The sequence below is a fragment of the Nocardioides conyzicola genome (assembly GCF_039543825.1).
GTDB lineage: Bacteria > Actinomycetota > Actinomycetes > Propionibacteriales > Nocardioidaceae > Nocardioides > Nocardioides conyzicola.
Map to the genome: position 1 here is coordinate 1,414,277 of NZ_BAABKM010000002.1, position 111,702 is coordinate 1,525,978.

Sequence of the window (111,702 nt, forward strand, 5' to 3'; positions counted from 1 at the left end):
ACGACCGGCAGCAGCGGCGGGTTCCTGCTGGCGTTCCTGGCGGCGTTCGACGTGGGCGACCGGGTGGCGATGGCCCGACCCGGCTACCCCTGCTACCGCAACGTCCTGACCGCGCTCGGGTGCGAGGTGGTCGAGATCCCGACCGGCCCGGAGACCCGCTTCCAGCCGACCGTCGCCCAGCTCCAGGAGCTGGGCGACCTCCAGGGGCTCGTCGTCGCCAGCCCCGCCAACCCCACCGGCACGATGCTGCTCCCCAGCGAGCTGGCCGCCCTCGCGTCGTACTGCGAGGAGCAGCAGATCCAGCTGATCTCCGACGAGATCTACCACGGGATCGAGTACGCCGAGCCGCACCTCGCGCGCAGCGCCTGGGAGACCAGCCGCGAGGCGGTCGTCTTCTCGAGCTTCTCCAAGTACTTCTCCATGACCGGCTGGCGGATCGGCTGGATGCTGGTCCCCGAACGCCTGCAGCGGGCGGTCGACGTGCTGACCGGCAACTTCACGATCTGCCCGCCGGTGATCGCCCAGCGCGCCTGCCTGGCGGCCTTCGACGACGCGTCGTACGCCGAGCTCGACGGCCACGTCGCGCGCTACGCGGACAACCGCCGGCTCCTGCTCGACGGCCTGCCCCGGCTGGGCATCACCGAGCTGGCCCCGGCCGACGGCGCCTTCTACGTGTACGCCGACGTCGGGCACCTCACCGACGACACGATGGTCTTCGCCCACCACCTGCTGCAGACCGCCGGCGTCGCCGTGGCGCCGGGCATCGACTTCGACACCGTCGACGGCAGCCGCTTCGTGCGGCTCAGCTTCGCCGGTCCCGGCAGCGAGATCGAGGAGGCGCTCGAGCGCCTCTCCACAGCCCTCGACCGCTGAGGTTTCTCCACAGTCGCCGTCCGGCGAGCCTCCCCGTACGACGAAGGGGGACGCCATGCTCACCGACACCACCGGCATCCGACAGCTGGCCCGGCAGCTGCGCGAGCGCGCCGAGGAGATCCGGGCCGAGGCCGCGTTCGTACGACGCCGCACCGACGACGTGCCCTGGCAAGGCCGTGCCGCGGACGCGATGCGGACCCAGGTGGCGGCCCAGCTGACCGTGCTCGCGGCGACCGCCGACCTGCACGACGACGCGGCCGCGGCCCTCGACCGCCATGCCGGCGCCGTGGAGTCGGTCGGCGGCGCCGTCGCCGGCGTCCTGCACGACCTCGGGAGCCTGCTGTGAGCGGCGCGGACATCACGCGCGTCACCGGCGGTGCGGGCGGCATCGCCGCGACGTACGACGCGGTGCGCGCCCTCGCCGACGTCCTCGACGCGACCGGCGACGAGCTGAGGTCCTGGTCGGCAGACGTCCTCCGGGCGCTCGCCGACCCGGATCTGGTGTCCTCGGCACCGCTGTCCCCGCCGACGTTCGCGGCCGCCGAGGGCGCGCTGCTCGCGACGGTCAACGGGCCGTACGGGCTGCTGCCGGGCTCCGTCGGCTGGGAGGCCGAGGCCGAGCTCGTCCGCGTCGCGCTGGCGACCCTCGAGGCGAGCGACGACGCGGTCGGTCTCGCCCTGGACACCTTGGACTGGCGGCTGGGGCTCGCCGCCGGTGCCGCGCTCCGGGGCGCCGGCCCCGCGGGCGCCGTCGCGCTGCACACCATGCCGCCGCGCCTCCGCGAACGCCTGGGCGACGCCGCCCAGCGGTGGATCGTGCAGCATCCGGGGGCGCTCCAGCACCTGGTCAACGGCGGCGGCGGCCTCCTCACCGGCCTGTCGCCACTGCCGGTCCTCGTCCCCGACAACCGCACCGCGGCCGCGATCATGGCCGCGGCGTACGACGACGGCACAGCCGTCACCACCCGGCGGCCCGACCTCGTCGTCCCCGCCGGTGGCCGTCAGCCCGACTCGGTCGAGGCGCTCGTGGACCACCTGTCGGAGGTGGCGGCGCTGTCGCCCGACCCCGATTCGCGGGACAACGGCACGATCGAGGTCCAGACGCTCGACGGCGGCACCGACCGGGCCCGTCACGTCGTCTACCTCCCCGGCACCGACGACCTCGGCACGCTGCCGTGGACCGCCGACCATGACGTCCGCGACCTCGGCGGCGACCTGCGCTCCGCGGCCGGCGAGGACACGGCGTACCAACGCGGCATCCTCGACGCCATGCACCGGGCCGGCGTCGGCGCGCACGAGCCTGTGCTCCTCGTGGGCCACTCCCTCGGCGGGATGGAGGCCGCGGCGCTGGCCAGCCGCGACACCGGGTTCGCGATCACCGACGTGGTCACGGCCGGGTCGCCGACCGCCCAGGTCGACGGCTTCCCCGACGGCGTGCACGTGCTGTCGCTCGAGCACCGCGGCGACATCGTGCCGATGCTCGACGGGGCCGACAACCCGGACACCGTCCAGCAGACGACGGTCGCCTTCGACGACGGCGGTCCCGCCGCGGTCGTGGCGCGGCACGGCTACGACCACTACGTCGCCGGCGCCGCCGCCGTCGACGCGTCCGCGGACCCGTCCCTGGTCGCCCAGCGGGCGTGTCTTCACGGCCGTGGCTTCCTGGACGGCTCCGCCACCCACGTCACCAGCCAGGTCTTCCAGGTCACGCGCCGCTAGAGGAGACCCTCAGGTGTCCGCGATCGCCTCCCGGTCGAACTCGGCCTTGCCGGTGCCCCAGCCAGCGAGGCCGGCGATCGCGACCGCGGCGAGGACGCCGGCGCATGACGCCTCGACGATGCCGGCCGAGAACATCCCGTCACTGCCCCGGAACGACAAGATCGCCCATCCCCCGAGGATGCCGACGACGGCCGCGGGGACGGCCGCGACGAGCACCGGGAAGACGAACTCGACCAGGTTGGCCCCTCGGAGGACGCGCTGCCTGGTCCCGATCGCGGAGAGCGCCATGACCGAACGAGTCCGCTCCCACCGGCTCTCCAGCGAGGTCAGGAGGAACGAACAGACACTCAGCAGGATGCCCAGGGCAGCGGCGGCTCGTACGGTTCCCGCCTGCTGGCGGTAGACGGCGTACTGGTCGGCGTTCTTGAGACCAGCGTCGATGCGCAGGTCGGGGAACGTGGTCGTGAGGGCGCGCACGGTCGAGTCGTAGGTGCCGTCGCTCCGGCTGACCCAGTAGGTGATGTCGCCGTCCTCGAGGTCTCGCGCCCAGCCCGCGTCCTGCACCGGGAACTTGAGCGACCAGCTGACGTCGGAGGTCTCCCCAGCCGCAGGGACGTGGAGCCGGTGGCCCGCGATCGTGACGGTCTGCGGCGCACCGGTGCCCGATCCGGGGCCCAGCTGGACGGCGTCCACGCACGGCCCGGGACGCAGGAAGACTGTGGCGGCCTGGCGTTCGACGGCTTCGCAGTCACCCACCTCGACCGACACCATGCCGCCGGCAGGAGTCCGCACGGACGTCTCGATCGTGTACGGACCGGCTGGCAGGTCGCGGAGCCAGTGTGGATCGGCGCGGATGCTGGCCACCTCGAACGTCACGGTCGCCTCGTCCGGGTCTCCGAAGGCACCCCGGTGGAGGGAAGCGAGAAACGCCGCGCTGAGACCAGCGAGCATGACGGCGCACGAGACGAACGCGACCAGCCGACGAGAGGTGGTCACCCGGTAGGCCGCTCCGCGGAGCCCGAGCGCGAACGTCGGCCCGGTTCGGCTGGCGGCCGCGTCGCCGAGGCCGGCGATCAGGCTCGGGATGCCGATGATGATGGCGCCGACACCGGCGAGCACGGCGACCGCGATGTAGCCGGCGAAGGTGTCGTTGGTCCACCGAGTGGACGGATGGAGCCACCCGTTGAGGGCGACGACGGCCAGGAAGCCGACGGAGGGAACCCCCAGCACGAGCCCCACCGCTGCCGAGATCCGACCCGGGCGGCGTCCCCGCTGTGACCTGGTCCGGGTGGCCTCGATCCGCATGGACCGGCGCGCTGTCAGGTTGACGACCACGACCGTGGCCACCCCGGCGACGAGCACCGCCGCCCCACCGAGGGCACCCTGGTCGGGCCACCAGTACACGCCCAGCCACCCCGACGAGCCGAGAGGCGCCTGGGTCGTTTCGTACGCGGCAGTCCCCACGACGAACCCCGCCACCGCGACCACCGACATCTCCCAGGCGTACAGGCGAGCGGTCCGCGACGGCGACATGCCAGCGAGTCCCAGCGCGAAGGTGCGCTTGGACCGGCTGACCGCCGACAGTCGCAGCGCGGTGAGCAGGAAGATGGCCGCGGGCGCGAGGACGAGGAGCGCGAGCTCGATGACGACCAGGAAGCTCAGCCCGCCCGACGTCACCGCTGCGGGGTTGTGGAACGCCGTGACCACGGGACGGCGGTCGGCCTGCCCCGGAGCATGCGCTCCCGCCTCCTGGCCGGCCGCCGTGTAGGAGAACAGCTCGTCGGGGCCGGTGAGCCCGGCGGCGCCGATGGTCGCTGGGGCGATCGGCCCGATCGTCGCGGCGACGTCCGGATCAGCCTCGGCGAGGTCCCGCAACGCCGGTGACACGATCGACTCACCGCTCGCCGGCCACTGCGCGACGCCCGGCGGACGCGGCGCGCGCGACCCGGCGCCGGTGACGGTGGCACGGGTCCAGACCCGGTCGTGGACGGTGATCGACGCCGATTGGATCCGCAACCCGTGTGCGGCGCTCTGCTCACTGAGCACCGGAGCCCGGTCGACCTCGACCTCGTGGGCCGCCGTCGCCACCCGGGGGGCGGCGATCCCGACCAGTGCGGCGTAGACCGCCAGAGCGACACCGAACGCCATGGCCACCAGCCGTACGGCGTCGCGGCGGCCGGCGCCACGAACCAGCGTGATCGCCAGGCGGACGTCACGCCCGGTCCGCAAGGCGCACTCCGTCCGTGTCGCCCGTGATCACACCGTCAGTGAGCGAGATGGAGCGGTCGAAGCGTGAAGCCACCTCGGGGTCGTGGGTGACGGCGACGAGCAGACCATCGATCTGGCGCACCTGGTCGAGCAGCAGGTCGAGGACGACGTCGCGGTTGTGCTGGTCGAGCGCGCCGGTCGGCTCGTCCGCGAACACGATGGCCGGCCGGAGTGCTACGGACCGGCCCACGGCGCAGCGTTGCGCCTGCCCACCCGACACCTGGCTGGGACGGCGATCGGCGCTCTGGGTCAGGCCCAAAGTCTCGACGAGCTCCTCGACGCGCTCCCGTACCGAACGCCGGGAGGTGCCCGCCAGCTGGAGGGGCAGCGCGATGTTCTGCCGCAGCGTCAGCTCGGGAACGAGGTCTGCCGACTGGAACACGAACCCGACGTTGTGGAGCCGCAGGTCGGAGAGCCGGTCTGCGTCGAGCTCATCCAACCTGTGACCAAGCAGCCAGACCGATCCGGTGACACCTCGCTCCAGGCCCGAGAGGGCGTAGAGCAGGCTGGTCTTGCCGGAGCCTGACGGACCGGTGACGGCAACCGCCTCGGGCCGCGGAAAGGTGACTGACACCTCGCGCAGCACCTGCTGCTGCCCGTACCGCAGCGACAGCTCGTTCGCCCGCAGGATCTCTGTCAATGCCTCCACCTCACGTGGCAAGGATGACGCGTCGCCGACCACGACACCGGCACGTCGGGCCTGCGTCGAGCCGGCAGTTTCGACCGCTCCCCCGAACCGGTCGGTCCCCGACTCCTCGAGGTCGGCGACGCGTCATCATGTGGGTGTCCTCAGGTCCGGCTCTTCTCCTTGCTCGAGCAGTCATCGCCGTACCAGTGCTCCCGACATGCCTGGATGGCGATCGTGTCGTGCACGGTGACGTCACGCCCGCTGATGCAGTAGTCGTAGTCGTAGTCGCCGGCCGAGTTGGCCTGGACGAGCTTCGTCCAGCCGTAGCCGTCGACTCGTCCGTTGAGGTGATCGGTCGCGGTCGAGACGTCGAACACTCCCGAGACGCGGCCGTCCCAGGCGTTGGTGCCCCACTTGCAGCCGGCGGACTTGAAGTTGAAGGTGCCGCCCGACGTGGCCGCGCCTGAGGTCGAGACGTTGAGCGATCCGCTGACGGCCGCAAAAGCTGCTCCCGCCCCCGCGAAGAACAGCGTCGTGGTCGCGACCGTGCCGATGATCAATTTCCGCATCCACATTCTCCTTCTGTGTTGATCCCAGCCGATCGACCAGGACGCCTGGAGGACGCGACAGAGCGCCCGAGAGACAGGTCGGTAGCGCTCTCGCCGTAGCTGACGACCACCGTCTCGAGACCACTCGCGGCGCACCCGCCCGCGCGTCCCGACAGCGCTGTGCCCACGGCACTCCCCCGCCCGTCTTGCCCGGGCCACCGAGAGGCCCGAGGTGAGCGAAGCCTTCCGTCGTCTGGGTCGGACGTCAAGCGATTGGCAATATTTTGACAAACCCAGTAGTCGGTTAATCCGGCGTTCTTTCTCGATTTTCGGACAAGACGGGCGAGAGGGGGTTTCCTACTCGTGACAGATTTCGGGCAACTTTGTGGCAACAGGAGATCTCATGCGTTCGTTCATCACCTCGACCGTCGTGGCTGCCCTCACCGTCCTGGCGCTGGGGGCGTTCGACGGCGCCGACCACTCGGCGGCGACCGCGCCGTCCGCGGACCCGTACTGGTGCTGCTGACGCGGCCTGCGCCGGTCAGCGCGTGCGGTCGGTGGGACGGACGCGTTGCGGCCGTAGTCCGGTCGAGGCAGCACTGCGACGGTACGCATCGAGCGCGGCGTCCGGCATGTCGACCGACTCGAGCAGGTGGGCGAGGTCCAGCCACAGCTGCGCCGTGTGGCGGTCCATGGCTTCTCCTGCGGCGGCGAGCTCCAAGGCAGCCTGTTGGAAGCGCTCGCGTGCCGCATCGAGATCGTCGTCTGCTGCATCGATCTGCCCCAGCAGCACGAGGGAGTCGGCGGTGAGTCGAGGCGACAGGTCCTGCGCCACAGCGCGGGCCTGGAGCGCCAGACGACGGGCCTCGCCCAGGTCCTGCCCGAGGAACTTCGCCTTTGCCAGGTGGAAGGTCGTCCGGGCACGGTCCACGGCCGAGCCACCGAGCGCGTCGAACTCCGCGGCCGCTCGCTCCAGGGCCGCCGTGGCCGACTCGATCTCGGGTGGGTCCAGCTGGAGCTGCATGACCGCGAGCTGCGCCCGCATGCGCGTCACGTTCGACTGGTGGTCGGCCTCCTCCAACAGTGCCAACGCCTTCTCCGCCAGCGGAAGCGCACCCACCGTGTCGCCCGCTTCCGACTGCATCACGCTCGCGTTCCAGTACAACGACGCACGTGCCGTGGGTGAGTTCGACTCGTCCACGAGCGTGACACCTCGGCGGCACATGCTTGCGGCATGCTCGACGTCCCCTCGCTCGAAGTAGCCGGCGGCGACCGTCGCCAGGAGCTGGAGGGCCTCGTCCGTGTGGTCCAGGTCCTGCGTGGCAAGCTCGGCAAGGATCGACTCTCCGACGGCGATGGCCCTGTCGAGGTCACCGACCTCGCGGTAGCAACGACTGAGGGAGGTCGCTGCCCGCACCCGGGTCGCCGGGCTCGCGACATCGGCCACGAGCACCGTCTGGAGGACGTCGAGCGCGGCCCGGAGGTCGCCGGCGTCCTCCAGCCCCGCGGCGTGGACCAGTCGGATCTGCTCGAGGAACTCGCGGTGCGTACCGGACCGGTACTTCTCCAGGAGGTCGGCGGTCAGGGCGAGCGATCGCTGCGGCTCCCCCGACTTCAGCGCCAGCTCGGCATAGTCGAGCTGCAGACGATCTCCTGGAGGCTGGTCCTCCGGGACGAGACCGAGCAGGAGCTGCTCGAGGGTCAGACCCAGGCGACGGGCGATCACCCCCAGGAGCTTGAAGTCGGGGCGGCGATGCCCCGACTCGATGCGCGAGATGTAGCCCACGGACGCATCGCCACCTCCGAGCTCGGCCTGGGTCAGCCCAGCCGCGAGGCGCCTGCCCTTGATCCGCTCACCCAGGTCGGCAGGTGCCGTCCGCCTGAGTGCGGCCTTGAGATCGGACTCCATCACGACATCATCTCGCAGGGCTCCCGTGGGCCGGGGGCAGACCTGCTCCCCCGCTAGAGGATGTCGTGCACGAACTCCTGGAGCTGGGTCAGGTTGCGGCACTCCACCATCGGCACGACCTCGCCGTACCTGGTCGCGGCGGAGTCGCCGGTGTCCCAGTGCCGTCGGTGCTCGGGGTTGAGCCACCAGGCGTGCCGGGCCTGGCCGGCGAGCCGCTTCAGCACGTCGAGATGGAGGTCGCTGTAGTTGGAGCGCGCGTCACCGAGGATCAGCAGCGACGACTTGGGGCCGAGGGCGTCGGCGTGGTTCTCCTCGAACTTCACCAGCGCCCGGCCGTAGTTGGTGCGGCCCCACAGCGCGGCGTGGGCCGTGCTGGCGGCGAGGTCGGTCAGGACGTCGGCGGGGTCGGCGCCGGGCACGAAGTGCTCGGTCACCTCGTGCACGTGGTCGATGAAGGTGAACGCGCGGACCTTCTCGAACTGGTCGCGCAGCGCGTAGACCAGCAGCAGCGTGAACTGTGCGAAGTTGGCCACCGACCCGCTGACGTCGCAGAGCACCACGAGCTCGGTGCGGTGCGGCCGCTTGGGCTTGTGGTGGGTGGTCAGAGGGACGCCGCCGGTGGACATCGAGGCCCGGACCGTACGCCGGAAGTCCAGCGGGCCGCGGCGCTTGGCGTGGTGCTCCTGGGTGAGCCGGGTCGCGAGCCGGCGGGCCAGCGGGTAGATCTCGCGCCGCATCTGCTCGAGGTCCGAGCGGCGGGCGGCGGTGAAGTCGAGCCGGTCGATCGAGGGCTTGATCGCGACGTTGGCGACGTGCTCGGGCCCCTTCTCCTCCGCGATCCGGCGCCGGGCGTCGGCCTCGACCATCGCGGTGAAGCCGCCCATCCGCCGGCCGGCCTCGCGCCGGGCCTCGTCGTCCAGGCGGCCCTCCCCCATCAGCGCCTGCACGATCCGGTCGACCAGCTCGGACGGCGCCACCCGCTGCATGGCGGTGTACGCCGACCACGACGACAGCCCCGGTCCGCGGCCGGGCATCGCGCCGAACCGGGCGATCATCTCGGCCGCCAGCTCCAGCATCACCTGCTGGTCGCCATCGGCGAGGGCGTCGGCGAGCTCGTCGCGGAAGGCCGCCAGCGCCTCGGCGTTGTCGCGCACCCCGCTGTCGGCGGCGTCGTCGTCGCGTCCACCCGCGACCCCGTCGCCCACCATCCGGGGGAAGTAGACGTCGAAGAGCGCGTCGAACGTGGGCCGCTGGGTCTGCTTCTTGACCAGCGTGGCGGCGTACCCCGCCCGCACCACGGACCGGTCGTCCCACGGCAGCGCCTGCAGCGCCGCGACCGCGTCCAGGTCCTCGGCGAGCGACACCGACAGCCCGGCGGCGCGCAGCGCCTCCAGGAAGGAGATGTGCCTCTCGACCAGTCCTGACGTCATTCGGGGTCCCCGCGGAATCGTGGGGTGGAGGAGCGAAGCGGGGGAGCCACGCGATTTCGTGGGGTGAACGTCATGCGCGGAGTCGGAGCTCCTTCACGGCCTTCGTCTGGTCGGACGCGTGCTTGAGCACGACCCCGAGCGTGTCCGCGATCGCCTTCTCGTCGAGCTCGCGGATCTCCAGCGCCACCAGGGTGCGCGCCCAGTCGACCGACTCGGCGATCGACGGCGCCTTCTTGAGCTCCAGCTCGCGCAGCCGCGAGATCGTCTCGACGAGGCGTACGGCGACCCGCTCCTCGAGGTCCGGCACCTGCGAGGTGACGATCTCGCGCTCGCGCTCGGCGTCCGGGTAGTCGAGGTGCAGGTAGAGGCAGCGCCGCTTGACGGCCTCGGACAGCTCGCGGGTCGCGTTGGACGTCAGCACCACGAAGGGACGGCGTACGGCGGAGACCGTGCCCAGCTCCGGGATCGTGACCTGGAAGTCGGACAGCACCTCCAGCAGCAGCCCCTCGACCTCGACGTCGGTCTTGTCGACCTCGTCGATGAGCAGCACCGTCGGCTCCTCGCGCCGGATCGCGGTCAGCAGCGGCCGGGTCAGCAGGAACTCGTCGGTGAAAATATCGTCGTGGGTCGCCGACCACTCCTGGTCGGAGCCCTGGGAGGACTGGATCCGGAGCAGCTGCTTCTTGTAGTTCCACTCGTAGAGCGCCCGTGCCTCGTCGAGGCCCTCGTAGCACTGGAGCCGGACGAGCTCGGCGTTCGTGACCTTCGCGACCGCCTTGGCCAGCTCGGTCTTGCCGACGCCGGCGGGGCCCTCGACGAGCAGCGGCTTCTCGAGCGCACCGGCGAGGTACGCCGTCGTGGCGGTCGTCGGGTCGGCGAGATAGCCGACCTCGGCCAGCCGGGTGGCGGCGTCGTCGGGTGAGGAGAACCAGGAGCTCGGCTGCGGCATGTGCCCATCCTCCCGTACCCCGAGGCGAGAAGCGTCGTTGACCGGATGGGAGGACCGCGCCCGCCCTGGGGGGACGGACGCGGGAGACACCGTACGAGGAGAGATTCGATGTCCCACCGGCTCCCGCCGCCGTCGCGACGACTGCAGACGGCACTCCTCGGTGTGCGAGCGGGCGCGCTGTCCCTCGTCGTGCTCGCCGGGCTCTGGGCTCCGGCGCACGACGAGGGCGGCGGCTCGTTCGCGGTCACCGCCGACCCGTCCGCCCGGGTGCAGCGCATGATCGACCGCCACGACTGCTCGACGACCGGCTTCGACCACGCCGACCCGGCCTCGGCGCTGATCCGGTCGGCCGACGGCCGTGTGCGGCTGGTCAGCTTCGACCGCGGCTGGCAGGTGTTCACCCGCCACGGCGCCGCCCAGCTGGTCGCGGTCTGCCTGGACGACCCGCCTCGCTAGGACACCCCGTGCCGGCCCTCGCCAGACGCGAAGCGCGCGGCGCCGTCGAGCGCGCCGGCCTCGAGGGAGGCGAGCCCGTGGCGGTACTCCGCCGCCAGGGCCTCCTCCTCGGTGAGCCCCTCCTGCTCGAGGACCGAGAGCCGGTCGTTGCGCAGGCAGGCCTGCGGCAGGGCCGCCAGCGTCCGCGCCAGCGCCTCGGCCTCGGCCCGGGCGTGGCCGGTGGGGACGACCCGGTTGACCAGGCCCATCCGCTCGGCCTCCCAGGCGTCGACCGGGCGGCCGGTGAGGATCAGGTCCATCGCCCGGCTGGTGCCGATCAGCCGCGGCAGGCGCACGGTGCCACCGTCGATGAGGGGGACGCCCCAGCGCCGGCAGAAGACGCCGAGGACGGCATCGCCGCCGGCCACGCGCAGGTCGCACCAGAGGGCGAGCTCGAGCCCGCCGGCCACGGCGTACCCGTCGATCGCGGCGATCACCGGCTTGGACAGCCGCATCCGGGTCGGTCCCATCGGCCCGTCGCCGTCCGGGGTGACCTGGTTGCCGCGCTCGGTGCCGATCGCCTTGAGGTCGGCGCCGGCGCAGAACGTGCCGCCCTCGCCGTACAGGACCGCGACGCTCTGGCCGTCGTCCGCGTCGAAGGCCCGGAACGCCTCCACGAGCGCCGCAGCAGTCGGGCCGTCGACCGCGTTGCGGGCATCGGGGCGGTCCACGACGACGGTGGTGACCGCTCCGTCGACCTCGACCCGGACGCTCACTCGACGACCTCGGGAGCGCCTGCGCGGTGGCGCTGCGCGAGCTCTTGGTAGTACGGCGGGTTCTGCTCGATCCAGAACTCCGACGACGTGCCCTCGATCGGCTTCGTGGGCTTGGCCGGGATGCCGGCGGCGACCATACCGCCCGGGATCTCGGTGCCGGGCGTGACCACCGAGCCGGCCGCGACGAGCGTGCGGGCGCCGATCTTCGCACCGTCGAGCAGCGTCGAGCCGTTGCCGATCAGGGCCTGCTCGCCGACCTCGGCGCAGTGGACGACGCAGCCGTGGCCGATGGTGGAGTTGGCGCCGACGACCAGGCTGGTGCCGGGAGCCGCGTGCAGCACCGAGTTGTCCTGGATGTTGGCGCCCTCGCCGATCACGATCGTGCAGATGTCGGCGCGGAGCACGGCGCCGTACCAGACGCTCGCGCCCTTCCCGACGGTCACGTCGCCGATCAGCGTGGCGGTCGGGGCGATGAAGGCGTCGGGGTGGACGGAGGGGCGTTTGCCCTCGAACTCGTAGATCGGCATGGGGACATTCCACACCCTGCGCGAGACAGGGCTCGCCCCGGCCATCATGGGGAATGACCGGGGCGAGCGACTGTGCGGTGACTACTTCTTGACGACCTTGACCGTCACGGTGTCCGTGCTGGTCAGGTACTTGCTGTCACCTCCGTAGGTCACCTTGATCTTGGTGGCGCCCTTGCCGGTCAGCTTCACCGGCACCGACACGGTGCCGGCGCCCGACAGGGTGCCGGTCAGCTGGTGGCTGCCGTACGCCACCTTGACCTTGCCTCCGGGCTTCGCCACACCGGCGACCCCCTTGACGGTCACCTTGACGGTGACCTTCTTGCCCGACACGACCGACTTCGGCGCGGTGGCCGTCGTCTTCGTCGAGGCCTTGGTGACCGAGTAGGTCGCCGAGACCGGGCTGCCGGCGGCGAGGGTGGCGGTGCCGGAGTAGGTCGCCGTCACCGGGTGGCTGCCGACGGCCAGGTCGGCCGGCAGCGCGAAGGTCGCCACACCGGCGTCGCTGAGCGCGACCTCGGTGGAGGTCCCGTCATAGGCCACCGTGACCGTGCCCGCATCCGCACCGCTGACGGTCACGGTGCCGGTGGCTCCGGTGCCGTACTTCGTGCTGGAGGCGGACAGCTGCACCGACGTCGAGGTCGGGATCTTGGTGACCTCGTACGTCGCCGTGGCAGGCTCCCCGGCGGCGAGCTCGTCGGTGCCGGCGTACGCCGCCGTCACCGTGTAGCTGCCCACGGCCAGGTCGGCCGGCAGCGCGAACGTCGCCACTCCGGACTCGTCGAGCGTGAGCTCCTTCTCGGTGTCGCCGTACGCCACCGTCACCGAGCCGGAGTCGGCACCCTCGACGGTCACGGTGCCGGTGGCACCGGTCCCGTACGTCGTGCTCGGGGCCGACAGCTGGAGCATCGTCGTCGTCGCACCCTTGGTGAGGGTGAACGCGATCAGCTGCGACGTCGAGGAGTCGGCCGTGGCGGTCTTGCCGAAGACCGCGGTCAGGCTGTGCGGTCCGGCGAGGAAGCCGGCCGGCACCTCGAGCGAGGCCACGCCCTCGACGACGTCGGCGCTCCCGAGGGAGGTCTCGCCGTCGAAGAACTCGACCGTGCCGTTGGTGTCCGCGCCCGACACGGTGGCCGTGAGGGTCACCGGGTCCTTGATCCCCGGGGTTTCCGGGCTCAGAGCCAGGCTGGTCTCGGTCGGAGCCAGCACGGACAGGTCGACCTTCTCGGTCCGGCCGGAGCCGGCACCGACGGCCTTCACCGGGAACGCACCCAGGACGGCGTCCTTGGCGAGCTCCTCCACGAAGGTGGCGGTGCCCGACGCGTCCGCGATGACCGACCCGAGGGTGCTGCCGCCCGAGGTGAAGGCGACCGACTCACCGCTGCGGAAGCCGGTGCCGGTCAGCGTGACCTTGTCGCCCGGCGCCGGCTCGGCGTCGGTGGTGGCGAGCTCCCCGACGACCGACTTGGCGGCGTACTCGGCGCACACGTCACCCTGGGCGCCGACGGCCGGGGCAAGCGTGACTGGCGTGGCTCCGCTGCCGCGGTCGTCGTCCCGGACCGTCAGGTTGTTGAAGGCGTTGCTGCCGGTGATGACGCCCTGCGGGTTGCTGACGGCCGCCTTGAAGTTGGTCAGCAGGGTCCCGGGGGCGGTGATGTCCCCGTACGTCGGCACCGTCACGGCCTGGCAGGTCTGGCCGGGTGCGAAGGTCACCTTCGCCCCCACCAGTCCAGCCTTGCCAGTGCTGGCGGTCGACCCGATGACGGTCAGGTAACCCGAGACCGTCTTGTCGACCGGCTTGGTGAGGTAGACCGCGATGCTCTTGGTGTCGGCAGTGTCTCCCTCCTCCACCGAGGTGGGATCGACGTTGATGGTCGGCGAGGAGCCGACGACGACCGGGGTCCCGATGCTGGAGTTCGTGAAGGCGAGGTCGGTCAGGTAGACACCGCCGGTGGCGGTGGCGTCGGCCCCGTTGGCACCCGCGAAGCGCACCTCACGGATGTCGGCGGTGTTGATGCCCGTCATGCTCGACACCGGGATCGAGACCTGCTGGAGCACGATCTTGTTGAGGGTGGTCGAGCCGCTGATCGGCATCCGGTTGACGGCGAGCGGGTTGACCGCCGACGCCAGCGTCGACCAGGTCGCTCCCGCGGAGTCGACGACGGTGATCGTCAGGTCGGTGCCGGTCACCACCGCCTCGTCGGGGGCGGTGTTGAAGGTCAGCGCCTGGTACGCCGAGGCGTTGCGCGCCGCGGCCGGGACGCGGACCGTGATCCGGCTGGCGCTGGTGCCGGAGGTCGCGGTCCAGGTGTAGCGCGTCATCGGGGAGGCCGGGACGTTCGGCGCGAAGTTCGCGGGCGTCCAGTGCGGCATCGCGCTGGTCGACCGCACCGTGCTCGCCGTGGCACACGCGGGCAGCGACTGCGGGAGCGTGCGACCAGCGGCGCTGGCGCAGACCCCCACGGTGGACGAGCCGATCGCGGTGACGGCCGGGCCGTCGGTCACGAACCGGTTGATGTCCGCGCGGGCACCGGCCGGAGCCGTGGCGATCGTGCGCAGGTCGGCGGCCGGGACCGACGGCAGGGTCGGCTTGGTGGTGCCGTCGAACATCGGCAGGAGCGCGTTCTCGCCGCCCAGGGTGAGCCGGAACCAGGCCGCCATCACGGCCGCGCCGGTCGCGTACTGGTCGGCGGCGCTGAGCCGCTGGTTGCCGGCGACCGCCGTGCTGCACACGGTGTCGCTCTTGGTGGACGTGCCGGTCGGGCTCCAGTCGTCGCTCGTGGCGTACGGGTAGGCGCCCGGGGTCCAGGTCGTGTTGAAGAAGTTGTGGTCGGCACCCATGACCCACACCGTCGACCGGAGCACGCTGTCGCCGAACGCGTAGCGGGAGTCGTCGGAGAAGTGCTGGCCCTGCTGGTTGGAGACGTCGCCGTCGCAGTAGGGCAGCATCACCAGCATCGGGATGTCCTTGACCGTCATCCGGCCGAAGTCGACCGGGGCGAGGGGCAGCACCGACTTGATGCCGAAGGGCTCGGCGAGCGCCTGGTTGAGGGTGACGGCGGAGACGACGCCCTCACCACCGCGCGAGTGGCCCATCAAGCCGACGTCGGAGAGGTCGAACCTGCCGACGAGGTCGGCGGCGGTGAGCGTCCCGGTCGGGACCGAGCCGGAGGCGTCGGCCGTCGTCGAGGCGAGCGCCTGGTCCAGGGTGAGGTCCTGGTTGAGCGCGGCGTCGTGGTAGCTGACCGGCTCGCCGGCGTTGGCCTGCTTGAGCATCTTGAGGCTGTCGATGACGAGCTGGCCGCGCGCGAGCGCACCGTTGTCGAGGGTCAGGCCCGCGTCGTTGGCGTTGATCGCGTTGGCCGAGATCGAGACGACGGCGTACCCGTGCGTCGCGAGGTTCTGGCCCAGCGCGTCGTACCCCTTGTAGCTCGGGATCTCGAAGCGGCCCGCGGCGCACGGCCAGCTGCCGCCGCTGCAGGAGCTGTGCCGTCCGTGCAGGAGGATCACGGTCGGGCGGGCGCCACCGGTGGTGGGCAGGTAGACGCGGCCCGTCATCTCGCCGCGGATGCCGCCGATGCCGGCCATCGGGATCGCCGCGTCGCCGAAGTCGTAGTCGTCCTCGGTGTAGCTGTAGGTGCCGGCCGCCGACGGGTCGTCGAGCAGCGCCTTCGCGGCCGAGCGGGACATCGCCTTGAGCGGCTTGGGCGCCTTGGCCGTCACCGGCGAGTCGGTCGGGGTCGACTGCGACGCACTGCCGCTGGACCACCCGAGCTCGACGTCGTCGGCGCCGAGGACCGAGCGGTCGCTGGTGATCACGGACAGCGTGGTGCCGTCCGCCGACTCGGTGGCCACGCCGTAGCTCACGCCGTCCACCAGGAGGGTGGGGGCGTCGTCGACCATCGGCAGCGGGTCGTCGAGCTCGAGCGTGACCTGGAGGCCGGCCGGCACGGCCGAGATGCTCCAGTCCGGTCCGGACGCGAGTCCGGGATCGGCCGTCGCGGTCGGCGCCGTGAACAGCAGTCCACTGACGACGAGTCCGGCCGACGTCGACACCACGGCAGCGTGCCGTAGTGCGCGCAGGGGTGAACGCATGATGCTCCTCTGAGGGCAGGGCGAGGAGACCGCGCGGCAGTGAGGCCCGGCGGCGTCCTACGGGGGTTGCAGCGGTGGTGGCGTGAGACCAGTCCGTGACGAACGCCGTCGTACGTCGCGGCCCGAGAAGGGGCACGGACGCCAGAGTCGACCGCAGATGCAACTTAAGAGCGCGCTGTGAAGCGAAGCGGCACGCAGTGTTACGACTCGGGACCAGTACCTGCCGACTATGTTTCCGGACTGTCAACGTCGGCTGGTCTGTGGATAGATCTCACCGCTCGGCGATTTCCGCCGGCGGATCTCCGGCCGGGGATCGTGGTGCCACTCAATTCATCCGGCGGCGAGAAATGCCGAAAGCCCCGGGTCGAGGACCCGGGGCTTTCAGACTGACTGGCGGTGGCGGTGGGATTTGAACCCACGGTGGGTGTGACCCCACACAACATTTCGAGTGTTGCACCTTCGGCCGCTCGGACACGCCACCGCCGGAGAGGTTACCGGAGGGCCTGGGTGGCGACGAAATCAGGTCGCCGGCCGGGGCGCCCAGCCCGGATCGCGCCCGGTGGCGCCGGCGAGCCGGTCGAGAGCCGGGGCGTCGGCGGGCACCGGCACGGGCGGGCCGAAGGGGCCGGTGCCGGCCTCGGGCGGGGGCTCGAACCCGGACGCGAAGCCCAGCGAGGCGAGCACGGCTGTCTCGTCCGGGGCGTAGGGCTGGCCGGTGGCGCGGGCCAGGTCCCAGCCGTGCACGACCACCTCGTCGAGGGCGACCAGGGCCACCATCTCCGCGGGCATCTCGATGGGTCCGGCCATCGTCAGGCCGTCGTACGCCGAGGGCTCGGACCACGCTGCCGCCAGCCGGTCGAGAGCGGCCGGGATGTCCTCGCGCCAGGCGGGTGGGAGCTGCACACCGTCGACGGAGGGCTGTCCCCCGTCCGGGAGGGGCTCCTTGTGCGCGGAGAGCGTGAAGGCCAGGGTCAGGCCGGCGACGTGGTCGAGCAGGTCGGCGACCGAGTAGTCCGGGCACGGGGTCGGGTCGGCCAGCTGGTCGTCGCGGATGTCCGCGACGACCGCGGCCAGCGCCCGGGTGGCGGCTCCGAAGTCGATGAGGTCCATGGCGACTCCGACCGGGCGGCCGCCCGGAACTCATCGCTCCGGGATCGACCCCGGATCAGCCGAGGCCCGGGATCGTGAGGACGGACGGGTACTTCGCCGAGTTGTGGATGGTCAGCCCGGTCAGCGTCCCCGGCAGGTCGGGCACGGTCGGGAGCAGGTGCACCACGTCGAAGGACTGGATCGCGATCCGCAGGCGGTGACCCTTCGCGATCTTGGCGGCCGTGGGGAAGACCTCGACGTCGACCGGGGCGACCTGGCCGTTGGCGAGAGGCTTCTTCGACGCCTTCGTGAAGGGGTGGAACGGCTGCAGCACCTGGCCGTCGAGGTAGCGGGTCCGCGACCTGTCGAGCGCTCGCTGCGAGACGACCTGCCAGCCGCCGGTCAGGCGGGTCACCTTGCCGTTCGGCGCGACGTCGGACACCGAGACCGACAGCATGCCGTCGCCGCTGGCGCTGGAGGTGTAGAGCCGGGCGTTGATCGGCCCGCGCAGCCGGACGGCACGGTCGAGCGGGCCGGTCTGGAAGACCACCCCGGTCGTGTCGTTGGACGCGTTGTCGCTCCAGCACGGGAGGTCGGCGAGCGCCGCCTCGGGCAGACCAGCGGTCCACTGGTTGCTGGAGCGGGTGCACAGGCCGGACACCGGGACCGGCGGCACGTACGCCGTTCCGGCCGCCACCTTGTCGCCCCGGGTGAGGGCGCCGGCGCCGCCACCGGCCGCGGCCGATCCGGTGAGCCTGAAGGTCTCGGCGCGCTGGTTGCCGATCCAGTGCTGGGCCTTGGTCCACCGGCCGCTGCCCTGCTCGTAGTAGGTGATCGGCGGGATGTCGGTGTCGAGGGTCGGGTCCTTGATGCCGCGGACGTAGCGGTCGAACCACCGCAGCTGCAGCTCGCTCAGGCTGCCGTGGCCGGCCTTGCCGACGTCGGCGCCGGACGAGCCCTCGAGGTGGTCCCACGGGCCGATGATCATCTTGGTCGGGACCCCGCGGCCCTGGAGGTTCTCGAAGATCAGCGGGGTGCCCCGCTGGAAGAGGTCGAACTCGCCGCCGATCAGGAAGGTCGGGACGTCGACCCGGTTGACCACGCGCGACGGTGAGCGGTCGCGGTAGAACTTCCCGTCGTACGCCGAGTCGCCGCCGGTGACCGCGTCGAGCAGGAGCGGCAGCGTGAAGGTGGCCGCGGCGCCGAGGTGGTCGATCAGCGCGCCGAAGCCGGACTGCGGGTCGGTCGCGGTGACCGCGGGCGGGATGACCCCGGTCGTCGTCACCAGACCGAGCCAGAGGGGGATGAAGCCGACGTCGATCTGCCCGCCGGAGGCGACGACGTCGCGGTAGACGTCGGCGGCCGGGACCTGCGGGAAGATCGCCTCGAGGCCCTTCGGTCGCTGGCCGGCCGCGAAGAGCTGGCTGATCCCCATGTAGGACGGGCCGTTCATCCCGATCCTGCCGTTGCTCCACGGGCGCTTGCGCGAGTGCGCCCACTCGACGATCTCGCCGGCGTCCTTGTCCTCGCGACGGCTGAACGCCGCCCACGAGCCCTCGGAGCTGCCGGTGCCGCGGGCGTCGACGGTCAGGTGCGCGTAGCCGCGCTGCACCAGGTAGTCGGAGCCCGCACCCGAGAGGGGGCTGCCGCCGGACGCGCTCTTGTTGTACGCCGTGATCGTGATGATCACCGGCAACCGCTTGCGCACCGCGGTGCCGTCGGCCTTGGCCGGGAGCACCAGGTCGCCGCGCAGCACGGTGCCGTCGTCCATCGGGATCGCGAGGTCCTGCTGGGTGACCGTGCCCGGATAGGTGGCCGGGCGGGGCTTCCACCCGGCGCGCGCGGCGGGCGCCGCGTCGGCGGACCCGGCGGGCCCCGCGACCGCGACGACGCTGGACAGCGCCAGCGCGGAGACCAGGGTCAGGACGATGCTGCGGCTTCGGTTCACACGGTGACAACGAGCCGAGCCCGGAGATGTAACGCGGCGTTACATCTCCGGGCTCGTCACGCCACCGGCGTCAGACGACCTTGACCGTGCGCGGGGCCGAGGTCGAGCCGGCGACCACGGACGATCCGGCGTACGTCGCCGTGACCTTGTGCTTGCCCTTGCGCTTGATCACGATCGTCGCGCTGGCCTTGCCCTTCTTCAGCACCACCGTCTTGACCGCCTTGCCGTCCACCCGGACCACGACCTTGCCGGTCGCCGTCGGCGACGAGGCGACCGTGACGCTCACCTTCAGCGACTTCCCCTTCTTCACCTTGGTCTTGTTGACGCCGACCTTGGTGGAGGAGGTGGCCTTGGCGACCTTCGCGGTGGCGGTGGAGACCGAGGTCCCCGGTGCCTTGCCGGCCTTGGCGGCCGTGACCCGGACCGAGATCCGGTGACCCACGTCGGCGGCCCCGAGCTTGAGCGTGGCGCCGGTCGCGCCCGCCACCGGGTTCCCGTCGCGGAGCCACTGGCGGGCGAAGGTCAGGCCCTTGGTGTTCCAGGACCCGGTGGTGGCCGTCAGCGTCGAGCCGTACTTCGCGGCGCCGGTGACCTGCGGGGCCACCAGTGCCTCGACGGTCGCGACGTCCGAGAGGTCGACCGTCTGGTGACGGACCGCCTCGGGGTTGCCGGCCACGTCGGTCGAGGCGAAGTCGACCAGGTGCTCACCGAAGCCCTGCACGGTGACCGCACCAGCGCCGAGCGTGACCCAGTCGCCGCCGTCGATGCGGTAGACGGTCTGCGCCACGCCGCTGAGCGCGTCGGCAGCGGTGAACGACAGCGTCGCGGAGTCGGCGCCCTCGATCCCGGAGCCCCGGGTGGCCGCCAGCGTCGTCTCGGGTGCGGTCTGGTCGATCCACACCGGCAGCGTCTGCGTCCCGGACGAGTTGTCCGCCGCGTCGGCGGCCCGGTAGGACAGCGTGTGCTTGCCCTCCCCGGAGACCACCACCGGTGCGACGTACTCCTGCCAGGTGGCACCGTCGCCGGTCTCGACGACCGGTGCCTCGTCCCGGTTGTCGGCCGCGGAGACCGCGACCGTCGCGTCGCTGCGGTACCAGCCGGCATCGCCGACCGTCCCGGAGGTGACCGACGCCGAGACGTCCGGCGCCTGCGTGTCGGCCGGTACGCCGAGCACCCACAGGTCGGCGATCGACGGGTCGAAGAACCCGCTCGCGTCCATGGGGTACTCGAACTTGATCCGCACGTTGCCGTCGTTGTCGAGGACGGCGGGGTCGTCGACCAGCAGGTCGTAGACCTTGATGCCCGCACCGGTCTCCGTGCGCGGCACCAGCTGGGTCTTCACCAGGGTGTCGTCCACGTAGACGTGGTACTTCTTCGTCCGCGCACCGTCGAAGGTCTCGATGTCGCGCAGCACGAAGGGCTGACCCGGCGTGACGTCCACCGTGGCCGAGTACCACGCACCCGGCGTGGCCGAGTTGGCGTAGCGGCGGGTGTAGCCCGCCTCGGTGTTGGTGCCGCTGCTCGCCGACTTCATCAGGTTGTGCGCGGACTCCGAGGGCCCGTCACCGAAGTCGACGTGGTCCAGCACGCCGGCGGTCGGCGGCGTCGCCAGGGCGAACACCGGGTTGGCGTCGGCCGAGACCAGGCTGGCGCCTGCGCGGCGCAGCTCCACCGTCGCCGCGACCGGTCCGGCCACGAAGTCCAGCGGGACGACGACCGGCACCTCGGCGGTGGCGCTGCCACCCGCAGGGACGGTCACCCGGGCCGACGGCACGGACTTCCAGCCCGCGGGCAGCGTCACGACGACGTGGCCGTCGATGGCCTCGTTGCCGTCGTTGGTGAGCGGCACCGTCAGCGTGGCGTGCTCGGTCGGGTCGGCGTCACCCATGGTGGCGGCGACCGTCCCGATCGCCAGTCCCGACGTCACCGTGGCCCAGTCGGCCGTGGTGTCGGTGAGCGTGAGCTCCTGGCCACCGATCGTGTACGTGAGCGTCAGGTCGGCGTCGAACGAGCCCGGCACCTGGTGCTTCGGCACCGTGAAGGTCACCGGCAGCTGGGCGCTCGCACCCACGGCGAGGGAGCCGAGGGTGGCGTTCGCCATGCCCCAGCCGTCGACCGCGACCGTGGCATCGAGACCGGTGACCGGTCCCGCCCCGGCGTTGGTGACGTCGACCGTGCCGGCGACGGTCGTCCCCGGCAGGGCCGACCCGGAGACCGGCGGCAGCGCGACCTGGATGCCCAGGCTCGCGGTCAGCGCCCGCACCAGCTGCGCCTCGATCGCGCCGAGCCGACCGTCCAGGTCGGAGCGGACCGACTGACCGACGCCGGAGGACGCCAGCCAGGAGCGCAGTGTCTTCACACCGGCGAGAGCGTCCTGCAGGTCACCCGTGGCCGAGTCCCCGGCCAGGACGGTGAGCAGCGCCGAGCTGACGTCGTCGCGGACGTTGGCCAGGCCGCCGTCCAGGTGCTCGGCGTCAGCACCGCCGAGGTCCTCGCTCTCGGCGAGGTCGCCGACGTGCGTGCGGAGCTGGTCGACCGAGCCGATGATCGCGCCCAGCCGCTCGTTGGCGGCCGTGACCTCGAACTCGTAGTGACCCGACCCGACCGTGACCGTGACCGTGCCGTCGGCGGCGGTCACGTCGGTGACGCCGTCGACGTCGGCCAGCAGGTGACCGCCCTCGGTGACGGCGTACTGGTTGCCCGCCGGCACCACGATGTCCGCGGTGGTGTTGACCGGGACGTCGACGGCGAGGGACAGGTCGTCGCCGGTCGTGGTCCAGTCGGTGTCGATCGCGCCGTAGACGGAGTCGTAGTGGCCCGACCCGTGGGTCAGGGCACCGCCGACGGCCGGCTTGACCTGGATCTTCTGGTAGCCGGGCTCGAGCGCCTTGATGGCACCGATGTTCTGGTACATCCAGTCGCCCACCGCGCCGTACGCGTAGTGGTTGAAGGAGTTCATGCCCTCGTCGCCGAAGCTGCCGTCGGGGCCGATGGAGTTCCAGCGCTCCCACATGGTGGTGGCGCCGTGCTGGATCTCGTAGCCCCAGGACGGGTAGTCCTTCTTGAGGATCATCGTGTAGGCGAGGTCGGTGCGGTCGATGCTGGTCAGTGCCGGCAGCAGCCACGGGGTGCCGAGGAAGCCGGTCGTCAGGTGGAAGTCGCTCGTCTTGAGCTTGGCGACGAACTTCTGACCCACCTTCTCGCGCAGCGCCGGGTCGGTGACGAGGTTCATCCCGAGCGCCATCGCGTACGCCGTCTGGCTGTTGCCGTCGACCGTGCCGTCGGCTGCCACCAGCTTGTCCGTGAAGGCGTCGCGGATCTGGCCGGACAGCGCGGCGTACTCGGCCGCGTCGCCGTCCTCACCGACGGCGGCGGCCATCTCGGAGAGCATCCGGGCGTCCTCGGCGTAGTACGCGGTGCCGAGCACGTCGACTCCGGTGTTGTCGTCGAGGTTGAGCCAGTCGTTCCAGTTGCCGCGTGCCGAGTCGATCAGGTCGGCGCCGGCGCCGGTCTTCACGAACCCGAAGAACTTCTGCATGGCTGCGTAGTTCTCGCGCACGATCTTGGTGTCGCCCTGGGCGTGGAAGGACGCGTAGGGGACGGTGATGGCGGAGTCGGACCAGCCGAGGCCGCTGCCCAGGTCGATCGTCGGGACGGACGGCGCGATGCCCGGCAGGTTGCCGTTGTCGTACGCCGAGTCGCGCAGGTCGGCCGTCCACTTCGAGAGGAACGCGCGGGTGTCGCGCAGGTAACTCGCCGTCGGTGCGAACACGTTGATGTCACCCGTCCAGCCGAGCCGCTCGTCGCGGGCCGGGGTGTCGGTCGGGATCGACAGGAAGTTGCCGCGCTGGCCCCACGAGATGTTGCTGACCAGCTGGTTCAGCATCGGGTCGGAGGTCTGCAGGTCGCCGGTCGCCGTGAGGTCCGAGCCCCAGACGACGCCGGTGACGTCGCCGACCTCGGGCGGGGTCGCCGCACCGGAGATCTCGATGTAGCGGAAGCCGTGCTGGGTGAACTTCGGGGTGTACTCGACGGTGCCGTCGGACTTGAAGGTGTAGTAGTCGGTCACCTTCGCGGCCCGGAGGTTGCCGACGTAGAACTCGCCGTTGGCGCGGAGCTCCTCGGCGTACCGGAACTTCACCGTCTGGCCGGCCACGCCGGAGATCTTCATCCGGGCGACGCCGACCATGTTCTGGCCGAGGTCGTAGATGTAGCCGTTCGCGACGCCGGGCGACGCGGTCCGCGTCAGCGCCGGGCGCTCGCCGGTCACGCGGACCGGCTCGTCGGGCTGCGGCACCAGCTTGGACGTGTCGGAGCCCGCCACCGAGACGGTGTTCCAGGCGGCGTCGTCGAAGGCCGGCTCGTCCCATCCCGGCTGCTCGGCGTTGGCGTCGTACGTCTCGCCGTCGATGTTGTCGGCCGCGGCGTACGGGCCGAAGTGGCTCTTCCAGCTGTCGTCGGTGTTGACGTACTGGGTCGAGCCGTCGGTGTAGTCGATCCGCAGCCGCGCGATCAGGCCGAGCGAGCTCCCGAACATGCCGGGACCCCACATGCCGACCTTGCCGGCCCACCATCCGTCGCCGAGCTCGGCGCCGAGCGCGTTGTCGCCCTCGGTGACCTGGTCGGTGACGTCGTACGTCTGGGACTGGACCCGCTTGCGGTAGTCGGTGCTGCCGGGGGCGAGGAACTGGTCGCCGACCTTGTCGCCGTTGAGCTCGAGCTCGTACACACCGTGGGCCGACGCGTAGACGCGCGCCGACTCGACGGTCTTGCCGGGCTCGGTCGTGAACTCCGTGCGGAGCAGCGGCTTGTTGGCGTCGGGCGAGCGCCACAGGACGTCCTTGCGGTCCGCGACGCGCAAGCCCTGGTCGGTCAGGGTGCCGCCGTTGAACGGGTTGCCGGCGGAGAAGTCGGTGTCCAGGAGGACGTCACCCGACTTCGCGGTCACCTTGACCGCCTTGATGTCGGCGGACTCGTTGACGTCGTTGGCGAAGTCCTGGCGGAAGCCGACGAAGCCCTTGGTCAGGGTCGCGTCGGTGCGCTGGTCGATCTGGGTGCCGTCGAGCTTGGTGGTGATGGTGCTGCCGTCGACGGTGACGGACAGCCGGTGGGTGCCGTCGAGCAGCTGGGCGGAGGTGATGCCGGTGATCGGCTGGTTGCCGAGCAGCGTGTAGACGCCGTTGACGCGCTTGTGCGGGCGGAACTTCGGGACGCCGGTGCCGTCGGCGGTCGAGATCTGCCACATGTAGGCGTTGGCGGTGTCCTTCGCGCGGATGAAGACGCCGACCGCCAGCTGGTCGATGTCGAAGTCGATGTCGGCGGTGTAGTCGGTCCACCGGTCGACCTCGCCGCCGGCCGACTTGCCGATCCAGTCGGCGTCGCCCCAGTCGCCAGCGTCCAGGAGACCGGTCTCGAACGAGGCGGGCTCGCTCCAGGCGGAGGCCGCGTCGGACCCGTCCCAGACCTTGACCTGCCAGACGTAGCGGGTGCCCGACGTCAGGTCGGGACCGCCGTAGACGACGTCCGTCTGGTTGTCGGAGGTGACCTTGCCGGAGTCCCAGACGTCGGCGGAGTCGAGCGCGTCCGCACTGCTGGCGACCCGCACCTGGTAGGCGCTCTGCACCACGCCCCGGGCCGACGACACCGACCTCCAGCTCAGGCTGGGGTCGGCGCCGGGGATGCCGAGCGGCTCGGTGCGGCCGTTGGTCTGGAGGCCGGTGACGGTCAGCGGCGCGTCGGCGGCGACGGCCGCCGGGGCCGCCACGAGCGCGGCCGGCACGCTCAGCGTCAGGCCGGTGGCCAGCGCCAGCACGGGGGCGACGAGGCGGACCCGGGCCCGAGCGCGGGTTCGAGGAGCAGACGACATGAAGGACTTCCTTGCGGCGGAGGATTTTGAAACGTTGCAACGGCAAGGTAAGCCGCTGGTGACCGCCGTCACAACGGTTCTGTCCGCATCCGGCCACAGGAAGTTCTCAGGGACCCGTTAACGATTCAGAGCGGCGCGACGCCCGTCGTCAGATGAGGCGGGAGCGCACGGCGTACACCACGGCCTCGATGGTGGAGTCCACGCCGATCTCGTCGGCGATCGTGCGCAGCCGACGGCGCACGGTGCGCTCGGACGTGCCCACCCGGCGCGCGACCGCGTCCGTGGTGTGCCCCTCCGAGAGCAGGCGGAGGATCCGCACGTCGTCCGCGGTCGGTTCCCACCGGTCGGCGGCGGCGCGACCCGAGTCGCCCATGATCACTCCTTCTCGACCAGGACCAGCACCAGGGTTCGAGGGCCGTGAACTCCCTCCACACGGTCGAGCTCGATGTCGCTGGTGGCGGACGGCCCGCTGATCCAGGTGTGGGCGCGGCTCGGGTCGAGCAGGGGCAGTGCGTCCGGCACGTCGGGGACGACCTGGTCGGCGCGCACGATGCAGACGTGCAGGTCCGGGACGAGCGAGATCGCCCGGCGGCCCTGCCCCGGGCCGTGGTCCAGGATGATCGTCCCGGTCTCCGCGACCCCCACCCGCGCGTCGGTCACGACCGCGTCGTACGCATCGAGCTCGTACGCCGTGAGAACCCGGCCGTCCGCGCCGTCCTCGTCGGCCCCGGGCACCTCGACCGAGAGCCCGGCCGGCACCACGACGCGCGCGCCGTCAGGGAGCGCGGCGGCCACCCGGACGGCGACCTCGTCGGGCGCGCAGCGCACGACCACCGCCCGGTAGTCCGCGACCCGCTCGGCGAAGTGGCCGACCACGTCGGCGAGGGGCGCGATCCGCGGCGCGACGGGCACGGCGTACCCGGCCTCGACGCCGTCGAGCGCCTTGCGCACGCGGCCGAGGATGTCGTCGCGGGCGCTCATGAGCGGCCTCCGTCGGTGCGCTTCCACCAGGCACGGAAGGACTCGGGCGGGGCCGGGGGCAGGTCGCGGGTGGAGGTCCACTTCGCGGCACCGAAGCGGCGCGCGACACGGAGCCCCAGGCGGGTGAACCGCTCGCCGAAGGCCAGCTTGCGCGAGTCGGAGAGCGCGACCGCGGCGCCCTTGAAGGCCAAGGCCTCGACCTTCGGCACCCCACCACGGTGGGCGTCGACGACCTGGGCCCGGAGGTCGACCAGGACGGACGGGATGTCGATGAGCACGGGGCAGACCTCGAAGCAGGCACCGCAGAGGGAGGAGGCGTACGGCAGCGAGTCGACCTGCTCTCCCTCAGGGCCAGGGCCACCGACGCCCTTGAGCAACGGGTTGAGGATCGCGCCGATCGGGCCGGGGTAGACCGAGCCGTAGGCGTGCCCACCGGTGCGCTCGTAGACCGGGCACACGTTGAGGCAGGCCGAGCACCGGATGCAGCGCAGCGCCTGGCGGCCGACCTCGTCGGCGAGCGCGTTGGTGCGGCCGTTGTCGAGGAGCACGACGTGCACCTCCTGCGGGCCGTCGCCGGGCGTGACGCCGGACCACGTCGAGGTGTAGGGGTTCATCCGCTCGCCGGTCGAGGAGCGCGGCAGCAGGCGCAGCAGCGGATCGAGGTCGGCGAAGGTCGACACGACCTTCTCGATCCCGACCACCGAGACCAGCACCTCGGGCAGGGTCAGGCACATCCGGCCGTTGCCCTCGGACTCGACCACGACGAGCGTGCCGGTCTCGGCGATGGCGAAGTTGGCGCCGGACACGCCGACCTTGGCCCGGAGGAACTTCTCGCGCAGGTGCGCGCGAGCGGCGGCGGCCAGGACCGCCGGCTCGTCGGTCAGGTCGTCGGGCGCCGGCCGCCCGACCTGGCCCATCTCGGCCAGGAAGATGTCGCGGATCTCGGAGCGGTTGCGGTGGATCGCGGGCACCAGGATGTGCGAGGGCAGGTCGTGGCCCAGCTGGACGATCAGCTCGGCGAGGTCGGTCTCCCAGGCGGCGATCCCCTCGGCCTCCAGGGCCTCGTTGAGGCCGATCTCCTGGGTGACCATCGACTTGACCTTGACGACCTCGTCGACACCGTGGGCCTTGGCGATCGAGGCGACGATCGCGTTGGCCTCCGCGGCGTCGTTGGCCCAGTGGACGGTCGCACCGTTGGCGGTCAGCGACGCCTCTAGCAGCTCCAGCTGGGTGCCGAGGTCGCGCAGCGCGGCCTCCTTCACGCCGGCACCGGCGAGCCGGAGCTCCTCCCAGTCGCTGACCTCGTTGACCTCGTCGACCAGGCGCTGCCGCTTGGCGCGGATCGTCCCGGTCGCGTGCGCCAGGTTGTGCCGCAGCTGGGCGTTGCCCAGTGCCTCCCGGGCCGCGGTGGGGAAGGCCGGCATCCCGACGAAGGTGCCGCCACTCATTCGGTCGCCGCCAGGATCTCGGCGAGGTGCACGGTGCGTACGCCGGCCCGCTCGCGGGTGAGCAGGCCACCGAGATGGGTCAGGCAGGAGTTGTCGCCCGCGACCAGCACCTCGGCGCCGGTGTCGCGCACGCGCCGCGTCTTGTCGGAGCCCATGGCCACCGACGTGTCGGCGTTCTTCACCGCGAACGTCCCGCCGAAGCCGCAGCACTGGTCGGCTCCCTCGAGCTCGACCAGGGTGAGGCCGCGGACCTGCTCGAGGAGCCGCAGCGGCCGGTCACCGACCCCGAGCATCCGCAGCGAGTGGCAGGTCGGGTGGTAGGCGACCGTGTGCGGGTAGTAGGCGCCGACATCGGTCACGCCGAGCACGTCGACGAGGAACTCCGACAGCTCGTAGACCTTCGGCGAGGTCTCGGCGACGGCGGACTGGAGCGTCGCGTCGCCGGACCGCCGCGCCACGATCGAGTGCTGGTGCCGCGCGCAGCCCGCGCACGACCCGGACGGCGTCACGACGGCGTCGTACCCCGCGAACGCGTCGACGAAGTTGCGGACGACGGGCACCGCCTCGTCGAGGTATCCGGTGTTGACCATCGGCTGCGCACAGCAGGTCTGCGACTCGGGGAACTCCACGTCGACCCCGAGGCGGCGCAGAAGACTGACGACGGCCTGGCCCGTGCCGGGGTAGAGCGCATCGTTGATGCACGTGACCATCAGCGCGACCCGCATGCGGCCCATCATCCCCCGCTCGTGAGACGGGACTCGGCGCTGTCCCAGTCGAGCCCGGAGCGCGGCTCGAAGCGGCGTACGTCGTGGGTGCGCCGGATGAGGTCGCGCATGGCGGCCAGGTCGGGCAGATCGGCGCCGAGGGCCCGCGCCTGCACGAGGCCGTTGCCGAGCGCGGCCGCCTCGGCCGGACCGGCGAGGACGGGTACGCCGAGGGCGTCGGCGGTGAGCTGGCAGAGCAGCGAGTTCTGCGAGCCGCCGCCGACCAGGTGCACGACGTCGACCTCGCGGCCGGCGAGCGTGGCGGCCAGCCGGATGTTGCGGCGGTACGCGAGCGCCAGGCTGTCCAGGATCGTGCGGGCGATCGCGACCGGCGTGCGCGGGATCGGCTCGCCGGTCTCGCGGGCCAGGTCCTGGATCCGGCTGGGCATGTCCCCCGGGGTGAGCAGTCGCGGGTCGTTGATGTCGACGATGGTCCGCAGCGGCGGCTCGACCTCCGCGCCGGCGAGCAGGGCCGGCAGGGTCACGTCGGTGAGCCGCTTGTCCGCCCAGGTGCGGACCGACTCCGAGAGGACCCAGAGGCCCATCACGTTCTTGAGGAAGCGGATGGTGCCGTCGACGCCGCCCTCGTTGGTGAAGTCGGCCGCGCGGGCCTCCTCGGTCAGCACCGGGGCGTCCAGCTCGAGCCCGACCAGCGACCAGGTGCCGGACGAGATGTAGGCGAAGCTCCCCTCGGTCGCGGGCACCCCCACGACGGCGGAGGCGGTGTCGTGGGAGCCGACCGCGATGACCGGGACGCCGGTCACGCCGACGTACTCCCCCACCTCGGGCAGCAGCGGGGCGACGACCGCACCGGGGTCGCGCAGCGGCGGCAGGATCGACCAGGGCAGGCCGAGCCGCTTGGCCAGGTCGGTCGCCCACTCGCGGGTGCGGACGTCGTACAGCCCGGTCGTCGAGGCGTTGGTGCGCTCGGCACCAGCCTCGCCCGTGAGCCAGTAGGTCAGCAGGTCGGGCAGGAGCAGCAGCTGCACGGCCGCCTCCAGCGCAGGCGTCCCGAGCTCGGACACCAGCTGGTAGACGGTGTTGAACGGCAGCTGCTGCAGCCCGCTGACGTCGTACAGCTCGGCGTCGGTGACGGTCTCGCGCACCCGTGCGGGTACGCCGTCGGTGCGCCGGTCGCGGTGGCTGCGGGGGTTGGCGAGCAGCCGGCCGTCGGCGTCGAGCAGGCCGTAGTCGACGGCCCACGAGTCGATGCCGATGCCGTGGAGGGGTCCGGTGCGGGCCACCTCCCGGATCCCGACGAGCACCTCGCGGTGGATCCCGAGCGCGTCCCAGAAGAGGTCGCCGTGCACCGGCACCGCGCCGTTGTCGAAGCGGTGCAGCTCCTCCAGGTGCAGGGTGCGCGCACCGACCCGGCACGCCATCACCCGGCCGCTGGTGGCGCCCAGGTCGACGGCGGCGACGCGAATCGGCTCGCTCATCGAAGGAAGGCCGCCGCCACGCCCGCGTCGACCGGGATGTGCAGCCCGGTGGTGTGGCTGAGCTCGGCGGTGCAGAGCACGAAGACGGCGTTGGCGATGTTGGCCGGCAGCACCTCGCGCTTGAGGATCGTGCGCTGCGCGTAGAACTTGCCGAGGTCCTTCTCCTCCACGCCGTAGACGGCGGCGCGGTTGGCACCCCAGCCGCTGGCGAAGATGCCCGAGCCGGCGACGACGCCGTCGGGGTTCACGCCGTTGACCTTGATCCCGTGCTCGCCGAGCTCGGCCGCGAGCAGCCGCACCTGGTGGGCCTGGTCGGCCTTGGCGGCGCCGTACGCGACGTTGTTGGGGCCGGCGAAGATCGAGTTCTTGGAGGAGATGTAGACGATGTCGCCGCCCAGCTCCTGCTCGATCATCACCTTGGCGGTGGCCTTCGAGACCAGGAACGAGCCCTTGGCCATCACGTCGTGCTGGAGGTCCCAGTCCCGCTCGGTGGTCTCCAGGAGGGAGCGCGACAGCGACAGGCCGGCGTTGTTGACGACTAGGTCCACCCCACCGAAGGCCAGGACGGCGGCATCGACGGCCGCCTGGACGGCGGCCTCGTCGGACACGTCGACCTGCACGCCGACGGCGACGTCCGTCGAGCCGATCTCGGCGGCGGCGGCCTGGGCCTTCGCCAGCGAGAGGTCGGCGATGACGACGCAGGCACCCTCGGCGGCGAGCTTCTCGGCGGTGGCCTTGCCGATGCCGGAGGCGGCACCGGTCACGAACGCGACGCGGGTGGCGAGCGGCTTCGGCTTCGGCATCCGCTGGAGCTTGGCCTCCTCGAGCGCCCAGTACTCGATGCGGAACTTCTCCGCCTCGTCGATCGGGGCGTACGTCGACAGGCCCTCGGCGCCGCGCATCACGTTGATGGCGTTCGTGTAGAACTCACCGGCGACGCGGGCGGTCTGCTTGTCCTTGCCGTAGCTGAACATGCCGACGCCCGGCACCAGGATGACCAGCGGGTCGGCGCCGCGGATGGCCGGGCTGTCCTTGGTCTTGTTGCGGTCGTAGTAGTCCTGGTAGTCCTCGCGGTACGCCGCGTGCAGCTCGGCGACGCGGGCCTTGACCTTCGCGAGCGGGGCGTCGGCCGGCAGGTCGACGACCATCGGCTTGACCTTGGTGCGCAGGAAGTGGTCGGGGCACGACGTACCGAGCTCGGCCAGGCGGGGGTGGTTGCGGCTGGCGAGGAAGTCCAGCACGACCTTGTCGTCGGTGAAGTGGCCGATCATCGGCCGGTCCTTCGAGGCGACGCCGCGCAGGGTGGGCGCGAGCTCGGCGGCACGCGCCCGGCGCTTGGCGGGGCTCAGCGGCTCCCACTTCTTCACGCGGACCCCGAACGGGTTCTTCTTGGAGTTCGCCTTGATGTACTTCTCGGCGGTGCGGATGATCCAGAGCGAGTTCTTCTCGGTCTTCTCGCTGGTGTCGCCCCACGCGGTGATGCCGTGGCCCCCGAGGATGCAGCCGATCGCCTGGGGGTTCTGCTCCTTGATCGCGGCGATGTCGAGGCCGAGCTGGAAGCCGGGACGACGCCACGGGACCCAGACGACCTTGTCGCCGAAGATCGTCGAGGTGAGCTGCTCGCCGTCGGCGGCGGTCGCGATCGCGATGCCGGAGTCGGGGTGCAGGTGGTCGACGTGCGCGGAGTCGACGAGGCCGTGCATCGCGGTGTCGATCGACGGAGCGGCACCACCCTTGCCGTGCAGGCAGTAGTCGAACGCCGCCACCATCTCGTCCTCGCGGTCGATGCCCGGGTAGACGTCGACCAGGGCGCGCATCCGGTCGAGCCGGAGCACGGCGAGACCGGACTCCTGGAGGGTGCCGAGGTCGCCGCCGGAGCCCTTCACCCAGAGGAGCTCGACGTCCTGGCCGGTGACCGGGTCGGTCTCCGTGCCCTTGGCCGAGGTGTTGCCGCCCGCGTAGTTGGTGTTCTTGGGGTCGGCGCCGAGCCGGTTGGACCGAGCGATCAGCTCGGCTGCTGCCGTCGTGGGGGTGCTCACGTTCAGTTCCATCCTGCCTGGGTGCCGCCGACGCGGTCCGCTTCGATCTGTTCCTGGTAGCCGCTGTCGAGGAAGGCCCGCATCGGGTTCGCGGGCAGTCCCCGTCCCTCGCGCCATGCGGCGAGGTCGGCGCGGACGTCGGTGTAGAAGGCGTCCATGAAGATCTCGTTGGCCAGCAGGACGTCGCCGTCCTCCTGCGCCTGGGTCAGTGCGTCACGGTCGACGAGCAGCGCGCGCGCCGTCATCTCCTGCACGTTGAGGACCGACCGGATCTGGCCGGGGATCTTCTTCTCGATGTTGTGGCACTGGTCGAGCATGTAGGCCACGTCGCTGTCGGGCCCGAACGCCCCACCCCGGATGCACTCGTAGAGGATCCGGAAGAGCTGGTAGGGGTCGGCCGCCCCGACGATCAGGTCGTCGTCGGCGTAGAAGCGGCTGTTGAAGTCGAACGAGCCGAGCTTCCCGAGCCGGATCAGCTGGGCGACGATGAACTCGATGTTGGTGCCGGGCGCGTGGTGGCCGGTGTCGAGGCAGACGAACGCCTTCTCACCCAGGGCGCTCACGTGGGCGTACGACGTACCCCAGTCCGGGACGTCGGTGTGGTAGAACGCCGGCTCGAAGAACTTGTACTCGAGCACCAGGCGCTGGTCGTCGCCGATCCGCTCGTAGATGGTCGCGAGGCTCTCGGCCAGCCGGTCCTGGCGGCCGCGGAGGTCGCCCTGGCCCGGGTAGTTGGTGCCCTCGGCCAGCCAGATCTTGAGGTCCCGCGAGCCGGTGGCGTCCATCACGTCGACGCACGCGAGGTGGTGGTCGATCGCCTTCTGCCGCACGGCCTTGTCGGTGTGGGTCAGGGCGCCGAGCTTGTAGTCGTCGTCCTGGAAGGTGTTGGAGTTGATCGTGCCGAGCGCGACGCCGAGGCCCTCGGCGTACGTGCGCAGCGCACCGAAGTCGTCGACCAGGTCCCACGGGATGTGCAGGGAGACACTGGGGGCGAGCCCGGTGAAGCGGTGCACGGTCGCGGCGTCGGCGATCTTCTCGTGCACGGTGCGCGGGGTGCCGGGGCTGCCGAAGACCTTGAACCGCGTCCCCGAGTTGCCGTAGGCCCAGGACGGGACCTCGATCGCCTGGCCCTCGAGCAGAGGTGCGATCTCGCTGAACCTTGCAGACACGGTCATCTCACATCACTTCTTGTACGTCGGTGGGGAGCTGGTCCTCGAGGTGGAAGACCTCGTCCAGCAGCAGGAAGCCTTCGTCGGGCGCGCGGCCGTCGATGCCGGTGAAGAACTCGGCCATCTCGGCCTGCCAGCGGGCGTTGACCTCGGTCCGCGCCATCGCGGCCTGCGCCTCCTCGATCGAGGTGGGCGTCTCGACGTAGCCGATCAGCAGCCCGTCCTCGCGGAGGAAGAGGGAGTAGTTGTGCCACCCGGTCTCGTGCAGCGCGCGGACCATGTCGGGCCAGACCGCGGCGTGCCGGGTCTTGTACTCCTCGATCCGGTCCGGCCGGACCTGGAGCTGGAAACAGGCACGGGGCATCGGTCCGCTCCTTCCGTGACGGTGGCGGGTGGTGGGGGGAAGGGGTGCTGCCGGCCGACCCCAGCGAGGTCGGAGAGCCGGGACCGGCCGGCAGCGGGTGGAGCTGGACGGACTACGACAGCTGAGGGATCAGAAGTCGAAGTCGTCGATGTTGGACTTGTCGTACGTGAACGGCTCGCCCAGGAGGACGACGCTGTCCTTGCCGACCGTGAAGCTGCCGAGGTCGCCGGCGTCGAACTTGTCGCCCTCGTCGCCCTTGATCGTGCCGTCGACGAGCGCCTTGGCGGCGAACGCGGCCAGGGTGCCCAGGTCGCCCGGGTTCCAGAGGGCGAACGACGTGACGGTGCCGTCCTTGACGTAGTCACGCATCTGGTTCGGGGTGCCGAGGCCGGTCAGCGCGACCTTGCCCTTGGCGTCCGAGGTCGACAGGTAGCGAGCGGCCGCGGCGATGCCGACGGTGGTCGGCGAGATGATGCCCTTGAGGTTGGGGTGGGCCTGCAGGAGCGCGGCGGTCTTGTCGAAGGACGTCTGGTCGTCGTCGTCGCCGTACACGGTGTCGACGAGCTTGATGTTCGGGTGGTTCTCCTCGATGTCCTTCTTCATGAGGTCGATCCAGGCGTTCTGGTTCGTCGCGTTGGCAGCGGCGGACAGGATCGCGACCTCGCCCGAGTCACCGATCTGGTCGGCGATCAGGTCGACCTGCTTCTTGGCGATGCCCTCGGAGGTGGCGGCCTGGACGTACAGGTCGCGGCACTCCGGGTTGGTGTCGGAGTCGAACGTGACGATCTTGGTGCCGGCGTCGCTCGCCTCCTTGAGCGCGTCGCACAGCGCCTCGGGGTCGTTGGCCGAGACGACAAGGGCGTTGACGCCCTGCTGGGCGGCCGTGTTGATGAACGGCACCTGGGCGTCGGGCGAGGCGGCGTCGGGGCCGACCTGCTCGTACGTGCCACCGAACGACTCGACGGCCTTCTGGCCGGCCGCGTCGCTGATGTCGAAGTACGGGTTGCCCAGGTTCTTGGGCAGGAAGGTGACGGAGATGTCGCCGCCGGCGCTGCCGCCGTCGCTTCCGCTGCCACTGCCGCCGTCGCTGTCGCTGCCACCGCAAGCGGTCAGGGCCAAGCTGGCGACCAAGGTCACCGCAGCCAGGGCGGAGATCCGCCGGTTACGCAACTTCATGGTGCTCACCTTTCGTTGGTGCTTTCTGTGGCAGCGACCGCTTGCCGGTGCTGGCCTGTTTCCGAGCTGGAAGGACCGCTTCCACGGCCTCGTCGGGCCCAGAGCTGCTTGGCCCAGCCGAGGAAGCTGGTGGAGATCACCGACAGCACGAGCAGTGCGCCGATGACGATGTTGATGACGTTGACCGTGTAGTTCTCGAGGCGCATGGCGCTGGAGATGACGCCGATGAGCATCACGCCGGCGATCACGCCGTGCAGGGCACCGCGGCCGCCGAAGATGGAGACGCCGCCGAGGAGCACGGCCGCGATCACCTGGAGCTCGAGCCCGGTGGCGTTGTCGCCGCGGGCGCTGCCGAAGCGGAGCGTGTAGTAGATGCCGGCGAACGCCGACACCGCGCCGGCCATCACGAAGAGCAGGAACTTGGTCCGCGCCACGTTGACGCCGGTGAAGTGAGCCGCCTCGTCGTTGAGCCCGATCTCGAAGACCCCGCGGCCGAACGTCGAGAAGTGCAGCATCCAGACGAAGAGCACGGCGAGCACGACGAACGGGACCAAGATCATCGGGAACGAGTGGTCCTCGACGACTCGCTTCTTGGCCAGGTCGGTCCACTTCTCCGGGAAGTCGGTCACCGCCTTGGTGCCGAGCAGCCCGACCGCGATGCCGCGGTAGAGCGCGAGCGTGCCGATGGTGACGGCGAGCGACGGGAGCTTGACGTAGGCGACGAGGAAGCCGTTGAAGGCCCCGCACACGGCGCCGACCAGGATCGCGATCAGCCCGGCGACCGGGATCGACAGCCCGGCGTCGGCGTGGAGCTGGCCGACGAGCACGCTGCTGAGACCCACCACGCTCGCGACCGACAGGTCGATCTCGCCGGTGATGATCACCATCGTCATCGGCAGCGCGATCAGCAGGATCGGCGCGATGTCGAGGAAGAGGTAGTAGAAGGTCAGCGGGCCGTCGAAGAACTCCACGTTGTTGTTGGAGTAGAAGATCACGGCCACGAGGAGCGCGATCACGGCGAACTCGCGGGTGAAGAGCGCGCGGCGCCAAAGCGGACGCGAGTACGCCGGGTAGCTGCGGGTCGTGCCCTCGGGCCGGCTCAGGATGGAGGTGCTCATGTCTACTGCTCCCTCGTCTCGTCGCGTGCGGCGACCAGGCGGCGCGCTTGTCGGGCCGACAGCACCCGGTCGAGCACGATCGCGGCGATGATCAGCGCGCCGACCACGGCCCGCTGCCAGAAGTCGGAGATCCCGACCACCGGCAGGGCGCGGTTGATGGTGACCAGCAGGAAGGCGCCGATCGCGGCGCCCCACACGGTGCCGCTACCGCCGAAGATCGCGACCCCGCCGATGACCGCGGCACCGACGGCCTGCAGCTCCATGCCGTAGCCGGCGCCGGAGCTGACCGTGCCGTAGCGGGCGGCGTACACGACGCCGGCGAGCCCGGCGAGCGCACCGCAGAGGACGAAGGCACCGAGCACCCGGCGCTTGACCGGGAGGCCGTAGAGCACGGCCGCGTCGGGGTCGGAGCCGATCGCGTAGAGCTCGCGGCCGCCGCGGGCGGTGTAGAGGTAGTAGCCGACCAGCGCGAGCACGACCAGGCCGATGATCGTCAGCACCGGGATGGTGAGGATCTGCTTGGTGCCGAGGTCGAGGAACGAGGACGGCATGTCCGAGGCGTTGATCCGGCTGCTGCCGGCCCAGCTCAGGAAGATCCCGCGGTAGATGTAGAGCGTCCCGAGCGTGATCACCAGCGCCGGCACGTTGAAGAACGTGACCAGGAAGCCGTTGACGAAGCCGAGGAAGGCACCGAACAGCAGGCCGAGCAGGAAGACCGCGATGATCGGGATGCCCGGGTGGTCGACGAAGAGGTTGCCGGTGAAGTACGCCGTCAGCCCTAGCGTGGAGCCGACCGAGAGGTCGACGTTGCGGGTGATGATCACGACCGCCTGGCCGACCGCGAGCAGGAGCAGCAGCGACGGCGTGAGCAGGAGGTCGCGCCAGCCGTTGGAGCTGAAGAGGAAGTCGGGGCTCTTGATGGTCGTCAGCGCGACCACCACGACCAGGACCGCGCCGACCGCGATCTCGCGGGAGCGGAGCAGCTCACCGACGATGCGCTTGGTGGGCGAGATGGCGCTCGGCTCGAGGAGCAGGGTGTCGGTGGTGCTCATGCGGTCACCTCCGAGGTGTGGGCGGGGGCGGCGTGGGTGATCCGGGCGGTCGCGGCGTGCATGACGGCCTCGGGGGTGGCGTCCTCGCGGGACAGCTCGGCGGTGATCCGGCCCTCGCACACGACGAGGACGCGATCGGCCATGCCGAGCACCTCGGGCAGCTCGGAGGAGATCATCAGGATTGCGAGGCCCTCACCGGCCAGGTCGGAGAGCAGCCGGTGCACCTCGGCCTTGGTGCCGACGTCGATGCCGCGGGTGGGCTCGTCGATGATGAGCAGCTTGGGCTCGGTGGCCAGCCACTTGGCCAGGACGACCTTCTGCTGGTTGCCGCCGCTCATCGTCGTGGCGGTCGCGTCGAGCGCGTTGGTCTTGACCTCGAGCCGGCCGGCCCAGGGACCGGCGGCGCGGTTCTCGCCGGCGGTGGTGAGCAGACCCGCGTGGGTGAGCCGACCTCGGATGACGCCGGCGACGTTGCGGGCGACCGAGCTCTCGGTCACCAGGCCCTGCTTGCGGCGGTCCTCGGGGACGAACGCCATGCCGGCCTTGATCGCGGCGCGCGGCTTCTTGGGCGGCACGGTGGCGCCGGCGAGGTGCACCGAGCCCGCGTCGTACCCGTCCACGCCGAAGACCGCGCGGGCGATCTCGCTGCGGCCGGCGCCGACGAGGCCGGCCAGACCGACGATCTCGCCGGAGCGGACGGAGAAGGAGATGTCGTGGAAGGTGCCGGTCGAGGAGAGGCCGGCGACGTCGAGCACGACGTCCCCGATCTCGGCCGGCGTCTTCGGGAAGAGCTCGGCGACCTCGCGGCCGACCATGCGCGACACGATCTGCTCGACCGAGGTCTCGGCGATGGCGTCGGTGGAGACGTAGTCGCCGTCGCGCATCACGGTGACCGTGTCGCAGAGGGCGAAGACCTCGTCGAAGCGGTGGGAGATGAAGACCAGGGCGCGGCCCTCGTCGCGCAGGCTGCGGGCGACCGCGAAGAGCCGGTCGACCTCGACCCCGGAGAGCGCGGCGGTCGGCTCGTCCATGATCAGCACGCTGGCGTCGAGGGAGATCGCCTTCGCGATCTCGATGATCTGCTGGTCGGCGATCGAGAGTCCGCGGGCCGGGCGGCGCGGGTCGATCTGCACCCCGAGGCCCTGGAACAGCCGCTCCGCTTCGGCGTACATGGCCGCCCGGTCGATGCGACGGCCCCGGCCGACGGGCTGGCGGCCCATGAAGATGTTCTCGGTGACCGAGAGGTCCGGGAAGAGGGTCGGCTCCTGGTAGATGACCGCGACGCCCGAGGACTTGGAGTCGGCGGTGGACCCGAAGTCGACGTCCTTGCCGTGCAGGCGGAAGACGCCCGAGTCGCGGCGGTGCACGCCGGCGACGATCTTGACCAGGGTCGACTTGCCGGCGCCGTTCTCACCCACGAGTGCGTGGATCGAGCCGGGGGCGACCGCGAGGCTGCCCGACCGCAGCGCGACCACCGCGCCGAACGACTTGGCCACGTCGCGCAGCTCGAGAGCCCACTCAGGGGGCGTCTCGGGTGCGGTTCCGGGCATGAGGTGCTCCTCCGTGGTTCAGGGACTGAGGAGGAATTGAAAGGTTTCAACTCCGATGTTCGGTACCGTAGGTGACTGCGATCACAGCCGTCAACCGATTCGTCGAAATCTCCGCGTAACGGTCAGGACACGAAAGTTCCGGCGAGCGAGCGTGGTCGCCTCTAAGGTGTCGTTGATCGTTTCAGCGAAGGGGGAGCACCATGGCGCACCGCGAGCCCGGGAGCCGGAGCGCGTCCGTCAAGGACGTCGCGGCCGCGGCGGGCGTCTCCCTCGGAACGGTCTCCAACGTCCTCAACCGGCCCGACCGGGTCAGCCCGGAGACCCGCGAGAAGGTGCAGCGGGCGATGCTGGACCTGGGCTTCGTGCGCAACGAGTCGGCCCGGCAGCTCCGCGCGGGGACCAGCCGGACGCTCGCCTACGTCATGCTCGACGCCGCCAACCCCTTCTTCACCGACGTGTCGGCCGGCATCGACGAGGCGGCCGAGGCGGCCGGCCTCTCGCTGGTGCTCTGCAACAGCCGCAACTCCGCCGAGCGCGAGGCCTCGCACCTCACCCTGCTCGAGCAGCAGCGCGTCCAGGGGCTCCTGGTCACCCCGATCGACCCGGACTCGCCGACGCTCGACGAGGTCGCGCAGCGCGGCACCCCCGTCGTGGTCGTCGACCGCACCCGCTCCGACCAGTCCTTCTGCTCGGTCGCGGTCGACGACGTCCTCGGCGGCAAGCTGGCCATCGAGCACCTCCTCGACCGCGGCCACACCCGGGTCGCCTACGTCGGCGGGCCGGCCCACCTCGGCCAGGTGCGGGACCGGCTCCAGGGTGCGCGCGAGGCCTGGGCCGCGGCCGGCCGGCCGGCCGAGTCGCTGACCTGGGTGGAGACGTCGGCGATGACCGTCGCCGAAGGTCGCGAGGCCGGTGCCCGCCTGGCCGGACTGCCCGTGCGCCGCCGGCCGACGGCCGCGTTCTGCGTCAACGACCTGCTGGCGCTCGGCCTGCTCCAGCACGCGATCTCCTCGGGCGTACGCGTGCCCGAGGAGCTGGGCATCGTGGGCTACGACGACATCGAGTTCGCGGCGGCCGCCGCCGTACCTCTCACGTCCGTGCGGCAGCCGCGTCAGCTGCTCGGCCGCACGGCTGCCGAGCTGGTGCTCGACGAGGCGTCCAACCCGGACCACACCCACCGGCAGGTCCTCTTTACGCCCGAGCTGGTGGCCCGTTCCTCGACCCTGGGGTAGTCGTGCCCGGCTGGTCCAGCAGCCGGCGTACGCCGGCGCGGGACAGCAGGAGGCAGACGACCAGCAGGGTGACCGAGAGGAAGCCGCCGAGGCTGACCCTGTCGCCGAAGACGAGGTCGACCAGCCAGAGCACGACCAGCTTGCTGCCCGCGGCCACCACCCAGACGAGCAGGCCCGCCGCGACCTTGCCCACCGGCGTCTGCGCCGCGCGGAAGCGCGCGACGACGCGCGCCTTGACGACCAGCACCACCTCGAGCGCGACCTTCAGCAGCAGGGCGGTCAGCAGGCTGAGCGTGAAGCCCTCGCTCAGCACCCGGGGCAGGTGCTCGACCGCGAGGTTGAGCACCACGACGTACACGAAGTAGTCGACGACGTCGCTGGGGTGCGCCCGCAGCCAGCGTCCGACCCTCACGTCCCGATCGTGGCACCTGGCAGGACGGCCGACCAGCCGCCGTCCACGACGAGGTTGGCCCCGGTGACGTAGGACGCCTCGTCGGAGGCGAGAAAGCGCGCGCACCGGGCGACCTCGGCCGCCTGGCCGATCCGGCCGAGCGGGATCGCGGTGGCGATGTGGCGCATCGGGTGGTCGTCGGCGAGCAGGTCCGCCCTGGTCGCCGGCGTCTCGATCATCCCGGGGCTGACGCAGTTGACCCGGATGCCGTACGGCGCTCCCTCGGCCGCGAGCTGCTTGGTCAGCGCGACGACCCCGCCCTTCGTGACGGTGTGGGCGACGCGGGCGTTGGTCACCGAGCCCGAGATGCCGGCCGTCGACCCGACCAGGACCACCGCGCCTACGCCCGAGCGCTTGAGGTGCGGCCATGCGTGCTTGACCGGGTAGAAGACGACGTCGAGCTCGTGGCGGAGGTTGAACTCCCAGTCCTGCTTGGTGATCTGCTCGATCGGACCGAAGCGGGTGGCACCCGCGTTGGCGTAGAGGATGTCGATGCCGCCGTGCTCGGACGCGGCGCCGTCGACCCAGCGGCGTACGGCGTCCTCGTCGGTCAGGTCGACCGGCTCCGAGCCGTCGCTCGGCGCGATGTCGCAGCCGACGACGGTCGCGCCCGCCTCCTCGAAGAGCCGCGCAGCGGCCAGGCCCTGGCCCCCGGCGGTGCCGGTGATCAGGGCGACCTTCCCGGCGAGAGTCACAGCTCGGCCAGCGTGTCCTCGACCCAGTCGGCGACGTACGCGTTGATGTGCGGCATGTGGTCGAGCCCGACGTGCTCGGCAGCGCCCTCCTCCACCGTGAAGATCCGCAGCTCCCGCTTCGGGCTGCGGACCGCCTGGTCGTAGGACTGGTGCGCGTAGTCCACCGAGATCTGGCGGTCGTTGGCGCCGTGCGCGATCAGGAACGGGACGGTGATCTCGTCGACGACGCCGTTGAGGTGGACGCCCTCGGCGTACTCGATGAACTTCTCGACGTCGTCGAAGCCCCACACCCACAGGACGTGCTCCCAGTAGTGCGGCACCGGGTTCTCGCCCTCACGCTGGAGCCGCTTCTTCTGCACCTCGCCCCAGTTGTGGTTGGCGCCCCACACGGCGATGAGCTTGATCCGCTTCTCGTACGCCGCCGCGCGCGGGACGTAGTAGCCGCCGAGCGACCAGCCCACGAGGCCGATCCGGTCGCTGTCGACGTCGGGGCGGGACTCGAGCCAGTCGACCTGCGCCGTGGCCCAGTCCTCGGACTCGATCCGGCTCTTCAGTTCCTGGAAGCGCAGCGCCTCCCCCGAGCCGGGGTTGTCGATCATCAGCACGGAGACGCCACGCTCGCGCATCTCCTGCGCCCAGCCGGAGGTGTACATGTGCTCCTTGGTGGAGTCCAGGCCGTTCCACATGATCACGGTCGGGACCGGCTCGCCGGCCTTGCTCGCGTTGGAGAAGTACGCCGGGAGGGTGGTGCCCTCGAAGGGGATCTCGACCCGGCTGGTGGCGGGGTCGGCGATCTCGAAGACCTTAGCGAACGCGTCCAGCGCCTGCTGGTAGAACTCCCGGCGGCCCGGGTCGGCGTTGCTCAGCATCCGCTCGGCCTGACAGACGTAGAGGCCGGAGCGGTACCACTGCTGGCCCGCCGTACGCAGGTGGCCGGCGGCCTCCGAGGCGCGCGCCTGGTCGGCGAGCTGGTCGGCGACGGCCTTCCACGACCGCATGAAGACCTTGCTGCCCGAGTTGACGTCGGCGGCCTCCCGCGCGGGTCGGCAGGCCCGGTCGACCTCGTCGATCGCGCCGCCGTTGTTGAGCGTCGCGCAGACGCCGAGGTTCCAGACGTACTTGGGGCCGGTGAAGTACTCGAACATGCCCGCTACTGTGCCGGTCGTCACTCCCGACCGGAACGCGCCTGTGCTGATGCGAGGTATCGGATCGGGAAGGGAACGCCCCCGCGGATGGTTGAATCCTGGACCAGGACCGCTCGGGTCCGCATCAAGCGAGAGGCCACCCCATGCACGTGGGCATCGACAGCTTCGTCTCCACCGTCACCGATCCGACCACCGGCCACGTCGTCGGGCCCGCTGAGCGGATCGAGCACCTCCTCGAGGAGATCGAGCTGGCGGACCGCAGCGGGCTCTACTCGTTCGGGATCGGCGAGCACCACCGCAGCGAGTACTACGACTCCGCCCCTCCGGTGATCCTGGCCGCGGCCGCAGCCCGGACCGAGCGGATCCGGCTCGGCAGCGCGGTGGCCGTGCTCAGCGCGGTCGACCCGGTCCGCCTGTTCCAGCAGTTCGCCACCCTGGACCTCATCTCGAAGGGCCGGATCGACCTCGTCGTGGGCCGCGGGTCGTTCACCGAGGCCTTCCCGCTGTTCGGTCTCGACCTCGCCGACTACGACTCGCTCTTCTCGGAGAAGCTCGAGCTGCTCCTGCAGATCCGCGACCAGGACGAGGTCACCTGGTCCGGTCGGCACCGGCCGCCGCTGGTCCGCCAGCGGATCTACCCGCGCCCGGTCCAGGACCCGCTGCCGATCTGGGTCGGCGTCGGCGGCACTCCCGAGTCCTTCGTCCGCGCAGGGCTGCTGGGACTGCCGCTGATGGTCGCGATCATCGGCGGCGAGCCCCGGCAGTTCGCGCCGCTCGTCGACCTCTACCGGCGGGCCGGCGCCGAGGCCGGTCACTCCCCGGAGCAGCTGCAGGTGGGGCTCCACGTCTTCGGCTTCGTCGGTGAGAGCACCTCGCAGGCCGCGGACACCATCTACCCCGGTTGGCACGAGATGTTCACGAAGGTCTCCCGCGAGCGAGGCTTCGCGACCCCGACCCGGCAGCAGTTCGACGCCACATCGGGGCCCAACGGAGCCTTCTTCCTCGGCGACCCCCAGACGGTCGCCGACAAGATCCGGCGGGTCTCCGACCAGCTCGGCGGGGTCGACCGTCTGTCGCTGCAGATGACCAACCCCCGCCTCGCCCACGACGACCTACTCCGCGGGATCGAGCTGCTCGGCACGGAGGTGGCCCCGCTCGTCGCCGACGTCTGAGCGCGTCAGGCGGAGGGTGCCTCGAGGAACGGCGCGTAGAGCTCCTCCGGCGGGGACGAGAGCAGCTGCTTGACCTCACGGGTGTCGCTGTCGGCGAGCACCTCCAGGGCACCGGCGACCAGGCCGTCCAGCGCGAGGCGTACGACGTCGGCGGGGTCGTTCTTCGGGATGTCCCAGCCGGCCATCATGTCGGTGTCGGTGGCCGCCAGGTGGACGCCGGTCACCAGGGTGCCCTGGGCGGCCAGCTCGAGACGGACGCTGTTGGTGAGGGCCCACTCGGCCGCCTTCGCGACGGCGTACGACCCGCTCCCGGGGTAGACCCGGAAGGACAGCGCGGACATCACGTTGAGGATCGCGCCACCCCCGTTGGCGGCGAGGATCGGGGCGAAGGCCCGCGTCATCGCGAGTGTCCCCCAGAAGTGCACGTCGAGCTCGGCGCGGATCAGCTCGAGGTCACCGGTGACGAGGCCCTGGGCCATCGAGATGCCGGCGTTGTTGACGAGGAGGTCGACGTCGGTCGCCACGGCGGCGACGGCGGCAACGTCGGCCGGGTCGGTGATGTCGAGGCGGAGCGGCTCGACCCCGGGGAGGTCGACCGTCTCGGGTCGACGGGCGGTGGCGTAGACCTTCGCGGCACCCCGCTCGAGGGCCTGCTGGGCGAAGTGGCGACCCAGTCCGCGGTTGGCTCCGGTGATCAGGACGGTGGCGTTCTCGATGTTCATGTGACGAGCGTAGGATCTGACATTGATGTGAGGTTCAAGTCCTGGAGGTAGACGTGTTGCGGATCGGTGAGCTGGCCGAGCGGACGGGCGCCAGCGTCCGCTCGCTGCGCTACTACGAGGAGCAGGGCATGCTGCTCTCCTCGCGCACCTCCGGCGGTCATCGGACGTACGACGAGGACGCGGTCGACCGGGTCCGCCTGATCCAGGTCCTCTTCGCCGCCGGCGTCACCAGCCGCAACGTCGTCCAGCTGATGCCGTGCCTCTACTCCGGCACCACGACCCCCGCCATGCTCGAGCGCCTCCGGGCCGAGCGTGCCCGCATCGACGTCCAGGCACGCCAGCTGGTCGCCACCCGCAAGCGGCTCGACGCAGTCATCGTCGAGGCGGACAAGCGCCGCGTGGGCTGATGTGAGGTATCCGTGATCCCGCCTTCCCTGTGACCGCGGTCTCACGTTGGCTGGGGGCATGACGGACCTCAGCTTCCCCACCGACTTCCTCTGGGGCGCCGCCGGCGCCGGCCACCAGATCGAGGGCGACAACAGCACCAGTGACACCTGGTACGCCGAGCTCGTCTCGCCGAGCGTCTTCAGCGAGCCGTCCGGGAAGGCCTGCGACAGCTGGAACCGCTGGCGCGAGGACATCGGCCTGGTCGTCGCGATGGGCCTGACGTCGTACCGCTTCTCCGTCGAGTGGGCCCGCATCGAGCCGGCCGAGGGGACGTACGACGAGGCCGCGCTCGACCGCTACGAGGCGATGGTCGACGAGTGCGTGGCGCAGGGCCTCGCCCCGGTCGTGACCTTCAGCCACTTCACGGCGCCCCACTGGTTCGCGATGCGCGGCAGTTGGTTGGACCCGGAGGCGCCGACGCTCTTCGCCCGCTACTGCGACCAGGTGATGGCGCGGTTCGGCGACCGGATCGCCTACGCCGTCACCCTCAACGAGCCCAACCTGCCGCACGTGCTGTCGTGGCTGAACCTGCCCGACTTCGTGCGCCAGGTCGAGCGCGCGACGCTCGAGGCCGCGAGCGAGAAGGCCGGCGTCGCGGCGTACCGGCTCGGCAACGTGGTCCTGCCCGAGGAGCTCGACGCGATGGAGGACGGCCTGACCGCCGGCCACCTCGCGGGCAAGGCCGCGATCAAGGCGCGGCGCCCCGACCTTCCGGTCGGCTTCTCCCTCGCGATCATGGACGACGTCGTCGACGGTGACGACCCGACCGTGCGCGACGGCAAGCGCGCCGAGTGCTACCAGCGCTGGCTCGAGCTCGCCCGAGGCGACGACTTCCTGGGGGTGCAGAACTACGAGCGCGTCCCCTACGACGCGCACGGCCAGGTGTCGCCGCCGGAGGGGACCCCGGTCAACCAGATGGGGACGGCGATCGAGCCGCTCTCGCTGGCCGGCGCGGTCCGCTACGCCCACGAGTCCACCGGGGTGCCGATCCTGGTGACCGAGCACGGCATCTCCGTCGACGACGACTCGCTGCGGGCCTCCTTCATCGAGCCGTCGCTCGTCGGGCTGCACGACGTGATGGCCGAGGGCGTGCCGGTCCTCGGCTACCTCCACTGGACGCTGCTCGACAACTTCGAGTGGGTCTTCGGCTACGCCCACCACCTCGGCCTGCACGAGGTCGACCGCGAGACCTTCGAGCGGACGCCCAAGCCCAGCGCCGGGGTGTACGCCGACCTGGTAAAGCGGTACCGGAGCTAGGTCGGTTCACCGCCACGGGGACCCGCGAGTGGCAGGGTGAGCGGCATGGACGACGCAACTCTTGACGAGCGGCTGGGCCGCCTGACCCTCGAGCGCAAGGTCCGGCTGCTGACCGGGGCCACGATGTTCACCCTTCGCGGGGACGACGAGATCGGGCTGGCACCGATGGCGTTCTCCGACGGGCCGACGGGGGTGCGCGGGCTCGACTTCACCGGCGGCCCGCTGATGTCGCTCTTCCCCAACGCCACCCTGCTCGCGTCGTCGTGGCGCACCGAGACCGCGCAGGAGGTGGGCCGGCTGCTCGCCGAGGAGGCGGAGCGCCAGCACATCCACGTGGTCCTCGGACCGACGGTCAACCTGCACCGGAGCCCGTTGGGCGGACGGCTCTTCGAGGCCTACTCCGAGGACCCGCTGCTGACCGGCCACCTCGCCGCGGCGTACGTCTCCGGCATGCAGTCGCAGGGCATCGGCGCCTGCGTGAAGCACCTGGTCGCCAACGAGTCCGAGACCGAGCGCCACGGGGTCGACAGCGTCGTGGACGAGCGGACCCTGCGGGAGCTCTACCTGCTGCCGTTCGAGATCGCCGTCGAGGACGCCGACCCGTGGTCGCTGATGGCGGCCTACAACGACGTCAACGGGATCCCCGCGACCGAGCAGGGCCCGGTCAACAACGGGATCGTGAAGGGCGAGTGGGACTGGCGCGGGCTGCTGATGTCGGACTGGTTCGCGACGCGGACGGCAGGCCCCGCCGCCAACGGCGGTCTCGACCTGGTGATGCCGGGGCCGACGGGCCCGTGGGGTCCGGCGCTGGTCGCGGCCGTGCAGGCCGGCGAGGTCGACGAGGCCGTCGTCGACGACCACCTGCGGCGGCTGCTCCTGCTGGCCGCCCGCGTGGGTGCGATCGACACGCCTCGCGCGTGGCGCACCGACGTGCCCGAGCCGGGAGGCGCCGTGCGCCGGGAGCAGCTGACGCGGCTCGCCGCGGAGGGCATGACGGTGCTCGAGAACGACGGCGCGCTGCCGCTGACCCGGGGCGCACCGATCGCGCTGATCGGCCGGCCGGCGCTCGAGACCGCGTGCATGGGCGGCGGCTCCGCGGCGGTGCGGGCGCCGCACGAGGTGAGCATCGCCGACGGCCTGGTCGGTGCGACCGACGGCGTCACGGTGGTCGACGGTGTCGCCGTCCGCGTGCGCCCCCGGGCCGGCGACTTCCGCATGCGGGTCCGGCTGTACGGCGCGTCCGGCGCGCTGTTGTCGGACGCGGTGTCGGAGGAGGCGAAGACGGTCGGCTTCATGCCCGACCAGGAGCTCCCGGAGCCGGTCACGCGGGTCGTCCTGTCCGCCGTCGTGCCGGCAGGTGCGATGCGGGTCGGCGTGCTCGGCGTGGGGACCGCGACCGTGACCATCGGGTCGTCGACCTTCGACGTCACGCTCGACTCCGAGTCCAGCGACATCGGCGGCGACTTCCTGCGCCCGCCGGGCTGGCAGACCGACGTGGTGCTGTCCGAGCCGACCGAGCTCGTGGCCGACCTGACCCTCGGTGGCTGGGCCCGGCTCGGGCTGGTCGCCGAGCCCACTCCCCCGACCGACGACGAGGCGATCGCCGCCGCGGTCGCTGCCGCCGCCACCGCCGAGGTCGCCGTCGTGGTCGTCGGGCTGACCGAGGAGCAGGAGACCGAGGCCTTCGACAAGTCGACGCTCGCCCTCCCGGGCCGCCAGGACGAGCTCGTCTCGGCGGTCGCCGCCGCGGCCCGCCGTACCGTCGTGGTGGTCAACGCCGCCACGCCGGTCCTGATGCCGTGGGCCGGAGAGGTGGACGCGATCCTCTGGGCCGGGCTGCCTGGCCAGGAGGGCGGCCACGCCGTCGCCGCCGCCCTGCTGGGCGACATCGAGCCGGCCGGCCGCCTGGTCACCTCGTTCCCCTCCGCGGACGGTGCCTCCCCCGCCTGGGACGTGACCCCGACGGACGGGCGGCTGACGTACGACGAGGGGGTCTACGTCGGCTACCGGGGGTACGCCGCCCGGCGGGCGCCGGCGCCGGCGTACTGGTTCGGGCAGGGGTTGGGCTACGGCGAGTGGGAGTACGGCGCCGTCACCCTGGCCGGCTCGGTGGTCTCCGTCGAGCTCACCAACACCTCCGCCCGCGACTCCCGCGAGGTGGTGCAGGTCTACCTCGACCCGGCCGAGGACGACCAGCCGATCCGCCTGGCCGGCTGGACCACGGTCGACGTCGCGGCCGGCGGGTCCGTCACCGTCGAGGTCACCTGCGACCCGCGCGCCGCGCGCACGTGGGACGACGGCGCGTGGCGGCCTTTGACGACCGGCCGGCTGCTGGTCGCGCGGGGGCTCGGCGACATCCGGGGCGAGGTCGCCCTGCCCGGCTAGCCGACCTCGAAGGACCGCACGTAGGCGAGCGCGGCGGCCATGGACGCCCGGAACGGGTCCGTGCTGCGCAGCGTCTGCGACATGAGCGTGCCTCCCTGCAGCGCGGCCAGGAGCGCGTAGGCGAGCTGGTCGAGGTCGGCGTCGGCGCGCAGCTCGCCGCGCTCCTGCATCCGGTGGAGACCGTCGTGCAGGAGGTCCTTCCACCGGAGGAAGCCCGTGGAGAGCTCGGCCCGGGAGTCCTCGTCGCTCACGCTCAGCTCGGCGGCGAGCGTGCCCAGGCTGCACTCGCCGCGGCCGCCGTTCTCGGCCTGCCGCTCGATCGCCGCGTCCGCCCACGCCTGGAGGGCGTCGAAGCTGTCGAGCGCGCCGAGCCGGGGCAGCCCGTCGGCGTCGCCGACGGCGTCGGCCTGGCGGGTGATGACCGCACGGATGAGGGCCTGCTTGCTGTCGAAGTAGTGGTACAGCTGCGAGCCGCTGACCCCCGCCGCGTCGCGGACCTGCTCGGTGCTCGTGCCCGCGACTCCCTGCCGGGCGATCAGCTCGGTCGCGGCCGCGACGATGCGCTCCCGGGTCGCCTGGCCCTTGCGCGTCAGCGTCCGCTCCGTCATGGCGTCATCCTAGCCGTTCTGGGTTGCCCGACCCAGAACGTGCAAGAATGGGTCACTCAACCCATTCTCGACAGAAGGTGCCTCATGACTCCCGACAGCTCCCCGCGCACGCTCAGCGGACAGACCGCCCTCGTCACCGGCGCGACCGCCGGCATCGGCCGCGCCATCGCGCTCCGCCTCGCGGGCCTCGGCGCCGACGTCATCGTCCACGGACGCGACGCGGCACGGGGCGCCGTCGTCGTCGACGAGATCGCGGCGGCCGGGGGCAGCGCACGGCTGATCACCGCGGACCTCAGCGACGCCGACGACACCCGGCGGCTCGCGGCCGCCTCCGGCCGGGTGGACATCCTGGTCAACAACGCCGGCATCTACGCGTTCACCAGCACGCCCGACACCGACGCGGCCAGCTTCGACCTGCACTTCGCGATCAACACCCGCGCGCCGTTCGTGCTCGTCGGCGCCCTGGCTCCGGCCATGGTCGAGCGCGGCCACGGGTCGATCATCAACGTCACCTCGACCGCGGCCACCTCACCGGCGCCGATCGGCGCGGCGTACGGCGCGTCCAAGGCGGCCGTCGAGCTCCTCACCCGCTCCTGGGCGACGGAGTTCGCTGCGCAGGGCATCCGGGTCAATGCCGTCTCGCCGGGCCCGACGCGCACGGCCGGGACCGAGACCATGCTCGGCGAGCACGTCGACATGCTGGGCCGGGGCAACCTGCGCGGCACCGTCGGCGAGCCCGACGAGATCGCGGCCGTCGTCGGGTTCCTGGCCTCGCCCGAGAGCTCCTACGTCAACGGCTCGGTGTTCGTCGCCGACGGGGGCGCGCTCAGCGCGATGCCGTCCTGACCCGACGGGGCTAGCCGGTCACAGGCCGACACTGCCACGGCGGCCGGCGTACCGTGCCGACATGGACCGCACCAGCGCCCAGGAGTGGCTCGACCGGTACGTCGCCGCCTGGCTCAGTACGACCCGACCGAGATCGGTGCGCTCTTCTCGGACGACGTCGTCTACCGCTACCACCCGTACGACGAGCCGATCGTCGGCCGGGAGGCCGTCGTCGCGTCCTGGTTGCACGACGACGCGGGCGGCACGGCGTCGACGCGGGACGAGCCGGGCACGTACCAGGCGGCGTACGCACCGGTCGCGGTCGACGGCGACGTCGTCGTGGCCCAGGGCTCGACGACGTACCGCAAGCAGCCCGGCGGACCGGTGCACCAGGTCTACGACAACTGCTTCCTGATGAGGTTCGACGCCGAGGGGCGCTGCCGGGAGTTCACCGAGTTCTACGTCCTGCGACCGGGCTGACCGGCGCGCTCCGTGGGACGATGCCCCGCGTGGACGTGGACTCCAGCAAGAAGTGCTGCTCGTTCTGCGGTGAGCAGGGCCAGACGGGCAAGCCGCTGGTCGGCGGGCTGGGTGCCTTCATGTGCGGCGACTGCGTCGACTACTACAAGGGCATGCTGGACGCGGTCCGGGACACGGGGGTCGTCGCGCCGCCCCCGTGGGAGACGATGTCGGACGCCGACGTCCTCGGGAAGCTCAGCCTGATCACGCAGACCGGCGACCAGGTGGACGCATTCCTGGTGGAGTGGGTGCAGCTGGCGCGGTCGCGCAAGCTCTCCTGGGCCGAGGTGGGCAAGGCGCTCGGGATCTCCCGCCAGGCCGCGTGGGAGCGGTTCGCGCGGAGCGAGGTCCCGGCCGCGGACGCGCCGGACCGACAGCTCGGCAGCGCCTGAGCCACGGATCGGGGCCGGCCCGCGGCGCACCCCCGTGACGTCGTCGGACCGGCCCCCGCCCCCCGTCAGGCAACCCTGTCAAACGTCAGGGGGTCCTGACAACGTTTTGCGTGGATCAGGCCACCGACCCCGACAACGTCCCGATCCCCTCGACGTCCATCCGTACGACGTCGCCGGGTTCGAGCGGCGGCGGCGTCCGGGACCCGGACCGGCCCCAGAGCTCGGCCAGGCAGCCCCCGCCACCGGTGGTCCCGGAGGCGAGCAGGTCGCCGGGGAGCACGACCGAGTCGCGCGACGCGTAGGCGATCATCTGCGGGAAGGTCCAGTGCATGTGCGAGAGCCGGTCGCCGCCGATGTGCGTGCCGTTGACCGAGACCCGGCACTCCAGGTCGAGCGAGGGCAGCTCGTCGGCCGTGACGATCCACGGCCCGATCGAGGTCGCGAAGTCCTTGCCCTTGGCCGGCCCGAGGCCCACCTGCATCTCCCGCGACTGGAGGTCGCGGGCAGACCAGTCGTTGACGATCGTGTAGCCGAAGATCGCCTTCTCCGCCTCGGCCTCTGTCAGCGAGGAGCCGCCGGCGCCGAGGACGACCCCGACCTCGAGCTCGAAGTCCAGCGCCCGGCAGGTGACCGGCCGTGGGATCGCGGCACCCGGACCGTAGAGCGCGTGCGGGTTGGTGAAGTAGAACGTGGGGGCGTCGTACCACGCGTCGGGCACGCCGGAGGCGTTGTCGACGCTGCGGCGTACGCCCTCCACGTGGCTCTCGAAGGTCACGAAGTCGCGCACGGACGGCGGCTTGTAGGGCAGCAGCAGGTCGGCCTCGTCGTACCGCAAAGCCTTGCCCCGCTTGGCTTCTGCGCCGATCTCGAGCGCGCGGGCGAGCCCCAGGGGGATCAGCTCGGCGAGCGGCACCGGCAGCAGGTACGCCGCGTCGCCCGCGACGACGGCCGCACCCTGGCGCAGGTTAGCGAGCCTCATGCCGGCGGCCTGGTCGCGTCCGCGATGCCCTTGTGGGACACGTGCGCCGTGAGCCCGCCGTCGATGACCAGCTCGGCGCCGTTGTAGTAGGCCGAGTCGTCGGACATGAGGAAGACGATCGTCGGTGCGATGTCGGCGACCTGCCCGACGCGACCGAGCGGGATCTCGGCGAGCGCCGCATCGGTGAACGCCGGCGAGGCCGACGCCATCAGCGGCGTGTCGATGAGTCCCGGCATCACGGCGTTGACCCGGATCCCGCGCGACCCCAGCTCGAGGGAGGCCGAGCGGGTGAGGCCGCGCAGCGCCCACTTCGAGGCGGTGTACGCCGCGGCCGCGTGGCCGGACATCGCGGCGACCGAGCAGATGTTGACGATCGAGGAGCCGGCCGGCATCAGCGGCACCAGTGCCTGGATGCCGAGCATCGGCCCGGTCACGTTGATGGCGAAGGTCTGGTCCCAGGTCCCGAGCGTGACGTGCGGGAGCCGCTCGCGGGCCGCCACGCCAGCGTTGTTGACCAGGCCGTGGACCGCGCCGTGCTCACTCTCGACCCAGGAGGCCAACGATGCCCACGCGGCGGGGTCGGTGACGTCGAGGTGCCGCCCCTCGAACGGGAGCACGTCGGTCGCGACCACTGTCGCGCCCGCGGCCCTGAGGGCGGCGACCTCCGCCGCCCCCTGTCCGCGGGCCGCGCCGGTGACGACGACGACCTTGCCTGCCAGATCCATCAGACCGGCGGCGCGACGAAGAGGCCCTTGTCGGGGTCGTTGAACGAGTCGCGGGCGATGATCTCGGACATCGGGTCGGCGGTGCCCCACTGGTCCTGGGTCATCGGGTCGGCGATGTCGTACACGCTCGGGTGCCACTCGTCGGTCTCGATCTTCTCGAGCTCGGTCGTGTACTCCATCGTGTTGCCGCTGGGGTCGAGGAAGTAGGAGAACGTGTTGTTGCCGGCGTTGTGGCGACCGGGACCCCAGATCTTCTTGATGCCGGCGCGCATCACCCGGCCGGTGCCCCGCATGTACTCGTCGAGGCCGCGCATCTCGAAGGACACGTGGTGCACCGAGGCGTGCGGGCCGCGCGCGATCGCGAAGCTGTGGTGCCAGTCGTTGCACCGCATGAAGTGCATCATCTCGCCCATGTGCTCGCCCCAGAGCGTGTCCGACAGCTTGAAGCCGAGCACGTTGGCGTAGAAGTCGCGGGTCCGGTTGGGGTCGTTGCTGTTCATCACCGCGTGGGAGATGCGGACGGGGATCGCCTCGCCCTCCTCGATCGCGCGGTGCTGCCGGGTCGCGACGTCGGCGGAGATCTCGACGGTCCGGCCGTCGATGTCGAAGAACCGGAAGCCGTAGCCACCGCCCGCGGTCTGCAGCTGGTCGGGCTCGCCGACCAGCTGGACGCCCTGGGTGGCGAGCGTGGCGGCGAGCGCGTCGACGGCGGCCTCGTCGGCGGCACCGAAGGAGATCAGGTCCAGGCGCTTGTCGTCGGACTGGCGCAACCGGATGACGTACTGCTCCGGCGAGCCCTCGGCCGCCAGGTAGGACAGGTTGCCGTCGGTGCCGACCTCGGTCAGGCCCCACGTCTCCTTGTAGAAGGAGCGCTGGGTCTCGTAGTCGTTGACCGCGAGGTCCACGTGGCGCAGGTGGGTGATGCCGTGCTCGTTGAGGTGACTCATGCTGCTTCTCTCCTAGTTATCCGAGGACGGACGCGCCGCCGTCGATGACGATGTTGGTGCCGCTGATCCACGAGGACTCGTCGGACGCGAGGAAGACCGCCGCGTTGACGACGTCCTCCGGCTGGCCGTGCCGACCGAGCGGGATCCGGTCGAGTACGACGCGCTGCATCCGCTCCGGCGGATCGGCCAGCAGCGGCGCGGTGTTGGGCGTCTCGGTCATGCCGGGGCTGATCACGTTGGCGCGGATGCCGTGCGGCCCGCCCTCGACGACCAGCTGCAGGGTCAGCGCGATCACGCCGCCCTTGGCGGTCGAGTGCGCGTTCTGCGGCATGAACTCCACGCCCCGGATCGCCGCGATCGAGCCGACGTTGATGATCGAGCCGCCGCCGCACGCCTTGAGGTGCGGCCACGCGGCGCGCACCGTGTAGTAGACGAGGTCGAGCTCGTTGCGCATCGTGAAGTCCCAGTCCTCGATGCTCAGCTCGTCGAGGGCGCCGAACCGCTGGGTCGACGCGTTGTTGTAGAGCACGTCGATGCCGTCGTACGTCGCGACCGCGGCGTCGACCCAGTCGCGGGCGGCGGCCGCGTCCCCGAGGTCGACGCCACCCATCACGGTGATCTCGCCACCCGCGGACCGGACCAGCTCCTCGGTGCGCGCGGCGCCGTCCCGCTCGAGGTCGCAGCCCACGACGCGGGCGCCCTCGGCGGCGAAGCGCCGAGCCGCCGCGACGCCCATGCCACCACCGACGCCGGTGATCAGCGCGACCTTGCCGTCGAGCCGCCCGGTCATGATGCCGTGCTCCGGTCCAGGAGCTCGACCAGGTTGCCCTCGGGGTCGGCGACGTAGGCCATCCGCACGCCCGGCTCGGGCGAGGGGCGCGGTGACATCCGGTCGCTGGCGCCGGCGGCGAGCAGGGCGTCGTACGCCATGTCCACGTCGGGGACGTCGAAGGCGACGTGGCCGAAGCCGCGGGTGAGGGCGGCCTCGACCGGGTTCGCGGCCTGCAGGCCTGCGACGTTGCCCGGACGCGAGAGCAGCTCCAGTCGCCAGCCGTCCGCCGATCGCAGCATCGCCCCGCTGAAGTCGACGTGGTCGAGGGCGAACTCGAACTCCACGTCGAGCTCCAGCGCGGCGCCGTACCAGGCCGTCATCGACTCCAGGTCGCTGACGTTGAGGCCCACGTGGTCGAGACGCATCTAGCTGACCACCATGGTGCGGACGTTGGTGAACTCCCGGACGCCCTCGGCCGACAGCTCGCGGCCGTAGCCGCTGCGGCCGATGCCGCCGAAGGGCAGCCGCGGGTCGGAGGCGACCATCGCGTTGACGAAGAGGGCGCCGGAGCGGACCCGGCGCCCCACGGCGAGGGCGTGCTCCGACGAGCCCCAGACCGAGGCGCCGAGTCCGAACGTCGTGGCGTTGGCGAGCTCGACGGCGTGGTCGTCGTCGCGGGCGCGGGTCACCGTCGCCACCGGGCCGAAGGTCTCCTCGACGAAGGCGGTCATGCCGGGCTCGACGTCGGTCAGGAGCGTCGGCTCGACGTACCAGCCCGGACCGTCGATCGCCTTGCCACCCGTGACGAGCCGCGCACCCTGTGCCACGGACTCCTCGACCTGCCGCACGACGGCGTCCCGCAGGTCCTCGCGGGCCATCGGCGAGATCTCCAGGAGGGCCATGTGGTCGACGAAGCGCTCGACGAACTCGTCGGCGACGTCCTCGTGGACGATGAAGCGCTTGGCGCACACGCAGCTCTGGCCGGTGTTGGTGAAGCGGGCCTTCACAGCGGTGGCGGCGGCGAGCGGCACGTCCGCGTCGGCCAGGACGACGAAGGGGTCGGACCCGCCGAGCTCGAGCACCGACTTCTTGATCGCCGCACCGGCGATCGAGGCGATGGCCGAGCCGGCACGCTCGCTGCCGGTCAGGGTGACGGCGGCGACCCGCGGGTCCTCGACCACGCGCCGCGACACGGCCGGGACGTCCTCGGCCGCCACGACCAACGACCGGAAGAGCCCGGTCGGGCAGCCCACATCCTGGCCAGCGTCGGCGAAGAGGTCCTCGATCGCGAGCGCACAGCCGGTGACGTCGGGGCTGTGCTTGAGCAGCGCGGCGTTGCCGGCGGCCAACGCCGCGCAGGCGAAGCGGAGCACCTGCCAGAAGGGGAAGTTCCACGGCATGACCGCGAAGACGACGCCGACGGGCTCGTACGACAGCCACGACCGCGACGCCGACGACTCGATCTCGTGGTCGGCCAACCAGCCGGTCGCGAGGTCGGCGACGACCTCGCAGTTCCAGGCGCACTTGTCGACCTCGCCGAGCGCCTCGGCGAGCGGCTTGCCCATCTCGGCGGTGATCAGCGCGGCGTACTCCTCGCGCCGCTCGCTCAGCCGCTTGCCGACGCCGCGCAGCAGCCCGAGGCGGTCGTCGAGCGGAGTGGCCCCCCACACCTGGGACGCCGCGTGCACGGCGGCCAGCGCCGCCTCGACACCGGCCTCGTCGTGCGCGTCGTACGTCGCGAGCTCCTCGCCCGTGGCGGGGTTGCGGGTGACGACAACCCTCATGCTGACGCCTCCAAGCGCGAGCGTCGACGGGCAGGGGCGACCGCGTCCACGGACTCCTCCGGCTCGACCACGAGGTTGCGGATCGTGCCGAGCCGCTCGATGGTCATCTCGACGACGTCACCGACCTGCAGCGGCGGTGGGGTCAGCGACCCGGTGCGGCCCCACGACTCGGCGAGCGACCCGGTGGAGCAGGTGCCGGAGGCGAGCACCTCGCCGGCCTTCACCCAGGACGCGCGGGACGCGTGCGAGACGAGCTGCTCGAAGGACCAGCCCATGTGCCCGGAGCGGTCCTCGCCGACCCGGACCCCGTTGACCGACACGGTCATCGGGAGGTCCAGGAAGCCGTCGCCGTCGCGGCAGTCATCGAGCTCGTCGGCGGTGACGACCCAGGGGCCGATCGTGGTGGCGAAGTCCTTGCCCTTCGAGGGGCCGAGCTTGAGGCTCATCTCCTTGCCCTGGATGTCGCGGGCGGACCAGTCGTTCATCACGCAGTAGCCGCCGATGGCGGCACGGGCCTCGTCGAGGGTCGCGTTGCGGACGTCGCGGCAGACGATCGCCGCGACCTCGAGCTCGAAGTCGAGGCGCTCGGTGTCGGGTGGCATCGCGACGTCGTCGTACGGTCCGGTCACCGCGTGCGGCGCCATGAAGAGGAAGACCGGGGCGTCGTACCAGGCGGCCGGCGGGCCCGGGTTGCCGTGGCCGCGCTCCATGCCGTCGACGTGCGCCTCGAAGGTCAGGAAGTCGCGCATCGCGACCGGGTAGACCGGCGGCAGCAGCACGATCTCGTCCAGCGACAGGCCGTCACCGGCCGCCGCGACGTCGGCTTGGGAGTCCCGCCACTCGGGAGACTCAGCCAGCAGCCCGACCAGGTCGAAGCCGGCGTCGAACGGGTGCACGCGGACGTGGTCACCCTGTCCGAGCACGAGCCCGACCTGCCGCAGGTGCGGCTCGTCAGCGCGCCGACGGAAGGTGGCGAGACGCACGACTCAGCCGCCGATGGTCTCGTAGAAGGCGCGCTCGCGGTTGGCGAGGACCGGGATGGCCTGCTCGAGCGCGTACTGCTTGAAGTGGTCCGACGCACCGTGCGCGGCGTACGCCGCCTCGTCGGTGTAGATCTCGAACAGGCGGAAGACCAGGGGGGCCTCGGGGTCCTGGAAGGCCTGGTAGAAGAGGTTGCCCGGCTCCTCGCGCGACGGCGGCGTGAGCTTCTCGATCGCGTCGAGCACGACGCCCTCCTGACCCGGCTCGGCGGTCCAGACGGCGCTGACGACGTACGACATGAAGGGGCTCCTCGGTGGGCGCGGTGTGACTGACGTCATCACGCTAGGCGCGGCTCCGACGGCCGGGGAAAGTGCGGACGTCGATGCCTGGCATCACTCCGATCGGGGTTCCGGGTGACCGCCGTCACCGGTTTCCTGTGACCGAACCCACAGGCGGAGTCCACCCGCCCCGGAAACCAGGAGTTGACGATGCAGCACCCCCTCTCCAAGCGAAGCATGGCGGCCCTCGCCGCCCTCGCCGTCGGCAGTCTGTTGACGCTCGCCGCCTGCGGGAGCGACGGCACCAAGCCGGCGGCCGGCTCGGACACGGGCTCGGGCTCGGACTCCAGCAAGACCCTCGTCTTCTCGCCCCTGGCGCTGAAGATCCCCGCGATGAAGCAGCTCTCGGAGGGCATCCAGGGCTACGGCAAGTCCCAGGGGTACGACGTCGTCGTCCAGGACCCCAACCTCGACCCGCAGAAGCAGGTCACCGACCTGCAGACCGCGATCTCGTCCGGGAAGGCCGACGCCGTCTGGGCGATCATGGTCGCCCCCGAGGCCGCCGCGTCCCTGATCCCGCTCGCCCAGGAGAAGGGCGTGCCGATGGTCGTCAACGGCACCCCGGAGGCGTACGGCCTCTCCGGCATGCAGCCGGGCATCTCCTTCGCCACCATCGACTACGGCGCCGAGGGCGAGGCCGCGGGCACCGAGCTCGGCAACTGCATCAACGAGAAGCTCGACGGCAAGGCCGAGGTCCTCTTCGAGGAGGCCTCCCCCGGCACCGCCGGCAAGCAGGAGTACGAGGACGCGGTCAAGAAGACCCTCGCCGCGACGGCGCCCGACGCGAAGATCGTCGCCACCACCGTGGTCAGCGACCGCCAGGCCGCGCAGACCGACGTCGGGAGCGTGCTCCAGGGGCACCCCGACATCACCGCCGTCTTCGCCCAGAACGACGAGGGCGCGCTCGGCACGATCGGCGCCTTCAAGGCCGCCGGCAAGGACACCCCGTGCATCACCGAGACAGGTGGCAACGACGAGTCCCTCGCCGCGGTCAAGAGCGGTGACATCTACGCCGTCGTGGCGCTCCAGTTCGCCGACGACATGACCCAGAACGTCGACATCCTCACCACGATGCTGAAGGACCCGACCGCGGACGGCGAGCAGCTCGTCACCCCGCAGAAGGTCGTCAAGGCAGGAAGTTGAGCACCGTGACCAACTCCGAGGCGACCGTGGCCGAGGCCCCTGGCCCCGGCCCGGCGCCGGCCCCCGTCAACAACTCCGGGCAGGACATGCCGCGCTCGGTGTCGGTCCTGGTGTTCTTCCGCGACCGCGGCATCTTCGTGCTGTGGGGACTGCTGATCGTGGTCTTCGCGTTCTGGTGCTCGCCGTACTTCTTCCAGGTCGACAACGCGCTGCTGATCGCCAACGCCGCCGCGCTCACCGCGCTCTTCGCGGCCGGTGTCGGCGTGGGCATCATGACCGGGGTCCTGGACCTGTCGCTCCCGGGCACGGCAGCCGTCGCCAGCTGCGTGTGCGGCTGGATCCTGACCCACGGGCACGCCACCTGGCTCGGCCTCGCGGCCGGGCTCGCCACCGGCGTCGTCGTGGGCATCTTCAACGGCCTCATCACCATCCGCGGCTTCAACCCGATCATCGTCACCATCGGCACGCTGTCGGTGCTGACCGGCCTGGCGGCCGTCATCGCCGGCGGCTACACGTTCCCCGGACTGACCCAGCTCGAGTTCATGGGGACGCACCGCTACTTCACGGTCGGCGACTCCTTCTCCGGCGTCCCTGCGCCGGTCTTCATCGTGGCGTTCGTCTTCGTCGTCGGCACGATCTTCCTGACCCGCACCCGCGACGGCATCCGGCTGATGGCGGTCGGCGGCAACGCCGAGGCGGTACGCCGGGCCGGCATCCACGCCACCCGCTACACGGTGCTCGGCTTCGTGATCTCGGGCCTGCTCGCCGCGCTCGGCGGCCTGGTCAGCACCGCGGTCGTCACCGAGGCGAGCCCGTCGGCCAGCCCGGCGATCATCTTCAACGCGCTGACCGCGGTCGCCCTCGCCGGCGTCGCGCTCACCGGCGGCCGGGGCAGCCTGCCCCGCGTCCTGGTCGGTGCCCTGATCCTGGCGACGATCAGCAACGGCCTCACCATCCGCGGGATCCAGCCCTACTGGGCCACGGTCTGCACCGGCGCCCTGCTCCTCGGCTCCCTCGCGCTCGAGCGGGTCATCCAGTCGAGCGTCTCGGAGCGGCTGATGGCCGCCAATCTCTCCGTCCACCAGAAGAAGGTCTGACATGACGACCCCTGCCCTGGAGCTGACCGGCATCGAGATGCACTACGGCTTCGTGCGTGCTCTCGACGACATCGACATCCACGTGATGCCGGGCGAGGTCGTCGGCCTGCTCGGCGACAACGGCGCCGGCAAGTCGACGCTGCTCAAGGTGATGTCCGGCGCCCACAAGCCGTCGCACGGCAGCATCCGCGTGCGCGGTGAGGAGCACTCCTTCAGCGCACCGAGCGACGCGGCCGACGCGGGCATCCAGATGGTCTACCAGGACCTGTCCCTGGTGGAGCCGCAGGACATCGCGATCAACCTCAACCTCGGTCAGGAGCAGCTCCGCAAGGGCCCGCTCGGCTGGCTGGGCTTCGTCGACCGCAGGGCGATGCGGCGCAGCTCGGAGAAGGAGCTGGACCGCCTCGGCGTCCGCACCGCTCCGATGACCCGGCCGGTCGAGATGCTCTCCGGCGGTCAGCGCCAGGTCGTGGCGCTCGCGCGCAGCGCGATCCGGGTCAACGGTGAGTCGCAGGGCATCCTGCTGCTCGACGAGCCCACGGCCGCCCTCGGCTACGAGCAGACCAAGAACGTCGAGGGCCTGATCCGCCGGATGGCCGACCAGGGCATCGCGATCGTGGTCGTCACCCACGACCTCCCGCTCTGCTACGAGGTCGCCGACCGTCTGGTCATCCTCAACCGCGGCAAGAAGGTCGCCGACCTGCCCGTCAAGGGGGCCGACCGCGACCACGTCGTCGGCTGGATCACCGGCTCGCGGGCGTCGATGTACGAGACGGCGACGACTGCATGAGCGTCCACCCGGCGTACGTCGAGCGGTTCCCGCTGCTCGACGGCATCTCGTCCTTCGAGGAGCTGATGAGCGACCCGGCCCTGGAGGAGCGGTTCCTGGCATTCATGCAGTGGCCGGACGCCGCCCCCGCGCCGGCGGTGACCGCCGTCGACGTCACCCGGCACCTGGTGCCCGGCGTCCTGCACGGCTTCCTCAACCTGCCCGCGGAGGTCGAGCCCGTCGGCCACGCCTTCCAGCTCATCGCCGACGCCGTCGCGACACCCGCCCTCACTGCCCAGGAGGCTTCCCATGTCTGAGTCCCACACCAACCGCGTCCTCGTCGTCGGCGGCGGCATCACCGGCGGCGTGCTCTCGCTCGCCCTGGCCCAGAAGGGCGTGTCGGTCATCCTCGTCGACCTGCGCGAGTCGCTCGGCGGGGTCGGTCACGGCATCACCCTGCAGGGCAACGCGCTCAAGGCCTTCAAGGCCGTCGGCATCTACGACCGGCTCGCCGAGAAGAGCTTCCCCTTCAGCCACCTCCGCCTGCGGACCGCCGACGGCCACGTGATCGCGGAGATCCCCACGCCGCCGATGGGCGGGCCCGACCTGCCCGGCACGATGGGCGCGGTCCGCGGCGACCTCGCCGACATCCTGGCCGAGGAGGTCGTGGCGGCCGGCGTCGACGTACGCCTCGGCACCACGCTCACCGCCATCGACGACCACGGCGACTCGGTCACGGTCACGCTGTCGGACGGCACGTCCGAGACGGTCGACCTGCTGGTCGGCGCCGACGGCATCCGCTCCAAGGTGCGCTCGATGATCGGCATCACCGACGAGCCGCACCACGTGGGCATGGGCATCTGGCGCACGGTCGCCAAGCGGCCCGCGGAGATGGACTGCTCGGAGATGTACTACGGCGGCCCGAAGTACAAGGCCGGCTACACCCCCATCTCCGACGACCTCTGCTACGCCTTCCTGCTCGAGGAGGACCTCGACCGGTCCTACCTCGGCGAGGGACCGCGCGGCGCCGAGCTCAAGGAGCGCGGCCAGGGGTACGGCGGCACCTGGGGCGTCGTGCGCGACAGCCTCGCCGACGACGCGATCGTCAACTACCAGTGGATCGAGGCGATCTGCGTCGAGTCGCCGTGGCACCGCGGCCGCTCGATCATCATCGGCGACGCCGCCCACGCGTGCCCGCCGCTGATCGCGCAGGGCGCGGCGATGTGCGCCGAGGACGCGGTGATCCTGGCCGAGATGCTGACCGGCGGTGACAAGGTCGACGACGTCCTGCCGGCCTTCATGGAGCGCCGCTTCCCGCGCGTGAAGATGGTGCTCGACAACAGCCTGACCCTCGCCGAGTGGGAGATCCACCCGGAGACCGAGGGCGCCGACCCCGGCCGGATCATGGGCCAGACCCTGCACGCGCTGGTGGCCCCGGCCTGATGAACACCCCACCACGTTCTTCTCCTCCGCTTCGCTCCCCCGAACAACTTGGCGGGGACCCCGTTCACTGCGTGGTGATCGGCCGGGAAGAAGCGGGCTTCGAGGAGGCGCGGGTCGACCGGATCTTCAACCGGCGCCTCCCGGACCGCCGGCCCGCGGCCGTCGTACGCCCGACGACCGAGGCGGAGGTGGTCGACGCCGTACGTCTCGCTCGTGAGCGTGGGTGGCAGGTCGCCGTACGCTCCGGCGGGCACAGCTGGGCGCAGTGGTCGGTGCGCACCGATGCCCTGGTCATCGACCTGGGCGGGCTCCAGGAGATGGAGCTCGACGAGGAGACGGGGATCGTCCGCGTCTCTCCCTCGACGAAGGGCGGCGCCGAGCTGGCGCCGTACCTCGCCGAGCGCGGACGGTTCTTCCTCGGCGGCCACTGCCCGACCGTCGGTGTCGGCGGCTTCCTGCTCCAGGGCGGGCAGGGCTGGAACGCCCGCGGCTGGGGCTGGGCGGCGGAGTACGTGGTGGCGGTCGACGTCGTCACGGCGGACGGTGCGCTGGTGCATGCCTCTGCGGACGAGAACGCCGATCTCTACTGGGCGGCCCGCGGCTCCGGCCCCGGCTTCCCCGGGCTGGTGACCCGCTTCCACCTGCAGACCCGGCCGCTCCCCCGGCACTTCGCGCACACCGTGCAGGGTTTCCGGCTCGAGGACTTCGACGACGTGATGACCTGGCTGCACGACACGCACCACACCGTCGCCGACACCGTCGAGATCGTGGCGCTGACCAAGACCGATTCCACCCTCGGACCCGACCCGATCCTGCTGGTCACCGCCCTCGCGATGGTCGACGACGAGGCCGAGGCCGAGCGGGCGCTGGCACCGTTCCGCGGCAACCCGGCCCTCGACCGCGCGATCTTCGTGATCGACAACCAGCCCACCACCCCCGAGGCCGAGCGCACTCGTCAGCTCGAGGACAACCCCGAGGGCCACCGCTGGGCCGTCGACAACGCCTGGCTCTCCGGCTCGGCGGCCGAGGTCGTCCCGGCGATGCGCCGCGCCTACACGACGCTGCCCAACGCGAAGGCCTTCACGATCTGGTTCTCGATGGCGCCGCTCCGCGAGCTCCCCGACATGGCGTTCTCGCTCCAGTCGGAGATCTACCTCGCGTCGTACGTCCTCTGGGAGTCACCCGAGGACGACGAGCGCTGCATCTCCTGGCTCGAGGGTGCCATGGCCGACCTGGAGCCCGTCACGGTCGGCCAGTACCTCGGCGACAGCGACCACACCCGCCGTCAGGTGCGATTCATGTCCGACGACGCCTGGGCCCGGTTGCAGCAGGTCTACGCCGACCGCGACCCCGACCGCCTCTTCGTCGGCTACCTGGGCGAGAGCGCCAACCGCAACCACTGGTCCTGACTACTCGGCCCGAAGCCTGAACTCGTGCCCGTCCGGGTCCGCCAGCATCTCCCCGTCGACGCGCGATGCCCCGAGATCGAGCAGCCGCCTGACCTCTGCCTCCAGGTCACCGTCGGCAATGAGGTCGAAGTACACGTGCTCCTTGCCCAGCTTGGGCCGGTACGGCGGGCCGCCCCACGTGATCTTCGGACCTCCGTGCGGTGACCGGATCGCGGTCTCCTCGTCCTGGTCCCACACCAACGGCCAGTCGAGGGCCGCGGCCCAGAAGTAGCCGCACTCCGGTGACCCGTCGCCCGACAGCGCCCCGATGAACGGGCAGTCGGCGAGGAAGCCGTTGTCCGGCTCGATCACGCAGAGCTCGTTGCCCTCGGGATCGGCCAGCACCACGTGGTCGACGTCGCCCTGACCGATGTCGAGGTGCCGGCCGCCGAGCTCGAGGACGCGATCGACGGTCTCCTGCTGCTGGTCGAGGGTCTCGCTCCGGAGGTCGAAGTGGTACTGGTTCGGCCCGACCTTCGGGGCGTCGCTCGGCACGAACCGCAGCAGGAACCCGGTGTCGTCGTCGGGCACCAGGGCCACGTCGTACGACGGGCCGTCGACCGTCTCCCAGCCGAGCACGCCCGACCAGAAGCGCGCCAGACGTACCGGGTCGCGTGCGTCGAAGCAGAGGGCGACGATCCGAGACGTCATGCCACGCGACGCTAGGTGCCGGCGGACGGCGCCGCAACGCGATTGATCCGGGAGGTCTACGCTCGTCGAGATGACGGGGTCACGCACGACGAGGAACGTCGAACGTGTCCTGAGGGCCGCCGAGGACGCCTCACCGGTGGCCGCGGTCGAGGCCGTCGCCCGCGAGCTGGGGGTCGCCTTCGGTGCCGTCGCCGTGTCGTTCCTCATCACCGACCTGTCCGGGCGCGCACTGGTGCGGCTCGCCCACGTGCCGCTGTCGGCCGACCCGGCTGCGACCCCGGACGCGCTCGCGCGCGGCGAGCGCCGCGAGGACGAGGAGTCGGCGACGGTGCTCCCGTTCGACGGCGGACCCCACGAGCAGGCCGTGCGCACCCAGACCATCCAGGTCGTGCGGGCGGACGCGGAGGCGACGTGGTCGGTGCTCGCCCCGGTCACCGAGCGCGGGGAGTCCGTCGGCGTGCTCGAGCTGCAGCTCCCGGAGGAGCCGGACCGCGACGTCCTGGCCGAGATCGGCCGGGTCGCGCACCTGCTCGCCTTCGTGATCATCGCCAACCGCCGGCACACCGACCTGTACGAGTGGGGGCAGCGCAGCCGGGACTTCACGCTGTCCGCGGAGATCCAGCAGCGGTTGCTCCCCGAGGCGCGCACCTGCGAGGCCGCCGCGTTCACGCTCGCGGGGTGGCTGGAGCCGGCGGCGAGCATCGGCGGCGACACGTTCGACTACAGCCTGGCTCGCGACTCGCTGCACCTGTCGCTGACCGACGCGATGGGGCACGGGGTCGAGGCCGCCCTGACGGCGAGCGTGTGCCTCGCGGGACTCCGCGGCGCGCGCCGCCGCGGCCTGACGCTGCTCGACCAGGCTCGGGAGTCGAACGCCGCGGTGTCCGAGCACGCCTCGCACCGGTCCGACGAGGACTTCGTCACCGGACTGATCGGCCGGATCGACCTCGGGTCGGGGTCGCTCGAGATCGTCAACGCGGGCCACGTCGCGCCGTACCTGCTGCGAGGCGGTGACCTGATGACGCTGGACCTGCGGGTCGACCTGCCCCTCGGGATGTTCGCCACCAGCACGTACGCCGCCAGCGTGGTGCAGCTCGAACCCGGCGACCGCCTGCTCCTGGTGACCGACGGCATGCTCGAGCGCAACGTCGCCTCGGTCGACCTCCCCAGCGCGATCCGCGAGGGCCAGGACCTGCACCCCCGCGAGGTCGTCCGGGCACTGGCCGACCACGCGCTCGTGGCGGCCGGGCACGCCCTCGAGGACGACGCGACCCTGCTGTGCCTGGACTGGCACGGGCTGCACGACGAGGCCCGGGGATCCGTCTCCGGCGCCGAACCCTCGCGCGCGAGCCCCGGGACGGGCTAGCTCAACGGGCGAGCCGGGCGACCCGGCCGCTGCCACCGGCGGCCCAGCACGCACCGTCGCGGGTGCAGTCGAGCGCGTGGTAGCCGTTGGTGCTGACCTGGGTCCAGCTGCGACCGCCGTCGGTGCTGACGCTGGTCCCCTTCACGTCGCCGGACTCGCCGGTGACGACCAGCCGGTCACCCCGACCCTTCAGGTAGGCGACGTCCTCGCCCAGGTGTGCCAGGTCGCCGGCGTTGCGCCAGCTCCGGCCGTGGCGGGTGACCGCGACGGCGTCGACGCCGTCGGCCGGGGCCGCGAAGTCACCGCCGACGGCGATGCCTTGCTGCGGCGTACGGAACGCCAGGCCGAACACGCCCGCGGCGTCGCCGGCCGGGATCGTGGAGTCGGTGGCGGTCCAGGTCAGGCCGTGGTCGTCCGAGCGGAAGACGCGCGACGCGCCGCCGCCGGAGCCGAAGTACGCCGTCCGCCCGGCCGTCACGAGGCAGTCGCCGCTCGCGGCGAAGCCGAACTCGGTCGACGTGTCCGGCATCCCGGCGTCCGGGAGCACCGCCCAGGTGCGGCCGGAGTCCTGGGTCGAGAGGATCCGGAACTTCCCGTCGACCGGGTCGCTCAGCGCCAGCCCGCGCTTGCCGCCGGGGTAGAACGCCAGGCAGTCGTAGAACGCCGCCGGGTCGTCGTTGACGAAGGCTGCGGTCCAGCTCGCTCCGCCGTCGGTGGTGCGGTAGATCCGGGAGGCGTCACCCGGCCCGATCGCCAGGACCACGGCCTCCCTCGCGCTGCGCGCCTCGACGTCGCGGAAGAGCAGCCCCTCGGTGCCGGGAGGGCTCACGTCGTCCCAGCTCCGGCCGCCGTCGGTCGTGCGGAACACCCGTCCCGGAGCGCCCTCGGTGGCGCTGCCGCCGGCCACCCACGCCGTACGCCGGTCGACGGCGTCGAGACCGCGGAAGCTCTGGTCGGCATCGATGACGGTCTCGTCCCACGCCACGGCGTGGTGATGACCGTGGCCATGGCCCGGCGGGTGCTGACCCCCGGCGTACGCCGGGGTCGCGACGGCGGAGCCGAGGAGCAGGGTGGACAGGGCGAGCGTTCCGAGAAGACGCATCGCACCACCCTGAGGCAGGCGGCACCGTCCTGTCCAGGGACCTAGCGCATGTTGGCGCGGAACAGCTCCAGGAGCCGGTACGCCGGGCTGGTCTGGGCGCCGAGCCCCTGGGCGAAGCTGCGCCGGGTGAAGTCCTCGTAGCCCTCGATGTCGTGCACCTCGCGGTCGCCGAGGTTGCGGAAGCCCATCGACCACTGCGGGAACGCGCGCTCCTCGATCTGCTCGCGCAACAGCACCAGGACCCCGGTGTGGCGCGGGTCCACCTCGATCGACGCGAAGATCTGCTCCACGGTCTCGTCCGGTCCCTCGAGGGTCTGGATGACGTTGCCGCCGCTGTAGAGCAGCATGCCGGTCAGCTCGAGCTCGTCGTTCTTCGGACGGATCGCCTCCAGCAGCTCGACGAGCTCCTGCACGGAGAGGAGCTCCTTCGTGGAGCTGACGTACGTGAGGGACAGCAACAGGGCCAGCCTCCGGAGGTGACGACGCGACGGACACCCTGGGGTACCCAGATCGGCGGTGGATCATCTCCGTTGTCGAATACAGGACACGCCGCGCGTCATCGGGGTGTCAGAGAGACTGACCGGACGACACCGAGAGGACCGCCATGACCGACTACGTCGTCATGTTCCCCGCCGACGACGAGGCGACCTGGGACACGCGCACCGACGCGGAGCGCCAGGCCACCTTCGACACCGACTACGAGTTCGGCCAGCTGCTCGCAGCACGCGGGGGCGCCGTGACCGGCGGCGCCGGGCTGACCCACAGCCGGGAGGGCCGAACGATCACCAGCGGGCCGCACGGCACGGCCGTCGTCACCGAGGGGCCGTACGCCGAGACCGTGGAGCAGCTGTCGGGCTTCTTCCTCGTCACCTGCGACGACTACGACGCGCTGGTCGAGGCCGCGCAGGTCCTCGTCCGCGCGCACCCGGTCGTCGAGATCCGGCCGGTCCAGGAGTTCTGACGCGGCCTCAGGCCTGGGTGTGCCGGAGCCGGGCGGTCGTGACCAGCACGGCGCCGGCCACCAGGACGGCGAACACCACCAGCACCGGCTCCGCCGGCACCGCGAGCAGGGCGACCCCGACCGCGAGCACGGGCAGGGTGATGCCGGCGTACGCGACCAGGAACACCGCGGCCAGCACCTCCCCGCGGCTCTCGGCGGGGGCGAGGCTCCCGGCCAGGGCCACGGAGGCCTTGAAGACCAGGCCGACGCCCGATCCTGCGATGACGCCGCCCACGACGAAGACGGGTGCCGACGGCGTCAGCGCGCCGACGACGACGGCGGCCAGACCGATCGCGGTCGCCGCGCCGCCCACGGCGAGCTGGCGCGCGAGCGGCCACCGGGCGGCCACGACCTGCGACAGCGTGGCGGCGCCGAACACCCCGAAGACCACGGCTCCGGCGACCAGGTGGTCGCGCTGGTGGAAGACCGTCACCAGGAACGTGGGCGCGAGCGACGTGAACAGCCCGAAGACCGAGAACGCGGCGAACGCCGCCGCACCCGCCGCGGCGAAGGTCGAGCGCGAGGCCGCCGGGACCGCCACGCGCTGGGGGCGGTAGGCCGGGCGCTCCTCGGCCCGCACGACGGTCTCCGGGGTCAGTGCCACGGCCAGGGCCGCGGCGACGAGCAGCACCAGGAAGACGAGGTACGGCGTGTGCAGCGGGCGCGCGGTGGTCTCGGCGAGCAGCCCGCCCACGAGCGCGCCGGTGGCCAGACCGCCGATGTTGACAACGCCCGCGACCGTGGCCGCGCTGCCGGGGCCTTCCTCCGGACGGGCGGCCAGCCGGAGCTCGCTGAGGTGGGCGGTCGCGGTCGCGGTGAGCGTGCCGACCCCCAGACCGCAGAGGAGCCGCGCGAGCAGCAGCACGACGAGCGACGTCGACTGGAGGAAGACGATCGCCGACACGACCTCGACCAGCACCGAGAACAGGATCATGGGACGCCGGCCGAGGGTGTCGCTGAGGTGGCCGGCGAGGTAGAGGCTGGTCATCACCCCGACGGCGAACGCGGCGAACACCGCGGTGATCGCTGCGGGTGAGAAGCCGTCGACCTGCTGGTAGATCGCGTACAGCGGGGTCGGCACCGTCGCGAAGGCCATCACCGTCGCGAAGGCGGCCGCCACCACCCGGAAGCCCGCGCCGTGGCGCAGCCGCCAGGCGGGCCGAGCGGTGGTCGCCGAGGTCGGGGGGTCGAGGATCGTCATGTCTCCATGGTCCGTCGACCGACTCTGCGAGTCCAACGAAGTATTCGGGTCTCACTCATCGCTCATAGCGATAGATTGACCTCATGGACGTCCGGGCCCTGGAGTACTTCGTGGCCGTGGCCGAGGAGCTGAACGTGACCCGGGCGGCGGCCCGGGTGCACGCCGCGCAGTCCACGGTCTCCGCGTCGTTGCGCAGCCTGGAGCGCGAGCTGGGCGCGACGCTCTTCGAGCGGACCACCCGCAGCATGCGGCTCACCGCGTCCGGGGAGCGGGTGCTCCCCGCGGCCCGGGAGGCCGTCGCCGCCGTCGACCGGGCGCGCGACCTGGCGCGCGAGCGGTCGGCCGGGCTGCGTGGCCGGGTCCGGCTCGGCACGTTCAGCTCGCTGGACCTGATCGACCTGCCGACGGCCCTGGCCGCGTTCCGGGCGCGACACCCGGCCGTCGAGCTGAACCTCTCCGTGGCGGCCAGCGGATCCAGCGGGCTCCAGGACGACCTGCTGCGCGGTCGGCTCGACCTCGCGCTCTTCAGCCCGCCGTCCGACCCGGGCCTGCGGACGCACCGGCTCCTCGGCCTGCCCTTCCGCGCGTTCCTGCCCACCGGTCATCGGCTGGCGGGCCGGCGCCGGCTGCGCCTCGCCGACCTCACCGACGAGGACTGGGTCGACACCCCGCTCGGGTTCGGCAACCGCACGATGCTGGACGAGCAGCTGCGCCGGGCGGGCATCAGCCGCCGGATCGTGGTCGAGTCGGGAGACCTGCCGTCGGCGATCGCGTTCGTCCGGGCCGGGCTCGGCGTCGGCGTGCTGCCGGCCACCGGGGCCGTCGACGGCTGCGTCCAGCTGCCGGTCGTCGACGGCCCGCCCGACTGGGAACTCCACCTCGCCGTACGACGGACCCCAGCGCCGGGGGCCGCGGCACGTGCCCTCCTCGCGGCCCTCCGAGAGCACGCGACCGCCCGCACCGTGGGCTAGTCGCGCGAGGGGAAGATGCCCGAGGTGCAGATGCCGTAGATGAGCCCCTTCGGCGCGGCGTTGCGGAGGTCGGGGAGCGCGAACGTGGTCATGCCGTTGCCGCCATAGCTGGTGCCGATCAGGCTGAAGAGCGCCGTGTTGGTGGCGATCGGGAGGATCTGACCTCGCGCCGGGGTGCCGTAGGCGAAGCTCGCGGCGGTCAGCCTGATCTCGCCGAGCATGCAGCTGGACACCGTGCCGCCCGAGGTGCCGCCCGGGTCGGTGTCGTACGGCGTGATGTCGGCCGGCCCGAAGACGCCGGTCGTGCCGGGGATCCCCTGCGGCCCCGCCGGACCGGTGGCGCCCGTGGCGCCGGCGGGTCCGGTGGCACCCGTGGCACCGGTGGCGCCGCGCGGCCCCTTCACGCCGACCGAGACCTTGTGGCTGCCCGCGGGGCACGCGGACTTGCTGGAGGCGCTGACGACGACGTTCTTCTTCGTCACGCACACGCTGACGGCGGAGGCCTCGCGGGCACCGGTGGCCACGGCGGCGCCGTACCCGAGGCCGACGAGGACGAGGGAGCCGGCGACGACGGCGGCGACGCGACTGTGCAGGATGCTGGTCATGGAACGATTGAAAGCGACGTCGGAGGAACGACCCATGGCCCGATCGGGTGGTTCGGCCGCCAACGGGTACGGCACCGGAATGCGCATCTTCTTCACGGGCGGCAGCGGCAAGGCGGGCAAGCACGTCGCGCCCTACCTCGCCGCCCAGGGCCACCACGTCACCAACGCCGACCTCGTCCCCCTGAAGCACCCGGACATCGCCGACCTGCGGGTCGACCTCACCGATGCCGGCCAGGTCTACTCGGCGCTCGCCGGACTGGCGCGGGGGGAGGAGCTCGACCTGCCCGAGAAGCCGTCGTACGACGCGGTCGTGCACTTCGCCGCCGTCCCGGCGATCCTGCTGCGGCCGGACGCCACGACGTACGCCGCCAACGTGCTCAGCACCTACAACGTGCTCGAGGCCGCGACCCGCCTCGGCGTGCGCAAGGTCGTCTTCGCCTCCTCGGAGACGACGTACGGGGTCTGCTTCGCGCAGGGCGAGCGACGCCCGCTCTACGTGCCCGTCGACGAGGAGCACCCGACGATCCCCGAGGACTCCTACGCGATGTCCAAGGTCGCCAACGAGGTGACGGCGCGGTCCTTCCACGCCCGCACCGGCGCGGACATCTACGGCCTGCGGATCAACAACGTCATCGAGCCGCACGAGTACGCCGAGATGTTCCCGCCGTTCCTCGAGGACCCGTCCCTGCGGCGGCGCAACGTCTTCGCCTACATCGACACCCGCGACCTCGGCCAGATGGTGCAGCGCTGCCTGGAGACCGACGGCCTGGGCTTCGAGGTCTTCAACGTCGCCAACGCCGACATGTCCGTCTCCGCGACCACTCAGGAGATCCGCGACCGCTTCTACGACGGGGTGGAGGTGCGCAAGGAGATGGGCCGCGACGAGACCTTCTACTCGATCGACAAGGCCAGGAACCTCCTCGGGTTCGACCCCGAGCACTCCTGGCGCGACGTGCTGTCGGAGTAGCCGAGCCCTGGGTACGCCGCGGCCCGGTCGCCCGTCAGGAGCGGATGAACTCCAGGAGGTCGGCGTTGATGGTGTCGGCCTCGGTCGTCGGCATGCCGTGCGGGAACCCGGGATAGATCTTCAACGTGCCGTTCTGCACGAGCTTGACCGACAGCACGCCGGCGTCCTCGTACGGCACGATCTGGTCGTCGTCGCCGTGCATGACCAGGACGGGGACGGAGATCTTCTTGAGGTCCTCGGTGAAGTCCGTCTGGGAGAAGGCGACGATGCCGTCGTAGTGGGCCTTGGCGCCACCCATCATCCCCTGGCGCCACCAGTTCTCGATGATGGCTTCCGACGGTGTGGCCCCGTCCCGGTTGAACCCGTAGAAGGGGCCCGAAGGAAGCGCCCGGTAGAACTCCGAGCGGTTGGCGGCGAGCTGGGCCTGCAGGTCGTCGAAGACGCTCTTGGGCAGACCACCGGGGTTGGCCTCGGTCTGCACCATCAACGGCGGCACGGCCGAGATGAGCACGGCCTTGGCGACGCGGCTCTCACCGTGGCGCGCGATGTAGTGCGCGACCTCGCCGCCGCCCGTGGAGTGGCCGACGTGGACCGCGTCCGTCAGGTCCAGGTGCTCGACCACGGCCGCCAGGTCGTCCGCATAGTGGTCCATGTCGTGGCCGTCGCTGGTCTGGGACGAGCGGCCGTGCCCGCGCCGGTCGGCGGCGACGACCCGGTAGCCCTGGCCCAGGAAGAACAGCATCTGGGTGTCCCAGTCGTCCGACGACAGGGGCCAGCCGTGGCTGAAGACGATCGGTTGCCCGGATCCCCAGTCCTTGTAGAAGATCTCGGTGCCGTCGTTGGTGGTGATCGTGGGCATGCTCGCCTCCGAGTGGGTCGCGGGAATGAAACGTCTCAACATCCCGAGCGTAGCCACGCCTGCGAACGCGGAGGTGACAACGAGATGACGGTCCTACGCTCGTGGGATGAGCGAGACGCCCGAGATCACGCCGGACGGCCGCTACCTCGTGGTCGACGGCCGGAGGTGGCGGGCCACGGACCCGGCCATCCCCGAGGAGCGTCGGGCAGAGCTCACCAGGATCCTGATGGCCTGGCGCCGCGACGTACGCCGTACGCGCGGGACCGACGAGGAGCCGACCACCCGCGCGGGCGTCCAGGCCGCCAAGGTCGCGCTCGGCGAGCGCGGCACCCCGTGGTGGGAGCAGACCGACGACGAGCGTCGAGCCCGGTGGAGCGCCGACGTACCGGTGCCGCCGGACCGGTAGGGCCGCTAGGCGCGGCTGCGGTAGGTGAGGAGGCCCTCGATCCCCCGCAGGAAGGTCTCGGAGATGGGGGCGGGGTCGGTCAGGCAGCCGGCCGCCATGGCGCCGTCCCGCAGCATGACGAAGTGCCTGCCAGCAGGCTCGGGGTCGGGCTTGCCGGTCTGGGAGAACAGCTCGGTGACGGTGTCCAGGAGCCATTGCCGGTGCTCGAGGACGGCCCGGTGGACCGGATGGGTCGCGTCCGGATACTCGGCGGCGGCGTTGAGGAAGGCGCAGCCGCGGAAGCCGGGGCGATGGAGGTCGTCGGCGATGGCCTGCGCGACCGCGCGGATGACGTCGTCGGCGGACGCCCCGGCGGCGATCGCGGCTCCGGTCCGCTCGCGGATGGCCTCGTCGGCCTGGGTCAGGTAGGCGACGACGAGGTCGTCCTTGCCCGGGAAGTGGCGGTAGAGGGTCGCCCGGGTCACCCCGGCGGTGGCGATGATGCGGTCGATGCCGACGGCATGGATGCCCTCGGCGTAGAACAGCCGGCTCGCCGTGGCGAGCAGTCGTGCCCTGGCCTCCGACATGTCCCCGACGCTAGCAGATAGAACGATCGGTCTTGACAGACCGTCGCTCGCGCAGCATCCTCCTAGTAGACCGATCGGTCTATCTACCAGCTGCCGCTCACCGAGCCGAGACGAGGAACCACGATGTCCCACGACCTGCGCACGCTCTACTACGCGCGCTTCGCCTTCGCCGTCGTCTGGGCGGGCCTCTTCGCCGTCATGGCGTCGGACCTCAACCCGGTCAGCGTCGTGCTCCTGGTGCTCTACCCGCTGGTCGACCTCGCCGCGGCGGCGTACGACGTCCGCTCGACGGAGGCCGACCGCCCGCGCGGTCCGCTCCGCCTGAACATCGCGCTGAGCCTGGTCACGGCGATCGCGCTGGGCGTCGCCGTCAGCTCGGGGATCCCGAGCGTGCTGCGGGTGTGGGGTGCCTGGGCGATCGCCGCGGGCGCCGTCCAGGTCGTCGTGGCGGTACGCCGCAGGCGTCTCGGAGGTCAGTGGGCCATGATCGTCAGCGGCTCGATCTCCGTCCTCGCCGGAGCCGGCTTCGTCCTGATGGCCGCCGGCACGGACGCCTCGCTCACCAACCTCGCCGGCTACGCGACCTTGGGAGGCATCTTCTTCCTGGTCTCGGCGATCCGCCTTCAGCGGGCCTCGACGGCCAGCTGATCGCGCACCGCGTCGAGCCGCGAGAAGAGCCACCGGTGCGCCGGGTCGGAGAGCCGGTCCTGGGCGAACCAGTAGCCCTCGGGGAGGAGCACCTCGCCGAACGGCGGGTCGACCTGCACGACGGCGCCACCCTCGCGCAGGTGGATGCGGGCCAGCATCTCGGGGACGACCGCGACCATGTCGGTCCCCTCGATGACGAAGGGCAGCGGCAGGAAGCCGAAGACCTGGAGGGCGACGTGGCGCTCGATGTCGTGCTCGCCGAAGACCCGGTCGACCGGCGTGAGGACGCCCGGGCCGAAGGAGCCGACGGCGTGCGGCAGCTCCGCGAGGTCGGCCATCGTCAGGCGCCCGTCGACCAGGCGCGGGTTGGTGCGGTCGGCGATCACGACCATCCGGTCGCGCCACAACGGGCGCGACATGCCGGGGAAGCCGAAGCCGAGCGGCGCGATCAGCGCGTCGTTGTCGACGAGCACCCGGTCGGAGGAGCGGGACTCGGGACCCAGGTGGCCGATGCGGAGGCTGACGCCGGGAGCCTCCGCCTCGACGAGGCGGACCAGGGGCTCGTGGACCACGGCGATCGCGTAGTCGCTCATCGTCAGCCGGAAGGTACGCCGGGACGTGGACGGGTCGAACTCGTCCTCGAGCTGGAGCGCTGCTCCCATCAGGCGTACGGCGTGCTGCACCTCGGGCAGCAGGTCGCGCGCGAAGGGCGTGAGCTCGTAGTCGCGGCCCGCGCGGACCAGCAGCTCGTCGTCGAAGCGTCGGCGCAGGCGGGCCAGGGCCGCGCTCATGGCCGGCTGGCTGAGCTCGAGGCGCTGGCCCGCGCGGGTCACGTTGCCCTCCTCGAGGAGGACCTTCAGCGGGAGAAGGAGGTTGAGATCGGTGCCGCCGAGTGCCATGGCGCTGCTCCTCTCCGGGGTGACATCCCACCTGTGTCGGCCGTCACTCTGCCACTACTGTCTGTGACGTGCGGGAACAGCTGCGGGGCGTTGATGCCAACTTGTTGCTCGCGCTGCACGCTCTGATCGAGGAGCGGAACCTGACGCACGCCGGCGAGCGGATGACGATGAGCCAGCCGGCCATGAGCGGCGCACTGACGCGGCTGCGCAAGCAGTTCGACGACGAGCTGCTGGTGCGCGCGGGGCGCGGGTTCGAGCTGACACCGCTGGCCGAGGACCTGCGACCGGTCGTGGCCGAGGCGGTCGAGGCGGCGGAGGCGCTGCTCGGCAACCAGCGGGACTTCGACGCGGCGACCAGCACGAAGAAGTTCTCGGTGAGCATGTCGGAGTACGCGATGACGGTGCTCTCGGAGCCGCTCACCCGGGTCTTCGCCGAGCAGGCGCCGGGGTGCACGCTGGCGCTGGACCCCCTCGACGTACGCCGCGACCAGGTCGAGACCCAGCTGATGCGGCGGGACCTGCTGGTCGCACCGCTGGGCTTCGAGTTCCCCGGCCGCACCCAGCCGATCTTCACCGACGAGCTGGTCTGCCTGGTCGCCCGCGACCACCCGCGGCTGAGGGACGGGGCGCTGACCCTCGACGACCTGATGGAGATGCCGCACGCGGTCGCGGAGTTCGCCGCCGCCGGCGACAAGCGGCGCCCGCTGGAGGTCGAGGTCGAGGACAAGGGGCTCGGCGGCCGCAACGTGCTGGTGCAGGTGACCAGCCTGCTGACGCTGCCGTTCGCGGTCGCGGGCACCGACATGTGCGCGTTCGTGCCGTCGCGGCTCGCCCGCCGCTGCGTCGAGATCCTGGACCTGGTCGTCGCCGAGACGCCGATGGACCCGGTGCGGATCACCGAGGCGGCCCACTGGCACCCTCGGCGGGAGAAGGATCCGGCCGGGGTGTGGCTGCGCGGTCTGCTGTACGACGTGGCGATCCACCTCGAGGACCAGCTCGACTGACTCCTCTGCTGGCGACGAACGCCAGAGCAGACGCCGACGCCATCACGACCGCCGGTACGACGGCGGAGTCCTCGCCACCGAGGCCGACCAGCGGCGAGACCAGTGCGCCGAGGGCGAACTGGCTGAAGCCCAGCACCGCGCTCCCCGACCCGGCGACCGCGCGGACCTGCGACATCGCGGCCGCGGCCGAGTTGCCCATCACGCCGCCGTTGGTGGTGACTGCGACGAAGATCGGCACCGGCAGCAGCCAGGTGGGCGCGTCGACAGCGGCGAGCACGACGAAGGTCAGCGTTGCTGTCACCTGGACGCTGACGCAGAACCGCACGATCCGGCGCGGCTCGAGGCGCTCGACCGACCGGGCCGAGATCCAGCCCGCGGAGATCAGGCCGACGGCGTTGACGCCGAAGGCGACGCCGTACGCGACGGCGGAGAGGCCGACGACGTTCTGGTAGACGAACGGCGAGGCCGAGATGTAGGCCATCATCATCGCGAACGACAGCGCCATCGTCGCGACCGGCGGCCAGTAGCCGCGGGTTCGCGCGACGGTCCGGATCCCGTCGGCGTACGACGTGGCGCTGGTCGCCCGGGCGGACGGCGGGTGCGTCTCGCGCAGCACCACGACGACGCCGACGAGCATCGCTGCACACAGGCCCGCGACCGTCCAGAGCATCCCGCGCCAGCCGACCGCGTCGGCGAGCAGGCCGCCCACCAGCGGCGCCAGGACCGGCGCGACGCCGCCGACGGTGAGCATCAGGGTGAACGCCCTCGCGGCCGCCTTGCCGGTCACCAGGTCGGCGATCACGGCCCGGCCGATCACCATCCCACCGGCACCGGAGAGGCCCTGGACGAAGCGGGCCACGGCCAGCACGGTCAGCGTCGGGGCCAGCGCGCAGACGATCCCGGCGAGGACACAGACGGTGGCGCTGGCGACCAGAGGTGCACGCCGGCCGTAGCGGTCGGACAGCGGCCCCATCACCAGCTGCCCGAGAGCGAGCCCGACGAGGAACGCGGTCAGCGTCAGCTGGACCGCGCTCGCCGACGCACCGAGGTCGTCGCCGAGCTCGGGGAAGCCCGGCAGGTAGAGGTCCGTCGACACCGGCGCGACCGCCGCCAGCGACGCGAGCACGAGGAGCGTCGGCCAGCGCACGGTCTGCTCCAGCGCGGTCGTCGACACCGCTGGAGCCTCGCAGCGGCGTACGGCGTCCGGAACCGGCCGATCGCGGATGCCAGTGATCGGTGGACGTGATGCCCGCCACTCTTGTCCACGTGCAGGGCGTCGGGCTGACTGGGTGCCATGACCTGGGATGACGGGAACTCGTACCTCGAAGAGATGGCGCCGGGGGTGTACGCCTTCGTGCAACCCGACGGCGGGTGGATGGTCAACAACTGCGGGGTCATCACGGACGCGTCGGGCGACGCCGTCATCGTCGACACCACCTCGACCGAGAAGCGCAACCGGGCGTTCCTCACCGAGGTCGCGGGCGTCTCCGAGCGCGACCCGAAGATCGCGGTCAACACGCACAGCCACCCCGACCACACGTACGGCAACGGCTTCCTGCCGCCGACGACCACGATCATCGGCCACCACCTCTGCCGCGCCGGCGTGCTGCGCGCCGGCCTCGCCGCGACCAAGGAGCTGCCCGCCGACTACGGCGACCTGGTCGTGCGCCCGCCGGACGTGACGATCGACAGCGACATCGCGATCCACCTCGACGAGTTCGCGGTCGAGCTGAAGATCATGGGTCCGGCGCACTCGACCAACGACGTCGGCGTCTGGCTGCCGGAGCAGAAGGTGATGTTCGCGGGCGACCTGGCGTTCTCGGGTGGCCACCCGATCTTCATGGAGGGCTCGATGCTGGGCTTCCGGAAGGCCACCCAGCGGATGCGCGCGCTCGAGCCCGAGGTGCTGCTGCCCGGCCACGGGCCGGTCTGCCGCGGCGAGGACGTCGGCCGCGTGCTCGACGAGCTCGAGGCGTACGTCGAGTGGATCTCCGGCATCGCGACGACGTCGTACGCCGCCGGCCTGACGCCGCTCGAGGCGGCGCAGAAGGCGCTCCAGGACAGCCCGTACGCCGCGCTCCCCGAGAGCGAGCGGGTCGTCTGCAACCTGCACCGGGCCTACGTCGAGCTCACCGACTACGAGCCGATCGTCACCCTCAACATCCCCAGCCTCTGGCCCGAGATGGTCGCCCTCCACGGCGGCCCGATCGTCAGCCACGCATGACGGTCCCGCGCCGCGTGGTCACCGGCCACACCCCCTCCGGCGTCTCGGTCGTGCTCTCGGACGGTCCTGTGCCGGTGAGCAAGTCGCTGCCGGACGACGGCGTGGAGTTCCACGAGATCTGGAACACCGCCGGGGCACCGGCCCTGGTCACGGCCGTCGAGCCGGACGAGCCGACGGCGCGCACGCTCGCCGTACCTCCTCCGCCGCTGGGCACGAAGATCCGGATCAACGAGTTCGCGCCGGGCCACCTCGACGAGCGCGGCCTGCAGTCGCCGGTGCACCGGACGGCGTCGATCGACTACGGCATCGTGCTGTCCGGCGAGATCACGCTCGTCCTCGACGACTCCGAGGTCACGCTGCGCGCGGGCGACATCGTCGTGCAGCGCGGCACCGACCACGCCTGGGCCAACCGCGGCACCGAGGTGGCGCGGGTGGTGTTCGTGCTGGTCGACGGTGAGCTCGACCCGGACCTGGTGTCGACGCTGCCGGGAGGTCTCGACGGGCTGATGCACGGGGGCCCGCGGGACTAGAACGAGTGGTCGCCCGGCCCGGCCTCGGAGGTCGCACCGGACGGAAGCACGACGGTCGCCACGCAGCCCGGGGGGACGGTGACGTCGAGGGCGAACGCCCCGTCGGACAGCGACCACGCGACCGAGATCCGGCCGTGGGGCGAGTCGTGGTGGGTCCGGGCCCAGGTCAGGCCGGCGCCGGGGCGGGGGGCGACCTCGAAGGTCCGCCACGTCGGCGACGTACGGCGCAGCCCCGCGGTGTAGCGGTGCAGGAACGAGATGACGGCGCCCTTGGAGTAGTGGCTCAGGGACTCGTGGGGTACGCCGTCGGCGTCGATGCCGTCCCACAGCTCCCACACGGTGGTGGCGCCGCGGTCGATCATCGCGAGCCACGACGGCGCCGTGTCCTGCATGAGCAGCTCGTAGGCGAGGTCCTCGTGGCCGTGGTCGGCGAGCACCGGCAGCAGGTCGGGGGTGGCGAGGAAGCCGGTGCCGACGTGGACGCCGAAGTCGCGCACCAGCGCGGCCAGGTCGTCGGCCGCGCGCTGCCGGAGCGAGTCGGGCAGCAGGTCGAAGGCCAGCGCCCGCACCAGGTTGGCCTGGGTGTGCGGGACGACGCGGCCGTCCTCGACGAACTCCTCGACCCACGCCGCCGTCACCAGCCGCGACAGCTCGTCGTACCGGTCCGCGGTCACCTTGTCGTCCAGCACCCGCGCGATCTCGGCGGCGTTGCGGGTCGACCAGGCGTAGAAGGCCGTGGCGACGACCGCCTTGTCGGCCTTGATGAAGCCCTCGAAGTCGTCGCCCGGGTGGCCATCAGGCTCGAGCCACTCGCCCCAGTGGAAGCCGGTGTCCCACAGGTAGCGGTCGTGCGGCCGCGGCTCGGGGTGGCGGGCGACCCGGTCGGGGTGGCGGTCGTGGGTCGCCATCCGCTCCATCCGGTCGAGCCACGCCACCATCGCCGGCCACAGCTCGGCGAGCACCTCGGCGTCGCCGTACTCGCGGTGGAGCTCGAGCGGCACCAGCACGACGGCGTCGCCCCAGCCGGCGGAGCCGTTGACCTGCTCGAGGAAGCCGGTGCGCTCGGCCACCGGGATCGGCGCCATGTTGTTGAGGGTGCCGTCCGCCCACTGCATGGCGGCGAGGTCGCGCAGCCACTTGAGGGAGAAGCCGGCGACGTCGTAGAGGTACGACGCGGTCGGGACGTAGAGCTGCCAGTCGCCGGTCCAGCCGGCGCGCTCGCGCGTCGGGCAGTCGGTCGGTACGTCGCAGGCGTTGCCGCGGAAGCTCCACACCGCGGCGTCGTGCAGGCGGTTGAGCCGGTCGTCCGAGCAGGTGAACCCACCACGCTCGGGCAGGTCGGTGTGCACGACGACGCCGGTGACGTCGCCCGCCGAGATCGCGGGCAGGTCTCCCTCGATGCGCACGTAGCGGAAGCCATGGGTGGTGAACCGCGGCTCGAAGACGTCGCCCACCACCCCGGCCGAGACCACGTGGTCGACCTGGCCGGCGGTGAGGTCGGGCAGGAACGGCAGGTTGGGCACCAGGTGGTCCATCGTGACGTCGCCGTCGGGGCCGAGCGCCTCGCCATGCGTCAGCGTCAGCGCGGTGCCCTCCGGCCCGAGCCTGGTCAGGCGGACGTGCCCGTTGATGTTCTGGCCGAGGTCGACGACCTGGACCCCGGGGCGCAGCGTGGTGACCGAAACCGGGCGGAGCTCCTCGACCGGACGGACCGGCGGGGCGGGCGAGCACGTCAGCGCGTCGTACCCGATCTCCGCGACGACGACCGGCCGCCAGTCGACGGCGCCGACCAGGCGGCGGTCCTCGGACTGGCCGTCGATGAGGTCGGCGGCCACGATGTGCGAGGTCGTCCACTGCCAGTCGGGACCGGTGCCGTGCACCGTGGTCGTGCCGTCCTCGTGCTCGACGACGAGCTGGGCGAGGTAGGCCGTCCGATCGCCCCACTGGTCGCTGGCTCGTGGGGCTCCGACCTGGCCGCGGAACCAGCCGTCCGCGAGCAGCGCCTCGACCACGTGCCGGCCGGGCGAGAGCAGCGCGGTGACGTCGTGCGTCCGGACGTGGGTGTGCACGGCGTACTCCGTGTACCCCGGCGCGAGCTCGTCGTCGCCGACCCGGGCACCGTCGATCGAGGTCTCGTGCAGCCCGTGCGCGGTGACGTGCAGCCGGGCGCCGCGCACCGGTGCGTTGACGAAGACCTCGCCGCGGACCCGGTACGCAGGGCGAGAGCCGGCCTTCGGCACCTCACCCTCGTCGGGGCGGATCCACGCGGCGGTCCAGTCTGCGGCGTCGAGCAGCCCGGTCTCGAGGACGGTCGGCTCGGACCAGCCGAGGTCCCGCCCGTCGGCCCACACGCGCACGCGGACGCTGCGGCGCGCCCCCGAGCCGAGGTCGTCGGCCGGCCAGGGCACGAGCACGGTCTCGGCCGAGTCGGTCCGCCCGTACGCCGTACCGTCCACCTCCAGCTCGTAGCCGTCCTGGGCGACGGTGCCGGGCGGCAGCTGCCACGACAGGCGCGGGCGGCGCTCGGCGATGCCGACGGGGTGGTCCAGGTGCTCGACGCGAACTCGCATGTGACCACCCTCACGGCGTGGTCGGCGACGCACCAATCACCAGGACGGACGTCAGGTATCAGCGGTGCCGGGCGAAGAACCCGTCGAGCAGCGCGGCCGACTCGCCCGCCATCACCCCGGCCACGACCTCGGGGCGGTGGTTGAGTCGTCGGTCGCGGACGACGTCCCAGAGGCTGCCGACCGCGCCGGCCTTGGGGTCCCAGGCACCGAAGACGACCCGCTCGACCCGGCTGAGCACGGCGGCGCCGGCGCACATGGTGCACGGCTCGAGCGTGACCACGAGGGTGTGCCCGTCGAGGCGCCACTCGCCGTGGGCGCGGGCGGCCTCGCGCAGGGCGACGACCTCGGCGTGCCCGGTCGGGTCGTGGTCGGCCTCGCGGACGTTGCGGCCGCGGCCGACCGTCGTACCGTCCGGCGCGAGGACGACGGCGCCGATCGGCACGTCGTCGGTCGCCAGGGCGGCGCGCGCCTCGTCGAGGGCGGCGGTCATCGCGCCCACCCACCGCTGGGTGCTCACGCCGAGGTGAGGCCGATCGCGTCGTCGAAGAGCTCGCCGAACCCGAGCTTGCGAGCCACGTCGGAGAGCATCTCGTCGGGGTAGAGGTCAACGTCGTCGAGCAGCACCCCCATGTCCATGGCGTGCATGCCGAGGTCGCCGAGCAGGTCGAGGTCGCCGGCGGGGACCTGGTCGTCCTCGTCCTCCGGCGGCGGCAGGCCGAGGAAGGTGACGGCGGAGCTGGCCAGCTCCCACTCGTCGGCCGCGGTGATGTCGGAGAGCAGGACCCGGGTGCTCTGGCCCGCCACGCGCACGATGACGAAGAAGTCCTCGTCCATCGCCACCAGGCCGACGGCACCGCCGTCACCCGGGAAGCGGCGCAGCGCGTGGGAGAGCCGGTCGACGTCCTCGATCACGTCGTGCGCGAGCTCCTTCACGGTCCAGACACCCTCGTCGCGATAGGCAGCGAGGGCGAAGTCGACGCCGTCGATCTCTTCGGTCATCGCACTCCTCCGATCCCTCTGCAACTGCGGCTGCCCGGTGGTGCTCCCCGTCGGGTCTTCCAGAGTGGCAGACCGGGGGGATGCGGCCAACCCCCTTTCCCTGCTGGGCCACTACTGTTTGCCCATGCGCACCCACGTCGTCGACCACCCCCTCGTCGCTCACAAGCTCACCGTGCTGCGCGACATCGACACCGACTCCCCGACGTTCCGGAGCCTGGCCGACGAGCTGGTGACGCTGCTCGCCTACGAGGCCACCCGCGACGTCCGGGTCGAGCCGGTCGACATCGTGACCCCGGTGTCGCCGACGACCGGCACCAAACTCGCCAGCCCGCGGCCCCTCGTGGTGCCGATCCTCCGGGCCGGGCTCGGCATGCTCGACGGGATGATGCGGCTGTTGCCCACCGCCGAGGTCGGCTTCCTCGGCATGATCCGCAACGAGGAGACGCTCGAGGCCTCGACGTACGCCGAGCGCCTGCCGGAGGACCTGTCCGGGCGCCAGTGCTACGTGCTCGACCCGATGCTCGCGACGGGTGGGACCCTGGCGGCCGCGATCAAGTTCCTCACCGACCGCGGCGCCGACCACATCACCGCCATCTGCCTGCTGGCCGCTCCCGAGGGCTGCGCCCGGCTGGAGAAGGACCTCGAGGGCCTCGACGTCCCGGTCACGATCGTCACCGCCGCGATGGACGAGAAGCTCAACGACAAGGGCTACATCGTCCCCGGCCTCGGCGACGCCGGCGACCGGTTGTACGGCGTGGTGGGCTGATCAGCTCGGGAAGATCTGCACCTTGCCGGTGGCGATCAGCACCATCAGCAGGAGCACGAGGATGCCGAGGACGGCGTACACCCACTCCTTGCTGACCCGGCTCTCGTCGGACTCGGGCGCGTCGTAGCGGTGGCCGTCGGGGCGGCCGCGGCGCTCCTCGTCGTCGTCAGTCATGCCATCTCAACGACTGACGGGGCATAACGTCACAGCGCCTTGACCGCGTTGAGCAGCTTGCCGAGCGTGTCCTTCGCGTCGCCGAAGAGCAACGTGGTGGTGGGCTCGAAGAGCAGCTCGTTCTCGATGCCGGCGAAGCCGGGTCGCATGGAGCGCTTCATGAAGACGACCTGCTTGGCCTCGTCGGCGTTGAGGATGGGCATGCCGTAGATCGGGGCGCCCGGCGTGGTCTTGGCGGCCGGGTTGACGACGTCGTTGGCGCCGACGACGAGGACGACGTCGGTGTTCTTGAACTCGCCGTTGATCTCGTCCATCTCGATCAGCTGCTCGTAGGGCACCTGGGCCTCGGCGAGCAGCACGTTCATGTGGCCGGGCATCCGGCCGGCGACGGGGTGGATCGCGTAGTCGACGTGCGCGCCGCGGGCGAGGAGCACGTCGACCAGCTCGCGCAGCGTGTGCTGCGCCTGGGCGACGGCCAGGCCGTAGCCGGGGACGATGATCACGCGGTCGGCGTACCCGAGCAGGATCGCGATGTCCTCGGGCCCGGCCGACCTCACCGGCCGGTCGGACGCCTCGCCGGCGCCGAGGGTCGAGCCGCCCTTGAGGGCGCCGAAGAGGATGTTGGTCACCGAGCGGCCCATGGCCTTGGCCATCAGCATCGTCAGGAACGTGCCGGACGCGCCGACCAGGGTGCCGGCCACGAGCAGCACGACGTTGCCCAGCACGTAGCCGGACGCGGCGACCGTGAGGCCGGTGAACGCGTTGAGCAGCGAGATCACGATCGGTACGTCGGCGCCGCCGACCGGCAGCACCAGCAGCATGCCGACGACCAGGCCGACCACCGCGAGGTCGATGCCGATGAACATCGAGGGGTTGGTCACCGTGAGCACGCCGAGGACGACCGCGGCGATGCCGGCGGCACCGAAGACGACCGGCAGGCCGGGGAAGACCACCGGCCGCGAGGTCATCAGCTCCTGGAGCTTGGCGAAGGTGACGATCGAGCCGGCGAAGGAGACGGAGCCCACCAGGATCGTGAACGCCGTTGCGGCGAGCGTGAACCAGCTGATCGAGTCGGCGTGCGGGATCATCTCGTCGAGCTCGAGCAGCGCGACCAGCGCGGCCGCGCCGCCGCCGACGCCGTTGAAGAGCGCGACCATCTGCGGCATCTGGGTCATCTGCACGCGCTGGGCGCCGACGACACCGATCACCGTGCCGACCGCGATGGCGGCCACGATCAGCCAGACGTGGTCGAGCTCCAGGTAGATGAACGGCACGACCACCGCGACGACGGCCGCGGCGGCGCCGATCAGGTTGCCCACACGGGCGGTCTTCGGTCCGGACAGGCCCTTGAGGGCGAGGATGAAGCAGATGGCGCAGGCCAGGTAGACGAGCTGGACCCAGGTCGGCATCGTCGTCATCAGGCGGCCCCGCCCGACTGCTGAGTCCCGTCGGACGTCGGCGCAGGCTTGGGCTTCTTGCGCACGAACATCTGCAGCATCCGGTCGGTCACCACGAAGCCGCCGACCATGTTGATCGCGGCCAGCACGATCGCGACCAGCCCGACGACGAGCGCCACATCGCTGTCGGTCGTCCCGGTCACCAGGACGGCGCCGAGCAGGATGATGCCGTGGATGGCGTTGGCGCCGGACATCAGCGGCGTGTGCAGCGTCGAGGAGACCTTTGCGATCACCTCGATGCCGACGAAGACGCTCAGGATGAAGATCGTCAGCCAGACGACTGCCTCGTCCATCAGTTCTCCCCTTCCAGGGCCACGCGCGTGGGTTCGTGCCGGATCGCTCCGTCGTGCGTCACGCAGGAGCCGATGACGATCTCGTCGTCGAAGTCGGGGGCGAAGGCGCCGGCTTCCCTGCCGTCCGGACCGTCGGTCGCCGCGCGCGTCATCAGGGTGACGATGTTGACGATGTTCTGGGCGTAGAGCCGCGACGCCGGCCCGGGCATCTGCGACGGCACGTTGGCGCCGCCCCAGACCTGGGCGTTGCCGATCCGGACCACCTCGCCCGCGACCGCGCCCTCGACGTTGCCGCCGGACTCGGCGGCCAGGTCGACGACCACGGAGCCGGGGCTCATCTGCTCGACCATCGCCCGGGTGACCAGCAGCGGCGCCCTGCGGCCGGGTACGGCGGCCGTGGTGATCAGCGCGTCCGCGGCGGCGACGTACGGCGTGAGCCGCTCCATCTGCAGCGCCGCCCGCTCCTCGGTCATCTCACGGGCGTAGCCGCCCGCACCCTCGAGGGTGTCGAGCTCGAGGTCGATCGCCTGCGCTCCCACCGACCGGATCTCCTCGGCGGCGGCCGCGCGGACGTCGTAGGCCTTGACGACCGCGCCGAGCCGCTTGGCGGTCGCGATCGCCTGCAGCCCGGCGACGCCGGCGCCGAGCACGACCACCTGGGCGGGCGGGACCGTGCCCGCCGCCGTCATGTTGAGGGGGAAGAAGCGGCGCAGCATGCCGGCCGCGACGACCGCGCAGCGGTAGCCCGACACCAGCGCCTGCGACGAGAGGGCGTCCATGGCCTGGGCGCGCGAGATCCGCGGCACCAGCTCCATCGCGAACGACGTCACGCCCGCGTCCCGCAGCGCGGTCACCACCTCGCGCTCCTGCCCGGTCGGCAGGAAGGAGATCGTCGCCGCCCCGGCGGGGAGCCGGCGGATCTGGTCGGTCGCCAGCGGCTGCACCGAGACGACCGCGTCGGCGCCGTCCAGCGCCGCGTCGTCGAGGACGGCCCCGGCAGCGGCGTACTCCTCGTCGGAGATCAGCGCGTGCAGTCCCGCGCCCGGCTCGACGGCCACGTCGTAGCCCAGACCGGTCAGCTTGCCCACGAGCTCCGGGACCATCGCCACGCGCATCTCGCCCGCACGGGTCTCTCTTGCCACCGCGATCTTCACCCGTCGCAACCTAGGGCAGAACGCCGACGCTCGATAGCCCGATGTGATGCGCGACACGCATCAGCCGAGGGCGAGCTCCTCCACGGTCTCGTGGCGCGGCCGCCCGCGGGGACCCTCGCCGAGGTACGACGCCACCAGGCTCACCCGGTCGACCCGCCACGGCGGCCCGGCGTACCCGTCGAGCAGCCGCACCCAGTCGGACACCTCCCCGGGATGTCCGAGCCGAGCGAGCGTGAGATGGGGCCGGAACCGCTGCCCGTCGACCGCGATCCCGGCCCGGTTGGCAGCCACACGGCAGCCGGTGGCCAGCCGCCCGAGCTCGGTGCGGCCGAGCTCGTCGAGGTCGAGGCCCGCCCAGATGACACGGGCGCGACCGGCGTCCGGGAAGGCGCCGCCGCCCGCGACCCGTGCGTCGAAGGGGGTACGCCGGGCCGCCGCGCGCCCGAGCCGCTCGACCAGGTCGTCGAGGCGCCGCTCCTCGACCTCGGCCAGGAACGCCAGCGTGACGTGGAGCTGCTCGGCCGCCGCCCAGCGGAACGGCGCGGCCGAGCGGCGTACCTCCAGGAACTCGTCGAGGTGCTCGATCACCCCCTCGGGCGGCACGACGGCCACGAACATCCGCAACACCATGCGCCCATCCAACCCCGGCTGAGACCATGGCCGCATGGGGTTTCGGGGCAGCCGGCGGCCGGCCGGCATCGTGCTGGCGCTGGTCCTCGCGCTGACGTCCCTGTCCGTCGCTCCGGGCACCGCAGCCGACCCGCCCCCGCCCGGCAACGACGACCGCGCCGACGCCGAGGTCGTCACCCCGGGCACCGTGGGCACGACGGTCACCGACGTCGAGCCCGACGCCAGGTGGGCGACCGAGGAGCCGGACGACCCGGCCTTCCCGTGCCGGTCGGGCGCACCCGGTCCCGGCTACGGGAGCGTCTGGTACCGGATCGCGCCCACGGTCGACACCCGGGTGCGGATCTCGACGGCCGGCTCCGACCTCGAGCCGCCCGGCGGGCCGCCGGACACCCTGGTCGCGGTCTACAGCGACGGCGAGCTGGTGGGCTGCAACGACGACATCGACGCGGCGGCGGACCAGTACCTGTCGACGCTGACCGTCGGCATCGACGCCGGCTCGACGTACGACGTCGTCGTCTCCCAGTGGGAGCCCGTCGTCCCCGAGGAGAGCACCGGGTCGCTGGTCACGAGCTTCACCTGGCTGGACGGCTCCGACTCGTCCGTGGTCGTCGGCCCCCACGAGCTCGAGCTCGAGAAGGGCGGCGCACCGGCGACGTACTCGGTGCGGCTGTCGCAGTCGCCGGCCGACGACGTGACGGTGCACGCGAGCAGCAGCGTCGGCTGCGACACCGTGCCGACGACGCTGACGTTCACCCCGGCCGACTACGCGACCCCGCAGACCGTCACGGTCTCCCCCACCGACGCCGGCACGTGCATGATCACGCACACCGCCGCGAGCACCGATCCGGCGTACGACCACCTGGCCGTCGCCCAGGTCACCGCCACGGTGCTCGAGCCGCTGCACACCGACATCGTCGTCGCCACGCCGGCCGACGGCGCCCACTTCACCCGCGGCCAGGTGGTCCTCGCCGACTACGCCTGCACCGACAACCGGGGCGGCGCCGGGATCGTGTCGTGCGTCGGCCCGATCGCCGACGGCGCCGCCATCGACACCGCCACGGTCGGCACGCACTCCTTCGCCGTCACCGTCACGGAGGTCGGCGGGGGCACGCACACGGTGACCCAGAGCTACGGCGTGGTCGCGCCGCCGGTCGTCGGCCGTCCGGACGCCCGGCTCAAGGTCGCCGGCAGGGTCCTCGGCAACGACGTCTACGGCTCTCCCGGGAAGCGGCAGTCCTGGACCACGTCGACGCAGGTCGGCAACCGGGCCCTGGCCGTGGTGTCGCTCCAGAACGACGCCGGCGTCGCGGACGCGCTCGCGCTCCGGGGCGGCGGGTCGGCCCGGGGCTTCCAGGTCCGATACCTGTCGCCGAGCGGCCGCAACCTCACGGCGGCCGTCACGAAGGGCACCTTCCGGACCCCGAGGCTCGCGCCCGGAGCGACGTACGACGTCCGCGTGCTCGTCACCGTCACCAACCGGGCGAAGCGGGCCAAGGCACTGGCCACCGTCGTGACGGTGCGCTCAGGGGCCTGGGCCACGGCGAAGGACGTCGTCCGGGTCGTCACCCGTAGGAAGTGAGCCTCACCCGATCTGGGTGCCGAGCAACGACCCGATCCCGTAGGTGACCGCCATCGCGAACAGGCCTCCCGCGACGTTGCGCAGGACCGCGCGACGCGGGCTGCCGTAGCCGAAGCGGGCGCTGGCCCAGCCGGTGAGGGCGAGCGCGACGACCACCGACGCCACGGTCAGCCAGAGCCGGACGCCGGGCGCGGCGAGGGTCATCGTGAGCAGCGGCAGCAGCGCGCCGATCGTGAACGAGACGGTCGACGCGAAGGCGGCGTTCCACGGGCTGGAGATGTCGTCGGGGTCGATGCCGAGCTCGGCCTCGGCGTGCGCGCCCAGGGCGTCCTTCTCGGTCAGCGCGATCGCGACCTCGAGGGCGAGCTCCTCGTCGAGGCCCTTCTCGACGTACAGCCCGGCGAGCTCGGCGAGCTCCTCCTCCGGCTCGTCGCGCAGCTCGCGGCGCTCCTTGGCGAGGATCGCCAGCTCGGAGTCGCGCTGGGTGCTGACGGAGACGTACTCCCCCGCGCCCATGCTCATCGCGCCGGCGGCGAGCCCGGCCACGCCGGCGATCACGATCGCGGACCGGTTGGTGGTCGCGCCGAGGGCCCCGATCACGATGCCGGCTGTCGACACGATGCCGTCGTTGGCGCCGAGCACGGCGGCGCGCAGCCAGTTGAGCCGGTTGTTGAACCCGCCCTGGTGCGGCTCGTCCTCGTGCGGTCCGATCGGGACCTCGGCGTCACTGAGCCCACTGGCGGTCATGCGCCGATCCAAGCCGTCAGGAGACGCCGCCCGCAACCAAGGGAAGCCTGCGCTCGTCTGAGCAGGCGACGAGAGAGGGTGTGCGCATGACCGAGGTGTCGTTCGACGAGAAGCTCGCCCAGTGGCAGGCCTGGTGCCAGGCACCGTGGGGTCGCCTGCGCTTCAGCGTGGTGCGCGAGACCCTGGGCCGCCAGACGGCCGCGCTCGGTGGCGGGGAAGGCGGGCTCCGGATCCTCGACGTCGGCGGTGGCGACGGCGGCGACGCCGTGCCGCTGGCAGAGGCCGGTCACGACGTGACCGTGCTCGACCCGGCGCCGTCGTGGCTCGCCGAGGCACGGCGCCGGGCCGAGGAGGCCGGCGTCGGCGACCGGGTGCGGACGCTGGAGGGCACGGTGGACGACCTGTCGGCCGCGGGCGACGGGTACGACCTGGTGCTGTGCCACTGCGTGCTGCAGTACCGCCCCGCCGACTCCGGCGACGTCGGGCGTCTCGCCGCCGCGCTCCGGACCGGAGGCCGGCTGTCGGTGATGGCTCCGAACCCCGCCGCACGGGTGGTCATGCGGCTCACCCGCGAGGGCCCGGAGGCCGCTCTCGCCGAGCTGGCGGCCAACCGCCTGGAGGCAGCCACCTTCGACACGACCGTGCGCAAGGTGACCGCCGACGAGATGGAGGTGCTCCTGGCCGCCGAGGGCCTGACCCCGGTCGGCAGGTACGCCGCGCGGGTGGCCAACGACTACATCGCCGACGACACCCTCAAGGACGACCCCACCTACTTCGCGGCGCTCGAACGGCTCGAGCTCGCGTTGTGCGACCAGGAGCCCTACGTCGGCCTCGGCGGCATGTGGCAGGTCGTCGCCGAGCGGCACTAGGCAGCGACGGCGACCACGCGACGGCCGGCCAGGCCGAGCGTCCCGGCGGTGAGGCAGGCCAGCGCGACGGCGAGCGAGAACCACGGGAAGATCGCCGACAGCCCCCAGACCGTGGCCGCCCACCCGGCGAGGATGGTCGGCACGATCATCGCGCTGTAGCCGAGCACGTAGTACGCCGACATCACCTGGCCGCGCTGGTCGGCGGGGACGACGCTGCCGAGGTGGCGCAGCGAGCCGCCGAACGCCAGCCCGAAGGACAGGCCCATGAAGACCGCGGCGGCGCCGACCAGGCCGGCGTGGCCGCTGTCGAGGGCGAGCACGCTGACGCCCAGCGCGGCTGCGGTGCCGAAGTCGCCGAGGATCGCGGCCCGCTTGGCGGCCAGTCGGCTGCCGAGGGCCTGGCTGAGGGCAGCGGAGCCGGCCATCGCGGCGACGACGGCGCCACCGAAGACGAGGCTGTGCACGCCGGTCTGCTGGCCCGCGAAGGTCGGGAAGAGCGACAGGTAGACGCCGAGCACGGACCACGCGGCCATCACGCCGAGGACGGCGAAGCGGAAGTCCGCCTTGATCGAGGCCGGCACGTGCGGGCGGGTCAGCCGCAGGGGGCCCGACGTCCGGCCGGTGCGCGCGGCGTGGGGCTCGATCATCGCCACCAGCCCGAGCAGCATGGCCAGGATGACGACCGCCACGACGGCGTACGGCGCGACGTAGGGGTGCGGCGCGAACTGGGCCAGCAGCGAGGCGGCGAGGATGGTCACCGCGATGCCGGCGTTGATCATGATGCCGGTCAGGTGGCCGGTGCGGGCGCCGCGCGACGGGCGCAGGTCGAGGAGCGCGGCGCTGCCGACCACGACCGCCGTGCCGACCGAGGCGCCGTGCAGGACCCGCGCGACGAAGAGCGCGGCCACGCCGTCGGCGGTCATGAAGACGACCAGCCCGGCGATCATGCCGACGGCGGCGCCGACGAGGAGGGGCTTGCGGCCGTACTTGTCCGACGCCTGCCCGGCCATCAGGACAGCGGCGAGCGCGGCGGCGGCGTACGCCGCGAAGACCAGCGTGGTGGTGAGCGGCGCGAGGTCCCAGCGCTGCTCGTAGAGGCCGTATAGCGGGGCGGGCGCGCCGGAGACGCCCATCGAGGCGGCCAGGAGCGCGATCAGCAGGGGGTAGGCCCAGCGCTGACCGGTGGTGTGGTCGGCGGCCCGGCCAGTCGTCTGGCCCGTCGTCTGCTGCGTCACGATCGCGCTCATGTCGTCCTCCTGCGTGGTAAGTTCGATGAAGATCGAACAGACACCACCGTAGGACTCGGTTCGATGATTATCAAACCGAGGTGAGGAGAACCACATGGCCGAGACCGAGCGAGCCGAGGTCGGCTCCCTGCAGGACGTGCTCGCCGCGCTGTCCGACCCGGTGCGGCTGGAGATGGTGCGGCGGATGTACGCCGAGGGTGGGCCGGCGCCCTGCGCCCAGCTCTACGACGAGGTCAGCAAGTCGACGGCCAGCCACCATTTCAAGATCCTCCGCGAGGCCGGGGTGACCGAGCGCAGCGTCATCGGCGGCCAGACCCACCAGGAGCTGCGGCTCGAGGACGTCGAGAAGACGTACCCCGGCGTGCTCAGCTCGATCCTGGCTGTTCGTCCGGCTCGCTGATCCGCTTCGGCATCAGCAGGCCGACGCCCAGGAGCAGCACCGCCGCGATCGCCGAGGCCAGGAAGACCTGGTGGATGGCGGGGTCGAGGATCCCCGGCGTCAGGTTCGAGACGTCGGGTACGCCGCGGCCGAGCCGGGACGCCACCTCGTGGTTGACGATCGCACCGAAGACCGCGACGCCGAGCGCGCTCCCGACCGAGCGGGCGAACATCGTCGAGCCCGTCGCGACGCCACGGTCCTGCCAGGTCACGGACGACTGGGCGGCGATGATCGACGGGCTGGCGACCAGGCCGAAGCCGAGGCCCATCACGAAGCAGGGCAGCGCCAGCACGAAGATCGAGCTGTCCGGGCCGACCAGCAGGAGCAGCGAGGTGCCGACCGCGGCGATCGCACCGCCGATCAGCATCGTCCCGCGGAAGCCGATGCTCAGGTAGAGCCGGCCGGAGTTGGACGCCGCGATCGGCCAGCCCAGCGTCATGGCGGCGAGGGCGAAGCCGGCGACGACGGCGCCGTACCCGAGCACGCTCTGCGCGTAGAGGGGGACGTACGTCGACAGGCCCATCATCAGCACGCCGACGACGAGCGAGGTGACCATCGCCGCGACCACCACGCGGTGCCGCAGCAGCCACAGCGGCAGCACCGGCTCGGCCGCCCGCCGCTCCGCCAGCACGAAGGCCGCGAGCAGCACCACCGAGGTCACGAAGAGGGCGATGCTCACCGGGGAGCCCCAGCCCCACCGGACGCCTCCCTCGAGGAGCGCCAGCAGCAGGAGCACGCCACCGCCGGTGAGCAGCACCGAGCCGGCGTAGTCGATCGTGTGGGAGCGGCGCTCGATCTGCTCGTGGAAGTTGCGCCAGATCATCGCGGCCGCGAGCAGGCCGAGCGGGAGGTTGATCAGGAAGATCCACCGCCACGAGGCGTAGTCGGCGAACACGCCGCCCAGCGTGGGACCGATGACGGCGGAGATCGCCCAGACGCTCGCGACGTACCCCTGGACCTTGGCGCGCTCCTCGAGCGAGTAGATGTCGCCGACGATCGTCATGCTCATCGGCTGCACCGCGCCGGCGCCGAGTCCCTGCACGGCCCGGAACGCGATCAGCGCGCCCATGCTCCACGCGAGCCCGCACAGCAGCGAGCCGAGGACGAAGAGACCGATGCCGACGAGCATCACCGGCTTGCGGCCGTACTGGTCCGCGAGCTTGGCGTAGACCGGGACCGTGACGGCCTGGGCCAGCAGGTAGACGGAGAACAGCCAGGGGAACTGGGTGAACCCGCCGAGGTCGCCGACCACCGCCGGCACCGCGGTCGCGAGGATCGTGGAGTCGATCGCGACCAGGCCGAGGCTGAGCATGACGGCCAGCAGGATCGGCCCGCGCTCGCTGCGCAGGCCGACACTGGCGCGGGTGATCTCGGTGTGGGTCACGTACGGCGCCAACCGGGTGTGACGCGCGACCATTCCCGGGAGGGGTTCCCGGAGTCCGGCAACGGGTACGTAACGCTGCAGTAGCGGGGACCAGTGAGGGGTGTGCTTTGATCGATCCAATCGACGACCGTGCAGTGAACCATGGGGAGGGTGCTGTGGAGGTCTGGCCCGGACGCGCCTACCCGCTGGGTGCGACGTTCGACGGGAGTGGCACGAACTTCGCGATCTTCAGCGAGGTGGCCGAGAAGGTCGTGCTCTGCCTGTTCGACGCCGACGGCACCGAGACCCAGGTCGAGCTGACCGAGGTCGACGCGTACGTCTGGCACGGCTACCTGCCGTCGGTGCAGCCCGGCCAGCGCTACGGCTACCGCGTGCACGGCCCCTGGGACCTGGACCAGGGACAGCGCTGCAACCCCAACAAGCTGCTGCTCGACCCCTACGCCAAGGCCACGGCCGGCGACATCGAGTGGGACCAGTCGCTCTTCGGCTACAACTTCGGCGACCCGGAGTCGCGCAACGACGAGGACTCCGCCGCCCACATGATGAAGAGCGTCGTGATCACGCCGTTCTTCGACTGGGAGGGCGACCGCCGCCTCGACATCCCCTACAACGAGTCGGTCATCTACGAGGCGCACGTCAAGGGCCTGACGCAGCTGCACCCCGACGTGCCCGAGGAGCAGCGGGGCACGTACGCCGGCCTCGCGCACCCGGCCGTCACCGAGCACCTGACCAAGCTCGGGATCACCGCCATCGAGCTGATGCCGGTGCACCAGTTCGTCCAGGACAGCACGCTGCTCGAGAAGGGCCTGCGCAACTACTGGGGCTACAACACGATCGGCTTCTTCGCGCCCGAGGCGTCGTACGCCGCGAGCGGTGAGGGCCAGCAGGTCCAGGAGTTCAAGTCGATGGTGAAGGCCATGCACATGGCCGGCATCGAGGTCATCCTCGACGTGGTCTACAACCACACCGCCGAGGGCAACCACATGGGCCCGACGCTGAGCTTCCGCGGCATCGACAACGAGGCCTACTACCGCCTGGTCGAGGACGACCCGAAGTTCTACATGGACTACACCGGCACCGGGAACTCGCTCAACGTGCGGCACCCGCACTCGCTGCAGCTGATCATGGACTCACTGCGCTACTGGGTCACCGAGATGCACGTCGACGGCTTCCGCTTCGACCTCGCGTCGACGCTGGCGCGCGAGTTCTACGAGGTGGACCGGCTCGCGACGTTCTTCGAGCTCGTGCAGCAGGACCCGGTCGTCAGCCAGGTCAAGCTGATCGCCGAGCCGTGGGACATCGGCCCCGGCGGCTACCAGGTCGGCGGCTTCCCGCCGCAGTGGACCGAGTGGAACGGCGCCTACCGCGACTCCGTGCGCGACTTCTGGCGCGGCGAGCCCGCGCTCGGCGAGTTCGCGTCCCGGCTGGCCGGGTCGTCCGACTACTACGAGCACTCCGGTCGACGCCCCGTCGCAAGCATCAACTTCGTCACCGCCCACGACGGCTTCACGCTGCGCGACCTCGTGTCCTACAACGAGAAGCACAACGACGCCAACGGCGAGGACAACAACGACGGCGAGAGCCACAACCGCTCGTGGAACCACGGGGCCGAGGGGCCGACCGACGACCCCGAGATCCAGGCGTTCCGCGCCCGCGAGCAGCGCAACTTCCTCGCCACCCTGCTGCTCAGCCAGGGCGTCCCGATGATCCTGCACGGCGACGAGATGGGCCGCACCCAGGACGGCAACAACAACACCTACGCCCAGGACTCCGAGATCGCGTGGATGCACTGGGACAAGGCCGACAAGCCGCTCATGGAGTTCACGTCCGCGCTGATCCGGCTGCGGCGTACGCACCCGACCTTCCGCCGCAAGCGGTTCTTCACCGGGTCCACGGTCCGCACCGGTGACGGCGAGCGCCTCAACGACATCGTCTGGCTGCACCTCGAGGGCCGGCCGATGGAGGACGGCGACTGGGACGGCGGCGCGCAGGCGATCGGCATGTACCTCAACGGCCACGGCATCGCCGGCAAGGACGCCCGCGGCCAGGCGATCAGCGACGACCACTTCCTCATCTACTTCAACGCCGACGGCCCGGCCGAGGTGACCCTCCCGCCGGAGGAGTACGCCGCGGCCTGGGACATCGTCATCGACACCGGTGGCTCCGCGGACGAGACCGAGGTCTGCAAGGCGGGTGCGACGATCCACATGGAGCACCGCAGCCTGATCGTGCTCCGCGAGTTCACCGAACCGGAGGCCGAGCCCGACCACTCCGTCGCCGCGTCGGTCGCCGCGTTGACGCAGAACTCCTGATCGCGATGAGGACCCCGGTCAGCACCTACCGGCTCCAGATCACGGAGGACTTCGACCTGTTCGAGGCCGCCCGCCGGCTCCGCTACCTGCACGACCTCGGCGTCGACTGGGTCTACCTGTCGCCGCTGCTCGCTGCCGAGCCCGGCAGCACGCACGGGTACGACGTGGTCGCGTTCGACCACGTCGACACCTCGCGCGGCGGGACCGAGGGGCTCGGCACGCTGTCCGCCGAGGCCCGTCGGCTCGGCATGGGCGTGCTCGTCGACATCGTGCCCAACCACGTCGGCGTCGCCTCGCCCACGGACGAGGCGTGGTGGTGGGACGTGCTCCAGCACGGCCGCGAGTCGGAGCACGCGACGGCTTTCGACATCGAGTGGCCGGCCGGTGACGGCAAGCTGCTCATCCCGGTCGTCGGCGACGGCGACGAGGACGCGATCGAGGTGGTGGGCGGCGAGCTCCGCTACCACGACCTCCGCTTCCCGCTCGCTCCCGGCACCAGCACGCACGAGGAGCAGCACTACCGCCTCGTCAACTGGCACGAGGCGGACGACAACCTCAACTACCGCCGGTTCTTCGCGGTCAACAGCCTCGCCGCCGTCCGCGTCGAGGACCCCGAGGTCTTCGCGGAGACGCACATCGAGATCCGCCGCTGGTTCGAGGAGGGCCTGGTCGACGGCCTCCGGGTCGACCACCCCGACGGCCTGCGCGACCCGAAGCGCTACCTCGACGACCTCGCCACCCTGACCGGCGGCGCCTACGTGCTGGTCGAGAAGATCCTCGAGCCCGGCGAGTCCCTGTCGACCGACTGGGCCACCCAGGGCACGACCGGGTACGACGCCCTCGGGCTCGTCGACCGCGTCCTCACCGACCCGGCCGGGCGGGAGCCGCTCGACGCGCTCGAGTCCCGCCTGCGCGGCGGACCCGTCGACTGGGCCGAGCTGATCCACGGCACCAAGCGCGACGTGGCCGACGGGATCCTGCACTCCGAGGTCCGCCGGATCACCCGTGAGGTGCGCCGGATGACGACCGAGGCCTCGTTCAAGGCCGTCGAGGACGCGATCGCCGAGCTGCTCGCGTGCTTCCCGGTCTACCGGTCCTACCTGCCCGAGGGTCTCGACCACCTGGAACACGCGTTCGACCTGGCGCGCACGCACCGGCCGGACCTCGCCGCGACGTACGACGTCCTGCACCCGATCCTCAGCGACGGCTGGACGCCGCCGGCGCGACGCTTCCAGCAGACCAGCGGCATGGTGATGGCGAAGGGCGTCGAGGACTGCGCGTTCTACCGCTACTCGCGGCTCACCTCGCTCAACGAGGTCGGCGGCGACCCAAGCGTCTTCTCCGTGACGGTCGACGAGTTCCACGCGGCGATGGCCGAGCGGCAGCGCGACTGGCCGCTCGCGATGACGACGCTGTCGACCCACGACACCAAGCGCGGCGAGGACGTGCGCGCCCGCATCACCGCGCTGGCCGAGATGCCAGGCGTCTGGGAGTCGGCGATCGACGAGCTGCTGGCGCTCGCGCCGGTGCCCGACCCGGGTTTCGGATCCCTGCTGTGGCAGGCGATCCTCGGCGCCTGGCCCACTTCGTCCGACCCCGACCTGCGCAGCCGGCTACACGGGTACGCCGAGAAGGCGATGCGCGAGGCCGGCGACCGCACGACGTGGACCGAGCCCGACGAGGCCTACGAGTCCGCGGTGCACGCCGCGGTCGACGCGGCCTTCGACGACGACGGCGTACGACGCGTCCTCGACCGGCTGGTCGCGGCCGTGGACGACGCCGGTCGCGCGAACGCGCTGGCCGCCAAGCTGGTCGCGATCACGATGCCGGGCGTGCCCGACGTCTACCAGGGCAGCGAGCTGTGGGAGCAGTCGCTGGTCGACCCCGACAACCGCAGGTTCGTGGACTTCGACCACCGCGACGCCGTGCTCGCCGGGTCGGCCTCCGACGACGCCGAGGCCAAGCTGCAGGTCACACGGGCGGCACTGACCCTGCGACGGGACCGGGCCGACCTGTTCTCGACGTACGCACCGGTCGGCGTCAGCGGACCCGCGGCGGCGCACGTGCTCGCCTTCGACCGCGGTGGCGCGATCACCGTCGCCACCCGGCTGCCGGCCGGCCTGGCCGCCGCCGGCTGGGGCGACACCCGGCTCGACCTGCCGCCGGGCGAGTGGCACGACGTGCTGACCGGTCGGCCCGCCTCTGCGATGCTGGCCGACCTGCTCGCCGTCCACCCGGTGGCGCTGCTCGTGAAGGAGAACGCGTGACCTACGGACCGTTCGACATCTGGGCGCCGCGCCCCTCGCGGCTGCGCCTCGTCGCCGCCGGGCAGACGATCGAGATGGCCAAGGACGAGGACGACTGGTGGACGCCCACCGGGGAGGTCCCCGACCCGGTCGGCGAGGAGATCGACTACGGCTACCTCATCGACGGCGACGAGACGCCGCGACCCGACCCGCTCTCGCGGCACCAGCCGGACGGCGTGCACGGGCTCTCGCGCACCTTCGACACGTCCGAGTTCGAGTGGCACGACTCCTCGTGGACGGGACGCCAGCTCGCCGGCGCCGTGATCTACGAGCTGCACATCGGGACGTTCACGGCGGAGGGCACCTTCGACGCCGCGCTCACCAAGCTCGACCACCTGCGCGACATCGGCGTCGACTTCGTCGAGGTGATGCCGGTCAACGCCTTCAACGGCACCCACAACTGGGGCTACGACGGCGTGCTGTGGCACGCGGTGCACGAGGGGTACGGCGGGCCCGCGGGCTACCAGCGCTTCGTCGACGGCTGCCACGCGGCCGGGATCGGCGTCATCCAGGACGTCGTCTACAACCACCTCGGACCGTCCGGCAACTACCTGCCGCTCTACGGCCCCTACCTGAAGTCCGGCGCCAACACCTGGGGCGACCTGGTCAACCTCGACGACGAAGGCTCCGACGTCGTACGCCGCTACATCCTCGACAACGTGCAGATGTGGCTGTCGGACTACCACGTCGACGGGCTGCGGCTCGACGCCGTGCACGCGCTCGACGACTCGTCCCCCGTCCACCTGCTGGAGGAGATGGCGGTCGAGGTCGCCGCCCTGTCCGCCCACCTCGGCCGGCCGCTGACGCTGATCGCCGAGTCCGACCTCAACGACACCAAGCTGGTGACGCCCCGCGAGGCCGGCGGCTACGGCCTGGACGCGCAGTGGAGCGACGACTTCCACCACGCGGTGCACGTGGCGCTGACCCGGGAGACGACGGGCTACTACGCCGACTTCGAGCCGCTGGACGCGCTCGCGAAGGTGGTCGAGCGCGGCTTCTTCCACGACGGCACGTTCTCCTCCTTCCGCGGCCGCAACCACGGCCGCAGGATCGACACCGACAAGATGCCGAGCTGGCGGCTCGTCGTAGCCAGCCAGAACCACGACCAGATCGGCAACCGCGCCGTCGGCGACCGGATCACCGAGACGCTCGACGACGACCAGCTCGCCTGCGCGGCCCTGCTGACGATGGCAGGCCCCTTCACGCCGATGCTCTTCCAGGGCGAGGAGTGGGCGGCCTCCACGCCGTTCCAGTTCTTCACCTCGCACCCCGAGCCCGAGCTCGGCAAGGCCACGGCCGAGGGCCGGATCGCGGAGTTCGAGCAGATGGGCTGGGACCCGGACGTCGTCCCCGACCCGCAGGACCCGGAGACGTTCGTGCGCTCCAAGCTCAGCTGGACCGAGGCCGGCACCGGCCGGCACGCGCGGATGCTGGACGTCTACCGGCGGCTCGCCGTGCTCCGTCGGGAGCGGCCCGAGCTGACCGACCCGTCGTTCGCCCACAACGCGTGCCTGGTCGACGAGGACGCACGGCTCTTCGAGATGTGGCGCGGCGACGTGCACGTGATCGTCAACTTCGGCGACGCCGAGGCCGTGATCGAGCTGGACGACGAGGGCGAGCTGCTCTTCGAGACGGAGTCCAGCGTCGACCTCGTCGGTACGACGCTCACGGTGCCGGCGCACGCCGGTGCGGTCATCGCCCCCTGATGGGAGCCCGGCTCGGCATCGACGTCGCGGCACCCGCCGAGCTCGCGTGGGCCGAGCTGGTGGAGCTCGACTCCTGGCCCCACTGGGGACCGACCGTCCGGTCGGCGCGGCTCGACGACGGAGGCCGCCGGCTGACCGCCGGGGCCACCGGCTCCGTCCAGACCAGCGTCGGGCTCTGGCTGCCCTTCCGGGTCGACGAGTGGACCGCCGAGGAGCCGCGGCGCTCGTGGTCGTGGTCGGTCGCGGGCGTCCCGGCCACCGAGCACTCGGTCACCGGCACCGGTCCCTTCCGGTGCCGGGTCGAGATGAGCGTGCCGTGGTGGGCGCCGGCCTACCTGGGCGTCGTCGCCGTCGCGCTCCGACGGATCCGGCGGCGCGCCGAGGCCGCCACCTAGGCGCTGAGCCAGGCGTCGAACGACCGCACGAAGATCTCGTGGCTCCGGACCATGCCGATCGGGTCGCCCGGGACCCGCAGGACGTGGTCCCCGGGGACGACGAGGCGCTCGCCCGGCAGCGCGTCGAGCACGTCCTGGCGGAAGTACGGGTCCTCGGCGCCGAAGACGACGTACTGCGCCGCGGGGTAGGTGCGGTGCGCCTCGGCGAGGTCCGGCTCGCTGAGGAGCGGGGTGAGCCACGCTGCGGCGTACCCACGCTCGGCGGCTCGGGCAACCGCCAGGGTGCCGAGCGACTTCGCGACGACCAGCACGCGGCCGTCGTACCCCTCGAGCGCGGCGTCCAGCTGGTCGCCGACCCAGGCGACCTCGGCGGCGTCGTCGTCGAACGCCGGCGGCTCCCACCAGACCTGGCGGACGTCCCAGCCGCGGGCGAGCGCGACCTGCGCGGCGAAGAAGAGCATCGGCCCGTCGGGGGTGTAGCGGCTGCCGGGGAGGACCACGCACCGGCCCACGCGGTGCCGTTCGTGGGGTAGTCGGCGTACCTCGTCATGACGACAGGGTCCCCGGGTCGACGCGTTCCATCCGTGCCCAGCCGCGCCAGCCACGCTCGGCCATCAGCTCCTGGAGCCGCTCGACCATCGGGTGCGCGTCGGTCGCGAAGGCGTCCACCAGGGCGACGAACCCGTCGTCGCCGAGCTCCAGGTCCACGTTGTCCAGGTCGCCACGGTCGGCCGCCTCCTGGCTCAGCTCGGCCATCAGGTCGGCGACCTCGTTGAGCCGCTCCTCGTCCATGCCCCGCTCGACGAGCTCGTCGAGGAGCCGGTAGAGCCGCACCGTCCGCGGGTCGTCGAGCTGGGCGGTCTTGTCGGCCATGAACTCCGGGATCTTCTCCGGCCAGCGCGCCGCCATCAGGATCCAGCCGTCCCGCTCCCCCGCGACCATCCGGTCCGACGCGCCACTGGCGCGCAGCTTGTCGAGGTACGTCGCGACCGCCGCCGGGACGGCGAGCGTGTCACCGGCGGCGAGCGCCGCGATCCGGCGACGGTGGTCCTGCAGCTCGCGGACCTTCGCGCGCAGCTCTCCGTCGATCTGCCTCACCGCGTCCGTCAGCTCCTCCGGCGTGGCGTCGAGCAGCTCGTGCACCCGAGCCAGCGGGACGCCCGCCTCGGCCAGGGTGCGGATCCGGATGAGCAGGACGACGTCGCCGGCGCCGTACGTCCGGTATCCGGAGGCGTTGCGCTCCGGCTCGGGCAGCAGCCCCACCTGGTGGTAGTGCCGCACCGCCCGCACCGTGACACCGGCGTACGCCGCCAGCTGGCTGATCGTGAGCATGGGGTCAGCCTGCCCGAACCCTGCCGAACAGCCGGGTTGCCCACCAGCAGCAGACCGCGATGATCGCGACGCACCAGCCGACCGCCCACCAGGCGTCGGAGCCCGGGTCGCGGCCCTCGAGGCACGCGCGGAGCGTCTCGATGATCGGCGTGAAGGGCTGGTGCTCGGCGAACCACGCCAGGCCGGAGGGCATCGTGTCGGTCGGGACGAAGGCGCTGGAGAGGAACGGCAGCAGGATCAGCGGCATCGGCGCGTTGCTGGCGGCCTCGACGCTGCCGCTGGCCAGGCCGAGCGCCACGCACAGCCAGGTCACGGCCAGGCCCATCAGCAGGAGGGTGCCGGTTGCGCCGAGCCAGCCGACAGGCCCGGCGCCGCCGCGGTAGCCCAGCGCCAGCGCGATCGCGAGGACCACGACCACGCCGAAGACGGTCTGCGCCAGGGCCGCGAGAACGTGGCCGTTGAGCGGTGCCGACCGGGCGATCGGCAACGTCCTGAACCGGTCGATGATCCCCTCGGTCGCGTCCTTCGCGACCAGGATCGCGGTGCTGTTGGCGACCGCCGCGACGGTCATCACCAGGATGGCGGGGGTGATGTAGTGGAGGTAGTCGGCCCGCGGGTCGGCGCCGGCGCCGGGCAGGCCCGCCCCCATCGTGCCGCCGAAGACGTAGACGAACAGCAGCAGGAAGACCACCGGCATCGCGATGATCGTGACGGTCAGCGACGGGTAGCGGACCAGGTGCTTGAGGTTGCGGCGCAGCATGGTGGTCGAGTCGCGCACGGCGTACGTCATGGTGCTCATCAGAGGGTCTCCAGTCCGGTCAGCTTGAGGAACACGTCGTCGAGGGTCTCGCCGCCCGCCTGGGCCTTGAGCTCGGCGGGCGTGCCTTCGGCGACGAGGCGTCCGCCGTCGAGGAGCCCGACGGTGTCGGCGAGCTGGTCGGCCTCCTCGAGGTACTGCGTGGTGAGGAAGATCGTCACGCCGTCGGCGAGCAGCTCGCGGACGATCGACCAGAGCTCGCGGCGGCTGCGCGGGTCGAGCCCGGTCGTCGGCTCGTCGAGGAAGATCACCCGCGGCCGGCCGACCAGCGTCATGGCGAGGTCGAGACGGCGCTTCATGCCGCCGGAGTACGTCGCGGCGCGGCGGGCGGCGGCATCAGTCAGGTCGAAGCGCGACAGCAGGTCGTCGACCCTCGCCCGCGCCTCGGGCTTCGGCAGGTGGGCCAGGTCGGCCATCAGCCGGAGGTTCTCGCGACCCGTCAGGAGCTCGTCGATGGCGGAGAACTGCCCGGTGACGCCGATGGACCGGCGTACGCCGTCGGCATCGTGGGCGACGTCGTGCCCGGCCACCCGCGCGGTGCCCGCGTCGGCGGCGATCAGGGTCGAGAGGATGCGGACCATGGTGGTCTTGCCGGCACCGTTGGGCCCGAGCAGGGCGTAGACGGTCCCGGTCGGGACGGTGAGGTCGAGGCCGAGCAGGACCGGCTGGTCGCCGTACGACCTGGCGATCCCGGTGACCTCGATGGCGTTCGTTCGTGGGGTCATGCGCCCACCATGCGGGGTTGACGCTACGTCAAGGTCAAGCCTCGATCTTGATCCCGATCTCGAGCGCGAGGAGCGGCGCGAGCCGGTCGAGCTGGTGCGGGCTGAAGGTGGCACCGCGCAGGTGGGCGACACCGGTGACGCCCTCCAGCTCCGCCCCGCGCAGGTCCACGTCGTGGAGCTCGCTCTGCTGGACGTCGAGCTGGGCGATCCGGGTCCCGGAGAAGCGGACCCGCCGCGCCTTGCCCTGGATCAGGTCGAGCTCCTCGATCACGCAGTCCGTGAACGCGACGTCGAGCAGCTCCGCCCCGCGCAGGTTGACGTAGCTGAGCTTGCAGCCGACGAAGTGCACCGAGCGCAGCTCGGCCTCGTACGCCTCGAGCGAGCCGATCCGACCCGTGACACGTACGTCGCGCCACTGGCTGCGCGCGGCTCGTACGACGGGCACGTCCACCTGGTCGAGCTCGACCTCGGACAGCCGGGCGCCCTTCAGGTCCGCCTCGTCCGCCGACAGTCCCTGGAACCGGGCGGCGACCAGCTCGGCCCCGGCGAGAGCCAGGTGGGGCAGCACGAGATCGGCGAAGCGGGCCGACTCCACGTAGGCACCGTCGCGGAGCTCGCTGGGGTCGCCGTCGACCAGCCGACCGAGGTCGAGCGGGGTGATCTGGGGCGACTTCGTCGGGGAGGCGGCCATCGGGTCCACCGTATCTGGCGTCTCAGACCTCCCGCTTCGGCCGGAACGGTGACAGCGCGAGCATGAGCGCCGCGGCGGCGAAGACCACCGCAGCCGAGGCCAGCACCGGCCGGACCCCGACGCGATCGGCCAGGACCCCGACGACCGGCGAGACCACGACGATCACGGCACGGTTGAGCGAGCGCAGGGTGGTGTTGGTGCGGGCCTGCAGCTCGTCGGGGGTACGCGACTGGCGGATGGTCATCTCGTGGGAGTTGCTGTTCCCCATCGCCCAGCCGTGGCACAGCTGACCGGCGCCCAGCACGGCGGCCGCCCACCCGCCCGGCACCGAGGCGGCGGTGACCATCGCGACCACCCCGGTCGCACTGAGGGCGTACGAGCCGATGATCGCGCCACCCCCGCCGAGGCGCCGTCCGGTCGCGGTGCTGGTCATCGCACCGCCGAGCGCGCCCGCCCCGGCGACGGCGAACACCAGACCCAGCTGCAGCGGCGTGAGTCCCAGCTCGAGGTAGCCGTAGGGCACGACGAGCACGAGCAGCACCGCCTGCCCCGCGAACCACACGTGCGTGGCGATCGCGAGGCGACGCAGACCGGAGGCGCCGTACGCCCACCGTGCGCCCTCGCCGATCTCCGACGCCAGCCCACGCAGGCCGACCGCCGCGGGGCGGGCGAGGGGCGGCTCGGCGACTCCTCTCAAGGACGCCACCATCACCGCCGAGAAGAGGTACGTCGCCGCGTCGACCAGCACCGCGACCGGCGCCCCCAGGATCCGGATCAGCGCGCCGGCGAGCGCGGGTCCTGCGGTCTGCGCCACCGCACCGGCCCCGTCCAGCCGCGCGTGCGCCCGCTGCAGCTCGGCTCGCGGCACGAGACGCGGCACGAACGAGAGCGACGCCGCGTCGTTGACCAGTGACACGGTCCCGAACAGCAACACGACGACGAAGAGCAGCGGGAAGCTGAGGACGTCGCAGGCCCACGCCAGCGGGATCGCACCGAGCAGCGCCGCCCGGACCAGGTCCGTCGTCACCATCACCGGGCGTCGCCGCACCCGGTCGACCAGCGCGCCGACGACGAGACCGACGAGAAGGTACGGAAGCCATCTGGCCGAGTTGAGCCATCCCACCTGCGACGCTCCCCCGCCGAGCGTGACCAGGACCAGGGTCTGCAGCGCCAAGGACGTGACGGCGTCGCCCATCCCGGACACCGCCTCGCCCCACCAGAAGCGCCCGAACCCCGACGACCTGTCGTCGGAGCTGGTCACCGCGGCCACGCCACACCCTGACACGCGGGACCGCGGGCACCGGTCAGGGTCGTCGGTGGAAGGTGACGGTGCCGTCGGGTTGATGGGTGGTCTCGTACGTCGGGTCGTGGGCTCCTGTGTGGTGTCTGGGGCACAGGAGACCACCGTTGTTCAGGGCCGTCGGTCCGTCATCGGCAAACCTCTGCCAGTGGTGGGCGTGGCACATCCAGGGTGGCCAGTCGCATTCCTCGGCGACGCAGCCCTTGTCGCGGATGCCCAGGGCGATGAGCTGGGCCTTGGTGAAGAAGCGCTTGGCTCTGCCGACGTCGAGGACCTCGCTCTTGCCGTTGAGGACGACGGGGAGGATCCGGGCGGTGCAGGCGAGCCGTCGGACCTGTGAGGGGCTGATGGGCTCGCCGGTGTCGAGGATCCCGGCCTTCTCGAGCTTGCTGGTCAACACATCGAGGTCGATGTGAACCACGATCGTCGCGTCGGTGCCGCCGACCTTCGGGAGGTCCTTGGCGCTGATGCGTTCGATGAGCTCGGCGAACGCCCGGCCCATCCGCTCGGGTCCGGGGCGGCGTTCGACGCCGGGTCCGTGGGTCGCGGCCTGGTGCTTGGGTGCGGCGATCGCGAGGAGCATCTTCTTGAGCATCGCCGCCTGCACCGTGGGAAGCGTGAACCGGGCGTGGGTCTTGCCGTGGCCGTCGTCGGTCATCGTCAACCGCATCGCCTGCGCGGCCTTGGCCTCCTCCTTCTCGAGAAGGTCGGCCTCGTGCTGGTCCGCCAGGTCCGGGGCGACGACCTCCAACAGACGGCGGCCGAGGACCCGCAACGTCTTCGCATCATGCTCAGCAGCGGCATCCACGAGATGCTTCTCCGCGCGGATCACCAGGTCCGGGTCCAGGTCAGCCGGCAGCTCCTTGACGGAGCGGAGGATCACCTGCGCCTGCTCGGGACGCAGGTCGCCGGCGGCAAGGGCGTCCCGGACCACGTCGTGGGTGTCCAGGTCGTAGCCGAGGTGCACCACACCCGCCGCCGCGGACCGGGTGAGACGGGCCTGATGAGCGAGCCAGGTCGCGGTCGAGGTGGCACCGGTCTCGGTGCCGACCTGCAGCTCGTCCGCGTGCCGCGCCACCCGCGCGCGGATCTCCACGACCTGCGCCTCCAACTTCGTCAGCTCCACCAGCGTTGAGGCGGCTTCGGCAGACGTCATGGACCACACCGACGCATCCACCAGGCCGTCGACGATGCCGCGCATCCGCGCGGTCGCCGTGGCCACCTGGTGGTGGGGTGTGGTCATCGCTGTCATGGGTCTAGCCAAGCACTGGCCACCGACAGTCGGAGGCCTCAGAAGGCGTTATCCACAGGGTTTTAGGTTACAAGACGGTCACGATCGCGGACGATTGTCCACACCCTCCCCAACCACTGGGGGCTACCGGAAGGCCGGCCGGCGACCGCAACCCACCGCCCGCCGTACCCCGTAACTGCCTATCGGCGACCAACCCGGACGGACCGGCAGGCCACTGACAGTCGGTTGGCTTCGAGACGGGCCTGGCGGCCCTCCTCAACCACTGGGGGCTACCGGAAGGCCGGGAGGCAACGCCGACCCGAGCCCGCCGTACCCGCGTAAATGCCTATCGGCGGCCATCCCAACGGACCCGCAGCCGACGGACAGCCGGAGACGGCTAGAGCGAGAAGACCTGGTCGAAGTGCTCGACGACCGGGAAGGGGTCGTAGAAGTCGTGCAGGAGCGCCCGCCACTGCTGGTACTCGTCCGAGCCGCGGAAGCCGACCGTGTGGTCCTCGAGCGTCTCCCACTCGACGAGGAGGAGGAAGGCGCTCGGTCGCTCCTGGCACCGCGACAACGTCAGTGACACGAAGCCGGGCATCGACGCGATGATCTGCTTCGCCTCGTCGAAGGCGGTCACGAACTCCTCCTCGCGGCCGGGCTTCACCGGCAGGAGGGCGTGCTCGAGGATCACCCTTGGAGGTTGTCGAGGTCGATGGTGTCGTCCTCGGCCGGGGCCTCGACGTCGAACTTCTCGTCGAACTCGGAGAACACCACGCTGCCGTTGTCGTCGCCGTCGGTCTTCTCGATCTTGACGAGGTAGTGCGGGTCGTCGACCCGCACGTAGCCCACCGAGGTGCCGTCGTCCTTGGACGTGTGCTCCACGGGGACGGCCTCGGCACCCTCGACCTTCTCGGTGTCCTTGGCGGTGTACTTCTCGCCGGCTTCCTTGTCGCTGCTGATCAGCTCGTCCAGGAGGTCGTCGATGTCGCAGAACTGGTCGAACCCGTCGCCGCTCGCGGGCACCACGACCCACTTGTCGCCGACCACCGAGATGATCTGGTCGGCGTTGTCGCCCGCACTGGCCCGCCAGAAGGCCTCGTCCGGCTTGAACCAGGTGGTGCCGTCGACCCCGAGGAGCTCCGCCGTACCGTCTCCGACGCCGATGGAGCCGGTGCAGTCGCCGCCGTCGTTGGTCTGCACGTCGATCGACACCTCCTGGCCGCCCGTCGTGATCTTGCCGGAGACCTTGACGGAGTCGAGCTTGCCCATCGCCGCCTTCGAGGCGTCGGCGATCTCCTGTCCGGACTGGTCGGTGAAGTCGTCACCACCGCAGGCGCTCAGCAGCGCCGCCATCCCGATCCCGGCCACGGCCAATCCCATGCGTGTCATGGGGCCACCCTTTCATCCCGTCAGAGACCGCACCGCTTCGCGGTCGTCCAGGCGCTGGTGGCGTAGTCGCTGTAGGCCCGCACCCGGAAGTCGTACTTCACCCCCGAGGTGACGAGGAAGTACGGCGTCTTGGTGCCGACCGCGACGGGCGTCGACCAGGTGGTCGTCCCGACCTTCTGCTGCTGCACCTGCCAGTAGACGCCGACCTGGGGGTCGGTGATCGTCAGGGAGCACTTGGTCGCGGCGGTGCGTGCGACGCCGAGCCCCGTGGGTGCGTCGATCGGCATCGTCGCGCTCTTCGTGGTCCAGGCGCTCGGCTGGCCGTACCAGGTCATCGCCCGGACCCGGAACTCGTAGGACCGTCCCGGCGTCAGCAGGCCGGCCGTCCAGGTGCGGTTGTTGGGGACGAAGAGCGGGTACTCGGCGCTCCAGCTGCCTCCGGCCGGGCGGAACTGGAAGCCGAAGCTCCAGGTCGCCGTCGGGGACTGCGACCAGGAGAAGGTGAGGTCCGAGTTCACGCTGTTCGGCGTGGCGGTCACCCCGGTCGGGGACGGGACCGCCGCGGAGCCCGACGAGCACCAGGCCGGCAGCTGCGAGGTGGGCATCCATCTCGAGTCGGGGTCCGGTCGCGTCGGCGCCTGGAAGCCGGACGGCTGGGCGGGGTGCGGGAGCGTGACGCTCCTGAAGTGCGGTCGGTAGACGGACGCGTCGACGTACGCGAGCTTCCCGCAGGCACTGTCCTCGAGGAGCGAGTTGACGCTGTAGCCGATGACCACCTGGTCGCCGCTCGTGCTGAGGTGCGGCATCAGCCGTGGGGTGTAGGCCCAGATGCCCACCCCCGGCGTGCCGGAGCCCACCGTGGCCTCGGGCATCGCGAAGAGGGTCGACTTCTCGTCGGACGTGAAGCCCCACGGCTTGTCGGCGTAGTAGCTGATGACGTTGCCGTTGAGCCCTCCGGCCGTGTCCTGGGTGACCAGCACCCATCGTCCGCTCTGCTTCGTGACGCTCAGGGCCTCACTGGCGACGGTCCCGGTGGCGATGGCGTCGCCGGGGTCGGTGCTCCAGCTGTTGTTGTCGCCGGTGAAGTAGCGCCAGGTGGCCGTCAGGTCGCCCTGTGGCACCCGGGCGATCCGCAGCTTCTTCGACGACGAGCCCGCCGAGACGTCGGAGGCGTAGATGTAGGTGTAGGGGACGCCGTCGTCGACGTAGTCGGCCAGCGCCATCCCCCACAGGATGCAGTGACCCGGCACCGTCAGCGTGCAGTCACGGACGTTGGCGGGCAGGCCACCGGTGGGGTTGCCGTACGACGTCTCGTCCTGGACGGACCCGGTCGGGATCGTCCTCAGCTCCGCCCCGAGCGCAGTCGGGAACACGCTGCCAGAGGTGTTGCCCATGCGCATGTAGAACTTCTGGATGGTGGCGCCCTCCAGGCGTTGGCCGCCGCCCCACAGCCAACCGCCCAGGGTGGTGTTGACCAGCGTGCTGCCGCCCGCCCCGGCGACCGTGGCGCCCATGGTCCCGTCTGCGTTCTGGATGACGATGCCGTTGCGCGGCATCACCGCGTCGTACGAGCCGCGGGTGCCGGTGGGGGTGCCGACGCCGTACCAGTAGTCGTTGAAGAACCAGATCACCCGGCCGCCGGGCAGCTCGATGGCCTCGAGGCCGTCCCCGCCGGTCCAGTGGTTGGTGCTCCCGCTGTTGCCGTACGCCGCGAACTTGTTGGTGATCTCGTTGGCGAGAGCGGCGCTGCCCGCGGGATTGGTGTCCGGGCCGGCCTCAGCGGTGTTGGTGACCAGGAGCTGTCCGATCAACGTCACCGTGAGCGCTGTTGCGCCGGCCAGGATCATGCGACGACGGTTCGCCATGGGGGCCTCCTCGAGAATGGTCGACACCCTAGGGGCACCCGGTGACGCCCGTCACAGGATCGGGCAGACCGCTACCGGAGGAGCTCTGCCACCCATTCCGGCACGAGCACCGAGGCCGGCCCGTGCCGGGCATCGTCGAAGAGGTGGCTCCCGGCACTGGGCTCGAGGTTGAGCTCGACGGTCCGGGCACCACGCTCGCCGGCGTACTGGACGAAGCCGGCGGCGGGGTAGACCGCCCCCGAGGTGCCGATCGAGGCGAAGACGTCGGCCTCGTCGAGGGCCGCGAGGATCCGGTCCATCTCGTAGGGGATCTCGCCGAACCACACGACGTCGGGCCGCAGCTCGGTCACCCCGCAGCGCGGACAGGGCGGGTAGTCGGAGAGGTCGCCGGTCCACACGGAGCGGCCGCCGCACCCGCGACACAGGGCCGACCGCAGCTCACCGTGCATGTGGAGCACCCGGGAGGAGCCGCCCCGCTCGTGCAGGTCGTCGATGTTCTGGGTCACCACGAGCAGGTCGTCGCCGAGCGCCGCCTCGAGCTCGGCCAGCGCCCGATGGGCCGCATTGGGCTCGACCCCGGCGAGGGCGGCCCGGCGCTCGTCGTAGAAGGCCTGGACCACCGACGGCTGGTACTCGTACGCCTCCGGCGTCGCGACGTCCTCGACCCGGTGGCCCTCCCACAGTCCGTCGGCGTCGCGGAAGGTCGGCACCCCGCTCTCGGCCGAGACCCCGGCTCCGGTGAGGACGACGACCTTCATCGGGTCGACTCCGCGTAGAGCGTGACCGCGTAGCCGTCCGTCGGCTCGAACGCGTCGCCGGTCCAGGTGCCGTAGCGCGCCACCGCGTCGAGGCCGAACGCGCCGAACGCGGCGTCCACGTCGTCGAGCGCGGTGGGCGGGCAGTCGCCCGGGAGATGGGCGGCGTCCAGCCCGTAGCCACAGACGATCACCCCACCCGGGCTCAGGTGGTGCCCGAGCCGCTTGCACGCGTCATGCAGCGTGCCGGGCTCGAGCAGCGGGATGGTGTTGCCGGCGACCAGCACCAGGTCGAAGGTCTCCCCGAGGTCGAAGGTCGCGAGGTCGCCCTGCCGCCAGTCCAGGCCAGGGGCCTCGGCCCGCGCCTGCTCGAGCATCGACTCGTCCACGTCGACCCCGACGACGTCGTACCCCAGCTCCGCCAGGCGTACGGCGACGCGCCCGGTGCCGCAGCCGGCGTCGAGGACCCGCGCCGGCGGTGCCAGCAGCCCGGCCACGAACGTCGCCTCGCCGTGGATGTCCGCGCCGCGCGCCGCCATCGCGCGGAACCGCTCGGCGTACGCCCGTGCGTAGTCGTCGCCCACGGTCTCGCGGGCGATCCGCTCCCAGCGGCTGGTCATCGGGGCAGCTTGCGGCGCGCCGCGCTGGTCTTGAACTCGTCCATGAAGATCCGGTGCACGGCGTCGCTGTCGAGGGCGCCGCCGAGGGCGTTGAGCTCGCCGCGGGCCAGGCGCTCGCAGACCCGCATCCAGGCGTGGCCCATGGCGTAGGTGAACGTGCCGGCGACGGTCGCGCTGATCGGCGCGGCCACCGCAGTCCCGGCGCCCGGGACGAACTTGATCATGTTGGTCACCACCGAACGACCGGCCGTCGTCGCGGCCGCGGTCGCGGCGATGGACGCAGCGGTCGACCGCTCGATCGAGACCCCGTAGGTGACCGCGACCGTGGCCATCATTCCGATCTGGATCGGGACGAGGAGCGCGGCGTCGGAGAAGGGGATCGGGGAGGCTCCGGCGGTGGTGGCTGCTGCCGTCGCCGCCTTGACGGCCACCTCCGCCCGCTCCCGCTTGCGGTCGAAGTCGATCCGCTGGGCCGAGGTGATGGCGTGGGCGACGCCGTCCGGCGCGCCGCGAAAGGTGGCATCGAGGACTTCCTGCAGGCCGTACGCCGTCTGCCCGGTGAAGTCGTCCGCGAGCGCCATCGTGTAGTGGATCAGGCCGTCCTGGATCGGCAGGTCGAGGGCGGCGATGCTGGCCGCCAGCGCCTCGGCGTCGGGGTGCACCCGGTCGCCGGAGCGGGCGACCTGGGTGAGCACCAGGATCACCGGCAGCCCGAGCTCGGCCAGCGCGCGGATGAAGTCAGCCTCGGTGGACTCGAAGCGGCGGTCGGGGGCGCGGACGCAGTACCAGGCGACGTGGATCTGGTCGGCGAGCGGCTTGCGGCGCATGCCGTGCAGGTAGTCCTTGAGCTCGGCGATCAGGGCGGCGTTGTCCCGCCCGACCTCGAGCCCGCGGGTGTCGACGACGCCGAGCGTGCCGCTCTGGTGGAGGTACAGGTGCTCGGCCCTCGTGACCGGCTCACCGATCCCGGTCTTCGCGACCTCCTCGCCGAAGATGGCGTTGACCAGGGTCGACTTGCCGACCCCCGTCTTGCCGACCAGCAGGAGGTTGAACCGACCGATCTCGTCGGCCTTGTCCTTCCAGGCCTTCCCGAAGGCCTGGCCGAACCACTCGTCCGTGGGCTTCGCCATGGCCCCAGCGTCTCAGACGGCGCCAGGGACCCCGTTCAGATCGGGTCGCGCGCCTGGTCGCGGTAGCCGCCGGCCACGGCGTCGAGGAGGTCCGCGTCGACCGGGACGGCACACCCGTCCACCTCACTGATGGCGCGGGCCGGGTTGTTGGCGTTGACCGCCAGCACCAGGTCGGCCGCAGCGAGGTCCGCCACCGTCAGCTCGCGGACCTCGCGCCGCCACCCCAGCCGGTCGGCGACCCGCACGAGCACGTCTGCCGTGATCGAGGGCAGCACGTCGCCGTCGGGCACGACGACGACGCCGTCCTGCCAGAGCACCACGCTCCAGGTGGTCCCCTCCAGGACCCGGTCACCGTCGACGAACAGCGCGTCGTCGTACGCCGCAAGCTGGCTCTCGCGGCGCAGCTTGATCTGCATCAGCAGGCTCGTCGACTTCAGCTCCGGCAGCTCGCGGCGGTGCGGGGTCGTCCGCACCCGGAAGCGGGTGACCACGGGGATCGGCCACGCGCTGGCCCGCGACGAGACCAGGACCCGGCAGCCGGACGCCGAGGCGGGCGCGGCGAGGTCGAGCTCGGCCGGGTAAACGCTGACGCGCACGGACTCGGCCGTGGTGCCGTCGAGGTGACGACGCAGCGTCGCCCGGAGCTCCGCACGGTCGAGCTCCTGCCCCCACAGCTCGGCCGCCGACCGGGCCAGCCGGTCCTCGTGCCGGCCCCAGGCCAGCACCTCGCCATCGACGGCGACGAAGGTGGTGAAGGCGCCGTACGGATAGAGCGCGAGCTCGGGCGGCACCGCCGTGACCGGTACGCCGTCCAGGGAGTGCCGGGACGGGCCGGTCATGCGCCCGATGCCGCCGCGCGGAACGCCGCGGATCGTTCCTCGTAGCTGGCGAACTCGTCGAAGCTCGGGGCGCCCGGCGACAGCAGCACGACGTCGGAGCCGGACGGGTCCGCGTGGATCGCGGCGACGGCGGCGGCGAAGCCCGCGACCACCTGCAGCCCGTCCACCCGGCCGGCCGCCTCGGCGGCCAGCCGCGCTCCGGCAGGGCCGATGGCGAGCACCGTGACCGGCGTCGGCCGCCCGGCGAGGTAGTCGATCAGGGGCGCGAAGGACAGTCCCCGGTCAGCCCCGCCGGCGATCAGCACGACCCGCTCCGACCCATAGGTCTCGAGGGCGGCGACGACGGCCTCCGGCGCCGTGGCCAGGCTGTCGTCCACCCAGGCCCGGCTGTCGGCCGAGGGGACCCGCTCGAGGCGGTGAGCGAGCGCGGGGAACGTCCGCGCCTGGTCCAGGAGCCGAGTCCGGTCACCGGGGTCGGCTCCGGTCCAGCTCGCCGCGGCGGTCAGCGCGAGGGCCAGGTTGACCAGGTTGTGCCGTCCTCGCAGG

The 111,702-nt window shown here is 71.6% G+C and carries 108 protein-coding genes and 1 tRNA gene (2 of these 109 only partly in view); 36 read left to right on the top strand and 73 right to left on the bottom strand.

Annotated elements, in window-relative coordinates:
- The 3 genes in view from ABEA34_RS09960 to ABEA34_RS09970 are tightly spaced (at most 55 nt apart) and all read left to right on the top strand, a layout consistent with a single transcriptional unit that may run on beyond the window.
- On the top strand, positions 1-873 hold the 3' portion of the coding sequence (locus ABEA34_RS09960; RefSeq protein ID WP_345521097.1) for a pyridoxal phosphate-dependent aminotransferase. 297 nt of this gene lie to the left of the window's left edge; the window shows 873 of its 1,170 coding nt (coding positions 298-1,170); its start codon lies off the left edge, out of view; it ends in the stop codon at positions 871-873.
- A 55-nt stretch (positions 874-928) separates the two neighbouring features.
- Positions 929-1,219, top strand: a complete 291-nt coding sequence (locus ABEA34_RS09965) for a hypothetical protein (RefSeq protein WP_345521098.1) — start codon at positions 929-931, stop codon at positions 1,217-1,219.
- Complete coding sequence (locus ABEA34_RS09970) at positions 1,216-2,592, top strand: alpha/beta hydrolase family protein (protein WP_345521099.1); 1,377 nt, start codon at positions 1,216-1,218, stop codon at positions 2,590-2,592. The genes ABEA34_RS09965 and ABEA34_RS09970 overlap by 4 nt, the downstream gene beginning before the upstream one ends.
- 9 nt (positions 2,593-2,601) lie before the next feature.
- On the opposite strand, the gene ABEA34_RS09975 is transcribed toward ABEA34_RS09970, so the two are convergent.
- The 3 genes from ABEA34_RS09975 to ABEA34_RS09985 all read right to left on the bottom strand — a co-directional run bounded on the left by ABEA34_RS09975 (position 2,602) and on the right by ABEA34_RS09985 (position 6,057).
- Positions 2,602-4,821 carry an FtsX-like permease family protein gene (locus tag ABEA34_RS09975; RefSeq protein ID WP_345521100.1) on the bottom strand — a complete coding sequence of 740 codons (2,220 nt, stop codon included), beginning with the start codon at positions 4,819-4,821 and terminating at the stop codon, positions 2,602-2,604.
- Positions 4,805-5,500, bottom strand: coding sequence for an ABC transporter ATP-binding protein (locus ABEA34_RS09980; protein ID WP_345521101.1), 696 nt, complete (start codon positions 5,498-5,500; stop codon positions 4,805-4,807). The genes ABEA34_RS09975 and ABEA34_RS09980 overlap by 17 nt, the downstream gene beginning before the upstream one ends.
- Positions 5,501-5,649: 149 nt before the next feature.
- The gene (locus ABEA34_RS09985; RefSeq protein WP_345521102.1) at positions 5,650-6,057 is read right to left on the bottom strand and encodes a hypothetical protein; all 408 of its coding nucleotides are present in this window, start codon (positions 6,055-6,057) and stop codon (positions 5,650-5,652) included.
- Between the two features lie 382 nt (positions 6,058-6,439).
- On the opposite strand from ABEA34_RS09985, the gene ABEA34_RS09990 reads away from it, so the two are divergent.
- Complete coding sequence (locus ABEA34_RS09990; RefSeq protein ID WP_345521103.1) at positions 6,440-6,562, top strand: hypothetical protein; 123 nt, start codon at positions 6,440-6,442, stop codon at positions 6,560-6,562.
- Positions 6,563-6,577: 15 nt separating this feature from the next.
- Here ABEA34_RS09990 and ABEA34_RS09995 read toward each other — a convergent pair whose 3' ends face one another.
- From ABEA34_RS09995 to ABEA34_RS10005, 3 genes are all read right to left on the bottom strand, one after another.
- Complete coding sequence (locus tag ABEA34_RS09995; RefSeq protein ID WP_345521104.1) at positions 6,578-7,945, bottom strand: helix-turn-helix domain-containing protein; 1,368 nt, start codon at positions 7,943-7,945, stop codon at positions 6,578-6,580.
- Between the two features lie 53 nt (positions 7,946-7,998).
- Entirely contained in the window at positions 7,999-9,375 is a 1,377-nt protein-coding gene (locus ABEA34_RS10000; RefSeq protein ID WP_345521105.1) for a vWA domain-containing protein, read from the bottom strand.
- Positions 9,376-9,445: 70 nt separating this feature from the next.
- Positions 9,446-10,324: an AAA family ATPase gene (locus tag ABEA34_RS10005; protein WP_345521106.1), complete on the bottom strand. Its 879-nt coding sequence runs from the start codon at positions 10,322-10,324 to the stop codon at positions 9,446-9,448.
- A 108-nt stretch (positions 10,325-10,432) separates the two neighbouring features.
- Between ABEA34_RS10005 and ABEA34_RS10010 the strand changes: the two genes are divergently transcribed.
- On the top strand, positions 10,433-10,780 hold the full coding sequence (locus ABEA34_RS10010) for a hypothetical protein (RefSeq protein ID WP_345521107.1): 348 nt from the start codon (positions 10,433-10,435) through the stop codon (positions 10,778-10,780).
- Here the strand turns inward: ABEA34_RS10010 and ABEA34_RS10015 are convergent.
- From ABEA34_RS10015 to ABEA34_RS10105, 19 genes are all read right to left on the bottom strand, one after another.
- Positions 10,777-11,535, bottom strand: coding sequence for a crotonase/enoyl-CoA hydratase family protein (locus ABEA34_RS10015; protein ID WP_345521108.1), 759 nt, complete (start codon positions 11,533-11,535; stop codon positions 10,777-10,779). The genes ABEA34_RS10010 and ABEA34_RS10015 overlap by 4 nt on opposite strands.
- Positions 11,532-12,062, bottom strand: a complete 531-nt coding sequence (locus tag ABEA34_RS10020; RefSeq protein ID WP_345521109.1) for a gamma carbonic anhydrase family protein — start codon at positions 12,060-12,062, stop codon at positions 11,532-11,534. The genes ABEA34_RS10015 and ABEA34_RS10020 overlap by 4 nt, the downstream gene beginning before the upstream one ends.
- An 81-nt stretch (positions 12,063-12,143) precedes the next feature.
- Entirely contained in the window at positions 12,144-16,154 is a 4,011-nt protein-coding gene (locus tag ABEA34_RS10025; protein ID WP_345521110.1) for an Ig-like domain repeat protein, read from the bottom strand.
- A 391-nt stretch (positions 16,155-16,545) separates the two neighbouring features.
- Positions 16,546-16,635 (bottom strand) — tRNA-Ser (locus tag ABEA34_RS10030).
- A gap of 38 nt (positions 16,636-16,673) precedes the next feature.
- On the bottom strand, positions 16,674-17,264 hold the full coding sequence (locus tag ABEA34_RS10035; protein WP_345521111.1) for a TIGR03086 family metal-binding protein: 591 nt from the start codon (positions 17,262-17,264) through the stop codon (positions 16,674-16,676).
- A gap of 55 nt (positions 17,265-17,319) precedes the next feature.
- Complete coding sequence (locus ABEA34_RS10040) at positions 17,320-19,191, bottom strand: CocE/NonD family hydrolase (protein WP_345521112.1); 1,872 nt, start codon at positions 19,189-19,191, stop codon at positions 17,320-17,322.
- Positions 19,192-19,261: 70 nt separating this feature from the next.
- Positions 19,262-25,057 carry a family 78 glycoside hydrolase catalytic domain gene (locus ABEA34_RS10045; RefSeq protein ID WP_345521113.1) on the bottom strand — a complete coding sequence of 1,932 codons (5,796 nt, stop codon included), beginning with the start codon at positions 25,055-25,057 and terminating at the stop codon, positions 19,262-19,264.
- 148 nt (positions 25,058-25,205) lie between these two features.
- Positions 25,206-25,430, bottom strand: a complete 225-nt coding sequence (locus ABEA34_RS10050) for a helix-turn-helix domain-containing protein (protein ID WP_345521114.1) — start codon at positions 25,428-25,430, stop codon at positions 25,206-25,208.
- Positions 25,431-25,432: 2 nt separating this feature from the next.
- Complete coding sequence (locus ABEA34_RS10055) at positions 25,433-26,038, bottom strand: LutC/YkgG family protein (RefSeq protein ID WP_345521115.1); 606 nt, start codon at positions 26,036-26,038, stop codon at positions 25,433-25,435.
- Complete coding sequence (locus ABEA34_RS10060; RefSeq protein ID WP_345521116.1) at positions 26,035-27,486, bottom strand: lactate utilization protein B; 1,452 nt, start codon at positions 27,484-27,486, stop codon at positions 26,035-26,037. Before ABEA34_RS10060 ends, ABEA34_RS10055 begins: the two co-directional genes overlap by 4 nt.
- Positions 27,483-28,211, bottom strand: a complete 729-nt coding sequence (locus tag ABEA34_RS10065; RefSeq protein WP_345521117.1) for a (Fe-S)-binding protein — start codon at positions 28,209-28,211, stop codon at positions 27,483-27,485. Before ABEA34_RS10065 ends, ABEA34_RS10060 begins: the two co-directional genes overlap by 4 nt.
- Before the next feature lie 8 nt (positions 28,212-28,219).
- Entirely contained in the window at positions 28,220-29,689 is a 1,470-nt protein-coding gene (locus tag ABEA34_RS10070) for a rhamnulokinase (protein ID WP_345521118.1), read from the bottom strand.
- Positions 29,686-31,728 carry a bifunctional aldolase/short-chain dehydrogenase gene (locus ABEA34_RS10075; protein WP_345521119.1) on the bottom strand — a complete coding sequence of 681 codons (2,043 nt, stop codon included), beginning with the start codon at positions 31,726-31,728 and terminating at the stop codon, positions 29,686-29,688. Before ABEA34_RS10075 ends, ABEA34_RS10070 begins: the two co-directional genes overlap by 4 nt.
- A gap of 2 nt (positions 31,729-31,730) precedes the next feature.
- On the bottom strand, positions 31,731-32,903 hold the full coding sequence (gene rhaI, locus ABEA34_RS10080; RefSeq protein WP_345521120.1) for an L-rhamnose isomerase: 1,173 nt from the start codon (positions 32,901-32,903) through the stop codon (positions 31,731-31,733).
- 1 nt (position 32,904) lies between these two features.
- Positions 32,905-33,261, bottom strand: a complete 357-nt coding sequence (locus tag ABEA34_RS10085; protein ID WP_345521121.1) for an L-rhamnose mutarotase — start codon at positions 33,259-33,261, stop codon at positions 32,905-32,907.
- 129 nt (positions 33,262-33,390) lie between these two features.
- Complete coding sequence (gene rhaS / locus ABEA34_RS10090) at positions 33,391-34,437, bottom strand: rhamnose ABC transporter substrate-binding protein (RefSeq protein ID WP_345521122.1); 1,047 nt, start codon at positions 34,435-34,437, stop codon at positions 33,391-33,393.
- Positions 34,438-34,442: 5 nt separating this feature from the next.
- Positions 34,443-35,555, bottom strand: coding sequence for an ABC transporter permease (locus ABEA34_RS10095; protein ID WP_345521123.1), 1,113 nt, complete (start codon positions 35,553-35,555; stop codon positions 34,443-34,445).
- Positions 35,556-35,557: 2 nt separating this feature from the next.
- Entirely contained in the window at positions 35,558-36,607 is a 1,050-nt protein-coding gene (locus tag ABEA34_RS10100; protein WP_345521124.1) for an ABC transporter permease, read from the bottom strand.
- Positions 36,604-38,157: a sugar ABC transporter ATP-binding protein gene (locus ABEA34_RS10105; protein ID WP_345521125.1), complete on the bottom strand. Its 1,554-nt coding sequence runs from the start codon at positions 38,155-38,157 to the stop codon at positions 36,604-36,606. Before ABEA34_RS10105 ends, ABEA34_RS10100 begins: the two co-directional genes overlap by 4 nt.
- Before the next feature lie 200 nt (positions 38,158-38,357).
- Between ABEA34_RS10105 and ABEA34_RS10110 the strand changes: the two genes are divergently transcribed.
- Positions 38,358-39,389, top strand: a complete 1,032-nt coding sequence (locus ABEA34_RS10110) for a LacI family DNA-binding transcriptional regulator (RefSeq protein WP_345521126.1) — start codon at positions 38,358-38,360, stop codon at positions 39,387-39,389.
- Here the strand turns inward: ABEA34_RS10110 and ABEA34_RS10115 are convergent.
- The 3 genes from ABEA34_RS10115 to ABEA34_RS10125 are packed head-to-tail and all read right to left on the bottom strand — an operon-like array spanning position 39,349 to position 41,680.
- A complete protein-coding gene (locus ABEA34_RS10115; RefSeq protein ID WP_345521127.1) occupies positions 39,349-39,801 on the bottom strand; it encodes a hypothetical protein in 453 nt (150 codons plus the stop codon). The genes ABEA34_RS10110 and ABEA34_RS10115 overlap by 41 nt on opposite strands.
- Complete coding sequence (locus ABEA34_RS10120; protein WP_345521128.1) at positions 39,798-40,535, bottom strand: SDR family NAD(P)-dependent oxidoreductase; 738 nt, start codon at positions 40,533-40,535, stop codon at positions 39,798-39,800. The genes ABEA34_RS10115 and ABEA34_RS10120 overlap by 4 nt, the downstream gene beginning before the upstream one ends.
- Positions 40,532-41,680 (bottom strand): alpha/beta hydrolase family protein, encoded by a 1,149-nt coding sequence (locus tag ABEA34_RS10125; protein ID WP_345521129.1) that lies wholly within the window; start codon positions 41,678-41,680, stop codon positions 40,532-40,534. The genes ABEA34_RS10120 and ABEA34_RS10125 overlap by 4 nt, the downstream gene beginning before the upstream one ends.
- Positions 41,681-41,823: 143 nt before the next feature.
- On the opposite strand from ABEA34_RS10125, the gene ABEA34_RS10130 reads away from it, so the two are divergent.
- Entirely contained in the window at positions 41,824-42,852 is a 1,029-nt protein-coding gene (locus ABEA34_RS10130; protein ID WP_345521130.1) for an LLM class flavin-dependent oxidoreductase, read from the top strand.
- 5 nt (positions 42,853-42,857) lie between these two features.
- Here ABEA34_RS10130 and ABEA34_RS10135 read toward each other — a convergent pair whose 3' ends face one another.
- The gene (locus tag ABEA34_RS10135; RefSeq protein ID WP_345521131.1) at positions 42,858-43,574 is read right to left on the bottom strand and encodes an SDR family oxidoreductase; all 717 of its coding nucleotides are present in this window, start codon (positions 43,572-43,574) and stop codon (positions 42,858-42,860) included.
- Positions 43,575-43,627: 53 nt separating this feature from the next.
- Between ABEA34_RS10135 and ABEA34_RS10140 the strand changes: the two genes are divergently transcribed.
- Genes ABEA34_RS10140 through ABEA34_RS10150 form a run of 3 tightly spaced genes read left to right on the top strand, consistent with a single transcriptional unit; the run spans position 43,628 to position 47,663 of the window.
- Positions 43,628-43,981, top strand: a complete 354-nt coding sequence (locus ABEA34_RS10140) for a MerR family transcriptional regulator (protein ID WP_345521132.1) — start codon at positions 43,628-43,630, stop codon at positions 43,979-43,981.
- A 58-nt stretch (positions 43,982-44,039) separates the two neighbouring features.
- The gene (locus ABEA34_RS10145) at positions 44,040-45,278 is read left to right on the top strand and encodes a glycoside hydrolase family 1 protein (RefSeq protein WP_345521133.1); all 1,239 of its coding nucleotides are present in this window, start codon (positions 44,040-44,042) and stop codon (positions 45,276-45,278) included.
- A gap of 45 nt (positions 45,279-45,323) precedes the next feature.
- Positions 45,324-47,663 (top strand): glycoside hydrolase family 3 protein, encoded by a 2,340-nt coding sequence (locus tag ABEA34_RS10150; protein WP_345521134.1) that lies wholly within the window; start codon positions 45,324-45,326, stop codon positions 47,661-47,663.
- Here ABEA34_RS10150 and ABEA34_RS10155 read toward each other — a convergent pair.
- Entirely contained in the window at positions 47,660-48,271 is a 612-nt protein-coding gene (locus tag ABEA34_RS10155; protein ID WP_345521135.1) for a TetR/AcrR family transcriptional regulator, read from the bottom strand. The genes ABEA34_RS10150 and ABEA34_RS10155 overlap by 4 nt on opposite strands.
- Before the next feature lie 84 nt (positions 48,272-48,355).
- On the opposite strand from ABEA34_RS10155, the gene ABEA34_RS10160 reads away from it, so the two are divergent.
- The 3 genes from ABEA34_RS10160 (at position 48,356) to ABEA34_RS10170 (ending at position 50,007) form a co-directional block, all read left to right on the top strand.
- A complete protein-coding gene (locus tag ABEA34_RS10160) occupies positions 48,356-49,117 on the top strand; it encodes an SDR family NAD(P)-dependent oxidoreductase (protein ID WP_345521136.1) in 762 nt (253 codons plus the stop codon).
- Positions 49,118-49,201: 84 nt separating this feature from the next.
- Positions 49,202-49,576, top strand: coding sequence for a nuclear transport factor 2 family protein (locus ABEA34_RS10165; RefSeq protein WP_345521137.1), 375 nt, complete (start codon positions 49,202-49,204; stop codon positions 49,574-49,576).
- Positions 49,577-49,605: 29 nt separating this feature from the next.
- Positions 49,606-50,007, top strand: coding sequence for a ClpX C4-type zinc finger protein (locus ABEA34_RS10170; protein ID WP_345521138.1), 402 nt, complete (start codon positions 49,606-49,608; stop codon positions 50,005-50,007).
- Between the two features lie 115 nt (positions 50,008-50,122).
- Here the strand turns inward: ABEA34_RS10170 and ABEA34_RS10175 are convergent, their stop codons facing one another.
- Genes ABEA34_RS10175 through ABEA34_RS10210 form a run of 8 tightly spaced genes read right to left on the bottom strand, consistent with a single transcriptional unit; the run spans position 50,123 to position 56,494 of the window.
- Entirely contained in the window at positions 50,123-50,986 is an 864-nt protein-coding gene (locus tag ABEA34_RS10175; protein WP_345521139.1) for a fumarylacetoacetate hydrolase family protein, read from the bottom strand.
- Positions 50,983-51,711, bottom strand: coding sequence for an SDR family NAD(P)-dependent oxidoreductase (locus ABEA34_RS10180; RefSeq protein ID WP_345521140.1), 729 nt, complete (start codon positions 51,709-51,711; stop codon positions 50,983-50,985). The genes ABEA34_RS10175 and ABEA34_RS10180 overlap by 4 nt, the downstream gene beginning before the upstream one ends.
- On the bottom strand, positions 51,711-52,658 hold the full coding sequence (locus tag ABEA34_RS10185; RefSeq protein ID WP_345521141.1) for a VOC family protein: 948 nt from the start codon (positions 52,656-52,658) through the stop codon (positions 51,711-51,713). The genes ABEA34_RS10180 and ABEA34_RS10185 overlap by 1 nt, the downstream gene beginning before the upstream one ends.
- Positions 52,659-52,674: 16 nt before the next feature.
- Positions 52,675-53,448 (bottom strand): SDR family NAD(P)-dependent oxidoreductase, encoded by a 774-nt coding sequence (locus tag ABEA34_RS10190; RefSeq protein WP_345521142.1) that lies wholly within the window; start codon positions 53,446-53,448, stop codon positions 52,675-52,677.
- On the bottom strand, positions 53,445-53,855 hold the full coding sequence (locus tag ABEA34_RS10195; RefSeq protein WP_345521143.1) for a VOC family protein: 411 nt from the start codon (positions 53,853-53,855) through the stop codon (positions 53,445-53,447). Before ABEA34_RS10195 ends, ABEA34_RS10190 begins: the two co-directional genes overlap by 4 nt.
- A complete protein-coding gene (locus ABEA34_RS10200) occupies positions 53,856-55,214 on the bottom strand; it encodes an aldehyde dehydrogenase family protein (protein ID WP_345521144.1) in 1,359 nt (452 codons plus the stop codon).
- A complete protein-coding gene (locus tag ABEA34_RS10205) occupies positions 55,211-56,197 on the bottom strand; it encodes a fumarylacetoacetate hydrolase family protein (RefSeq protein WP_345521145.1) in 987 nt (328 codons plus the stop codon). Before ABEA34_RS10205 ends, ABEA34_RS10200 begins: the two co-directional genes overlap by 4 nt.
- Positions 56,198-56,200: 3 nt before the next feature.
- Entirely contained in the window at positions 56,201-56,494 is a 294-nt protein-coding gene (locus ABEA34_RS10210; RefSeq protein ID WP_345521146.1) for a putative quinol monooxygenase, read from the bottom strand.
- Positions 56,495-56,683: 189 nt separating this feature from the next.
- Between ABEA34_RS10210 and ABEA34_RS10215 the strand changes: the two genes are divergently transcribed.
- From ABEA34_RS10215 to ABEA34_RS10240, 6 genes are all read left to right on the top strand, one after another.
- Positions 56,684-57,676 (top strand): sugar ABC transporter substrate-binding protein, encoded by a 993-nt coding sequence (locus ABEA34_RS10215; protein WP_345521147.1) that lies wholly within the window; start codon positions 56,684-56,686, stop codon positions 57,674-57,676.
- A 5-nt stretch (positions 57,677-57,681) separates the two neighbouring features.
- On the top strand, positions 57,682-58,773 hold the full coding sequence (locus tag ABEA34_RS10220) for an ABC transporter permease (RefSeq protein WP_345522775.1): 1,092 nt from the start codon (positions 57,682-57,684) through the stop codon (positions 58,771-58,773).
- A 1-nt stretch (position 58,774) separates the two neighbouring features.
- The gene (locus ABEA34_RS10225) at positions 58,775-59,563 is read left to right on the top strand and encodes an ATP-binding cassette domain-containing protein (RefSeq protein ID WP_345521148.1); all 789 of its coding nucleotides are present in this window, start codon (positions 58,775-58,777) and stop codon (positions 59,561-59,563) included.
- On the top strand, positions 59,560-59,859 hold the full coding sequence (locus tag ABEA34_RS10230) for a hypothetical protein (protein ID WP_345521149.1): 300 nt from the start codon (positions 59,560-59,562) through the stop codon (positions 59,857-59,859). Before ABEA34_RS10225 ends, ABEA34_RS10230 begins: the two co-directional genes overlap by 4 nt.
- A complete protein-coding gene (locus tag ABEA34_RS10235; protein ID WP_345521150.1) occupies positions 59,852-60,985 on the top strand; it encodes an FAD-dependent monooxygenase in 1,134 nt (377 codons plus the stop codon). Before ABEA34_RS10230 ends, ABEA34_RS10235 begins: the two co-directional genes overlap by 8 nt.
- A gap of 71 nt (positions 60,986-61,056) precedes the next feature.
- Positions 61,057-62,394 (top strand): FAD-binding oxidoreductase, encoded by a 1,338-nt coding sequence (locus tag ABEA34_RS10240; RefSeq protein WP_345521151.1) that lies wholly within the window; start codon positions 61,057-61,059, stop codon positions 62,392-62,394.
- Here ABEA34_RS10240 and ABEA34_RS10245 read toward each other — a convergent pair whose 3' ends face one another.
- Positions 62,395-63,084: a VOC family protein gene (locus ABEA34_RS10245; RefSeq protein ID WP_345521152.1), complete on the bottom strand. Its 690-nt coding sequence runs from the start codon at positions 63,082-63,084 to the stop codon at positions 62,395-62,397.
- 70 nt (positions 63,085-63,154) lie between these two features.
- Here ABEA34_RS10245 and ABEA34_RS10250 point away from each other — a divergent pair, with 70 nt between their 5' ends.
- Positions 63,155-64,450, top strand: coding sequence for a PP2C family protein-serine/threonine phosphatase (locus tag ABEA34_RS10250; protein WP_345521153.1), 1,296 nt, complete (start codon positions 63,155-63,157; stop codon positions 64,448-64,450).
- A gap of 1 nt (position 64,451) precedes the next feature.
- Here ABEA34_RS10250 and ABEA34_RS10255 read toward each other — a convergent pair whose 3' ends face one another.
- Together ABEA34_RS10255 and ABEA34_RS10260 are read right to left on the bottom strand one after the other, a co-directional pair.
- On the bottom strand, positions 64,452-65,552 hold the full coding sequence (locus ABEA34_RS10255; RefSeq protein WP_345521154.1) for a WD40/YVTN/BNR-like repeat-containing protein: 1,101 nt from the start codon (positions 65,550-65,552) through the stop codon (positions 64,452-64,454).
- A gap of 41 nt (positions 65,553-65,593) precedes the next feature.
- Positions 65,594-66,010 (bottom strand): BLUF domain-containing protein, encoded by a 417-nt coding sequence (locus ABEA34_RS10260; RefSeq protein ID WP_345521155.1) that lies wholly within the window; start codon positions 66,008-66,010, stop codon positions 65,594-65,596.
- Between the two features lie 146 nt (positions 66,011-66,156).
- Between ABEA34_RS10260 and ABEA34_RS10265 the strand changes: the two genes are divergently transcribed.
- Positions 66,157-66,513, top strand: coding sequence for a YciI family protein (locus tag ABEA34_RS10265; protein ID WP_345521156.1), 357 nt, complete (start codon positions 66,157-66,159; stop codon positions 66,511-66,513).
- A 7-nt stretch (positions 66,514-66,520) separates the two neighbouring features.
- Here the strand turns inward: ABEA34_RS10265 and ABEA34_RS10270 are convergent, their stop codons facing one another.
- Positions 66,521-67,753 (bottom strand): MFS transporter, encoded by a 1,233-nt coding sequence (locus ABEA34_RS10270; RefSeq protein WP_345521157.1) that lies wholly within the window; start codon positions 67,751-67,753, stop codon positions 66,521-66,523.
- Positions 67,754-67,836: 83 nt separating this feature from the next.
- On the opposite strand from ABEA34_RS10270, the gene ABEA34_RS10275 reads away from it, so the two are divergent.
- Positions 67,837-68,724 carry a LysR family transcriptional regulator gene (locus ABEA34_RS10275; protein WP_345521158.1) on the top strand — a complete coding sequence of 296 codons (888 nt, stop codon included), beginning with the start codon at positions 67,837-67,839 and terminating at the stop codon, positions 68,722-68,724.
- On the opposite strand, the gene ABEA34_RS10280 is transcribed toward ABEA34_RS10275, so the two are convergent.
- Entirely contained in the window at positions 68,721-69,329 is a 609-nt protein-coding gene (locus tag ABEA34_RS10280) for a phage tail protein (protein WP_345521159.1), read from the bottom strand. The two genes, ABEA34_RS10275 and ABEA34_RS10280, sit on opposite strands and share 4 nt — an antisense overlap.
- A gap of 34 nt (positions 69,330-69,363) precedes the next feature.
- Between ABEA34_RS10280 and ABEA34_RS10285 the strand changes: the two genes are divergently transcribed.
- A complete protein-coding gene (locus ABEA34_RS10285; RefSeq protein WP_345521160.1) occupies positions 69,364-70,296 on the top strand; it encodes an NAD-dependent epimerase/dehydratase family protein in 933 nt (310 codons plus the stop codon).
- 34 nt (positions 70,297-70,330) lie between these two features.
- Here the strand turns inward: ABEA34_RS10285 and ABEA34_RS10290 are convergent, their stop codons facing one another.
- A complete protein-coding gene (locus ABEA34_RS10290; protein ID WP_345521161.1) occupies positions 70,331-71,155 on the bottom strand; it encodes an alpha/beta fold hydrolase in 825 nt (274 codons plus the stop codon).
- 106 nt (positions 71,156-71,261) lie between these two features.
- On the opposite strand from ABEA34_RS10290, the gene ABEA34_RS10295 reads away from it, so the two are divergent.
- A complete protein-coding gene (locus ABEA34_RS10295; protein ID WP_345521162.1) occupies positions 71,262-71,561 on the top strand; it encodes a hypothetical protein in 300 nt (99 codons plus the stop codon).
- A gap of 5 nt (positions 71,562-71,566) precedes the next feature.
- Here the strand turns inward: ABEA34_RS10295 and ABEA34_RS10300 are convergent, their stop codons facing one another.
- Entirely contained in the window at positions 71,567-72,127 is a 561-nt protein-coding gene (locus ABEA34_RS10300) for a TetR/AcrR family transcriptional regulator (protein WP_345521163.1), read from the bottom strand.
- Between the two features lie 123 nt (positions 72,128-72,250).
- Here ABEA34_RS10300 and ABEA34_RS10305 point away from each other — a divergent pair, with 123 nt between their 5' ends.
- On the top strand, positions 72,251-72,775 hold the full coding sequence (locus tag ABEA34_RS10305; protein ID WP_345521164.1) for a hypothetical protein: 525 nt from the start codon (positions 72,251-72,253) through the stop codon (positions 72,773-72,775).
- Here the strand turns inward: ABEA34_RS10305 and ABEA34_RS10310 are convergent.
- Positions 72,751-73,674, bottom strand: a complete 924-nt coding sequence (locus ABEA34_RS10310; RefSeq protein ID WP_345521165.1) for a LysR family transcriptional regulator — start codon at positions 73,672-73,674, stop codon at positions 72,751-72,753. The two genes, ABEA34_RS10305 and ABEA34_RS10310, sit on opposite strands and share 25 nt — an antisense overlap.
- Before the next feature lie 101 nt (positions 73,675-73,775).
- On the opposite strand from ABEA34_RS10310, the gene ABEA34_RS10315 reads away from it, so the two are divergent.
- On the top strand, positions 73,776-74,678 hold the full coding sequence (locus tag ABEA34_RS10315) for a LysR family transcriptional regulator (protein ID WP_345521166.1): 903 nt from the start codon (positions 73,776-73,778) through the stop codon (positions 74,676-74,678).
- On the opposite strand, the gene ABEA34_RS10320 is transcribed toward ABEA34_RS10315, so the two are convergent.
- Positions 74,569-75,852, bottom strand: a complete 1,284-nt coding sequence (locus ABEA34_RS10320; RefSeq protein ID WP_345521167.1) for a multidrug effflux MFS transporter — start codon at positions 75,850-75,852, stop codon at positions 74,569-74,571. The two genes, ABEA34_RS10315 and ABEA34_RS10320, sit on opposite strands and share 110 nt — an antisense overlap.
- 120 nt (positions 75,853-75,972) lie before the next feature.
- Between ABEA34_RS10320 and ABEA34_RS10325 the strand changes: the two genes are divergently transcribed.
- The gene (locus ABEA34_RS10325; RefSeq protein ID WP_345521168.1) at positions 75,973-76,902 is read left to right on the top strand and encodes an MBL fold metallo-hydrolase; all 930 of its coding nucleotides are present in this window, start codon (positions 75,973-75,975) and stop codon (positions 76,900-76,902) included.
- Positions 76,899-77,432, top strand: a complete 534-nt coding sequence (locus tag ABEA34_RS10330; protein ID WP_345521169.1) for a cupin domain-containing protein — start codon at positions 76,899-76,901, stop codon at positions 77,430-77,432. Before ABEA34_RS10325 ends, ABEA34_RS10330 begins: the two co-directional genes overlap by 4 nt.
- Here ABEA34_RS10330 and ABEA34_RS10335 read toward each other — a convergent pair.
- The 3 genes from ABEA34_RS10335 to ABEA34_RS10345 are packed head-to-tail and all read right to left on the bottom strand — an operon-like array spanning position 77,429 to position 81,001.
- Positions 77,429-80,002, bottom strand: coding sequence for a family 78 glycoside hydrolase catalytic domain (locus tag ABEA34_RS10335; RefSeq protein ID WP_345521170.1), 2,574 nt, complete (start codon positions 80,000-80,002; stop codon positions 77,429-77,431). The genes ABEA34_RS10330 and ABEA34_RS10335 overlap by 4 nt on opposite strands.
- 58 nt (positions 80,003-80,060) lie before the next feature.
- Complete coding sequence (locus ABEA34_RS10340; protein ID WP_345522776.1) at positions 80,061-80,492, bottom strand: nucleoside deaminase; 432 nt, start codon at positions 80,490-80,492, stop codon at positions 80,061-80,063.
- Positions 80,493-80,515: 23 nt separating this feature from the next.
- Positions 80,516-81,001 (bottom strand): tRNA adenosine deaminase-associated protein, encoded by a 486-nt coding sequence (locus ABEA34_RS10345; protein ID WP_345521171.1) that lies wholly within the window; start codon positions 80,999-81,001, stop codon positions 80,516-80,518.
- Between the two features lie 124 nt (positions 81,002-81,125).
- Here ABEA34_RS10345 and upp point away from each other — a divergent pair, with 124 nt between their 5' ends.
- Positions 81,126-81,767: a uracil phosphoribosyltransferase gene (gene upp, locus ABEA34_RS10350; RefSeq protein ID WP_345521172.1), complete on the top strand. Its 642-nt coding sequence runs from the start codon at positions 81,126-81,128 to the stop codon at positions 81,765-81,767.
- Here upp and ABEA34_RS10355 read toward each other — a convergent pair whose 3' ends face one another.
- The 5 genes from ABEA34_RS10355 to thpR are packed head-to-tail and all read right to left on the bottom strand — an operon-like array spanning position 81,768 to position 85,475.
- A complete protein-coding gene (locus tag ABEA34_RS10355) occupies positions 81,768-81,941 on the bottom strand; it encodes a hypothetical protein (RefSeq protein ID WP_345521173.1) in 174 nt (57 codons plus the stop codon).
- Between the two features lie 29 nt (positions 81,942-81,970).
- A complete protein-coding gene (locus tag ABEA34_RS10360; protein ID WP_345521174.1) occupies positions 81,971-83,359 on the bottom strand; it encodes an NAD(P)(+) transhydrogenase (Re/Si-specific) subunit beta in 1,389 nt (462 codons plus the stop codon).
- Positions 83,359-83,691: an NAD(P) transhydrogenase subunit alpha part 2 gene (locus ABEA34_RS10365; RefSeq protein WP_345521175.1), complete on the bottom strand. Its 333-nt coding sequence runs from the start codon at positions 83,689-83,691 to the stop codon at positions 83,359-83,361. The genes ABEA34_RS10360 and ABEA34_RS10365 overlap by 1 nt, the downstream gene beginning before the upstream one ends.
- Positions 83,691-84,845: an NAD(P) transhydrogenase subunit alpha gene (locus tag ABEA34_RS10370; RefSeq protein ID WP_345521176.1), complete on the bottom strand. Its 1,155-nt coding sequence runs from the start codon at positions 84,843-84,845 to the stop codon at positions 83,691-83,693. The genes ABEA34_RS10365 and ABEA34_RS10370 overlap by 1 nt, the downstream gene beginning before the upstream one ends.
- Positions 84,846-84,905: 60 nt before the next feature.
- Entirely contained in the window at positions 84,906-85,475 is a 570-nt protein-coding gene (gene thpR, locus ABEA34_RS10375) for an RNA 2',3'-cyclic phosphodiesterase (RefSeq protein WP_345521177.1), read from the bottom strand.
- 34 nt (positions 85,476-85,509) lie between these two features.
- Between thpR and ABEA34_RS10380 the strand changes: the two genes are divergently transcribed.
- Positions 85,510-87,054: a hypothetical protein gene (locus ABEA34_RS10380; RefSeq protein WP_345521178.1), complete on the top strand. Its 1,545-nt coding sequence runs from the start codon at positions 85,510-85,512 to the stop codon at positions 87,052-87,054.
- Positions 87,055-87,057: 3 nt separating this feature from the next.
- Here ABEA34_RS10380 and ABEA34_RS10385 read toward each other — a convergent pair whose 3' ends face one another.
- Positions 87,058-87,801 carry a VIT1/CCC1 transporter family protein gene (locus ABEA34_RS10385; protein ID WP_345521179.1) on the bottom strand — a complete coding sequence of 248 codons (744 nt, stop codon included), beginning with the start codon at positions 87,799-87,801 and terminating at the stop codon, positions 87,058-87,060.
- Between the two features lie 86 nt (positions 87,802-87,887).
- Here ABEA34_RS10385 and ABEA34_RS10390 point away from each other — a divergent pair, with 86 nt between their 5' ends.
- Entirely contained in the window at positions 87,888-88,670 is a 783-nt protein-coding gene (locus tag ABEA34_RS10390) for a methyltransferase domain-containing protein (protein ID WP_345521180.1), read from the top strand.
- Here ABEA34_RS10390 and ABEA34_RS10395 read toward each other — a convergent pair.
- Positions 88,667-89,917 (bottom strand): MFS transporter, encoded by a 1,251-nt coding sequence (locus ABEA34_RS10395; protein ID WP_345521181.1) that lies wholly within the window; start codon positions 89,915-89,917, stop codon positions 88,667-88,669. The genes ABEA34_RS10390 and ABEA34_RS10395 overlap by 4 nt on opposite strands.
- Before the next feature lie 94 nt (positions 89,918-90,011).
- On the opposite strand from ABEA34_RS10395, the gene ABEA34_RS10400 reads away from it, so the two are divergent.
- Positions 90,012-90,317, top strand: a complete 306-nt coding sequence (locus ABEA34_RS10400; protein WP_345521182.1) for an ArsR/SmtB family transcription factor — start codon at positions 90,012-90,014, stop codon at positions 90,315-90,317.
- Here the strand turns inward: ABEA34_RS10400 and ABEA34_RS10405 are convergent.
- A complete protein-coding gene (locus ABEA34_RS10405) occupies positions 90,283-91,740 on the bottom strand; it encodes an MDR family MFS transporter (protein WP_345521183.1) in 1,458 nt (485 codons plus the stop codon). The genes ABEA34_RS10400 and ABEA34_RS10405 overlap by 35 nt on opposite strands.
- A gap of 155 nt (positions 91,741-91,895) precedes the next feature.
- Between ABEA34_RS10405 and glgX the strand changes: the two genes are divergently transcribed.
- The 4 genes from glgX to ABEA34_RS10425 are packed head-to-tail and all read left to right on the top strand — an operon-like array spanning position 91,896 to position 98,459.
- Positions 91,896-94,052: a glycogen debranching protein GlgX gene (gene glgX, locus ABEA34_RS10410; protein ID WP_345521184.1), complete on the top strand. Its 2,157-nt coding sequence runs from the start codon at positions 91,896-91,898 to the stop codon at positions 94,050-94,052.
- A gap of 5 nt (positions 94,053-94,057) precedes the next feature.
- Positions 94,058-96,319 (top strand): malto-oligosyltrehalose synthase, encoded by a 2,262-nt coding sequence (gene treY / locus ABEA34_RS10415; RefSeq protein WP_345521185.1) that lies wholly within the window; start codon positions 94,058-94,060, stop codon positions 96,317-96,319.
- On the top strand, positions 96,316-98,064 hold the full coding sequence (treZ, locus tag ABEA34_RS10420; RefSeq protein WP_345521186.1) for a malto-oligosyltrehalose trehalohydrolase: 1,749 nt from the start codon (positions 96,316-96,318) through the stop codon (positions 98,062-98,064). Before treY ends, treZ begins: the two co-directional genes overlap by 4 nt.
- Positions 98,064-98,459: an SRPBCC family protein gene (locus ABEA34_RS10425; protein WP_345521187.1), complete on the top strand. Its 396-nt coding sequence runs from the start codon at positions 98,064-98,066 to the stop codon at positions 98,457-98,459. Before treZ ends, ABEA34_RS10425 begins: the two co-directional genes overlap by 1 nt.
- On the opposite strand, the gene ABEA34_RS10430 is transcribed toward ABEA34_RS10425, so the two are convergent.
- The 15 genes from ABEA34_RS10430 to murD form a co-directional block, all read right to left on the bottom strand.
- Complete coding sequence (locus ABEA34_RS10430) at positions 98,456-98,959, bottom strand: alpha/beta hydrolase family protein (RefSeq protein WP_345521189.1); 504 nt, start codon at positions 98,957-98,959, stop codon at positions 98,456-98,458. The two genes, ABEA34_RS10425 and ABEA34_RS10430, sit on opposite strands and share 4 nt — an antisense overlap.
- Before the next feature lie 46 nt (positions 98,960-99,005).
- Positions 99,006-99,791, bottom strand: a complete 786-nt coding sequence (locus ABEA34_RS10435; RefSeq protein WP_345521190.1) for a MerR family transcriptional regulator — start codon at positions 99,789-99,791, stop codon at positions 99,006-99,008.
- Positions 99,792-99,795: 4 nt separating this feature from the next.
- Positions 99,796-100,590, bottom strand: coding sequence for an ABC transporter permease (locus tag ABEA34_RS10440; RefSeq protein ID WP_345521191.1), 795 nt, complete (start codon positions 100,588-100,590; stop codon positions 99,796-99,798).
- The gene (locus ABEA34_RS10445) at positions 100,590-101,333 is read right to left on the bottom strand and encodes an ABC transporter ATP-binding protein (RefSeq protein WP_345521192.1); all 744 of its coding nucleotides are present in this window, start codon (positions 101,331-101,333) and stop codon (positions 100,590-100,592) included. Before ABEA34_RS10445 ends, ABEA34_RS10440 begins: the two co-directional genes overlap by 1 nt.
- Positions 101,334-101,367: 34 nt before the next feature.
- The gene (locus ABEA34_RS10450) at positions 101,368-102,024 is read right to left on the bottom strand and encodes a pentapeptide repeat-containing protein (protein WP_345521193.1); all 657 of its coding nucleotides are present in this window, start codon (positions 102,022-102,024) and stop codon (positions 101,368-101,370) included.
- Between the two features lie 22 nt (positions 102,025-102,046).
- A complete protein-coding gene (locus ABEA34_RS10455; protein ID WP_345521194.1) occupies positions 102,047-103,294 on the bottom strand; it encodes an MFS transporter in 1,248 nt (415 codons plus the stop codon).
- Between the two features lie 34 nt (positions 103,295-103,328).
- Complete coding sequence (locus ABEA34_RS10460; RefSeq protein ID WP_345521195.1) at positions 103,329-104,576, bottom strand: HNH endonuclease signature motif containing protein; 1,248 nt, start codon at positions 104,574-104,576, stop codon at positions 103,329-103,331.
- Positions 104,577-104,952: 376 nt separating this feature from the next.
- On the bottom strand, positions 104,953-105,249 hold the full coding sequence (locus ABEA34_RS10465; protein ID WP_345521196.1) for an antibiotic biosynthesis monooxygenase family protein: 297 nt from the start codon (positions 105,247-105,249) through the stop codon (positions 104,953-104,955).
- The gene (locus tag ABEA34_RS10470; protein WP_345521197.1) at positions 105,246-105,947 is read right to left on the bottom strand and encodes a hypothetical protein; all 702 of its coding nucleotides are present in this window, start codon (positions 105,945-105,947) and stop codon (positions 105,246-105,248) included. Before ABEA34_RS10470 ends, ABEA34_RS10465 begins: the two co-directional genes overlap by 4 nt.
- Before the next feature lie 20 nt (positions 105,948-105,967).
- Positions 105,968-107,812 carry a fibronectin type III domain-containing protein gene (locus ABEA34_RS10475; protein WP_345521198.1) on the bottom strand — a complete coding sequence of 615 codons (1,845 nt, stop codon included), beginning with the start codon at positions 107,810-107,812 and terminating at the stop codon, positions 105,968-105,970.
- 71 nt (positions 107,813-107,883) lie between these two features.
- Positions 107,884-108,570 (bottom strand): NAD-dependent deacylase, encoded by a 687-nt coding sequence (locus ABEA34_RS10480; protein ID WP_345521199.1) that lies wholly within the window; start codon positions 108,568-108,570, stop codon positions 107,884-107,886.
- A complete protein-coding gene (locus tag ABEA34_RS10485; protein ID WP_345521200.1) occupies positions 108,567-109,187 on the bottom strand; it encodes a class I SAM-dependent methyltransferase in 621 nt (206 codons plus the stop codon). Before ABEA34_RS10485 ends, ABEA34_RS10480 begins: the two co-directional genes overlap by 4 nt.
- Positions 109,184-110,317 carry a GTPase family protein gene (locus tag ABEA34_RS10490; RefSeq protein WP_345521201.1) on the bottom strand — a complete coding sequence of 378 codons (1,134 nt, stop codon included), beginning with the start codon at positions 110,315-110,317 and terminating at the stop codon, positions 109,184-109,186. Before ABEA34_RS10490 ends, ABEA34_RS10485 begins: the two co-directional genes overlap by 4 nt.
- 35 nt (positions 110,318-110,352) lie before the next feature.
- Complete coding sequence (locus ABEA34_RS10495; protein WP_345521202.1) at positions 110,353-111,156, bottom strand: aminotransferase class IV; 804 nt, start codon at positions 111,154-111,156, stop codon at positions 110,353-110,355.
- Positions 111,153-111,702, bottom strand: the 3' portion of a protein-coding gene (gene murD, locus ABEA34_RS10500; RefSeq protein ID WP_345521203.1) for a UDP-N-acetylmuramoyl-L-alanine--D-glutamate ligase. 776 nt of this gene lie beyond the right edge of the window; 550 of the gene's 1,326 nt are visible here — the last part of the coding sequence; the start codon falls outside the window, past its right edge — the gene reads right to left on this strand; the stop codon is at positions 111,153-111,155. The genes ABEA34_RS10495 and murD overlap by 4 nt, the downstream gene beginning before the upstream one ends.

Excerpts from the sequence above, each read along its gene's own strand:
- ABEA34_RS09965 (WP_345521098.1), top strand. The coding sequence starts at position 929 with ATGCTCACCGACACCACCGGCATCCGACAGCTGGCCCGGCAGCTGCGC.
- ABEA34_RS09985 (WP_345521102.1), bottom strand. The coding sequence starts at position 6,057 with ATGCGGAAATTGATCATCGGCACGGTCGCGACCACGACGCTGTTCTTC.
- ABEA34_RS09990 (WP_345521103.1), top strand. The coding sequence starts at position 6,440 with ATGCGTTCGTTCATCACCTCGACCGTCGTGGCTGCCCTCACCGTCCTG.
- ABEA34_RS09995 (WP_345521104.1), bottom strand. The coding sequence starts at position 7,945 with ATGGAGTCCGATCTCAAGGCCGCACTCAGGCGGACGGCACCTGCCGAC.
- ABEA34_RS10000 (WP_345521105.1), bottom strand. The coding sequence starts at position 9,375 with ATGACGTCAGGACTGGTCGAGAGGCACATCTCCTTCCTGGAGGCGCTG.
- ABEA34_RS10005 (WP_345521106.1), bottom strand. The coding sequence starts at position 10,324 with ATGCCGCAGCCGAGCTCCTGGTTCTCCTCACCCGACGACGCCGCCACC.
- ABEA34_RS10010 (WP_345521107.1), top strand. The coding sequence starts at position 10,433 with ATGTCCCACCGGCTCCCGCCGCCGTCGCGACGACTGCAGACGGCACTC.
- ABEA34_RS10020 (WP_345521109.1), bottom strand. The coding sequence starts at position 12,062 with ATGCCGATCTACGAGTTCGAGGGCAAACGCCCCTCCGTCCACCCCGAC.
- ABEA34_RS10025 (WP_345521110.1), bottom strand. The coding sequence starts at position 16,154 with ATGCGTTCACCCCTGCGCGCACTACGGCACGCTGCCGTGGTGTCGACG.
- ABEA34_RS10035 (WP_345521111.1), bottom strand. The coding sequence starts at position 17,264 with ATGGACCTCATCGACTTCGGAGCCGCCACCCGGGCGCTGGCCGCGGTC.
- ABEA34_RS10045 (WP_345521113.1), bottom strand. The coding sequence starts at position 25,057 with ATGTCGTCTGCTCCTCGAACCCGCGCTCGGGCCCGGGTCCGCCTCGTC.
- ABEA34_RS10050 (WP_345521114.1), bottom strand. The coding sequence starts at position 25,430 with ATGGGCGACTCGGGTCGCGCCGCCGCCGACCGGTGGGAACCGACCGCG.
- ABEA34_RS10055 (WP_345521115.1), bottom strand. The coding sequence starts at position 26,038 with ATGAGCGCCCGCGACGACATCCTCGGCCGCGTGCGCAAGGCGCTCGAC.
- ABEA34_RS10060 (WP_345521116.1), bottom strand. The coding sequence starts at position 27,486 with ATGAGTGGCGGCACCTTCGTCGGGATGCCGGCCTTCCCCACCGCGGCC.
- ABEA34_RS10065 (WP_345521117.1), bottom strand. The coding sequence starts at position 28,211 with ATGCGGGTCGCGCTGATGGTCACGTGCATCAACGATGCGCTCTACCCC.
- ABEA34_RS10070 (WP_345521118.1), bottom strand. The coding sequence starts at position 29,689 with ATGAGCGAGCCGATTCGCGTCGCCGCCGTCGACCTGGGCGCCACCAGC.
- rhaI (WP_345521120.1), bottom strand. The coding sequence starts at position 32,903 with ATGACCGTGTCTGCAAGGTTCAGCGAGATCGCACCTCTGCTCGAGGGC.
- ABEA34_RS10085 (WP_345521121.1), bottom strand. The coding sequence starts at position 33,261 with ATGCCCCGTGCCTGTTTCCAGCTCCAGGTCCGGCCGGACCGGATCGAG.
- rhaS (WP_345521122.1), bottom strand. The coding sequence starts at position 34,437 with ATGAAGTTGCGTAACCGGCGGATCTCCGCCCTGGCTGCGGTGACCTTG.
- ABEA34_RS10095 (WP_345521123.1), bottom strand. The coding sequence starts at position 35,555 with ATGAGCACCTCCATCCTGAGCCGGCCCGAGGGCACGACCCGCAGCTAC.
- ABEA34_RS10100 (WP_345521124.1), bottom strand. The coding sequence starts at position 36,607 with ATGAGCACCACCGACACCCTGCTCCTCGAGCCGAGCGCCATCTCGCCC.
- ABEA34_RS10105 (WP_345521125.1), bottom strand. The coding sequence starts at position 38,157 with ATGCCCGGAACCGCACCCGAGACGCCCCCTGAGTGGGCTCTCGAGCTG.
- ABEA34_RS10110 (WP_345521126.1), top strand. The coding sequence starts at position 38,358 with ATGGCGCACCGCGAGCCCGGGAGCCGGAGCGCGTCCGTCAAGGACGTC.
- ABEA34_RS10125 (WP_345521129.1), bottom strand. The coding sequence starts at position 41,680 with ATGTTCGAGTACTTCACCGGCCCCAAGTACGTCTGGAACCTCGGCGTC.
- ABEA34_RS10130 (WP_345521130.1), top strand. The coding sequence starts at position 41,824 with ATGCACGTGGGCATCGACAGCTTCGTCTCCACCGTCACCGATCCGACC.
- ABEA34_RS10135 (WP_345521131.1), bottom strand. The coding sequence starts at position 43,574 with ATGAACATCGAGAACGCCACCGTCCTGATCACCGGAGCCAACCGCGGA.
- ABEA34_RS10145 (WP_345521133.1), top strand. The coding sequence starts at position 44,040 with ATGACGGACCTCAGCTTCCCCACCGACTTCCTCTGGGGCGCCGCCGGC.
- ABEA34_RS10150 (WP_345521134.1), top strand. The coding sequence starts at position 45,324 with ATGGACGACGCAACTCTTGACGAGCGGCTGGGCCGCCTGACCCTCGAG.
- ABEA34_RS10155 (WP_345521135.1), bottom strand. The coding sequence starts at position 48,271 with ATGACGGAGCGGACGCTGACGCGCAAGGGCCAGGCGACCCGGGAGCGC.
- ABEA34_RS10160 (WP_345521136.1), top strand. The coding sequence starts at position 48,356 with ATGACTCCCGACAGCTCCCCGCGCACGCTCAGCGGACAGACCGCCCTC.
- ABEA34_RS10175 (WP_345521139.1), bottom strand. The coding sequence starts at position 50,986 with ATGAGGCTCGCTAACCTGCGCCAGGGTGCGGCCGTCGTCGCGGGCGAC.
- ABEA34_RS10180 (WP_345521140.1), bottom strand. The coding sequence starts at position 51,711 with ATGGATCTGGCAGGCAAGGTCGTCGTCGTCACCGGCGCGGCCCGCGGA.
- ABEA34_RS10185 (WP_345521141.1), bottom strand. The coding sequence starts at position 52,658 with ATGAGTCACCTCAACGAGCACGGCATCACCCACCTGCGCCACGTGGAC.
- ABEA34_RS10190 (WP_345521142.1), bottom strand. The coding sequence starts at position 53,448 with ATGACCGGGCGGCTCGACGGCAAGGTCGCGCTGATCACCGGCGTCGGT.
- ABEA34_RS10195 (WP_345521143.1), bottom strand. The coding sequence starts at position 53,855 with ATGCGTCTCGACCACGTGGGCCTCAACGTCAGCGACCTGGAGTCGATG.
- ABEA34_RS10200 (WP_345521144.1), bottom strand. The coding sequence starts at position 55,214 with ATGAGGGTTGTCGTCACCCGCAACCCCGCCACGGGCGAGGAGCTCGCG.
- ABEA34_RS10210 (WP_345521146.1), bottom strand. The coding sequence starts at position 56,494 with ATGTCGTACGTCGTCAGCGCCGTCTGGACCGCCGAGCCGGGTCAGGAG.
- ABEA34_RS10215 (WP_345521147.1), top strand. The coding sequence starts at position 56,684 with ATGCAGCACCCCCTCTCCAAGCGAAGCATGGCGGCCCTCGCCGCCCTC.
- ABEA34_RS10225 (WP_345521148.1), top strand. The coding sequence starts at position 58,775 with ATGACGACCCCTGCCCTGGAGCTGACCGGCATCGAGATGCACTACGGC.
- ABEA34_RS10230 (WP_345521149.1), top strand. The coding sequence starts at position 59,560 with ATGAGCGTCCACCCGGCGTACGTCGAGCGGTTCCCGCTGCTCGACGGC.
- ABEA34_RS10235 (WP_345521150.1), top strand. The coding sequence starts at position 59,852 with ATGTCTGAGTCCCACACCAACCGCGTCCTCGTCGTCGGCGGCGGCATC.
- ABEA34_RS10245 (WP_345521152.1), bottom strand. The coding sequence starts at position 63,084 with ATGACGTCTCGGATCGTCGCCCTCTGCTTCGACGCACGCGACCCGGTA.
- ABEA34_RS10250 (WP_345521153.1), top strand. The coding sequence starts at position 63,155 with ATGACGGGGTCACGCACGACGAGGAACGTCGAACGTGTCCTGAGGGCC.
- ABEA34_RS10255 (WP_345521154.1), bottom strand. The coding sequence starts at position 65,552 with ATGCGTCTTCTCGGAACGCTCGCCCTGTCCACCCTGCTCCTCGGCTCC.
- ABEA34_RS10265 (WP_345521156.1), top strand. The coding sequence starts at position 66,157 with ATGACCGACTACGTCGTCATGTTCCCCGCCGACGACGAGGCGACCTGG.
- ABEA34_RS10270 (WP_345521157.1), bottom strand. The coding sequence starts at position 67,753 with ATGACGATCCTCGACCCCCCGACCTCGGCGACCACCGCTCGGCCCGCC.
- ABEA34_RS10275 (WP_345521158.1), top strand. The coding sequence starts at position 67,837 with ATGGACGTCCGGGCCCTGGAGTACTTCGTGGCCGTGGCCGAGGAGCTG.
- ABEA34_RS10280 (WP_345521159.1), bottom strand. The coding sequence starts at position 69,329 with ATGACCAGCATCCTGCACAGTCGCGTCGCCGCCGTCGTCGCCGGCTCC.
- ABEA34_RS10285 (WP_345521160.1), top strand. The coding sequence starts at position 69,364 with ATGGCCCGATCGGGTGGTTCGGCCGCCAACGGGTACGGCACCGGAATG.
- ABEA34_RS10290 (WP_345521161.1), bottom strand. The coding sequence starts at position 71,155 with ATGCCCACGATCACCACCAACGACGGCACCGAGATCTTCTACAAGGAC.
- ABEA34_RS10295 (WP_345521162.1), top strand. The coding sequence starts at position 71,262 with ATGAGCGAGACGCCCGAGATCACGCCGGACGGCCGCTACCTCGTGGTC.
- ABEA34_RS10300 (WP_345521163.1), bottom strand. The coding sequence starts at position 72,127 with ATGTCGGAGGCCAGGGCACGACTGCTCGCCACGGCGAGCCGGCTGTTC.
- ABEA34_RS10305 (WP_345521164.1), top strand. The coding sequence starts at position 72,251 with ATGTCCCACGACCTGCGCACGCTCTACTACGCGCGCTTCGCCTTCGCC.
- ABEA34_RS10310 (WP_345521165.1), bottom strand. The coding sequence starts at position 73,674 with ATGGCACTCGGCGGCACCGATCTCAACCTCCTTCTCCCGCTGAAGGTC.
- ABEA34_RS10325 (WP_345521168.1), top strand. The coding sequence starts at position 75,973 with ATGACCTGGGATGACGGGAACTCGTACCTCGAAGAGATGGCGCCGGGG.
- ABEA34_RS10330 (WP_345521169.1), top strand. The coding sequence starts at position 76,899 with ATGACGGTCCCGCGCCGCGTGGTCACCGGCCACACCCCCTCCGGCGTC.
- ABEA34_RS10335 (WP_345521170.1), bottom strand. The coding sequence starts at position 80,002 with ATGCGAGTTCGCGTCGAGCACCTGGACCACCCCGTCGGCATCGCCGAG.
- ABEA34_RS10340 (WP_345522776.1), bottom strand. The coding sequence starts at position 80,492 with ATGACCGCCGCCCTCGACGAGGCGCGCGCCGCCCTGGCGACCGACGAC.
- ABEA34_RS10345 (WP_345521171.1), bottom strand. The coding sequence starts at position 81,001 with ATGACCGAAGAGATCGACGGCGTCGACTTCGCCCTCGCTGCCTATCGC.
- upp (WP_345521172.1), top strand. The coding sequence starts at position 81,126 with ATGCGCACCCACGTCGTCGACCACCCCCTCGTCGCTCACAAGCTCACC.
- ABEA34_RS10355 (WP_345521173.1), bottom strand. The coding sequence starts at position 81,941 with ATGACTGACGACGACGAGGAGCGCCGCGGCCGCCCCGACGGCCACCGC.
- ABEA34_RS10360 (WP_345521174.1), bottom strand. The coding sequence starts at position 83,359 with ATGACGACGATGCCGACCTGGGTCCAGCTCGTCTACCTGGCCTGCGCC.
- ABEA34_RS10365 (WP_345521175.1), bottom strand. The coding sequence starts at position 83,691 with ATGGACGAGGCAGTCGTCTGGCTGACGATCTTCATCCTGAGCGTCTTC.
- thpR (WP_345521177.1), bottom strand. The coding sequence starts at position 85,475 with ATGGTGTTGCGGATGTTCGTGGCCGTCGTGCCGCCCGAGGGGGTGATC.
- ABEA34_RS10380 (WP_345521178.1), top strand. The coding sequence starts at position 85,510 with ATGGGGTTTCGGGGCAGCCGGCGGCCGGCCGGCATCGTGCTGGCGCTG.
- ABEA34_RS10385 (WP_345521179.1), bottom strand. The coding sequence starts at position 87,801 with ATGACCGCCAGTGGGCTCAGTGACGCCGAGGTCCCGATCGGACCGCAC.
- ABEA34_RS10390 (WP_345521180.1), top strand. The coding sequence starts at position 87,888 with ATGACCGAGGTGTCGTTCGACGAGAAGCTCGCCCAGTGGCAGGCCTGG.
- ABEA34_RS10395 (WP_345521181.1), bottom strand. The coding sequence starts at position 89,917 with ATGAGCGCGATCGTGACGCAGCAGACGACGGGCCAGACGACTGGCCGG.
- ABEA34_RS10400 (WP_345521182.1), top strand. The coding sequence starts at position 90,012 with ATGGCCGAGACCGAGCGAGCCGAGGTCGGCTCCCTGCAGGACGTGCTC.
- treY (WP_345521185.1), top strand. The coding sequence starts at position 94,058 with ATGAGGACCCCGGTCAGCACCTACCGGCTCCAGATCACGGAGGACTTC.
- ABEA34_RS10425 (WP_345521187.1), top strand. The coding sequence starts at position 98,064 with ATGGGAGCCCGGCTCGGCATCGACGTCGCGGCACCCGCCGAGCTCGCG.
- ABEA34_RS10435 (WP_345521190.1), bottom strand. The coding sequence starts at position 99,791 with ATGCTCACGATCAGCCAGCTGGCGGCGTACGCCGGTGTCACGGTGCGG.
- ABEA34_RS10440 (WP_345521191.1), bottom strand. The coding sequence starts at position 100,590 with ATGAGCACCATGACGTACGCCGTGCGCGACTCGACCACCATGCTGCGC.
- ABEA34_RS10445 (WP_345521192.1), bottom strand. The coding sequence starts at position 101,333 with ATGACCCCACGAACGAACGCCATCGAGGTCACCGGGATCGCCAGGTCG.
- ABEA34_RS10450 (WP_345521193.1), bottom strand. The coding sequence starts at position 102,024 with ATGGCCGCCTCCCCGACGAAGTCGCCCCAGATCACCCCGCTCGACCTC.
- ABEA34_RS10460 (WP_345521195.1), bottom strand. The coding sequence starts at position 104,576 with ATGACAGCGATGACCACACCCCACCACCAGGTGGCCACGGCGACCGCG.
- ABEA34_RS10470 (WP_345521197.1), bottom strand. The coding sequence starts at position 105,947 with ATGACACGCATGGGATTGGCCGTGGCCGGGATCGGGATGGCGGCGCTG.
- ABEA34_RS10475 (WP_345521198.1), bottom strand. The coding sequence starts at position 107,812 with ATGGCGAACCGTCGTCGCATGATCCTGGCCGGCGCAACAGCGCTCACG.
- ABEA34_RS10480 (WP_345521199.1), bottom strand. The coding sequence starts at position 108,570 with ATGAAGGTCGTCGTCCTCACCGGAGCCGGGGTCTCGGCCGAGAGCGGG.
- ABEA34_RS10485 (WP_345521200.1), bottom strand. The coding sequence starts at position 109,187 with ATGACCAGCCGCTGGGAGCGGATCGCCCGCGAGACCGTGGGCGACGAC.
- ABEA34_RS10490 (WP_345521201.1), bottom strand. The coding sequence starts at position 110,317 with ATGGCGAAGCCCACGGACGAGTGGTTCGGCCAGGCCTTCGGGAAGGCC.
- ABEA34_RS10495 (WP_345521202.1), bottom strand. The coding sequence starts at position 111,156 with ATGACCGGCCCGTCCCGGCACTCCCTGGACGGCGTACCGGTCACGGCG.